The sequence below is a fragment of the Nocardia sp. NPDC051833 genome (assembly GCF_040681225.1).
GTDB lineage: Bacteria > Actinomycetota > Actinomycetes > Mycobacteriales > Mycobacteriaceae > Nocardia.
The window spans coordinates 572,463-685,819 of record NZ_JBFAYK010000001.1; the positions used below are offsets into that span (position 1 = coordinate 572,463).

Annotated in this window: 109 protein-coding genes, 1 pseudogene and 1 riboswitch (1 of these 111 only partly in view); of the genes and pseudogenes, 27 read left to right on the top strand and 83 right to left on the bottom strand. The window is 70.1% G+C overall.

The genetic code is table 11. The features are described from left to right. The first annotated feature begins 27 nt into the window (after window positions 1–27). From AB0L91_RS02605 to AB0L91_RS02620, 4 genes are all read left to right on the top strand, one after another. A complete protein-coding gene (locus tag AB0L91_RS02605; RefSeq protein WP_365006992.1) occupies window positions 28–921 on the top strand; it encodes an ADP-ribosylglycohydrolase family protein in 894 nt (297 codons plus the stop codon). 87 nt (window positions 922–1,008) lie between these two features. Next, window positions 1,009–1,338 carry a hypothetical protein gene (locus AB0L91_RS02610; RefSeq protein WP_365006993.1) on the top strand — a complete coding sequence of 110 codons (330 nt, stop codon included), beginning with the start codon at window positions 1,009–1,011 and terminating at the stop codon, window positions 1,336–1,338. Window positions 1,339–1,755: 417 nt separating this feature from the next. Continuing rightward, entirely contained in the window at window positions 1,756–2,604 is an 849-nt protein-coding gene (locus AB0L91_RS02615; protein ID WP_365006994.1) for a helix-turn-helix transcriptional regulator, read from the top strand. 333 nt (window positions 2,605–2,937) lie between these two features. Further along, window positions 2,938–3,702: a glucose 1-dehydrogenase gene (locus tag AB0L91_RS02620; protein WP_365006995.1), complete on the top strand. Its 765-nt coding sequence runs from the start codon at window positions 2,938–2,940 to the stop codon at window positions 3,700–3,702. A 52-nt stretch (window positions 3,703–3,754) separates the two neighbouring features. On the opposite strand, the gene AB0L91_RS02625 is transcribed toward AB0L91_RS02620, so the two are convergent. The 6 genes from AB0L91_RS02625 to AB0L91_RS02650 all read right to left on the bottom strand — a co-directional run bounded on the left by AB0L91_RS02625 (window position 3,755) and on the right by AB0L91_RS02650 (window position 9,791). After that, entirely contained in the window at window positions 3,755–4,552 is a 798-nt protein-coding gene (locus AB0L91_RS02625) for an ABC transporter permease subunit (protein WP_365006996.1), read from the bottom strand. Window positions 4,553–4,554: 2 nt separating this feature from the next. After that, window positions 4,555–5,451 (bottom strand): 2-aminoethylphosphonate ABC transporter permease subunit, encoded by an 897-nt coding sequence (locus AB0L91_RS02630; RefSeq protein ID WP_365006997.1) that lies wholly within the window; start codon window positions 5,449–5,451, stop codon window positions 4,555–4,557. A 139-nt stretch (window positions 5,452–5,590) separates the two neighbouring features. Then, a complete protein-coding gene (locus tag AB0L91_RS02635) occupies window positions 5,591–6,787 on the bottom strand; it encodes an ABC transporter ATP-binding protein (RefSeq protein WP_365011149.1) in 1,197 nt (398 codons plus the stop codon). Window positions 6,788–6,836: 49 nt separating this feature from the next. Beyond that, window positions 6,837–7,856, bottom strand: coding sequence for a 2-aminoethylphosphonate ABC transporter substrate-binding protein (locus tag AB0L91_RS02640; RefSeq protein WP_365011151.1), 1,020 nt, complete (start codon window positions 7,854–7,856; stop codon window positions 6,837–6,839). 115 nt (window positions 7,857–7,971) lie between these two features. After that, window positions 7,972–8,655, bottom strand: coding sequence for a phosphonatase-like hydrolase (locus AB0L91_RS02645; RefSeq protein WP_365006998.1), 684 nt, complete (start codon window positions 8,653–8,655; stop codon window positions 7,972–7,974). 8 nt (window positions 8,656–8,663) lie between these two features. Next, a complete protein-coding gene (locus AB0L91_RS02650) occupies window positions 8,664–9,791 on the bottom strand; it encodes a TIGR03364 family FAD-dependent oxidoreductase (RefSeq protein WP_365006999.1) in 1,128 nt (375 codons plus the stop codon). Between the two features lie 96 nt (window positions 9,792–9,887). Between AB0L91_RS02650 and AB0L91_RS02655 the strand changes: the two genes are divergently transcribed. Then, the gene (locus AB0L91_RS02655; protein ID WP_365007000.1) at window positions 9,888–10,610 is read left to right on the top strand and encodes a GntR family transcriptional regulator; all 723 of its coding nucleotides are present in this window, start codon (window positions 9,888–9,890) and stop codon (window positions 10,608–10,610) included. Window positions 10,611–10,615: 5 nt separating this feature from the next. On the opposite strand, the gene AB0L91_RS02660 is transcribed toward AB0L91_RS02655, so the two are convergent. Then, on the bottom strand, window positions 10,616–10,975 hold the full coding sequence (locus AB0L91_RS02660) for a DUF4254 domain-containing protein (protein ID WP_019048160.1): 360 nt from the start codon (window positions 10,973–10,975) through the stop codon (window positions 10,616–10,618). A 427-nt stretch (window positions 10,976–11,402) separates the two neighbouring features. On the opposite strand from AB0L91_RS02660, the gene AB0L91_RS02665 reads away from it, so the two are divergent. Beyond that, window positions 11,403–12,266: a helix-turn-helix transcriptional regulator gene (locus AB0L91_RS02665; protein ID WP_355280578.1), complete on the top strand. Its 864-nt coding sequence runs from the start codon at window positions 11,403–11,405 to the stop codon at window positions 12,264–12,266. On the opposite strand, the gene AB0L91_RS02670 is transcribed toward AB0L91_RS02665, so the two are convergent. The 4 genes from AB0L91_RS02670 to AB0L91_RS02685 form a co-directional block, all read right to left on the bottom strand. Continuing rightward, on the bottom strand, window positions 12,260–13,072 hold the full coding sequence (locus AB0L91_RS02670) for an ABC transporter permease (RefSeq protein WP_365007001.1): 813 nt from the start codon (window positions 13,070–13,072) through the stop codon (window positions 12,260–12,262). The two genes, AB0L91_RS02665 and AB0L91_RS02670, sit on opposite strands and share 7 nt — an antisense overlap. Further along, entirely contained in the window at window positions 13,069–13,899 is an 831-nt protein-coding gene (locus tag AB0L91_RS02675) for an ABC transporter permease (protein ID WP_365007002.1), read from the bottom strand. The genes AB0L91_RS02670 and AB0L91_RS02675 overlap by 4 nt, the downstream gene beginning before the upstream one ends. Window positions 13,900–13,949: 50 nt before the next feature. After that, window positions 13,950–14,852 (bottom strand): thioesterase domain-containing protein, encoded by a 903-nt coding sequence (locus tag AB0L91_RS02680; RefSeq protein ID WP_365007003.1) that lies wholly within the window; start codon window positions 14,850–14,852, stop codon window positions 13,950–13,952. A 105-nt stretch (window positions 14,853–14,957) separates the two neighbouring features. After that, window positions 14,958–16,262 (bottom strand): TIGR03118 family protein, encoded by a 1,305-nt coding sequence (locus AB0L91_RS02685; protein ID WP_365011153.1) that lies wholly within the window; start codon window positions 16,260–16,262, stop codon window positions 14,958–14,960. A gap of 155 nt (window positions 16,263–16,417) precedes the next feature. On the opposite strand from AB0L91_RS02685, the gene AB0L91_RS02690 reads away from it, so the two are divergent. Beyond that, window positions 16,418–16,915 (top strand): peroxynitrite isomerase, encoded by a 498-nt coding sequence (locus AB0L91_RS02690; protein WP_355280572.1) that lies wholly within the window; start codon window positions 16,418–16,420, stop codon window positions 16,913–16,915. A 266-nt stretch (window positions 16,916–17,181) separates the two neighbouring features. After that, window positions 17,182–17,421: a hypothetical protein gene (locus AB0L91_RS02695; protein WP_365007004.1), complete on the top strand. Its 240-nt coding sequence runs from the start codon at window positions 17,182–17,184 to the stop codon at window positions 17,419–17,421. Here AB0L91_RS02695 and AB0L91_RS02700 read toward each other — a convergent pair. The 5 genes from AB0L91_RS02700 to dxr form a co-directional block, all read right to left on the bottom strand. After that, complete coding sequence (locus AB0L91_RS02700; RefSeq protein ID WP_365007005.1) at window positions 17,415–19,193, bottom strand: penicillin-binding transpeptidase domain-containing protein; 1,779 nt, start codon at window positions 19,191–19,193, stop codon at window positions 17,415–17,417. The two genes, AB0L91_RS02695 and AB0L91_RS02700, sit on opposite strands and share 7 nt — an antisense overlap. Window positions 19,194–19,270: 77 nt before the next feature. Further along, on the bottom strand, window positions 19,271–20,134 hold the full coding sequence (locus AB0L91_RS02705; RefSeq protein ID WP_357344431.1) for a GNAT family N-acetyltransferase: 864 nt from the start codon (window positions 20,132–20,134) through the stop codon (window positions 19,271–19,273). A gap of 76 nt (window positions 20,135–20,210) precedes the next feature. Further along, on the bottom strand, window positions 20,211–21,365 hold the full coding sequence (gene ispG / locus AB0L91_RS02710; RefSeq protein WP_355280564.1) for a flavodoxin-dependent (E)-4-hydroxy-3-methylbut-2-enyl-diphosphate synthase: 1,155 nt from the start codon (window positions 21,363–21,365) through the stop codon (window positions 20,211–20,213). Between the two features lie 115 nt (window positions 21,366–21,480). Then, window positions 21,481–22,677 (bottom strand): M50 family metallopeptidase, encoded by a 1,197-nt coding sequence (locus tag AB0L91_RS02715; protein ID WP_355280563.1) that lies wholly within the window; start codon window positions 22,675–22,677, stop codon window positions 21,481–21,483. A gap of 27 nt (window positions 22,678–22,704) precedes the next feature. Next, entirely contained in the window at window positions 22,705–23,886 is a 1,182-nt protein-coding gene (dxr, locus tag AB0L91_RS02720) for a 1-deoxy-D-xylulose-5-phosphate reductoisomerase (protein ID WP_365007006.1), read from the bottom strand. Window positions 23,887–23,981: 95 nt separating this feature from the next. Here dxr and AB0L91_RS02725 point away from each other — a divergent pair, with 95 nt between their 5' ends. After that, window positions 23,982–24,251, top strand: coding sequence for a DUF2631 domain-containing protein (locus AB0L91_RS02725; protein ID WP_365007007.1), 270 nt, complete (start codon window positions 23,982–23,984; stop codon window positions 24,249–24,251). Between the two features lie 69 nt (window positions 24,252–24,320). Here the strand turns inward: AB0L91_RS02725 and AB0L91_RS02730 are convergent, their stop codons facing one another. The 5 genes and pseudogenes from AB0L91_RS02730 to AB0L91_RS02750 form a co-directional block, all read right to left on the bottom strand. Then, the gene (locus AB0L91_RS02730; RefSeq protein WP_365007008.1) at window positions 24,321–25,283 is read right to left on the bottom strand and encodes a LysR substrate-binding domain-containing protein; all 963 of its coding nucleotides are present in this window, start codon (window positions 25,281–25,283) and stop codon (window positions 24,321–24,323) included. Window positions 25,284–25,644: 361 nt separating this feature from the next. Further along, a pseudogene (locus tag AB0L91_RS02735) lies at window positions 25,645–26,463 on the bottom strand (serine/threonine-protein kinase); the annotation flags it as partial. Window positions 26,464–26,552: 89 nt separating this feature from the next. Continuing rightward, a complete protein-coding gene (locus AB0L91_RS02740) occupies window positions 26,553–28,142 on the bottom strand; it encodes a serine/threonine-protein kinase (protein WP_365007009.1) in 1,590 nt (529 codons plus the stop codon). A 96-nt stretch (window positions 28,143–28,238) separates the two neighbouring features. Then, on the bottom strand, window positions 28,239–29,834 hold the full coding sequence (locus tag AB0L91_RS02745; protein ID WP_365007010.1) for a serine/threonine-protein kinase: 1,596 nt from the start codon (window positions 29,832–29,834) through the stop codon (window positions 28,239–28,241). Between the two features lie 140 nt (window positions 29,835–29,974). Beyond that, the gene (locus tag AB0L91_RS02750; protein ID WP_355280554.1) at window positions 29,975–30,397 is read right to left on the bottom strand and encodes an uL11 family ribosomal protein; all 423 of its coding nucleotides are present in this window, start codon (window positions 30,395–30,397) and stop codon (window positions 29,975–29,977) included. A gap of 196 nt (window positions 30,398–30,593) precedes the next feature. Between AB0L91_RS02750 and AB0L91_RS02755 the strand changes: the two genes are divergently transcribed. Further along, entirely contained in the window at window positions 30,594–31,397 is an 804-nt protein-coding gene (locus AB0L91_RS02755) for a transglutaminase family protein (protein ID WP_357344421.1), read from the top strand. Window position 31,398: 1 nt separating this feature from the next. Here AB0L91_RS02755 and rlmN read toward each other — a convergent pair whose 3' ends face one another. After that, window positions 31,399–32,508, bottom strand: a complete 1,110-nt coding sequence (gene rlmN, locus AB0L91_RS02760) for a 23S rRNA (adenine(2503)-C(2))-methyltransferase RlmN (protein WP_355280551.1) — start codon at window positions 32,506–32,508, stop codon at window positions 31,399–31,401. Window positions 32,509–32,621: 113 nt separating this feature from the next. Here rlmN and AB0L91_RS02765 point away from each other — a divergent pair, with 113 nt between their 5' ends. Beyond that, on the top strand, window positions 32,622–32,993 hold the full coding sequence (locus AB0L91_RS02765; protein WP_365007011.1) for a lipopolysaccharide assembly protein LapA domain-containing protein: 372 nt from the start codon (window positions 32,622–32,624) through the stop codon (window positions 32,991–32,993). A 3-nt stretch (window positions 32,994–32,996) separates the two neighbouring features. On the opposite strand, the gene AB0L91_RS02770 is transcribed toward AB0L91_RS02765, so the two are convergent. The 5 genes from AB0L91_RS02770 to rpsB form a co-directional block, all read right to left on the bottom strand. After that, on the bottom strand, window positions 32,997–33,953 hold the full coding sequence (locus tag AB0L91_RS02770; RefSeq protein ID WP_357344417.1) for a phosphatidate cytidylyltransferase: 957 nt from the start codon (window positions 33,951–33,953) through the stop codon (window positions 32,997–32,999). 50 nt (window positions 33,954–34,003) lie between these two features. Next, window positions 34,004–34,561 carry a ribosome recycling factor gene (frr, locus tag AB0L91_RS02775; protein ID WP_030202900.1) on the bottom strand — a complete coding sequence of 186 codons (558 nt, stop codon included), beginning with the start codon at window positions 34,559–34,561 and terminating at the stop codon, window positions 34,004–34,006. 49 nt (window positions 34,562–34,610) lie between these two features. Beyond that, complete coding sequence (gene pyrH / locus AB0L91_RS02780) at window positions 34,611–35,339, bottom strand: UMP kinase (RefSeq protein WP_365007012.1); 729 nt, start codon at window positions 35,337–35,339, stop codon at window positions 34,611–34,613. Between the two features lie 232 nt (window positions 35,340–35,571). Further along, window positions 35,572–36,396 (bottom strand): translation elongation factor Ts, encoded by an 825-nt coding sequence (tsf, locus tag AB0L91_RS02785; protein ID WP_355280545.1) that lies wholly within the window; start codon window positions 36,394–36,396, stop codon window positions 35,572–35,574. 108 nt (window positions 36,397–36,504) lie between these two features. After that, window positions 36,505–37,368 carry a 30S ribosomal protein S2 gene (rpsB, locus tag AB0L91_RS02790; protein WP_355280543.1) on the bottom strand — a complete coding sequence of 288 codons (864 nt, stop codon included), beginning with the start codon at window positions 37,366–37,368 and terminating at the stop codon, window positions 36,505–36,507. A 402-nt stretch (window positions 37,369–37,770) separates the two neighbouring features. Here rpsB and AB0L91_RS02795 point away from each other — a divergent pair, with 402 nt between their 5' ends. From AB0L91_RS02795 to AB0L91_RS02805, 3 genes are all read left to right on the top strand, one after another. Next, entirely contained in the window at window positions 37,771–38,172 is a 402-nt protein-coding gene (locus tag AB0L91_RS02795; RefSeq protein ID WP_365007013.1) for a hypothetical protein, read from the top strand. A 183-nt stretch (window positions 38,173–38,355) separates the two neighbouring features. After that, on the top strand, window positions 38,356–38,850 hold the full coding sequence (locus AB0L91_RS02800; protein ID WP_365011154.1) for a M23 family metallopeptidase: 495 nt from the start codon (window positions 38,356–38,358) through the stop codon (window positions 38,848–38,850). 57 nt (window positions 38,851–38,907) lie between these two features. Then, window positions 38,908–39,420, top strand: a complete 513-nt coding sequence (locus AB0L91_RS02805) for a DUF1990 domain-containing protein (RefSeq protein ID WP_365007014.1) — start codon at window positions 38,908–38,910, stop codon at window positions 39,418–39,420. A 551-nt stretch (window positions 39,421–39,971) separates the two neighbouring features. Here the strand turns inward: AB0L91_RS02805 and AB0L91_RS02810 are convergent. The 16 genes from AB0L91_RS02810 to AB0L91_RS02885 all read right to left on the bottom strand — a co-directional run bounded on the left by AB0L91_RS02810 (window position 39,972) and on the right by AB0L91_RS02885 (window position 56,005). Continuing rightward, window positions 39,972–40,307: a hypothetical protein gene (locus AB0L91_RS02810; RefSeq protein ID WP_365007015.1), complete on the bottom strand. Its 336-nt coding sequence runs from the start codon at window positions 40,305–40,307 to the stop codon at window positions 39,972–39,974. A 229-nt stretch (window positions 40,308–40,536) separates the two neighbouring features. Then, window positions 40,537–40,845 (bottom strand): DUF202 domain-containing protein, encoded by a 309-nt coding sequence (locus AB0L91_RS02815; protein WP_365007016.1) that lies wholly within the window; start codon window positions 40,843–40,845, stop codon window positions 40,537–40,539. Then, window positions 40,842–41,207 carry a DUF202 domain-containing protein gene (locus AB0L91_RS02820; protein WP_355280536.1) on the bottom strand — a complete coding sequence of 122 codons (366 nt, stop codon included), beginning with the start codon at window positions 41,205–41,207 and terminating at the stop codon, window positions 40,842–40,844. The genes AB0L91_RS02815 and AB0L91_RS02820 overlap by 4 nt, the downstream gene beginning before the upstream one ends. A 160-nt stretch (window positions 41,208–41,367) precedes the next feature. Further along, a complete protein-coding gene (locus AB0L91_RS02825; protein WP_365007017.1) occupies window positions 41,368–42,291 on the bottom strand; it encodes a tyrosine recombinase XerC in 924 nt (307 codons plus the stop codon). Between the two features lie 120 nt (window positions 42,292–42,411). Beyond that, window positions 42,412–43,557: a DNA-processing protein DprA gene (gene dprA / locus AB0L91_RS02830; RefSeq protein WP_365011156.1), complete on the bottom strand. Its 1,146-nt coding sequence runs from the start codon at window positions 43,555–43,557 to the stop codon at window positions 42,412–42,414. Window positions 43,558–43,721: 164 nt separating this feature from the next. Continuing rightward, window positions 43,722–45,230, bottom strand: coding sequence for a YifB family Mg chelatase-like AAA ATPase (locus AB0L91_RS02835; protein ID WP_365007018.1), 1,509 nt, complete (start codon window positions 45,228–45,230; stop codon window positions 43,722–43,724). Beyond that, the gene (locus AB0L91_RS02840) at window positions 45,230–45,586 is read right to left on the bottom strand and encodes a YraN family protein (RefSeq protein ID WP_365007019.1); all 357 of its coding nucleotides are present in this window, start codon (window positions 45,584–45,586) and stop codon (window positions 45,230–45,232) included. Before AB0L91_RS02840 ends, AB0L91_RS02835 begins: the two co-directional genes overlap by 1 nt. A gap of 108 nt (window positions 45,587–45,694) precedes the next feature. Further along, entirely contained in the window at window positions 45,695–46,000 is a 306-nt protein-coding gene (locus AB0L91_RS02845) for a DUF2469 domain-containing protein (protein ID WP_011210678.1), read from the bottom strand. A 46-nt stretch (window positions 46,001–46,046) separates the two neighbouring features. Further along, complete coding sequence (locus AB0L91_RS02850) at window positions 46,047–46,751, bottom strand: ribonuclease HII (protein WP_355280525.1); 705 nt, start codon at window positions 46,749–46,751, stop codon at window positions 46,047–46,049. A 30-nt stretch (window positions 46,752–46,781) separates the two neighbouring features. Then, on the bottom strand, window positions 46,782–47,525 hold the full coding sequence (lepB, locus tag AB0L91_RS02855; RefSeq protein ID WP_355280676.1) for a signal peptidase I: 744 nt from the start codon (window positions 47,523–47,525) through the stop codon (window positions 46,782–46,784). A gap of 106 nt (window positions 47,526–47,631) precedes the next feature. Next, entirely contained in the window at window positions 47,632–47,973 is a 342-nt protein-coding gene (gene rplS / locus AB0L91_RS02860; protein ID WP_019048201.1) for a 50S ribosomal protein L19, read from the bottom strand. A 164-nt stretch (window positions 47,974–48,137) separates the two neighbouring features. Next, a complete protein-coding gene (locus tag AB0L91_RS02865) occupies window positions 48,138–49,016 on the bottom strand; it encodes a hypothetical protein (protein WP_365007020.1) in 879 nt (292 codons plus the stop codon). A 21-nt stretch (window positions 49,017–49,037) separates the two neighbouring features. Beyond that, on the bottom strand, window positions 49,038–51,461 hold the full coding sequence (locus AB0L91_RS02870; RefSeq protein ID WP_355280522.1) for a Tex family protein: 2,424 nt from the start codon (window positions 51,459–51,461) through the stop codon (window positions 49,038–49,040). 47 nt (window positions 51,462–51,508) lie between these two features. Beyond that, a complete protein-coding gene (locus AB0L91_RS02875) occupies window positions 51,509–52,693 on the bottom strand; it encodes a hypothetical protein (RefSeq protein ID WP_365007021.1) in 1,185 nt (394 codons plus the stop codon). A gap of 70 nt (window positions 52,694–52,763) precedes the next feature. After that, window positions 52,764–54,377 carry an AMP-binding protein gene (locus AB0L91_RS02880; RefSeq protein ID WP_365007022.1) on the bottom strand — a complete coding sequence of 538 codons (1,614 nt, stop codon included), beginning with the start codon at window positions 54,375–54,377 and terminating at the stop codon, window positions 52,764–52,766. Then, window positions 54,377–56,005, bottom strand: a complete 1,629-nt coding sequence (locus AB0L91_RS02885; protein WP_365007023.1) for an AMP-binding protein — start codon at window positions 56,003–56,005, stop codon at window positions 54,377–54,379. Before AB0L91_RS02885 ends, AB0L91_RS02880 begins: the two co-directional genes overlap by 1 nt. A gap of 95 nt (window positions 56,006–56,100) precedes the next feature. Between AB0L91_RS02885 and AB0L91_RS02890 the strand changes: the two genes are divergently transcribed. Both AB0L91_RS02890 and AB0L91_RS02895 read left to right on the top strand, forming a co-directional pair. Then, on the top strand, window positions 56,101–56,952 hold the full coding sequence (locus AB0L91_RS02890) for a LuxR C-terminal-related transcriptional regulator (RefSeq protein ID WP_365007024.1): 852 nt from the start codon (window positions 56,101–56,103) through the stop codon (window positions 56,950–56,952). Window positions 56,953–57,295: 343 nt separating this feature from the next. Beyond that, complete coding sequence (locus AB0L91_RS02895) at window positions 57,296–57,664, top strand: VOC family protein (RefSeq protein ID WP_355280513.1); 369 nt, start codon at window positions 57,296–57,298, stop codon at window positions 57,662–57,664. Here AB0L91_RS02895 and trmD read toward each other — a convergent pair. The 6 genes from trmD to AB0L91_RS02925 form a co-directional block, all read right to left on the bottom strand. Next, window positions 57,661–58,356, bottom strand: coding sequence for a tRNA (guanosine(37)-N1)-methyltransferase TrmD (gene trmD / locus AB0L91_RS02900; protein ID WP_355280512.1), 696 nt, complete (start codon window positions 58,354–58,356; stop codon window positions 57,661–57,663). The two genes, AB0L91_RS02895 and trmD, sit on opposite strands and share 4 nt — an antisense overlap. Before the next feature lie 3 nt (window positions 58,357–58,359). Further along, on the bottom strand, window positions 58,360–58,884 hold the full coding sequence (rimM, locus tag AB0L91_RS02905) for a ribosome maturation factor RimM (RefSeq protein ID WP_355280510.1): 525 nt from the start codon (window positions 58,882–58,884) through the stop codon (window positions 58,360–58,362). Further along, complete coding sequence (locus tag AB0L91_RS02910) at window positions 58,885–59,127, bottom strand: RNA-binding protein (protein WP_019048210.1); 243 nt, start codon at window positions 59,125–59,127, stop codon at window positions 58,885–58,887. It abuts the gene before it with no gap. Then, window positions 59,127–59,564, bottom strand: coding sequence for a 30S ribosomal protein S16 (gene rpsP, locus AB0L91_RS02915; protein ID WP_355280508.1), 438 nt, complete (start codon window positions 59,562–59,564; stop codon window positions 59,127–59,129). Before rpsP ends, AB0L91_RS02910 begins: the two co-directional genes overlap by 1 nt. 201 nt (window positions 59,565–59,765) lie before the next feature. Next, window positions 59,766–60,860 carry an amidohydrolase family protein gene (locus AB0L91_RS02920; RefSeq protein WP_365007025.1) on the bottom strand — a complete coding sequence of 365 codons (1,095 nt, stop codon included), beginning with the start codon at window positions 60,858–60,860 and terminating at the stop codon, window positions 59,766–59,768. 80 nt (window positions 60,861–60,940) lie between these two features. Continuing rightward, entirely contained in the window at window positions 60,941–61,759 is an 819-nt protein-coding gene (locus AB0L91_RS02925; protein WP_365007026.1) for a nuclear transport factor 2 family protein, read from the bottom strand. Between the two features lie 105 nt (window positions 61,760–61,864). Here AB0L91_RS02925 and AB0L91_RS02930 point away from each other — a divergent pair, with 105 nt between their 5' ends. After that, window positions 61,865–62,656, top strand: a complete 792-nt coding sequence (locus tag AB0L91_RS02930) for a 3-oxo-5-alpha-steroid 4-dehydrogenase (RefSeq protein WP_355280504.1) — start codon at window positions 61,865–61,867, stop codon at window positions 62,654–62,656. 52 nt (window positions 62,657–62,708) lie between these two features. On the opposite strand, the gene ffh is transcribed toward AB0L91_RS02930, so the two are convergent. The 6 genes from ffh to ftsY all read right to left on the bottom strand — a co-directional run bounded on the left by ffh (window position 62,709) and on the right by ftsY (window position 70,779). After that, window positions 62,709–64,271, bottom strand: a complete 1,563-nt coding sequence (ffh, locus tag AB0L91_RS02935) for a signal recognition particle protein (RefSeq protein WP_355280503.1) — start codon at window positions 64,269–64,271, stop codon at window positions 62,709–62,711. A gap of 55 nt (window positions 64,272–64,326) precedes the next feature. Continuing rightward, the gene (locus tag AB0L91_RS02940; protein ID WP_355280501.1) at window positions 64,327–64,641 is read right to left on the bottom strand and encodes a hypothetical protein; all 315 of its coding nucleotides are present in this window, start codon (window positions 64,639–64,641) and stop codon (window positions 64,327–64,329) included. A gap of 133 nt (window positions 64,642–64,774) precedes the next feature. After that, window positions 64,775–67,216, bottom strand: a complete 2,442-nt coding sequence (locus AB0L91_RS02945) for a [protein-PII] uridylyltransferase (protein ID WP_365007027.1) — start codon at window positions 67,214–67,216, stop codon at window positions 64,775–64,777. Window positions 67,217–67,298: 82 nt separating this feature from the next. Then, the gene (locus AB0L91_RS02950) at window positions 67,299–67,637 is read right to left on the bottom strand and encodes a P-II family nitrogen regulator (RefSeq protein WP_110036141.1); all 339 of its coding nucleotides are present in this window, start codon (window positions 67,635–67,637) and stop codon (window positions 67,299–67,301) included. A gap of 5 nt (window positions 67,638–67,642) precedes the next feature. Then, window positions 67,643–68,959 carry an ammonium transporter gene (locus AB0L91_RS02955; RefSeq protein WP_365011157.1) on the bottom strand — a complete coding sequence of 439 codons (1,317 nt, stop codon included), beginning with the start codon at window positions 68,957–68,959 and terminating at the stop codon, window positions 67,643–67,645. 341 nt (window positions 68,960–69,300) lie between these two features. Next, window positions 69,301–70,779 carry a signal recognition particle-docking protein FtsY gene (gene ftsY / locus AB0L91_RS02960; RefSeq protein ID WP_365007028.1) on the bottom strand — a complete coding sequence of 493 codons (1,479 nt, stop codon included), beginning with the start codon at window positions 70,777–70,779 and terminating at the stop codon, window positions 69,301–69,303. Between the two features lie 155 nt (window positions 70,780–70,934). Here ftsY and AB0L91_RS02965 point away from each other — a divergent pair, with 155 nt between their 5' ends. After that, on the top strand, window positions 70,935–71,324 hold the full coding sequence (locus AB0L91_RS02965) for a DUF2237 domain-containing protein (RefSeq protein WP_019048221.1): 390 nt from the start codon (window positions 70,935–70,937) through the stop codon (window positions 71,322–71,324). Here the strand turns inward: AB0L91_RS02965 and AB0L91_RS02970 are convergent. Then, on the bottom strand, window positions 71,308–72,072 hold the full coding sequence (locus tag AB0L91_RS02970) for a helix-turn-helix domain-containing protein (protein ID WP_365007029.1): 765 nt from the start codon (window positions 72,070–72,072) through the stop codon (window positions 71,308–71,310). The two genes, AB0L91_RS02965 and AB0L91_RS02970, sit on opposite strands and share 17 nt — an antisense overlap. Before the next feature lie 111 nt (window positions 72,073–72,183). On the opposite strand from AB0L91_RS02970, the gene AB0L91_RS02975 reads away from it, so the two are divergent. Together AB0L91_RS02975 and AB0L91_RS02980 are read left to right on the top strand one after the other, a co-directional pair. Then, window positions 72,184–73,095: an NmrA family NAD(P)-binding protein gene (locus AB0L91_RS02975; protein ID WP_365007030.1), complete on the top strand. Its 912-nt coding sequence runs from the start codon at window positions 72,184–72,186 to the stop codon at window positions 73,093–73,095. 186 nt (window positions 73,096–73,281) lie between these two features. Beyond that, complete coding sequence (locus tag AB0L91_RS02980; RefSeq protein ID WP_365007031.1) at window positions 73,282–74,487, top strand: MFS transporter; 1,206 nt, start codon at window positions 73,282–73,284, stop codon at window positions 74,485–74,487. 18 nt (window positions 74,488–74,505) lie between these two features. Here the strand turns inward: AB0L91_RS02980 and AB0L91_RS02985 are convergent, their stop codons facing one another. The 11 genes from AB0L91_RS02985 to AB0L91_RS03035 form a co-directional block, all read right to left on the bottom strand. Continuing rightward, a complete protein-coding gene (locus tag AB0L91_RS02985; RefSeq protein WP_365007032.1) occupies window positions 74,506–75,147 on the bottom strand; it encodes an HAD family acid phosphatase in 642 nt (213 codons plus the stop codon). Between the two features lie 71 nt (window positions 75,148–75,218). Next, window positions 75,219–78,845: a chromosome segregation protein SMC gene (gene smc / locus AB0L91_RS02990; protein ID WP_365007033.1), complete on the bottom strand. Its 3,627-nt coding sequence runs from the start codon at window positions 78,843–78,845 to the stop codon at window positions 75,219–75,221. Window positions 78,846–79,045: 200 nt separating this feature from the next. Next, window positions 79,046–79,552 (bottom strand): DUF1707 domain-containing protein, encoded by a 507-nt coding sequence (locus AB0L91_RS02995; protein ID WP_365007034.1) that lies wholly within the window; start codon window positions 79,550–79,552, stop codon window positions 79,046–79,048. An 85-nt stretch (window positions 79,553–79,637) separates the two neighbouring features. After that, window positions 79,638–80,093 (bottom strand): DUF350 domain-containing protein, encoded by a 456-nt coding sequence (locus tag AB0L91_RS03000; protein WP_365007035.1) that lies wholly within the window; start codon window positions 80,091–80,093, stop codon window positions 79,638–79,640. Between the two features lie 35 nt (window positions 80,094–80,128). Beyond that, on the bottom strand, window positions 80,129–81,292 hold the full coding sequence (locus tag AB0L91_RS03005) for a glutathionylspermidine synthase family protein (protein ID WP_357344357.1): 1,164 nt from the start codon (window positions 81,290–81,292) through the stop codon (window positions 80,129–80,131). Next, window positions 81,292–81,981, bottom strand: a complete 690-nt coding sequence (locus tag AB0L91_RS03010; RefSeq protein ID WP_365007036.1) for a hypothetical protein — start codon at window positions 81,979–81,981, stop codon at window positions 81,292–81,294. Before AB0L91_RS03010 ends, AB0L91_RS03005 begins: the two co-directional genes overlap by 1 nt. 31 nt (window positions 81,982–82,012) lie before the next feature. Continuing rightward, a complete protein-coding gene (locus AB0L91_RS03015; protein ID WP_355280480.1) occupies window positions 82,013–82,294 on the bottom strand; it encodes an acylphosphatase in 282 nt (93 codons plus the stop codon). Then, window positions 82,291–82,734: an OsmC family protein gene (locus AB0L91_RS03020; protein ID WP_365007037.1), complete on the bottom strand. Its 444-nt coding sequence runs from the start codon at window positions 82,732–82,734 to the stop codon at window positions 82,291–82,293. The genes AB0L91_RS03015 and AB0L91_RS03020 overlap by 4 nt, the downstream gene beginning before the upstream one ends. A 92-nt stretch (window positions 82,735–82,826) precedes the next feature. Next, complete coding sequence (locus tag AB0L91_RS03025) at window positions 82,827–83,534, bottom strand: response regulator (protein WP_365007038.1); 708 nt, start codon at window positions 83,532–83,534, stop codon at window positions 82,827–82,829. A 59-nt stretch (window positions 83,535–83,593) separates the two neighbouring features. Further along, window positions 83,594–86,137: a sensor histidine kinase KdpD gene (locus tag AB0L91_RS03030; RefSeq protein ID WP_365007039.1), complete on the bottom strand. Its 2,544-nt coding sequence runs from the start codon at window positions 86,135–86,137 to the stop codon at window positions 83,594–83,596. Then, the gene (locus AB0L91_RS03035) at window positions 86,134–86,298 is read right to left on the bottom strand and encodes a hypothetical protein (RefSeq protein ID WP_355280474.1); all 165 of its coding nucleotides are present in this window, start codon (window positions 86,296–86,298) and stop codon (window positions 86,134–86,136) included. Before AB0L91_RS03035 ends, AB0L91_RS03030 begins: the two co-directional genes overlap by 4 nt. A gap of 282 nt (window positions 86,299–86,580) precedes the next feature. Here AB0L91_RS03035 and AB0L91_RS03040 point away from each other — a divergent pair, with 282 nt between their 5' ends. Genes AB0L91_RS03040 through AB0L91_RS03060 form a run of 5 tightly spaced genes read left to right on the top strand, consistent with a single transcriptional unit; the run spans window position 86,581 to window position 91,438 of the window. Beyond that, window positions 86,581–86,664 carry a potassium-transporting ATPase gene (locus tag AB0L91_RS03040; protein WP_110035904.1) on the top strand — a complete coding sequence of 28 codons (84 nt, stop codon included), beginning with the start codon at window positions 86,581–86,583 and terminating at the stop codon, window positions 86,662–86,664. Then, complete coding sequence (locus tag AB0L91_RS03045; RefSeq protein ID WP_218719288.1) at window positions 86,661–86,747, top strand: potassium-transporting ATPase subunit F; 87 nt, start codon at window positions 86,661–86,663, stop codon at window positions 86,745–86,747. Before AB0L91_RS03040 ends, AB0L91_RS03045 begins: the two co-directional genes overlap by 4 nt. Continuing rightward, window positions 86,748–88,418, top strand: a complete 1,671-nt coding sequence (gene kdpA / locus AB0L91_RS03050) for a potassium-transporting ATPase subunit KdpA (RefSeq protein WP_365007040.1) — start codon at window positions 86,748–86,750, stop codon at window positions 88,416–88,418. It abuts the gene before it with no gap. A gap of 1 nt (window position 88,419) precedes the next feature. Further along, entirely contained in the window at window positions 88,420–90,567 is a 2,148-nt protein-coding gene (gene kdpB, locus AB0L91_RS03055) for a potassium-transporting ATPase subunit KdpB (protein WP_365007041.1), read from the top strand. Between the two features lies 1 nt (window position 90,568). Next, window positions 90,569–91,438: a potassium-transporting ATPase subunit C gene (locus AB0L91_RS03060; protein WP_365007042.1), complete on the top strand. Its 870-nt coding sequence runs from the start codon at window positions 90,569–90,571 to the stop codon at window positions 91,436–91,438. A 55-nt stretch (window positions 91,439–91,493) separates the two neighbouring features. Here the strand turns inward: AB0L91_RS03060 and AB0L91_RS03065 are convergent, their stop codons facing one another. From AB0L91_RS03065 to AB0L91_RS03110, 10 genes are all read right to left on the bottom strand, one after another. Further along, a complete protein-coding gene (locus AB0L91_RS03065; RefSeq protein WP_355280467.1) occupies window positions 91,494–93,638 on the bottom strand; it encodes a glycogen debranching N-terminal domain-containing protein in 2,145 nt (714 codons plus the stop codon). Further along, window positions 93,635–94,804, bottom strand: coding sequence for a glycosyltransferase family 4 protein (locus AB0L91_RS03070; protein WP_355280673.1), 1,170 nt, complete (start codon window positions 94,802–94,804; stop codon window positions 93,635–93,637). Before AB0L91_RS03070 ends, AB0L91_RS03065 begins: the two co-directional genes overlap by 4 nt. 284 nt (window positions 94,805–95,088) lie before the next feature. Then, window positions 95,089–96,576, bottom strand: coding sequence for a substrate-binding domain-containing protein (locus AB0L91_RS03075; protein ID WP_365007043.1), 1,488 nt, complete (start codon window positions 96,574–96,576; stop codon window positions 95,089–95,091). Window positions 96,577–96,668: 92 nt separating this feature from the next. Further along, window positions 96,669–97,703: a PHP domain-containing protein gene (locus AB0L91_RS03080; RefSeq protein ID WP_365007044.1), complete on the bottom strand. Its 1,035-nt coding sequence runs from the start codon at window positions 97,701–97,703 to the stop codon at window positions 96,669–96,671. 6 nt (window positions 97,704–97,709) lie between these two features. Then, the gene (locus AB0L91_RS03085; protein ID WP_355280462.1) at window positions 97,710–98,291 is read right to left on the bottom strand and encodes a dihydrofolate reductase family protein; all 582 of its coding nucleotides are present in this window, start codon (window positions 98,289–98,291) and stop codon (window positions 97,710–97,712) included. A gap of 63 nt (window positions 98,292–98,354) precedes the next feature. After that, complete coding sequence (gene mutM / locus AB0L91_RS03090) at window positions 98,355–99,215, bottom strand: bifunctional DNA-formamidopyrimidine glycosylase/DNA-(apurinic or apyrimidinic site) lyase (RefSeq protein ID WP_365007045.1); 861 nt, start codon at window positions 99,213–99,215, stop codon at window positions 98,355–98,357. Between the two features lie 2 nt (window positions 99,216–99,217). Further along, a complete protein-coding gene (gene rnc, locus AB0L91_RS03095) occupies window positions 99,218–99,961 on the bottom strand; it encodes a ribonuclease III (RefSeq protein WP_365007046.1) in 744 nt (247 codons plus the stop codon). Window positions 99,962–99,964: 3 nt separating this feature from the next. Next, entirely contained in the window at window positions 99,965–100,147 is a 183-nt protein-coding gene (gene rpmF, locus AB0L91_RS03100) for a 50S ribosomal protein L32 (RefSeq protein ID WP_138447171.1), read from the bottom strand. 2 nt (window positions 100,148–100,149) lie between these two features. Beyond that, entirely contained in the window at window positions 100,150–100,833 is a 684-nt protein-coding gene (locus tag AB0L91_RS03105) for a DUF177 domain-containing protein (RefSeq protein ID WP_365011159.1), read from the bottom strand. 87 nt (window positions 100,834–100,920) lie between these two features. Continuing rightward, window positions 100,921–101,694: a DivIVA domain-containing protein gene (locus AB0L91_RS03110; protein WP_365007047.1), complete on the bottom strand. Its 774-nt coding sequence runs from the start codon at window positions 101,692–101,694 to the stop codon at window positions 100,921–100,923. Between the two features lie 249 nt (window positions 101,695–101,943). On the opposite strand from AB0L91_RS03110, the gene AB0L91_RS03115 reads away from it, so the two are divergent. Then, complete coding sequence (locus AB0L91_RS03115; protein WP_365007048.1) at window positions 101,944–102,474, top strand: GtrA family protein; 531 nt, start codon at window positions 101,944–101,946, stop codon at window positions 102,472–102,474. On the opposite strand, the gene coaD is transcribed toward AB0L91_RS03115, so the two are convergent. From coaD to AB0L91_RS03130, 3 genes are read right to left on the bottom strand one after another with little or no spacing between them, the layout of a single operon-like run. Next, window positions 102,471–102,956: a pantetheine-phosphate adenylyltransferase gene (coaD, locus tag AB0L91_RS03120; protein ID WP_365007049.1), complete on the bottom strand. Its 486-nt coding sequence runs from the start codon at window positions 102,954–102,956 to the stop codon at window positions 102,471–102,473. The genes AB0L91_RS03115 and coaD overlap by 4 nt on opposite strands. A 3-nt stretch (window positions 102,957–102,959) precedes the next feature. Next, window positions 102,960–103,523 (bottom strand): 16S rRNA (guanine(966)-N(2))-methyltransferase RsmD, encoded by a 564-nt coding sequence (rsmD, locus tag AB0L91_RS03125; RefSeq protein ID WP_355280449.1) that lies wholly within the window; start codon window positions 103,521–103,523, stop codon window positions 102,960–102,962. Then, window positions 103,520–106,918, bottom strand: a complete 3,399-nt coding sequence (locus AB0L91_RS03130; protein WP_357344326.1) for a pyruvate carboxylase — start codon at window positions 106,916–106,918, stop codon at window positions 103,520–103,522. The genes rsmD and AB0L91_RS03130 overlap by 4 nt, the downstream gene beginning before the upstream one ends. Before the next feature lie 260 nt (window positions 106,919–107,178). Then, a riboswitch (cobalamin riboswitch) is annotated at window positions 107,179–107,388 on the top strand. Window positions 107,389–107,528: 140 nt separating this feature from the next. Here AB0L91_RS03130 and metE point away from each other — a divergent pair. Beyond that, a complete protein-coding gene (metE, locus tag AB0L91_RS03135) occupies window positions 107,529–109,784 on the top strand; it encodes a 5-methyltetrahydropteroyltriglutamate--homocysteine S-methyltransferase (protein ID WP_365007050.1) in 2,256 nt (751 codons plus the stop codon). Window positions 109,785–109,871: 87 nt separating this feature from the next. On the opposite strand, the gene AB0L91_RS03140 is transcribed toward metE, so the two are convergent. The 3 genes in view from AB0L91_RS03140 to AB0L91_RS03150 are tightly spaced (at most 2 nt apart) and all read right to left on the bottom strand, a layout consistent with a single transcriptional unit that may run on beyond the window. Beyond that, a complete protein-coding gene (locus AB0L91_RS03140; RefSeq protein ID WP_365007051.1) occupies window positions 109,872–111,011 on the bottom strand; it encodes a bifunctional 2-methylcitrate synthase/citrate synthase in 1,140 nt (379 codons plus the stop codon). A 2-nt stretch (window positions 111,012–111,013) separates the two neighbouring features. Beyond that, a complete protein-coding gene (gene prpB, locus AB0L91_RS03145; RefSeq protein WP_365007052.1) occupies window positions 111,014–111,928 on the bottom strand; it encodes a methylisocitrate lyase in 915 nt (304 codons plus the stop codon). Further along, window positions 111,928–113,357: the 3' portion of an MmgE/PrpD family protein gene (locus AB0L91_RS03150; protein WP_365007053.1), read on the bottom strand. 94 nt of this gene lie beyond the right edge of the window; the window shows 1,430 of its 1,524 coding nt (coding positions 95–1,524); the start codon falls outside the window, past its right edge; its stop codon occupies window positions 111,928–111,930. The genes prpB and AB0L91_RS03150 overlap by 1 nt, the downstream gene beginning before the upstream one ends.

Sequence of the window (113,357 nt, forward strand, 5' to 3'; positions counted from 1 at the left end):
GGTCGCAGTGACTGTCAGAATGGCTGGATGAACGCTGATGCACGGGTGCGGGCACTGTCCTCTTTGCGCGGTTTGGCGGTAGGGGACGCGTTCGGGGCGTGTTTCGACGACGCTATCAACCATGGCGCGTTGCAGTCGCGAACCCTGTTGCCCGGGCCGTGGTTGTGGACCGACGATACGCAGATGGCGTGCTCGATTTTCGCTGTGCTCAGTGCCCACGGTCGCATCGATCAGGAAGTGCTGGCTCGTTCCTTCGCTGAGCATTACGACATCTATCGCCGATACGGGCCCGGGACGAGCCGGATCCTGCGACTCATGCGGCAAAAGGGCTATCACTGGCGTGAACTTGCCCAACAGGCACGTGATGGACGGGGTTCGTGGGGCAATGGTGCCTCTATGCGGGTGGCGCCGCTGGGTGCGTGGTTCGCTGACGACCTGGACCGAGTAGTCCATGAGGCGACAGTTTCGGCGGTGGTCACTCATGCCCACCCCGATGCAGTAGCCGGTGCGGTCGCAGTGGCTGTCGCTGCTGTCTTGTTCTCGGCGCAACCGCAGCTACGCCGTAGTCAGTTCCTCGGTACGGTGGCCGACCGGACGCCGGCTGGCCCGGTCCGAGACAAGATCAGAGAGGCCGAGGAGGTCTGTGATTCTGTTACTGCGGCAGCGGAATTGGGAGTCGGACACGACACCTCCGCGCTCGATACCGTTCCGTTCTGTCTCTGGGTCGCGGCTCACCACGGCCATGATTTCGCCGACTCGTGCTGGACAGCCGCCTCGTCGGGCGGTGATCGTGACACCACATGCGCAATCATCGGCGGAATTATCGGTGCCAGCCCGGTCCTCGAGGTCGTGCCGCCCGAATGGTTCGCGAGCTGCGAGCTGCTACCTGAGTGGGCAACCGCGGCTATACCGCTCGCCTAGCAGCGCTGTACTGGCACGCGGCCGCTGGACGCCTATCAGCGGACGTTTGCCTCAGGCGCTCGAGAACCGCACTGCTACGTTGACGGCATGCGGATCCCTAGCCTCGGAGCACTCACATACGATAGCGAGTTGGGCTGCTACAGAGTCGATCTCATATCTGTCGACGTTCTCGACGGGGCCTCGTGTCGTGTGATTCTCAGCGGATACGATAGCGATCCAACGCCGGAAGACTTCCACACAGCGGTCAGCGAGTTTCTGGCACTGACACCGTCAGCGCTACAGGCCGTCGCACCGTCGGTCTTCGCGTACTACCGCGACGTCATGGATGAGATCGTAGCCAATGGTGATGACGATTGGTACGTTGAGATCACGAACGAGAAGAGGTATTCGACCACGTCCAATTCGGGGACGAACTGACCGTCCTTCGCGATCCCTATGGCGATCAGCATGTCTATGTATCGCTGGAATGTGAATGCGATTGGGAGCCGGAGCACGGCCTACAAATCGTGTTCAGGGACGGTCAGTCAGTGACCAAGGTAGGCCCTTACAACGGTCACCTCACCATCTCGGGCGCCTATGGCGACGACCGCTTTGACGGTGTCGTCTATGTGACCCGTGACAGTCTATAGGCTGTGTTGATCGGCCAGATACCCCTGCCGACGGCCGGTGCAGCACAGGTGTTACGTCGACGAAGCGGCTGGCCACGCACCAAGCTGTGACTCTGTTCGGGTGGCATCCGGACGCGGTGTCTACCCGAGCCCCAGGTGCTTGCTCGACGGGGCTCGATGCGCCGTCGGCGAGCGGCTCGACCGATGGCGCAGTTAGCGTAATGGCATGGCTAGTACAGCATCCGTCTACCGTCGCGCCCAGCTCCGGGATTTCCTGCGGTCGCGGCGGGAACGGGTCCGGCCAGGCGATGTTGGGCTACCCGAGGCAGGTCGTCGACGTACGCCGGGTCTGCGGCGCGAAGAAGTCGCGATGTTAGCTGGGGTGGGGGTGTCATGGTATACGTGGCTCGAGCAAGGGCGGGACATCACGGTGTCGGGGGATGTGCTCGATGCGGTGGCGAAGGTGCTGCTGCTGAGTGAACCCGAGCGGGGGCATCTGTATTTGCTCGCCGGGCTCAATCCGCCGCCGCCGCGTGCTGCGGCGGGGACCGAGGTGACCGCTGAGATCCGGCAGTTGCTCGATGGGTGGGAGCGGGGGCCCGCGGTGGTGCGGGATCGGTACTGGAACATTCTGGCGTTCAATGTTGTGGCCGGGTGGGTGTTCGGGTGTGATGACGGGGAACCGCACAATTGCCTGGTCACCTTCTTTGCCAGTCCGCGCTATCGCGAGTTGCCCGCGCTGTGGGAGGCGGCAGCGCCGGGGGTTGTCGCGGCGTATCGCGCGGATGCGGCGCTGGCACCGCACGATGACGAATTCCATCGGGTGGCACGGGAACTGGCCGCCGCCGAACCCGACTTCGCGCGCTTGTGGGAGCGGCACGAGGTCGATGTCCCGGCTCAGGCCGTCAATGCCCTGCGGCATCCCGAGGTCGGGGAGCTACACTTCGACGCGACCACGCTGATTGTCGCCGATCAGCCGAATTGGTCTGTCGTGCTCTACAACCCGAAGCCGGGCACCGACACCGTCGACCGCCTCGCCCAGCTGCCGCGCCTGCGGTTGACCGAATCCGCCTGACCCGCGCCAGCGTTCCACGCGGCGGTGCCTCGGAACCGGAAGCGACAGGGTCGGCACCCGGCCCTCGTGGCGGTTGACCAGGGCGTCACCGCCTACCAGGACGGACCGGTCCAGCGAGATCGTTCGCGCGGGTGCCGTGCGGACACATAGGGAAGTATCGAAATCGCATTATGCCGCTGTGCGCGACATTTCCGTCGGCTGCGACGGGTGCGGACCCACCGCAGACGCACGCGATCGGCGGAACGTCGAAGCGACAGGGTCGGAGCCTGGTGGTGCCACACCCCGGATAACTGCGCACTGCCTATGCGGTACCGGCGCGTCCACGCTGAACTCATGACGCACAACAGTTCTCGATTCGATGGCAAGACGGCGCTGATTACCGGTGGCACCAGCGGCATGGGTCTGGCGACCGCGCATCGGCTGCTCGCCGAAGGGGCCGAGGTCGTGGTGACCGGGCGCGACAAAGCCCGGCTCGACACGGCAGTAGTCGAACTCGGGCCACGGGCGCATGGGATCGCGGGTGATGTCACCGATCTCGACGACCTGGACACCCTCGCCGCGACGCTGACCGACCGCTTCGGCCGCCTCGACGTGGTCTTCGCCAATGCAGGCATCGGCTCGTTCCAGCCGATTGATCAGGTGAGCGGCACGTTGTTCGACGAGGTGATCGCCGCCAACGTCAAGGCCGCGTTCTTCACCATCCAGAAGACCCTGCCGCTGCTGCCCGCGCACGCGGCGATCGTCATCAACGCCTCGTTCGGCCTGCACCGCGGCGTCCCCGGCGCGGCGCTGTACTCGGCGAGCAAGGCCGCCGTGCACAACCTGACCCGCACGCTCGCGGCCGAATTGGCGCCGCGCCGCATCCGGGTGAACTCGGTAAGCCCCGGCTACATCGACACCCCGGCCTTCCGCGCCGAACTCTCCGACGCCGCGCAGGCGGGCGTCGCGGGCCTATCCCCCGCCGGTCGCGTCGGCACCTCCGACGATGTCGCCGCCGCGGTCGCCTTCCTCGCCTCCGCCGACGCCGCCTACGTCAACGGCCACGACCTGCGCGTCGACGGCGGCCTCACCGCCGTCGACGCCGCCGCTCTCCTGTGAACGCCGCGCCGGGTCGAACCCCGACCGGCAGCCAAGGTTTCGGACCGTCCGATCAGCGCAGCGCGGCGCGTCCCCGCACCCGGCCGAGGACGACCAGCACCACCAGCGTCACCACCACCAGGACCGTGGTCCCGGCCGCGGCGTCGAACACCTCGCCGCGGTCGGTCTGGGCGAAGATGCTGACGGGCAACGTCTTCCAGGTGGCCGGATAGACCATGATCGTCGCGCCCAGCTCACCCATGGACAGGGCGATGGCCAGGCCGGCTGCCGCGCCGAGGGCGGGGAGCAGCAGCGGCAGGGTGATCTGGCACAGCACGCGCACGGGACCGGCGCCGAGGGATTCGGCGGCCTGCCGGTATGCCGGGTCGAGCCGGTCCAGCGCGGCCGACACCGCGCTGAACGCGTACGCCAGGACCAGCACCGTGTGCGCCACGATCACGATCCACTTGGTGCCGCCGAGCAGCAGTGGGCGCTCGTTGAAGGCGATGAGCACGCCGAGGCCGACAGCGACCGAGGGCACCGCGACCGGCAGGTGGAACACCGCGTCGGTCACCCGGCGCAACCAAGTGGGTGCCGCCCGCGAGGCCAGCGCCGCCCAGGTGCCGAGGACCAGCGAGAGCGCGCCCGCCAGCAGGGCGGTCTGCAGACTCACCGACAGGCTCGCCGCCTGCTCGCCGCTGAGCGCGTTGCCGAGATTGGTGAAGCCCAGGTCCGAGGGCAGCGGGCCGGTCCAGCTGCCCGCCAGCGCGGCGGCGACCACGGTGGCGATCGGGGCGACGAAGACCACCGCCACCACCAGCCCGAACACGCCGAGCACCAGGGCCTTTCCCCGGAGAGTCCAGACGAGCACGATCAATCCCCCTTCGGGCGGGCGGTGAACCGGGCGAAGACGAGCCGGTAGGTCAGGTACAGGGTGAGCGAGAGCAGCACCTGCACCGAGGCCAGCACGGCGGCGCCGGGCAGGTCGAAGGTGACGATGCCGCGGGTGTAGATCAGCGCGGGCAGCGTGATCACGCCCTTCGCGCCGGTGAACAGCACGATGCCGAACTCGTTGAGCGTCAGCAGCAGCACGAGACTGCCGCCCGCCGCCAGCGCGGGCCACGCCTCGGGCAGCACCACCTGGCGCAGCACCCGCCACGGCGAGGCGCCCAGACTCGCGGCCACGTCCAGCTGTTCGCGCGGCAGCTGCGCGAACGCGGCCAGCACCGGCCGCACCACGAACGGGGTGAAGTAGGTGATCTCGGCCAGGATCACGCCGAGCGGGGTGGTGAGGAAATCGACGACCGGCTGGGTCGCGCCGGTCAGCTCGGCCAGCAGCGCGTTCACCGCGCCGGCCGTGCCGTAGAGGAAGGTGAACGCGAGGGTGATCAGGAACGAGGGCAGGGTCAGGATCGTGTCGATGAGCCTGCCGACCACCCCCGCCCCGGGAAACGGCACGAACGCGAGCACGATCGCCAGGAACGTCCCGAGGACCAGGCAGCCCGCGGTCGCGCACACGGCGATGGACACGGTGCGCCACAGGGCTTCCCGGAACGACTCCGAGCCGAGCACCGAGGTCCACACGTCGGTGCCGCGCCCGGTCGGGGTCTGCGTCGATTCGGTGAGCACCCGCAGGATCGGGTAGCCGGCGATGCCGAGCACGACCAGCACCGGCGGCAGTGTCCACAGGATCGGCGCCCATGATCGTTGGGGGACAGTGACTTTCGGCGCGGTAGCAGGGGTCGGCGATTCGACGACGGGCGCGCTCATCGTGACACCCGCCGCACCGGCCACGGGACCTCGGCGCCGAGCAGACCGGCACCGACGCGGCGTGCACCGCTCACCGCCACTCGACCACGCCGGAGCCTGTTCGGCCCGCCTGATACTTCTCGGGCACTGCTGATGTCGATCACGACCCGTCCTCCTCCCGGCGCGCGCCGGTAGCTCCGAGGCCGCGACCACCGTCGACCGCGTTCGGAATGAGCACCCCGGCCGGGTCGGGCAGCCGCACGCCGACGACGGCACCGACCTCGGCGGTGAAATGCCCTGGCACATCGACGGCGAGGCTCCCGGGCAGCCCGTCGACCGCCAGCTCGACCCGGGTCGAGGCACCGCGCCACACCGAGGTCAGCACGGTGGCGCGCAGGGCATCCCGTTCGCCGGTCTTGCCGAGAGTGATCGTGTGCGGCCGGATGCACAGCAGCGCGGAGTCGTCCGGCGCCCAGTCGGCCAGCCCGACACCGGGCTGGGGCGCCTGCGCGCGCAGGGTCGCGGTGCCCGCGGTGACCAGCGCCGCCGTGCCGGTGACGTGATTGACGGTGCACGGCACCAGGTTCGCGCCGCCGAGGAAGGCGGCGGTGAAGTCGGTGGGCGGCCGCTGCCAGAGGTTCTCGGCGGTGTCGATGTCGACCAGGCGCGAGTCGCGCATCACCGCGATCCGGTCGGCCAGCGCCAGCGCCTCGGCCTGGTCATGGGTGACATACAGCATCGCGGTGTCGGGCAGGGCCTTCCGCAGCTCCTGCAACTCGCCCAGCATGGAGTGGCGCAGTTGCGCGTCGAGCGCGGCCAGCGGCTCGTCGAGCAGCAGGACCGCGGGCCGGATGGCCAGCGCGCGGGCGATCGCCACCCGCTGCTGCTGGCCACCGGACAGCTCCCGCGGCAGCCGCTGGGCGAAGCCCGCCATGCCGACCATCTCCAGTGCCTCGGTGACCCGCGCACCGATCTCGGCGCGCGGCACCCGATGTGATTTCAGCCCGAAGGCGACATTGCCGTGCACGCTCATGTGCGGGAACAGCGCGTAGGACTGGACGACGACACCGATCCCGCGCCTGGCGGGCGAGAGATCGGTGACGTCGCGCCCGGCCAGCCGGACCGCGCCCGAGGTGGGCCGGACGAAACCGGCCAGCGCCTTGAGCGCGGTCGACTTGCCCGACCCACTCGGGCCGAGGAGCGCGACGGTCTCGCCGACGGCGACGCGCAGGGTGAAATCGGCCAGCGCGACCGCGGCCTTGCGACCCCTGCCGTAGCTGACCCCGACCCGGTCGAACACGATCGCCGGCTCGTTCGTCGTGGCCGTCCCGGCGCGGGCGGCGGTAGCGGACTTCATGCTGAGGTCACCGTCGGACATCGTCTACTCCCTTACAGCACAGCCGGATTCAGCTGCCGGTGGCCTTCTGGTACGCCGCGATGTCGGCGTCCAGCTCGGTGAGGACCTTGTTCCAGTCGACCGCGACCACGTCGACACCACGCAGCGTGGCGGCCGGACCGCCGTCGGCGGGGGCCTGCACATCGGTGCGCGGGGACACCGCGAAAGCCTCCGGGCCGAGCTTGCTCTGCGCGTCGGTGGCGAGCAGGAAGCTCATCAGCTTCGCGGCGTCGTCCTTGTGCGGCGCGCCCTTGGCCAGGCCCATCATGTACGGCACCGACACGGTGGAACGCTTGCCCGCGGCGGCCGGGAAGAAGACGGTGAACTTCGAGCCCTTCTCCTGCACCGTGGTCAGGTTCATCTGCACGTCACCGTTGGCGATCAGCAGCTCGCCCTTGTCGACCTTGGCCTGCAGCTTGCCGGTCGAGGAGGACGGGCCGACATTGTTGGCCTGCAACGCGGCCAGGTAGTCCAGCGCGGCCTGCTTGCCGCGCAGCTGCTGCAGCAGCACCAGCACGGCGGTGCCGTCACCGGCCTGGCCGGGGGTGGAGTACTGCAGCTTGCCCTTGAACTCCGGCTTCAGCAGGTCCTCCCAGGTCAGCGCGGAGGCGTCGACCGAGGGGTTGGCGATGAAGCACAGGTAGTTGTTGGCCAGGGTCACGTAGGTGCCCTCGGTGTCCTTGTCGGCGGCCGGGATCGCGGCGGTGTCGATGCCGCTGGGCTGCAGCAGCCCGGACTGCTTCGCCTTCTGGATGAACGGCGGCAGGGTGACGACCACGTCGGCCTGCGGGTTGGACTGTTCCTTGTCCACGCGGTTCACCACCTCGCCGGAACCGGCCTCGACCAGGTTGACCGCGATACCGGTCTGCGCGGTGAACTCCGCGAACCGGTTCTTGTACCAGCCGCCGACACCGTCGGCGGAGTAGACGGTGACGGTCTTGCCGTCCGTGGATTCGGTGCCGGTGCCGCCGCAGGCCGCGGTGAACGCGACGGCGGTGACGCCGGCCAGCAGCAGCGCGACCTTGGACAGGCGGCGCGCGGTGAGGGAAGTACGCACGATTACAGCAACTTTCGTCTCGTTGTCGAGGGGAATCGCAGGGACGGTGGATCTTTCGGGTCACACCGCGACGGCTGCCGCGGTGGAGTCAGGGGGCGAGCACCAGCGCGGGGAACGCGGCGACCGAGGCGATGACGTGGGTGGCGCCCGCGGCGCGCAGCTGGTCGGCGGTGTGCGCGCCGGTGAGGGTGCCCGCGACGATGCCGGCGCCCGCCGCGAGGCCGGTCGCGATATCGCTGGTGGTGTCACCGAGCACGGCGATCCGGTCGACCGCGTCGACGCCGAGGCGCAGGGCCGCGGTGAGGACCATGTCCGGGTACGGGCGGCCACGGCCCGCGTCCGAGGGCGCCAGGGTGAGGTCGGCCAGGGCGGCCCAGCCGAGGGCGGCCAGCAGCTTGTCCTGGGTGCTCCGGCTGAAGCCGGTGGTCAGCGCGACCCGCACGCCCGCCGCGCGCAACGCGGTGATCGCCTCGACCGCACCGGGAATCGGCGCGATGTCGGCCTCGTCGACCAGGGCGTCGTAGGCGGCTTCGAAGGCGAGGTTGGCGGCCTGGGCGGCGTCCTCGTCGCCGAGCAGCGCCCGGAAGACCTCGATCTTGGACTGGCCCATGGTGTCGACGACATAGCGGCGGGCCTGCTCGCGACGCGGGCCTTCCGGCTCGATCCCGGCGGCGGTGGCGGCGGCCTCGAAGGCGCGCAGCACCAGGCCGCCGTCGGCGACGGTGGTGCCCGCCATGTCGAGGACGGCGAGCTGAATGGTGGTGTCCGGCATGGTTGTCCTCACAGTCCGATCTGGTCGGCGGTCTGTTCGCCGATGGCGGGGCCCAGGGTCATGCCACGGCCACCGGGGCCGGTGACGACCCAGACATTGGTGTCGGCCCGCACCCGGGTGACGATGGCGTCGGGGTCGACGCTCTGGCTATAGACGCCCGCCCAGCGGCGCACGACGCGCGGCAGCTTGCGGCCGAGCAGTTCCTCGGTGACCTCGGTGAGGTGGTCGTAGGGCGCCTCGTCGACATCGAAGGCGAACGGCTCCGTGTATTCGTGGGTGTCGCCGATGGTCAGGCCGCCGTGCAGGCGCTGCACGCACAGCAGCTGCATCTTGTGCTCGGCGGCGGTGGCGGTCTGCGACTGTTCCAACGCGAGTGAATCCACCTGCGCGCCGGCGAATCCCGGGTAGTAGCGGAAGCTGTCTCCGTCGGCGATCGCGGTGGTGAGCGGTTCGTCCAGCGGCGCGGTCTGCATCATCTGCAAGCGCACCCGGCGCACCGGCAGCTCGCCGGCGAGTTCGCGGGTGAGCCCGGAATGGGCGGCACCGGGGCAGTGCACGACCAGGTCGGTCTCGTGGCGGCGGCCGTGATCGTCGACGACGACGGCGCCGGACCCGGTGTCGAGCACCGAGCGGGCTTCGGTGCCCTCGAAGAAGGTGTAGCGGCCGCTGCCCGCCATGTGGGCGCGCAGCGCGGGCAGCGCCTGGCGCGATTCCACCGCCGCGTCGGTCGAGCAGTGCAGTCCGGCAAGGTATTTGCCGCGCAGCGCCGGGTTGAGCGCGCGCACCCCGGCGGGGTCGAGCAGGGTGAAGCCGCGGGCCTGCGCGGTGGGGCCCGCGGCCGCCGCCTCGGCGACGGCGAGTTCGGCGGGCGTGCGCACCAGCGTGATCGACCCCGCCGGACGGAAGCCGATGCCGGCCACCCGGCCGCCGATCTCCTCCCAGAGCTCGCGCGAGCGCAGGGTCAGCTCCAGCTCCCCCGCCGCCCGGCCGGACACCCAGACCAGGCCGAAGTTGCGGACCGTCGCGCCGCGGGCCTCGCGTTCGCGTTCGAGCTGGACGACCTCGTGGCCACGGGCGATCGCCGCCCAGGCGTGTGCGGTGCCGAGTATCCCTCCACCGATGATGACCAATCGCATGCCAATGATCGTGGCAAATGGTCTAGACCGATAGGTGTTGACTGCGAGAACGGCACGTTAATTTTTGGTATAGACCAATCGAGTACGCTGGCGGGCATGGATGCACCGCACACGACGCGCGTTCCGAAGGTGTTCCTGGTTCGCACCGAGATCGACGCCATCCTGGCCGATCTCGACGAAGGCGACCCGGTGCCGTCCGAACGCGACCTCGCCACCCGCTTCGGCGTCGCCCGCGAGACGGTGCGCCAGGCACTGCGAGAACTGCTGGTGGAGGGCAGGATTCGGCGCCGAGGGCGCGGCACGGTGGTCTCGCGCCCCAAGCTGACCCAGCCGCTGTCGCTGCGCTCCTACACCGAGGGCGCGATCAGTCTCGGCCGCACCCCCGGCCGCATCCTGGTCGGCTGGGAGGACGTCGCCGCCGACGCGGAGACCGCCACCGACCTGGAACTGGAGCCGGGCGCGACCGTGATGCACCTGGAGCGGGTCCTGCTCGCCGACGGTGAACGCATCGGCCTGGAGAGCACCTACCTGCCACTGCACCGCTTCGCCGGCCTGCGCGGCAGCTACGACCCGACCACGTCGCTGTACGCCGCGATCCGCGCGACCGGCGTCGAACTCGCCGGTGCGCGGGAACGCATCGAAACCGTCCTGGCAGCGCCCAGAGAAGCGGGCCTGCTCGAATGCACAACGGCGTTGCCGATGTTGCTGTTGCATCGACGCAGCGTCGATGCCGACGGCGCACCCATCGAACGGGTGCGCTCGCTGTACCGGGGTGACCGCGTCGCCTTCGAGGCGAGGCTGTCACCCGAGCACGAGTAGCCCGATTACTGCTCGGGCAGCCGCCGCCGTCCGCCTGCCACATCGGTGACCAGGTCGGTGTAGCCGTCGACGAGTTCGGCGAGGTGATACCAGTGCTTGTGCGTGCTGTCGCTGCGCGCGCCGTCGAGATCGATGGCCTGGTTCGCGTCGACCCAGCTGCGCGCCATCCGGTCGACCACCGCACCGAGGCTCTCGGTGTGCAGTGACGCGCCGTTACGGTGCAGTGGGATCTCCTGGACGATCCAGTCGTTGATGTCGTCGACGAGTTCGCTGCGACGGCAATCGATTTCGGCGATCAGCGCGGCATCGCGCACCTGGGCCCGCCGTTCGTGCAGTTCAGCCAGTGCGTGCGCCGACCGCAACAATTCTCGATCTTGAAAACGCCTGCCCTGGAATGCGCACAACAATTGCGGCGCAGTCGGCAGTACCCCCATCACCGGCGCGCTCATCGCAACGCCCCGAATTCACCCGACACCCAAGATTTGTGTACCAACATGATTGGCTCTCGATTCGGTTATCCCGGTCTTCTGTTCGGATTGCTCGCAACCAGGCTAACTGGATCATGCTCGCTCACACTGCGAAACGCAAGATTGCGTTGTCAGGCTTGCGGTAAAGCCGCCCTGACAGAACCGAAGGTCACATCCGCACGGCGGCACCGGTTTACGGCGTGTCCGCACACCCGCCGACCTTCAGCTATGCGTCGGAGGCATCGTTCTCGGCCGATCGCGTGACATCGGGGCCGCACAGCGCAATAATGCGATTCACGAAGCGCGCCACAGGCGAAGGGGAACCATGGCAGGCAAGCGCACGACACTGACGGTCCGACTACGCAGGCTCGCCGCCATGCTGCGCGAGTTACGCGAAACCGCGGGTCTCAGCAAGGAAGACGTCAGCGCTCGCACCGGCATCAACGTGACCACGCTGTATCGCATCGAAATGGCGCAGGCCCGCCCGCAACGCCGCACCCTCGGCGCGATGCTCGACCTGTATCAGGTCAACGAGAAAACCCGCGAAGAAGCGCTCAGCCTGCTCACCGACGCGCTGAAACCCGGTATGTCGCACGCCTACGAAGGCGCGGTGTCCGACGTCTACGCCACCTACATCAACTTCGAGGCGGAAGCACTGTCGGCCCGCCAATACCAGACCTCGACCGTGCCCGGCCTGCTGCAGACCTACGAGTACGCGGCCGCCGTCATCGACACCTCCATGCCCCGCCTCGACGCCGCCACTATGGAGAGCAGGGCCAAGGCCAGGATGGACCGCGCGGTCAACCTCTCCAAGGACGATCCGCTCGAGCTGTGGGTCGTGATGGACGAGGCGGCCATCCGCAGGGTCGTCGGCGGACCCGCCGTGATGGCAGGCCAGCTCGACCGGCTGATCACCGAGACCAAGCGCAAGAACGTGATCCTGCAGATCCTGCCGTTCGACGCGGGCGCGCACCCCGGCATGGCCGGCTCGTTCACCCTCCTCGACTTCCGCAACCCGGTCGATCCCGAACTGGTGTACGTGGAGAGCCTGGCGATCGACACCCTGGTCGAGGGCCATTCCGAGATCCGCCGGTTCGGCGTGATCTTCGACCAGCTGCGCGCGATGGCGCTGAGCCCGCGCGATTCGGCGCTGCTGCTCGCCGACGCGCGCGCCGCGATCGCTCAGTAGCGCACGGCTCGCCGGAACCCGAGCACGGCGGGCAGCGCGAACACCGCGATCGCGCCCAACGACCAGGCCAGCGTCGCCAGCAGCGGCGCGCGCACCGGTCCGCCGAGCGCGAGACCGCGCATGGTGTCGATCGCGTGGGTCAGTGGATTGTGCTCGACCAGCGGACGCGCCCAGTCCGGATAGGCCCGCAGCGGGACGAAGCCGGTGCTGAAGAACATCAGCATCGACGAGCCCAGCGAGATCACCTCCACCAGTGCTGTTTTCGAGGTGTACACCGCCAGCGCGGTGACCATGGTGGCGAAGCCGAGGCCGTAGAGCAGCGGGATCGCGAACAGGGCGAGGGCCGCGAGCGGACCCTGGGTGAACCGGAATCCGAGCACCGCGCCGACCGCGAAGATCGCCAGGGTGCTCAGCGCGATGCGCGCGCACTCGGCCGCGATCCGCGACAGCGGGGCGGAGGCACGGTGCACGGGCAGCACCCAGAACCGGGCGAGCAACCCCTCGTCGCGTTCGCGCCCCAGCGTCACCGCGCCGGCCAGCGACCCCGACATCACCCCGACCAGCGCGAGCATCGGCACCGAGCCGTAGAGCGCGTCGGCGTCGGCGAAGGCCGAGACCTGGGTGCCAAGCACGGAGTCCAGCATCACCAGCAGCAGCGAGGGGAACACCAGCGCCTGCATGACGGTCAGCGGATCGCGGTACCAGCGCATCAGCAGGCGTTTGGTCTGGATCATGGTCTGCGGCAGCAGCATCCGCAGCGTCTCGGTCCGCCCGGTGACCACCGGCAGGGCGGCGCCGGGGGTCATCCGCGCCGCCGGACCGCGCGCAGCCAGGCCAGTGCGCCGCAGCCGAGGAGCAGGCCCAGCGCCCAGGCCAGCCCGGGGCCGAGCGTCGGAAGATCCACCGCGCCCGCGTTCCCGGTGGCATCGCCAGCCAGCGCGCGCAGTCCGGTGACGAACTGCGAGACCGGCTGATTGCGGGCGTAGCCCTGGATCCAGCCGGGGAACTGGCTCGCCGGGGCGAAGCCGGTGGACACCATTCCGAGGATCAGCTGGGGCAGCACCAGGATCTGGGTGGTCGCTTCCGGGCTCGTCGTCACGCTGCCGAGCAGATCGGCGCCACAGCACAGCGCGGCGGCGATCAGCAGCGACACCCCGACGAATCCGGCGGTGTGCCACCAGGGTCCGTAGAACCGGAAGCCGACCAGCGTGCCGCACGCCAGGGCGGCGGTCACCGCGACCACCGACCGCTGGCCCGCGGCGGTCATCCTGGCCGCCCACGGCACCCAGCGCGGCATCGGCAGGGTGGCCAGGCGCAGGTCGAGACCGTCGCGGGCATCGGTGGCCGAGCGGAAGGCCGCGGCGATGGCGCAGAACGAGACCGCCTGCAGGATGAGCATCGGCATCAGGAACTGCGCGTAGCTGCTCAGGCCGTGCCCGTACTCGCTCATGACCAGGTTCAGCGGCACGTAGAAGCCGAGGGTGAAGACCACCGGCGCGAGGATCGCGGTGAGGATCTCCCCGGTCCGCCAGGACGGCCGGATCAGCCGCAGCGACAGCACCCACCACTGGGTGATCGCCGAGGTCGCCACCCGCTCGGGGCGCACGACCACACGATCGGCCGAAATCCACACCGCCCCATCGTGCGTGATCCCGGCGGCGGGCGCAGGGGAACCGGGCGCGGTCAGCATCGGGTGCGCGTGCTCGGCACGGCCGTGCCGAGCACGCGGGCGATCTCGGGCACGATCTCGGGCGCGGTCAGCTCGCCGGGGGTGGCATCGAGCACGAAGCCGGTCACCGCGCCCTCGACGTACGGTCGCCAGTTCCGTACCGCGGCGGCCGGATCGGGCCGTTCGGCGCCGTCGGGCCCGCGACCGGCGACGCACACGGTCAGGTCACCGGTCAGCATCGAGGGGCGATGGCCTGCCACCATCCGCGTGACCGCGTCCGCGGCGTCGGCCAGCCGGACCAGGTCGGCGCCGGTGAGCTCGACGGTTCCGGCCAGGGCCGCGCCGAGGACGGCGGCGGTCCGGTCGTCGGACAGGGCGGCGGTGTCGGCCTCGACACCGAACTGCGGGGCGAAGCGGGCGACGAACTCCCCCACCGACAGCAGGGGCGGCGGCGCGTCGCGGCAGGCGGCCGGATCGGTGTCGAGCAGCACGACCCCGACGTCCTCGCCCGCCGCGCGCAGCCGAACCGCGGCCTCGTGGGCGACGAAGCCACCCGATGACCAACCGAGCAGCTGATACGGGCCGTGCGGGGCGATCCGGCGGATCTCGGCGACGACGCGGGCGGCCGATGCGCCGATGGTGCGAGGTGGCGTGGGCGCCTGCATCCCGTAGACGGGCACGCGCGGATCGAGGTGGGCGAGCAGGCCCGCGTAGCTCCAGGACAGGCCCGAATCACCGGCCAGGCAGAACAGCGGCACACCGTCGACCCGCGGACCGAGCGGACGGATCGGCAGCACCGGCGCCAGTGCCGACGACCCGGCGCGCCGGTCGTCGGAAACCGGGACCGCCAGGCAGGATTCGGGCCGCTCCTGCGGCCACGCACAAGCCGGGGCGGACGGGTCGGCGGGAGAGCTCACAACAAATGATACGTCGTACGAAACCGGCTCCGGCCCACCGATTTCGGGGGCACCCACCGGACACTCGAAGCGTCCGGTGGGTGCGGAACCCGCAGCGGCGGACCGCTACTGCACGCGCAGGCTGCCGAACAGCCCTTCCTTCTCGTCCTCCGGGCCCGCGGTGAAGTACAGCGCGTTGGCGTCGCCGAGGCTCTCGCCGTTGCCGAACATCAGGGCCCACAGCCCGGCGATCTCGACCGGCTTCGCGTTGCCGTCGCGCAGGTAGTCGACGAAGGTGCCGGTGGTGTCGTCGTAGGCCAGCACGCGGCCGAGACCACCGAAGTTGCCGATCAGCAGTTTGCCCGAGAGCGCGCCGAAGTTCGACGGCGCGATCGCCACACCCCAGGGCGCGTTGAGCCTGCCGCCGTCGTCGATGATCCGCACCAGCTTGCCCGCGGCGTCGAACTCGGCCACCTTGCCCTTGTCGGGCTTGCCGTTGGCGGACTTGTCGGCCTCGGCGTCGAGGGAATCCTCCTCGGCCTTGTCGAAGGCCTTGGGGTCCTTCTCGTCCGGCTGGGTGATCGCGTAGGACACGAACACCCGGCTGCCGAGGGTGGTGATGTTGAACGGGGCCGGATCGCCCGGCTTGGCCTTCTTGCCCTTCTCGGGGGTGGCCGGGTCGATCACGTCACCGGTGGCGAAGGGGTTGGCGAAGCCGGTGGTCGCCACCGGCTGCCAGAACTTGTCGAAGGTGCGGACCTGCGGGTCGGCGCCGAAGTCGGCGGCGAGCAACTTGTCCCCGGACGGCGACAGCGCGATCCCGAAGAACGCCATGCCCTGCGCCGCACCGTCGAACACCTGGTTCGCGCCGCCGTCGCGGCGCACGATCGCGCCGTCGGGCGCCTGCTCGGTCCAGGCCGAGATCTTGCCGGAGTCGGTGGCGAAGATGAACCGCGACGAGCCGCCGAGCGGGATCGGCATGCCGTCGACATCAACCCACTGGTCGCGCACGGCGAACAGGTCGGAGGTGATCGGGGCCGGGTTGAACACCACGCCGGTGACCTTGCCGACGCTCTTGTCCGAGGTGTCGGCGTCGGCGCCGGGCACACCGACGAGCTTGAGCTGGTCCTGGAACAGCTTCTGCAGCTTCGGGTCCGAGGACGCCTGCACGTCACCGACGAACTGGTACGACTTGCCGCCCGCGCCGACCCAGAAGTGCCCGCCCGCACCCTTGGGGCGATCGGCCAGGCCCCAGGCGTTGACCATGTCGGGGAATGTGAACTGGGCGTGGTAGGAATCCTTGTTGGCGGCCAGGTTCGTCTGGCTGTACCGGTTCCCGTCGAGCGCGGCCACATCGTCGCCGGCCTGCTCGGAGCTCGAGCACGCCGCGGCCAGTACCAGGGCCGCACCGAGAACCACACCGCGCACCAGCCCGGACCGTACCCCGCGGGTACCCCTCACATGTCCGTTCACGTTCTATCCTTTCGACCTCCGCCGGACGGCGTTCAGGCGAGGCTGACCTTAGCCTGACCGGAGCCCCGGCGTGCCGTGACCGTCGACAGCAAGGCAGGTCTAGGCTGTCGCCCGTGGTCGAACCCTCCGCCCCCGTAGCCCCCCATCCCGACATCGCCGCCCTGGCACCGCTGCTCGGCAGCTGGCGCGGCCGCGGCCACGGCGAGTACCCGACCATCGAATCGTTCGACTACGTCGAGGAGATCACCTTCGGGCACCTCGGCAGGCCGTTCCTCACCTACCGGCAGCGGACCAAGGCCGCCTCCGACGGCAGGCCGCTGCACGCCGAGACCGGCTACCTGCGCTGCCCAGCGCCCGGCCGGGTCGAGCTGATCCTCGCCCACCCCACCGGCATCACCGAGATCTGCGAGGGCACGATCACCGAAACCGTCGACGGAATCCGCCTGGAATTGAACTCGACGAATATCGGCCTGAGCGGTTCGGCGAAACCGGTTACCGCGCTCGGCCGCTCTTTCCACGTGACCGGAGACACGATCGACTACACGTTGCGAATGGCCGCCGTCGGCGAATCCCTGCAGCACCATCTGGCCGCGACTCTGCAACGCACGTAACGTTCTCCGAATTCGGTAATTTACCGTACCGAGGCCGCTGAACTGCGGATTTCGTTGCCCGACACCACACATTCACCTTTTCATCACGGTCGCGTACCGGTTGTGTTCGAACACGCCCGCACATAACGCAACAATTGTGTGTCGCTTACCGCCGTCTGTTGTTGCCCCGCGGCGGCCGTTCTACGGTTCAAGCAACAGCTAACCACCAGACAATCGAAAGGCTGCCCGGGAAAGCACGTCGAAACCCTGAACGAGGGAGACGAACCATGAGGCGTTCCACCCTGATCTTGACCACTGCCGGGATGATCCTGGGCGGCGCTGCCGCCATCGACCTCCTCGACGGCGCAGGCACGAATGCCGCGCCCGAGCCCGTTGCCGGGTACAACGTCGTGCACAACACGGCGACAGGCCATTCCGAGAGCAGTTCACTCGCGGTGGTGCGGGGCCTGCTGGCGACCGAGTACGCCGACGGACCCGGCCACACCGCCTCGGCGCCCGTTCAGTAGCCCGGCGGCAGCGCGGCGAACATATCCCGGGTGACGGCGACCGCGTTGTCGGAGCTGCCGCCCTTGACCAGCAATGTCGCGAACGCCATGTCCCCCCGGTAGCCGACGAACCACGAGTGCGACCCGCCGTCGACCTCGGCTTCGCCGGTCTTGCCGTACACCTCGCCCTGGTCCCTGATCCGTTCGGCGGTGCCGCCCGTGACGACCATGCGCATCATCGTGCGCAGGCCGTCGACCACGTTCGCCTCGATCGCGGGCCGGTCACCGTCGACCCGGGTCGGCCTGCCCGCGATCAGGTACGGCACCGGCGCCGCACCCTGGGCGACCGTCGCTGCCATCACGGCCATGCCGAACGGGCTCACCACGACCCGGCCCTGCCCGATGCCGTCCTCGGCGCGCTGGACGAGTTCCTCGGCGGGCGGCACCGACCCCGACATCGTCGGCAGGCCCTCCACCACGTATTCCTGGCCGATGCCGAGCCGGGCGGCGGCGTCGGTGAGGGCGGTGCCGTCCAGCCTGCTGGCCAGCCGGGCGAAGGTGGTGTTGCACGAGCGCTCGTAGGCGGTGGCCATCGGCACGTCGCCGACGGAGAACAGGTTGTAGTTGGGGATGGTGCGCTCGCCGATGGTGGTGCGGCTCGGACACGGCAGCACCGTCTCGGGGGTGGCGATGCCCGCCGCCATCGCGGCCGAGGCGGTCACCGTCTTGAAGATCGAGCCCGGCGGATACTGGCCGCTGGTGGCGACCGGACCGTCGCGATCGGCGGCCTTGTTCTGGGCGACCGCGAGAATCGCCCCGGTCGACGGGCGCAGCACCACCATCATCGTCTGTTCGGTGCGCAGGTCCACGGCGTGCTGCGCGGAGTTCTGCACGAACCGGTCGATGCTGAGCGCGAACGAGGGCGCGGGCTGGGCCGCGACCTCGTGCAGCACGTCGAGATCGGCGCCGTTGGCATTGCGGGTGACCACGCTCCAGCCGGCCTTGCCGTCGACCTCAGCGATCACCGTCTTGCGCACCTGGGTGAGCAGATCGGGCGCGAACTTGCGATCGGTGGGCACCATGTCCCACTCCTGGGTCAGCGTGACACCGGGCAGGCCGATCAGTTCGCCGCCGATGGTGTCGGCCTCGTATTCGGTCAGCAGGATCACCGTGGCGGGCCCGCCGGACCTGCGGGCCGCGTCCAGGATCGTCTGCGGGGTGTAGGCCACCGGGTCGATCCGGCTCAGCGCCGCGGCCAGGGCGCCGGCGACCCGGTCCGGCTCGGTGGCCGCGGCGACGTCGAAACGCACCCGCGACACCTTGCCCGGCACCAGCACATCGCTGCCCGCCGACTCGTTGACCCGCGCGCGCGGCGCCTGCGCGGTGCGCAGTTCCAGCGTCTGGGTGTCACCCAGCTTGGGATGGATGTCGGCGGAGGTCCAGCGCACCAGCCAGCGGCCTCCGGTGCGGCCCATCTGCAACTCGCCGGTGTAGGTCCACTGGCGGCCCTTGGGCAGGGTCCACGCGTAGGTGTAGTCGACGGTGGCCGTGTCGCCGCTGACGCGCGCGTCGCCGGTGCGGATCTCCAGCTTCTCGGCTTGTAGCGCCTGCCACGCCGAAGTCAGTGCGGCCGTGGCCTTCTCGGGGGCGGTGGTCAGCTCGGCGGCCGCGGCGAGATCGTGGTCGGCGAACGCCTCGGCGAAGGCGTCGGCGGCGGGTACCGGTCCCTGCGGGCCCGCGGAGCAGGCGGTCGCCGCCACCGCGAGGGCGGCCACCGCGAACGTGGTTACCATCCGTGTCCTCATCGGCACCGATGGTAGCGGCGACCGGGCAGCAAACCCCGCAGGACGGCGCCGTACACGCCCGGAAATCAGTCGACGAGCACCGTGGCGAAGGTCGCGATCTGGCGGAAACCCACACGGCTGTAAGCACGTCGGGCGATCCGGTTGTAGTCGTTGACGTACAGGCTCGCCGTACGTCCCGTCGCGACAACGGCATTGGCGACCGTCGCGGTGCCCGCGGTGCCGACACCGGCGCCACGGAATTCCGGGTGCACCCACACGCCCTGGATCTGCCCGGTGCGCCGCGACAGCGCGCCGATCTCGGCCTTGTAGACGACCTCGCCGTCCTCGAAACGTGCCCAGGCCCTGCCGGATTCGATCAGGCTCTGGATCCGCCTGCGATAGCCCCGGCCACCGTCGCCCGCGCGCGGGTCGACGCCGACCTCCTCGATGAACATGGCGATCGCCGCGGTGAGGTAGCGGTCGATCTCGTCGGGGCGCACCCGGCGCACGCCGGCGTCCGGGCGGGCCAGCGCGGGCGCGGCGAGCGCGAGCAACGGCTGATCGGCGCGCAGTTCCCTGGCCGGGCCCCACTTGGGCAGCAGCAGCTCCCACAGCGGCAGCGCCAGCTCCTGCCTGCCGACGACCGAGGAACACACCCGCGGCCAGCGCGCCGCCCGATCCGCGAACGCGCGCAGGGCCTGCTGGTCACCGCGCAGCGGCACGAGGTTCGCGCCCGAGAAGCACAGGGAGTCCGCGGGCCCGCCCCGGCTCCACAGCTCACCGAGCCCGGAGCGCGTGTCCAGCCCGAACTCCTGCACCCTGGCCGCGATCATGCACGAGGCCACCGGGTCGGAGTCGAGCACACGCAGCACCTCGCCCAGATCTCGCACGGACACCGGGCGCGCGGGAGGGGTTTTGGACCGTCGCGTCGGCTCCAGCAGACTCCGCACGGCACCAGCCTGCCACGAAAGCACGCGCCGTGGTACAGGTCCGCCGAATCCGACGTCCGACCGTGAGCGGCGGAGGTCAGCCGACGGTGACGACCGGCTCGGCGCCCGGCTGCTCGCCCATCTCCTCGGCAATGCGCATCGCCTCTTCGATCAGGGTTTCCACGATCTGCGCCTCCGGCACGGTCTTGATGACCTCACCCTTGACGAAGATCTGGCCCTTGCCGTTGCCCGAGGCGACACCGAGGTCGGCCTCGCGGGCCTCACCCGGACCGTTCACCACGCAGCCCATCACGGCGACGCGCAGCGGCACCTCGAGGCCGTCGAGACCGGCCGCGACCGCGTCGGCCAGGGTGTAGACGTCGACCTGGGCGCGACCGCACGACGGGCAGGACACGATCTCGAGCTTGCGCGGGCGCAGGTTCAGCGACTGCAGGATCTGGCCGCCGACCTTCACCTCCTCGGCGGGCGGGGCCGACAGCGAGACCCGGATCGTGTCACCGATGCCCTCGCTGAGCAGCGCGCCGAACGCCACCGCGGACTTGATCGTGCCCTGGAAGGCCGGACCCGCCTCGGTGACGCCGAGGTGCAGCGGATAGTCGCTCTGCGCGGCCAGCTGCCGGTAGGCCTCCACCATGATCACCGGGTCGTTGTGCTTGACCGAGATCTTGATGTCGCCGAAGCCGTGGTCCTCGAACAGGCTCGCCTCCCACAGCGCCGACTCGACCAGCGCCTCGGGGGTGGCCTTGCCGTACTTCTCCAGCATCCGCTTGTCCAGCGAACCGGCGTTGACGCCGATGCGGATCGGGATGCCCGCCGCGCCCGCGGCCTTGGCGACCTCGCCGACGCGGCCGTCGAACTCCTTGATGTTGCCCGGGTTCACCCGGACCGCGGCGCAGCCGGCGTCGATCGCGGCGAAGATGTAGCGCGGCTGGAAGTGGATGTCGGCGATCACCGGGATCTGCGACTTCTTCGCGATCGTGGCGAGCGCGTCGGCGTCTTCCTGGCGCGGACACGCCACCCGGACGATGTCGCAGCCCGACGCGGTCAGCTCGGCGATCTGCTGCAGCGTGGCGTTGATGTCGTGGGTCTTGGTAGTGGTCATCGACTGCACCGAGATCGGCGAGTCACTTCCCACGCCCACGGTGCCCACCTTCAGCTGGCGGGTCTTGCGCCGGGGTGCGAGAACAGCAGCGGGAGCGGCGGGCATCCCCAATCCGATTGTGCTGGTCACGTTCGGCTGCCTTCTTTCGTACGTTTCGTGGATTCGACCTGGGGTGGTGCTGCCGAGCTTAGTCGCGCGGAGTGGGCGCACGCCCTGTGAGGGGCACGACAGCGGTTCGTAGCGATCAGGGCAGCCGGATCGGATTGACGATGTCGGCGGCCAATGTCAACAGCATGAACGCACCACCGATAACAACCGCCACATACGTCACAGGGAGCAGCTTCAGGTAGTCCACCGGGCCGGCCGGGGCCTTGCCACGCCAGGACCGGATGGTGTCCCTGATCTTCTCGTAGAGCACCACCGCGATGTGCCCGCCGTCCAGGGGCAGCAGCGGCAGCAGGTTGAACGCGCCGAGGAAGAAGTTCAGGCTGGCCAGCACCATGATGAACATGCCCCACAGGCCGCGCTCGGCGGTCTCGCCGCCGATCCGGCTGGCGCCGTAGACGCTGACCGGGGTCTCCGGGTCGCGCTCGCCGCCGGTGACCGCCTCCCACAGCGCGGTCACCTTCTGCGGCATCTTCGCCAGCGACTTCACCGTCTCGATGAAGAAGTCACCGGTGAACGAGATGGTCGCCGGGATCGCCGCGATCGGGCCGTACTGCTGGGGCTCGGCGAAGTCGGGGCCGACGCCGACCGCGCTCACCTCCCGGCTCGGGCCCTCCTTCGGGTAGCGCACGGTGCGCTCCGGCGTCACCGGCACGGTCAGCGTCGTGCCGTCGCGCTCGATCGTGTAGGTGAACGGGCCGGTCTGCTTCTGCGTCTCGGCCTGGAACTGTGCCCAGGTGGTCACCGGCACGCCGTTGACCGCGGTCACCACGTCGCCGCGCCGCAGCCCGGCGCGCTGCGCGGGACCGTCGCCTGCGCACTGCTGCATCGTCTGGTCGGGATTCTGCTGGGCGACACAGCTCATCGAGCCCAGCGCGGTGGCCGGGGGCTGTTCGAGCTGGGGCAGGCCCCAGCCGACGGCCAGGATCACCAGCAGGACGAAGCCGAGCAGGAAGTTCATCGCGATGCCGCCGAACATCACGACCAGGCGCTTCCAGGTCGACTGGCGGTACATCGCCCGCTCGACGTCCTCGGGTTCCAGTTCGTCGAGCGCCGTCATGCCCGCGATATCGCAGAAGCCGCCCAGCGGCAGCGCCTTGAGGCCGTATTCGGTCTCACCGCGCCGGAAGGAGAAGACCTTGGGCCCGAAGCCGATGAAGTACCGGCGCACCTTCATGCCGGTGGCCTGCGCCGCCCACATGTGCCCGCATTCGTGCAGCGCGATCGAGATCGTGATACCGAGGGCGAACAGTGCGAACCCCAGCGCGAATACCATCTGGCTCCTGAGTCGTTTCGCGTCGTGTCAGGACGCGATGATTTCCGCGGCGTACTGCCGTGCCCAGCGGTCGGCTCCGAGGACGTCGTCCAGGGTATCGGGTTCCGCCTGCCAGCGATCGGCGGCCTCTACCGCCTGTGTGACGGTGCGCACGATCGCCGGGAAGGTGATCTTGCCGTCGAGGAAGGCCTGCACGGCGACCTCGTTGGCGGCGTTGTAGACGGCGGTGACACTGCCACCCGCCTCACCTGCCTGCCTGGCCAGGCGCACGGCCGGGAAGACCGCGTCGTCGACCGGTTCGAAGGTCCACGTCGACGCGGTACCGAAGTCACACGCGGCGGCCGCGCCGGGGACCCGGTCGGGCCAGCCCAGGGCCAGCGCGATGGGCAGCTTCATGTCCGGCGGGCTGGCCTGGGCGAGGGTGGAGCCGTCGGTGAAGGTGACCATCGAGTGCACGATCGACTGCGGGTGCACGGTGACATCGATGCGGTCGTACGGGACCCCGAACAGCAGGTGGGTCTCGATCAGTTCCAAGCCCTTGTTCACCAGCGACGCCGAGTTCAGGGTGTTCATCGGCCCCATCGACCAGGTCGGATGGGTCTTCGCCTCGCTGGGGTTGACCGATTCGAGCATCTCCGCGGTCCAGCCGCGGAACGGCCCGCCGGAGGCGGTGAGCACCAGCCGCGCGACCTCGTCGGCGCGGCCGCCGCGCAGGCACTGCGCGAGGGCGGAGTGTTCGGAGTCGACCGGCACGATCTGACCGGGCGCGGCCGCGCGGGTCACCAGGGACCCGCCGGCGACCAGGGATTCCTTGTTGGCCAGGGCGAGCCGGGTGCCCGCTTCCAGGGTGGCCAGGGTCGGGCCGAGGCCCAGCGAACCCACCAGCGCGTTGAGCACGACGTCGGCCTCGGTGCGGCGCACCAGTTCGGTCGCCGCGTCGGGGCCGCCGAGCTCGAGGTCGAGCGCCGCGGCGGCGGCCGGGTCGGCGACGGCGACATTGCGGGTGCCGACGGCGGCCATCTGCTCGGCGAGCAGCGCCTGATTGCCGCCGCGCGCGGCGAGACCGACCACCTCGAACCGGTCGGGGTTGGCGGCGATCACCTCGAGCGCCTGGGTACCGATCGATCCGGTACTGCCCAGGAGCAGGACCTTCACCCGATCGGTGGACGTGGACTGGCCGTGTGCGGCACGCGTTGCTGGGTGGGACACGGCCCCATTGTGGCAGGGCTGCTGGCTACGACGGACGGTCGTATGCCACGATATGCTCACTCGCCCAACCAGAACTCGAGCCCTAAGGAGCGATCGTGGCCGCCACGGACCTCGAATCAGTCAGCACCGAGCGCGCCGTCGCCACCAGCGTCGATCCCGCCGAAGTGCCCTCGGCCGCGTGGGGCTGGAGCGGTGAGTCGCGCAAGACCTTCCGCATCGCGGCCTGGGTCGTCGTGGTGATCCTGCTCGGCATGACCTTCGGCAACCACCAGGGCCACGTCGAGGACATCTTCCTCATCGGCCTGGCCGGCCTGATCGCGGTGATCCTGGTCGTCGACTCGCTCACCCAGCGCATCCCTCGGTAATCCCGGCTTCTTCGACAACGCCTGCGGCAGCGATCTTCTCGCGCCGCAGGCGTTGTCGTGTGTGCGGCGTCAGCGGCCGCGGCGCGCGCCGGTCTTGCGGCCCTTGCCCTGACGAGTCGGCTGCTGCTTGGCCGCCTGCTTCTTCGCGGTGCTCTTGCGGGCGGGTTCGGCCGCCCGCCGCTGCGGCTCCGCCGCGACCGCGCCGCGCGAGCTGTTCGCTGATCGGCCGCGCACGATCCCGACGAACTCCTCGAGCAGTTCGCTGTCGGTGCCAGCGGGCCAGGCCAGCGCGATCTCGGTGAACTCGGTCTCGCTGATCGGCCGGTAGACCAGGTCGCGCCGGTGATGCAGCCGGGCGATCGACTGTGGCACGATCGTCGCGCCGCCGACCGCGGCGACCAGTGCCAGGGTGTCGGCGGCCTGATCGAGATCGGCGCCGTCCTGGAGCCGCTCCTCGGCCAGGTCGGCGGGGGTGATCGTGTCCAGCAGCGAGAGCGCGTCGTCCTTCTGCACGACCGCGACCGGCGTCTCCCGCCACAGCGGAATGGCGTTCATCGCGGTGCGGTCGATCGGCAGCCGGACGAAGCACAGGTCGATCCGGCCCTCGCGCAGCGCGCTCTCCTGCTCGCCCTGCGCGACCCCGACGACCTCGAGCGGATGGTCCGGCAGCCGGTCACTCCAGATCCGCGCCCACTTCGACACGGTCACACCCGGCACGAACCCGACCCGCAGGCTCGCGGGCGCGTCCGGCTTCTGCTCCCGCTCGGCCTGCTCCCGCGCGCTGATCAGCGCCCTGGCGTGGTGCAGCAACGCGGCGCCGTCCTCGGTCAGCTGGGTGGGCGACGCGCCGGGGACGAACACCCTGGTGCCGAGCTCGCCCTCCAGCTCGATGACGGTCGCGCTGAGGCTCTGCCGGGAGATCCGCAGACCCTTCGCGGCCCTGGCGAAGTGCAGTTCCTCGGCGACCGCGACGAAGCGACGCAGCCGGGCGAGGTCGATGGAGTCGGCGGCGGTGACGTCGAAGTCGCTCATTCTGACCAGAATATGGCACCCGCCGGGCAGCCCCGACCACCGATCACAGGTTCGACAGCACCCACAGCACGGCGATGATCGAGCCGATGACGGCGATCAGGATCAGGAACGTGGTCAGCACCGAGCCCCACCCGCTGCGCGACGGCGCGGGATACGGCGTCGGCGGTGGCACCGGCCGCTGCCACGCCTGCGGCGCGACCGGGCGCGGCGCGACCGGCTGATACGGGGGCACCGGCGGGCGGTTCACCGGGTACGGCGCACCCGGCCCTGGCACCGGTGTCATCGGCGCCATCCCGACGAACGGCTGCGGATGCGCCCCCGAGGTGGGCCGTGCCGTCGGTGCGGCGCCGGTCCCGGAGCGCAGCGCCCGCTGCACGGCGTCGACGAATTCCTCGCAGGAGGAGAACCGGTCGGCGGGCCGCTTGGCGAGCGCGCGGGCCATCACGGCGTCGAGCACCGGCGGCAGCCCGGCGCGGCGCGGGCTGACCGGTGGCGGCGGTGCCTGCAGATGCCCGGTGATGACGGCGGCTGGGCTCGGCGCCTCGTACGGCGCGGTGCCGGTCAGCAACGAGTACAGGGTGCAGGCCAGCGAGTACTGGTCGGCGCGGTGATCGAGCGGGACGCCGGTGAGCTGCTCGGGCGCGGCGTAGGCGAGCGTCGCGGTGAACGATCCCGTCTCGGTGAGGTGGCCGGAATCGTCACGCAGCCGGGCGATCCCGAAATCGGTGAGGTACACCCGCTCCTGGCTGTTGGATCGGGCGAGCAGGATATTGGCGGGCTTCACATCCCGGTGCAGGACGCCGGCGCGATGCGCGTAGTCGAGTGCCGCGGCGGTCTCGCCGATGATCTGCACCGCCCGGTCCGGCGGCAGCGACCGCGGATCCAGCGTGGACGCGTCGACCCCGTCGATGTACTGCATGCTGATCCACAGCTGATCGCCCTCGACACCCCGGTCGAAGACGGTCACGATGTTGGGGTGGTCGAGCTGGGCCACCAGATCGGCTTCCCGCTCGAACCTGGCCCTGATCTCCTTGTCGGAGTACAGCTCCTGATTCAGCAGCTTGAGCGCGGTCCAGCGCGGCAGCCGGGGATGCCTGGCCAGATACACCGACCCCATCCCGCCGCGGCCCAGCTGCCGGTCGATCGTGTATCCGGCGAATACCGTCCCGTCAGAAACCACTCTGACCCCCGAATCTCGCTCGTCGTCCGACGGGAGTGGACCCTACCAAACACCGTTCGCCCCGGTGCGGGGGTCGCGCGGGGCCGGACTCAGCCCAGCGGGAAGCCCGCGACGTCGGAGATCAGGACCGGCATGTTCTGCTCCACCGTGTTGCCCGCGAAGGGTGTGTCGTCGGAGCCGCGATAGAACAGCAGCACCCAGCGCGCCCGCGCGGGGTCGGAGAACGTCGAGACCACGGCGGAACCGACGTACTGACCTCCGCTGGTCCGCTCCCGCCGGTCGTCGGTGCGGGTGCCGCTCGTCGCCTGACCGTGGTCCTTCGTCTGCTGCCGGAACCGAGCGACGACATCGGCGGCGGCCGCGGCGGTGGGATAGGTGAAGAAGGCGTAGTGCGTGTCACCGACGAAGTTGTCGGCGCAGTTCCATTTCGCCTGGTAGCCGTTGAAGGTCTGCATCCACTCCTCGCCGTACTTCGACGGCTCCAACCGGCCCGAGCACAGCCGGTCCCCGAGCACCCGCCCGCTGTCGTAGCCGTCGGGCAGCATCTGCGGGAAGGCGGCGTGGAGCGCGTCCATGTCCTTGTGACCGGCGGAGCGGTGCATGGCGTCGGCCAGCGGGGAACTGTCGTCCTGCCACACCCAGTACGTCACGCCGAGGATCAGCGCCAGCACCGCGAGCAGGGCCACCGGCGTCCAGTTGCGGCGCGGCGGCGGGACCGGACGACCGGGATAGGGCCGTGCGGGTGGCTGCCCGTACCCCGGATAAGGCTGCGGCACAACAGGATGCGGCAGCAGTGGACGCGCCTGCGGATGCTGCGGCATCGACTGACCCGCGAACACGGTCGGCTGCGCACCGGTGCCGCTCAGCGCGCGACGCGCGGCCGCGGCGAATTCCGCGCAGGAGTCGAAGCGATCGGCAGGCCGCTTGGCCAGCGCGCGAGCCAGCACAGCGTCCAGCGCGGCAGGTAGGTCGGGCCGGTGCGCGCGCAGCGACGGCGGCGGCGATTGCAGATGACCCTGGATGACCAGTACCGGATTGGTCGCCTCGAACGGCGCCACCCCGGTGAGCAGCGAGTACAGCGTGCAGGCCAGCGAGTACTGGTCGGAGCGGTGATCCAGGTGAGCGCCGGTCAGCTGCTCGGGCGAGGCGTACGCGAGGGTGGCGGTGAAGGTGCCGGTCTGCGTCAGGTGGTGCACGTCGTCGCGCGGACGGGCGATGCCGAAGTCGGTGAGCAGCACCCGCTCCCGGCCGTCGGAGTCGGCCAGCAGGATATTGGCGGGCTTCACGTCGCGATGGAGCACCCCGTTGCGGTGCGCGTGATCGAGCGCCGCCGCCGTGCCCTCGACGATGCGCAGCGCCCGCTCGATAGGAACCGGATGCGCGATAGTCGCCGCGTCGACCCCGTCGACGAACTGCATGCTGATCCACAGCCGCCCGTCGTCGACACCCCGGTCGTAGACCGTGACGATGTTCGGATGCTCCAGCTGCGCGGCCAGATCCGCTTCTCGTTCGAATCGGGCACGGATCTCGGTGTCGGCGAACAACTCCGGGTTCAGCAGCTTGAGCGCGGTCTGCCGGGGCAGACGCGGGTGTCTGGCCAGATACACCGATCCCATTCCGCCACGGCCGAGTTGACGTTCGATGGTGTATCCGGCGAAAACCGTCCCGTCGGAAATCACTGACTGCCCCCGCATCTCCCGCGTCGTCCGACGCGTGAGGACCCTACCAAAACCCGGATTCAGCGCGGCGGGCCAGCGCGGCGCCCGGCGACCCGGTCAGAGCGGTGCCTTGGCCAACCGCGCCTCCAGATCGTCGAGCCATCGCTGGTTGTCGCCCTTGGCGCCGCGCATGTGCGGCATGGCGAACAGCACGAACCTGGCGCGATCCGGATCGGTGAAACTCGTGAGAATCGTGGCCCGTTCGCCGTTGTATTCGTCGGTGGAGAAGAGCCGGTGGTTCTGCCGGGTGCCGATGGTGACGGTTCCGCGGTCGGTCGATTCCGCGACGAAGCCGCTCACCGCCGACCGGGCGGCCTCGACGGTGGCGAAACTGTAGAAGCGGTAGGCGAGGGCGTCGTCGTCTGGGTCCAGGCATTCCCACCGGGCCTGCCAGTCGTTGAAGTTCCGCAGCCCGCCTTTGTCGATCGTGTAGAACGACTTCCACACCGGCGCGCCCTTGCAGTAGGTGCCGCCGTATCCGTCGTTCTTGTCCGAGGACGGCGGCAGCATGCCGGGAAACGCGGCCGACATCGCCCGCAGATCGTGGTGCCCAACCGACCGTTCGAGCTGCTGCGCGATGATCCCGGTGTCGTCCTGCCAGGCCCAGATCCCCCCGCCGAGGACGAGCGCACCGACGATCACGGCCGCGACCAGCCTGCCCGTACGGCGGCGCGGCGGCGGGACAGGAGCCCGACCCTGCGGGCGCGGACCACCGGGCGGGCGCCGGGGGTAACCCGGAGCCGGACGCGGCGGCGTGACGTGCCCGATCGGATTCCCCTGGATCCCGACCGGCATGGGCCGCCCGGCGAACACGGTCGGCTGCGCACCGGTCCCCTGCACCGCACGACGCGCGGCGGCCGCGAACTCCGCACACGAGTCGAAGCGATCGGCGGGCCGCTTGGCCAGCGCGCGAGCCAGCACACCGTCCAGCGTGACGGGCAGATCGGGCCGGTACGCCCGCAACGACGGCGGCGGCGACTGGAGGTGGCCCTGGATGACCTGGACCGGATTGGTCGCCTCGAACGGCGCCACCCCGGTGAGCAGCGAGTACAGCGTGCAGGCCAGCGAGTACTGGTCGGAGCGGTGATCCAGATGGGCGCCGGTCAGCTGCTCGGGCGAGGCATAGGCCAGCGTCGCGGTGAAGGTACCGGTCCTGGTGAGGTGGTGCGCGTCGTCCCGGGGGCGGGCGATGCCGAAGTCGGTGAGCAGCACCCGCTCCCGGCCCTCCCCCGCGGCCAGCAGGATATTGGCCGGTTTCACGTCGCGGTGCAGGACACCGTTGCGGTGCGCGTGGTCCAGTGCGGCCGCGGTGCCCTCGACGATGTGCAGGGCCCGGTCGACGGGCACGGGGTGGTCGATGGTCGCGGCGTCGACCCCGTCGACGAACTGCATGCTGATCCACAGCCGCCCGTCGTCGACACCGCGGTCGTACACCGTGACGATCTGCGGGTGCTCCAGCTGTGCCGCCAGGTCGGCTTCCCGTTCGAAGCGCGCACGGATCTCGGTGTCGGCGAACAACTCCGGATTCAGCACCTTGAGCGCGATCTGCCGGGGCAGGCGCGGATGCCGGGCCAGATACACCGACCCCATCCCGCCGCGCCCGAGTCGACGTTCGATCGCGTAGCCGGCGAAGACGTCGCCCGTCGCAAGCATGGTTCCCCCTGGTCCGGTCCCGGCCGCCGCTGCGCATCCCACCGGTCGGCCACCACCAACCTAACGCCTGACCGCGCGGCAGCGGACATCGTGCCACGGCGGCCGACGATCGCCGGGCGGGACCGAGCTCGCCGCCCGGCTCACTCCTCGATCCGCACGCCCATCGACCGGGCGGTGCCCGCCACGATCCGCATCGCGGCCTCCACGTCGGTCGTGTTCAGATCAGGCAGCTTGCGGATGGCGATGCGCCGCAACTGTTCCCGCGACAGCGCGCCCACCGGCTTGTGGCCGGGGCGGGGCGAGCCCGGCTTACCGAGGGCCTTGCGGATGAGCGAGGCGGTCGGCGGCGTCTTGAGCCGCATGGTCCAGCGTTTTCGGGCATCGATCGTGATGACGGCGGGGATGATCTCCCCGCGCTGATCGGCCGTCGCCGCGTCGTAACGGCGTTTGACTTCGAACGGCGGGATACCGGTGGGACCGAGCATCTTGCCGAGAACCATGAGCGAGGCATTGCCCGCCTCGAGTTCGAGAGTGACTGTGACAGAGGCTGTTCCGCGCGCCATAGTCAACGATCTCGGACGCGGGCCTCGATCCGGTCCCGCGCCGGTAACGCCTGGGCCGCAACGTGATCGGGCAAACGGCAGATGCCCGGGGCGACAGGCATCGATCTCGGCCCGGCACCCATCCGTTGTGACTTCGCGACCGGCGGGCGCCCGTGTTCGAGTCGCCCCGCGCGCCCCGGCCTGTCAGGCTGGAGCCGTGAAGCGTGATGTGTCCGCGAGCATGGAGATCACGGTCCACGCCGACGCGGTGCTGCAGTGGCAGATCGCCGTGGCCCGCCAGCCGGGCCTCGACCTGATCGAGTCGATGACCTGCGTACTCGACGGCGAGTACGTCACCCCGCGCGAGGTCATCGGCCCGCACCATTCCCGGCTGCACGTGCTCGACGCCAAGGCGGGCACGCTCCGGCTGGACTACCAGGCGACGGTGTTCGGCACCGCGACCCCCGCACCGGCCACCGACTACGAGATCGCGCTGTACCGGCGGCCGAGCCGCTACGCCGAGTCGGACAAGCTACTCGGTTACGCCGCCGCCGAATTCGGTTACGGCATCGTCGATCCGGAGATGCCCGCGCGGGTGGCGGCGTGGGTGGGCAGGCGGATCTCCTACGTCTCCGGCAGCAGCGCCCCGATCGACGGCGCCGTCGAGACCCTGCTGTCGGGCACCGGCGTCTGCCGCGACTTCTCCCACCTGGTCGTCGCGCTCCTGCGCGCGGTCGGCATCCCGGCGCGGGTGGCCGCCGTCTACGCCCCCGGGTGCGTGCCGATGGACTTCCACGCCGTCGCCGAGGCCTACGTCGACGGCAGATGGCACACGCTCGATCCCACCTGCCTGGCCCCGCGCCCCAGCCTGGTCCGCATCGCCACCGGCCGCGACGCCTCCGACATCGCCTTCCTGGACAACCACGGCGGCGACATCACCCTCAACACACTGACGGTGAACGCCTTCGTCGACGGGCCGCTCCCCTACGACGACTTCACGCAGCCGTACGTCATCGAGTAGATCAGCCTTCGGCGGCGAGCTGACCGCAGGCCGCGGCGATCTCCTGACCGCGGGTGTCGCGCACTGTGCAGGAGACGCCCTGGGCGATCACCCGGCGCACGAACTCCTTCTCGACCGGCTTCGGGCTGGCGTCCCACTCACTGCCCGGCGTCGGGTTGAGCGGGATAAGGTTCACGTGCACCAGCGGGCCCAGCGCCTTGTGCAGCTTCTTGCCGAGCAGATCCGCCCGCCACGGCTGATCGTTGACGTCGCGGATCAACGCGTACTCGATCGACACCCGGCGACCGGACTTGTCGGCGTAGTAGCGCGCCGCGTCGAGCACCTCGGCGATCGACCAGCGGTTGTTCACCGGCACCAGGGTGTCGCGCAGTTCGTCGTCGGGGGTGTGCAGCGACACCGCGAGCCGCACCGACATGTCCTCGTCGGCCAGCTTGCGGATCGCGGGCGCCAGGCCGACGGTCGACACCGTCACCGAGCGCTGCGAGATACCGAGACCGTCGGGCGCGGGCGAGGTGATCCGGCGGACCGCGTTCACCACCCGCTTGTAGTTGGCCAGCGGCTCGCCCATCCCCATGAACACGATGTTGGACAGCCGGCCGGGGCCGCCGTGCACCTCACCGTCGCGCAGCGCGGCGGCCGCGGCCCGCACCTGGTCGACGATCTCCGCGGTCGAGAGGTTGCGGTTGAGCCCGGCCTGGCCGGTCGCGCAGAACGGGCACGCCATGCCGCAGCCCGCCTGGCTGGAGATGCACAGCGTGTTGCGGTCGGGGTAGCGCATGAGCACGCTCTCCAGCAGGGTGCCGTCGTGGGCGCGCCAGAGCGTCTTGCGGGTGTCGCCCTCGTCGCAGGCGAGGTGGCGGACCACCGACAGCAGCGGCGGGAACAGCGTCTCGCCGACCTTCTCGCGCACGTCGGCGGGCAGATCGGTCATCAGCGCCGGGTCGGCCTGCAGCCTGCCGTAGTACTGGCGGGCCAGCTGGTCGGCGCGGAACTTCGGCAGTCCCAGCTCCTGCACCGCGACCTTGCGCTCGTCCGCGTCGAGGTCGGCGAGGTGGCGCGGCGGCAGACCGCGACGCGGGGCATCGAACACGAGGGGCAGGGAGGTGGCCATAATTCCACCATTGTCCCAAACGAGGTGGCGGGCCCGGTCGCCGGGCCGCCACGCCGAACGCCGTTATCGAGAAGATGCGTGCACCGGTGATAGCTGTCGGCCATGATCGAACCATGTCCACCAACGCCGAATCCGGTGCGTCACCGGCCGAACACGAGCCCGCCGCGCCGACCAGCGAGCCGACCGGGACCCAGCACCGCAAGGACAAGCAGGCCCCGGCCAAGCGCGCCACCCCGCCCGGGGTGCACGGTTCGCGCACCGGCTACGCCTGGATCGGCCTGCTCGCGGCCGCGATCATCGGCATCGTGCTGCTGATCTTCATCATCCAGAACCTCGACCAGGCCCAGGTGAATCTGCTGTTCTGGGACTTCTCGCTGCCGCTTGGCATCACCGTGCTGCTGTCGGTGATCGCGGGCGCGCTGGTGATGGGACTGGTCGGTGGGGTGCGGATCCTGCAGCTCCGGCACGCCGCCAAGAAGCCCTGAGGCTCAGAGCAGCGCGCTGAGCACCAGCCAGGACACGAACGCCGAGGGCAGCATCGAGTCGAGGCGGTCCATGATGCCGCCGTGGCCGGGCAGCATCGTGCCCATGTCCTTGATGCCGAGTTCGCGCTTGATCTGCGACTCGATCAGGTCGCCGCAGGTGGCCACCACCACCAGGCCGATGCCGAGGACGACACCGATCATCGAGTTCGCCTCGAGCAGCAGCGTGACGGTCAGCAGACCACCGATCACGCTGAACACCAGCGACCCGCAGAACCCTTCCCACGACTTCTTCGGGCTGATCGCGGGCACCATCGGATGCCTGCCGAACAGCACGCCGGCGACGTAACCGCCGACATCGGAGCAGACGACCAGGATCATGAACGTCAGCACCCGCAGGTTGCCGTCGGGTTCGAGCAGCAGCAACGTCGAGAACGCGGCCAGCAGCGGGATCCAGGTGAGCGTGAACAGCGTGATCGCGGTGTCGCGCAGGAAGTTCTTGGGCGCGGTGCTCAACCCGTGGTCGAACAGCCGCCACACCATGCAGACCAGCGCCGTCGCGGCGAACGCGCCGACCACGCCCTGCGCACCCCACGGCCAGCCCAGCCAGAACACCGCCTGGCCGCCGACCAGCAGCGGGATCCGCGGGACCAGGACGTCGGCCTCCCGCAGCCGCTTGGCGACCTCCCAGGTCGCGACGGCGACCGCCGCGCCCACCACCCCGATGAACACCTTGGGGACGAACAGCAGGATCGCGATGAGCGACAGACCGAGCCCGAACCCGACCGCGAGCGCCGCGGGCAGATTGCGTCCCGCGCGCGACGCGGGCGCCTGCGGCTCGGCAGGCGCCTGGTCGTCCGGTGTCTGCGGCGCCGCGCCGGTCTCCTCGACCTGGTCCGGCGTCGGCTCCGGTGCCGCTCCGGTGGCGGCGGCGTCTTCGGCCACGATTGTCCCGTCGCTCAACTCGTCGTTCCGTTCATCCCCCGCACGAGCGGGACTGGCGAGATCTGCGCTCAGACCTCGAGCAGTTCGGCTTCCTTGTGCTTGACCAGCTCATCGATCTGGCCCACGTACTTGGCGGTGGTCTTGTCGAGCTCCTTCTCGGCGCGCCCGACCTCGTCCTCACCCGCCTCGCCATCCTTCTGGATCCGGCCCAGTTCGTCCATCGCCTTGCGACGGACGTTGCGAATCGAGACCTTGGCGTCCTCGCCCTTGCCCTTGGCCATCTTGACCATCTCGCGGCGCCGCTCCTCGGTGAGCTGCGGGACCGTGATGCGCAGGATGTCACCGTTGTTGGTCGGGTTCACGCCCAGGTCGGAATTGCGGATCGCGTTCTCGATCGGGCCGAGCTGGCTCTGCTCGTAGGGCTTGATCACCACCATGCGCGGCTCCGGCACGGTGATGCTCGACATCTGGGTGATCGGCGTCAGCGAACCGTAGTAGTCGACCACGACGCGGGCGAACATGCCCGGGTTGGCGCGGCCGGTGCGGATGGTTCCGAGGTCGTCCTTCGCCACCGAGACGGCCTTCTCCATCTTCTCCTCGGCATCGAAGAGCGCTTCATCAATCACGACCGGTTCCTCCACAGCGTCGTCATCGTCATCTTCCGCGGTTGCGGGATCAGGACCGAACCAAGGTGCCGATGTGCTCACCGGCGACTGCGCGGGCAATGTTGCCCTTGGTCAACAGATTGAACACCAGAATCGGCATCTGGTTGTCCATGCACAAGCTGAAGGCGGTCGCATCGGCCACCTTCAACCCCTTCTCGATCACTTCCTTGTGCGTGATCTCGGTGAACATGCTCGCGTTCTCGTTCACGCGCGGGTCGGCGTCGAACACGCCGTCGACCGCCTTCGCCATCAGCACGACCTCGGCGCCGATCTCGAGCGCGCGCTGGGCGGCGGTGGTGTCGGTGGAGAAGTAAGGCATGCCCATGCCCGCGCCGAAGATCACGACGCGGCCCTTCTCCAGGTGCCGCTTGGCCCGCAGCGGGAGGTACGGCTCGGCGACCTGGCCCATCGTGATGGCGGTCTGCACGCGCGTGTCCACCCCCTGCTGCTGGAGGAAGTCCTGCAGCGCAAGGCTGTTCATCACGGTGCCGAGCATGCCCATGTAGTCCGAGCGGGCACGTTCCATGCCGCGCTCCTCCAGCTCGGCGCCGCGGAAGAAGTTGCCGCCTCCGATCACCACGGCCACCTGGACGCCGGTCTCGACGATCTCGGCGATCTGCTCGGCCACCGTCTGCACGACATCCGGGTCGAGACCGACCCCGCCGCCACCGAACATCTCCCCACCCAGCTTCAGCAGCACCCGGCGGTATCCAGGGCGGTCGGTACCCGGGTCGGTCATGGGTGTTCGTCTCCTTCGGCAAGGTCGATATGGGTCGAACTGCGGGCACGCGAATCGGCCGCACAGCAAGGCGAAGCGGCATCCATCCTGCCTTATCCGGTTCCCGTCACCGCACAAGACCCCCTTGCGCAACGCGGAGACCCCGGAACCGGGGGCAGATGCCGTCAGGAATCGGCAAGAGCCCCTCGGGGGCAGACGGACGCTGCTCCCGAGGGGCTCTCGTTCAGGCGGATCAGGCCTGGCCGACCTCGAAGCGGGCGAAGCGGGTCAGGGTGACACCGGCCTCGTCCAGGAGGGCCTTGACGGTCTTCTTCGAGTCGGTGACCGACGCCTGCTCGAGCAGGACGACGTCCTTGAAGAAGCCGTTGACGCGGCCCTCGGTGATCTTCGGCAGCGCGGCCTCGGGCTTGCCCTCTTCGCGGGCGGTGGCCTCGGCGACGCGACGCTCGTTCTCGACCAGGTCGGCCGGGACCTCGTCACGGGTGACGTAACGGGCCTTGAGCGCGGCGACCTGCATGGCGGCGGCGCGGGCGGCCTCAGCGGCGGCATCGCCTTCACCGGTGTACTCGACGAGCACGCCGACGGCCGGCGGCAGGTCCGACGCACGCTTGTGCAGGTAGGTGGCGACCGGGCCGTCGAAGGCCACGACGCGACGCAGTTCCAGCTTCTCGCCGATCTTGGCCGACAGCGCCTGCACGGCGTCGTCGACGGTGCCGTTGTCCAGCTTCAGCGCCTTCAGTGCGTCGAGGTCGGCAGGCTTGCCGGCCGCGGCGGCGGTGACGACCGCGTCGGCCAGCTCCTGGAACTCGGCGTTCTTGGCGACGAAGTCGGTCTCGGAGTTGATCTCGACCATGACGCCGTCCTTGGCGATGACCAGACCCTCGGCGGTCGCGCGCTCGGCGCGCTTGCCGACATCCTTGGCGCCCTTGATGCGCAGCACCTCGACGGCCTTGTCGAAATCGCCGTCGGACTCGGCCAGCGCGTTCTTGCAGTCCATCATGCCGGAGCCGGTGAGCTCGCGGAGCCGCTTCACGTCAGCAGCGGTGTAGTTCGCCATCGGGGGCGAGCCTCCTCGTGTGTGGGGTGCTTGGGTGTTTACACCACCTTGCCGACCGCTTCTGAATTCAGAAGGGCCGGCAAGGTGAACGTAGAGCTACCGATCAGCTCAGAAGTCGGCCGGGGTGTGCTGCGCCGGGTCGGCCTTGACCTCGGCCTCGGCCTCGGCGGGCGTCTCGGCGGCAACCTCGGCGGCCGGGGTCGCCTGAGCCAGCAGCTCCTGCTCCCACTCGGCGAGCGGCTCACCGGCGCCGGCCTCGGGCTTCGCGTCGCCGGAAGCCTGGCCCGCGCGGGCCTGCACGCCCTCGGCCACCGCGGAGGCGACGACCTTGGTGAGCAGAGCGGCGGAACGGATCGCGTCGTCGTTACCCGGGATCGGGTAGTCGACCAGGTCGGGATCGCAGTTGGTGTCCAGGATCGCGATGACCGGGATGTTCAGCTTGCGCGCCTCGCCGACGGCGATGTGCTCCTTGTTGGTGTCGACGACCCAGATGGCCGAGGGCACCTTGGCCATGTCGCGGATACCACCGAGGGTGCGGTCCAGCTTGGTCATCTCACGCGTCAGCATGAGGATTTCCTTCTTGGTGCGACCCTCGAAGCCACCGGTCTGCTCCATGGCCTCGAGCTCCTTCAGGCGCTGCAGGCGCTTGTGGACGGTCGAGAAGTTGGTGAGCATGCCACCCAGCCAGCGCTGGTTGACGTAGGGCATCCCGACGCGAGTCGCCTCGGCCGCGATCGACTCCTGGGCCTGCTTCTTGGTGCCGACGAAGAGAACGGTGCCACCGTGGGCGACGGTCTCCTTGACGAACTCGTAGGCCTTGTCGATGTAGGTCAGCGTCTGCTGCAGGTCGATGATGTAGATGCCGTTGCGGTCGGTGAAGATGAACCGCTTCATCTTCGGGTTCCACCGACGAGTCTGGTGCCCGAAGTGCGCGCCGCTGTCGAGCAGCTGCTTCATGGTTACGACAGCCATAGCTCCCGTATCTCTCTTTCGTTGCCGGTTGACGCAGCCGATCGGCGATCGACTGCCCTGGCGCCACCGAAACCGCCGGACCCAGGTCTGCGAGACCGGGACCAGCCGACGATTCCACTGTCCATCCATCGGAGAACTCGCACGGACATGCCCTCACGGACTGCCTGCGTTGCGAGCGGCGACCGGATGGACGAGCACGGGTGGCGCGCGAAGTCGGTTCCTGCTGTGCACAGCACAAACCGCGTTGATCAGTCTACGCGGAGGGCGGCCAGGCCCGAAATCGCCCCCTGGCCACGACCACCGAAACAGGTGGTGAAGTGCGCGGTATCCACATCGGGCGAGGTTGTCCCCAGTTGCCGATCCGTCGGCCCGGCCGGGGTGTTCGCCGCCGAAAGTGAAGGCATGAACATCTTCACACGAACTCTGATCTCGACGTTTCCGCTGCTGTGCGCGGTGGGTGCGCTGGCGGCGCCCGTTGCGGCGAATCCCGGCGCGGGGACGCCCGCCGCCCCGGTGTGTTCCGGTGGCGGTGCCGCGACTGCGCCCGAGCGGCACGGGGCCGCGGCGCCGACCCCTCCCCCGCGCTCCGACGCGACGCCGGTTCCGGTCCGGGTGACCGTGCGCGATCTGACCACGGCGCCGAACGCCGGCGAGCGGGGCCGGGTGGGAGCTCCGGTCGAAGTGGAGATCGTCGTCCGGGGCGGCGGCGGTGGGTCGGCGGCCGGGTTGCCTGCCGCGCTGCGCGATCTGGTGCAGACCTTGATCACGCCGCAGCGGGTTCCCGCGCCGCGACCGCATCGCTGAGCCGGTGTGGGCACCGTGCGTGGCGTCGTCTGCGATCGAGTCAAACGGCAAGTACCGCGTCGGTCCACCACGCGACGAGCGGAAACCGCCGATCGCGCGCACCACCGGGACCACGCACGGGCAAGCTCGGCGTTCGGTTCGTCACGGGGAGTACGGACGGGAGCCTGCTTCGGTGCGGCGGTGATGTCGCTGGCGGCGGTCCTGGTCTGTGGTGCCGCGCCGGTCGACGGAGCCGAGCAGGGCACGTTCGGCTGGCCGCTGCGGCCCCGGCCGACGGTGGAGCGCCGGTTCGACAAGCCGGAGCGGAACTGGCTGCCCGGTCATCGCGGAGTCGACCTGGCGGGCAGCGAGGGACAGCCGGTGCTGGCGGCGGGCGCGGGCATCGTGGTCTTCGCCGGTGTCGTGGCGGACAAACCGGTGGTGTCGATCGACCATCCCGGCGGGCTGCGCACCACGTACGAGCCGGTGCGGGCACAGGTCGCGGTGGGGAGCCGGGTCGGCAGGGGCACCCCGATCGGGACCCTGGTGGCCGGGCACGAGGGGTGTCCGGCCGCCGCCTGCCTGCACTGGGGTGCCCGGCGGGAAGCGAGCGAGCACGCGCGGCGCGAGTACATCGATCCGCTCGGCCTGCTGCACGAGGTCCCCGTTCGGCTGAAGCCGCTGGAACCGGTGCTGTGACGAAGCACTCCACGGCACCGGGTACCTCCGTCTCGATCACGGGACGACAATCGGGGTGTGTCAGCGGAATCAGCGCCCTTCACCTACCCCGAGGTCGGTGCCACCCGTGCGACCTTCCCGGCGGACTACCACCGGTTCGAACTCCGACGCCCGATCGGCCACGGCCGCGCACTGTTCGACCGGGCCGCCATCCACATCCTCGGGTTCGGGATACAGAAGGGCACCGGCGTCTTCCAGCGGGCCGATACCGAAACCGCGGTGGCGGGAACGGAATTGACGGTACGCATCGGCGTCGGCCCGGTCGGCATCGTCGCGCCGTGCCGAGTGGTCTACGTCCTCGACGAACCGGACCGTCGCGGCTTCGCCTACGGCACCCTGCCCGGCCATCCCGAGATCGGCGAGGAACTGTTCGCCGTGGAGTACGACCCCGCCGACGACACCGTCTACGGCCTGATCACCGCCTTCTCCCGCCCCGGCGCCTGGTACGTGGCGCTCGGCGGGCCCGTCGTCCGGCTGATCCAGCGCTGGTTCGCACACCGGTACTTGAAAACCTTGCCCACCGGCCACTGAGCTGCACAGTCGTTCCACAGACCGGTGCCGTGGGAGGCCGGTACGACTCGGTATCTTCCGCGGAGCCACGCGCGGCTCACTCCTAGATGGCCGTCGCGAGGATAGGCGCGGCTCCGTGCCACCCAGGGGCTCCGCAAACTTGTGGCGCCGCGGGGCCATGCAAAGGTCCGCGGCGGCGGGGCCACGGCAGCACGCACTGCGGCGGAGTTACGCGAGATCGGTACCCCGACCGACGAAGTCAGTACGGCTCAGTAGCCGCGACACGGCCACCAGGGGTCCGCGTTGCGACGCCACCATGCAGCGCGCCGTGCGGCGGTGGGCAACGTGGGCATCGTGCCGTGGCGGTGACACGCAGGGCTCCGTGACGAGGTATGAACCCCTTTGCCCAAACGCGGCAGATCGCCCGGCCGCGACGTCCCTGGCCCGCACCTGCGCCACCAGCACGGCCGGGTCGAAGCCTGGTCAGCTCTGAGTGCGCTGAGTGCAGAAGCGGTTACCCACCGGGGCTTTGACAGTCGGCGACCGGCAACTACCTCGGCACCACGGCTCGGTCAGAGGAGGGCGGCGAGCGCGTCCGCTTCGGCGGTGAGGGTGTCGCGGCGTTCGGCAGCGCCGAGGCGGTCGTATTCAGCTGCGGCAGTGCGTCTTTCGTCGATCTCGCGATGCACGATCTGGGTGATGTCGGCTTCGGTGAGATCGCGGCGTCTCGCTTCGGCGGTGCCGAGCCCGACCGCGCTGGCTTCCAGCGCGCCGGCTTTCGCGTCGCCCGCATCGACCGCTTCGGCATTGTCGATCGCGCTCAACGCGGACCGCAGTGCCGAGACCGCGCTGCGGTCACGAGCTTTCATCGCGGGCTTCAGCGCGGCGCGCAGTCGCTCGCGCAGCACGGAGTCAGGCGTGTGCGAAGTTCCGGCAGTCATACCCGCCGACAGTAGTTGCCGACGAGGAACGCGTCGAGCGAGTTTCCACCGATTTCCCAGGTCACAGGCAGTCATGCAGGCGCAGCGGAGTGATGTGGCCGGGGAGGATTTCAGCGCTGCCGGCACGGGCTCGGGCTCGGGCTCGGGCTCGGGCTCGGGCTCGGGCTCGGGCTCGGGCTCGGGAACGCTTGTACCCTCAGTCGATCAGCCGGGTGACCAGCAGCCCGGTGAAGGCGATGAGCGCGACCAGTCCGACAGCCGCGGCGGCAGCGGTTACCACCGGGCGACCGGCGGCCACACGGCCGTGATGGAGAGCGCGGCCGCGGAACCAGCCGAGAAAGCTCAGCAGCAAGGACAGCACAGCTGCGACCATCGGCAGCGCGTTGGTCGGCCAGCCGTCGGCGGTGACTTGGTGAGCGAAGAGCAGCGCACAGCCCGCCGCACCCAGCGAGGTCCGCCGCCAAGCCAGGGCTGTGCGCTCCATCGCCAAGGTCGGGGGCGTCACGACAGCAGCACCGCCAGGCAGGCCATCAGGGCAACGACAGCCACACCGACCGACAGCACCGGGACGAGGACGGTGCCGGGCAGCGGGCGGCCGGTTCGCATCGCGACATCCACCAGCCGCCAGTGCCGGAACGCCCCCAGCGCCACCGCGAACGACATGATCAGGCAGCTCACGGCGATGACCCCGCCGAACCCCGCCAGCCGCAACGGTTGCACCAGGGTATGCACGGCGACACCGCCCGCGAGCAGCCCGAGCGCCGTCCGGATCCAGGCCAGAAACGTCCGCTCGTTGGCCAGCGTGAACCGATAGTCGAGTTCCTCCTCCCCGTCCTCGGATTCACCCCCGACATCGGGCAACGCCATCACCGACCACCTCCGATCCCCCATCTTGCCGTCTCCCCGCCCACCCACCCCGCAACGCGCCGACCACATCTCCCCGGGCCGTATCGCCCACATAGGCGAACTCACCGTTCACCAGCCATGCCGGACTCACCGCTGGACCGGCGGCGTGCCGCCCTCGAGATCAGGCTCGGGGGTGGGCCTGGTCGTGGACTCGTTTGAGCCGTTCCACCGAGACGTGTGTGTAGAGCTGGGTGGTGGCCATGCTGGCGTGGCCGAGAAGTTCCTGGACGACGCGCAGGTCGGCGCCGCCTTCGAGCAGGTGGGTGGCGGCGGTGTGGCGCAGGCCGTGCGGGCCCAGGTCGGGCGCTCCGGGGATAGCCGAGACGACCTCGTGCACCACGGTGCGGGCTTGGCGCTGGTCGAGGCGGCGCCCGCGCTGGCCGAGCAGCAGTGCCCGGCCGGAGTGTTCGTTGGCCAGGGACGGGCGGCCCGCGCGGAGCCAGGCGTTCAGCGCGGTGTCGGCGGGGCCGCCGAAGGGTACCGATCGTTCCTTGTTGCCCTTGCCGAGGACACGGACGAGTGCGCGCTCCCGGTCGATGTCGTCGATGTCGAGGCCGCACAGTTCACTGACGCGGATACCGGTGGCGTACAATAGTTCGACGATCAGCCGGTCCCGCAGTGCCATCGGATCCTGCTGGGCCGCACCCGATTCCGCGGCGTCCATGGCCTGCGCGGCCTGCCCCTGCGCCAGCACCGCGGGCAGCACTCGGTGCGCTTTCGGCGCCTGCAACCGCAATCCCGGGTCGATGGTCAGACGCCCTGTCTCGGTGAGCCAGGCGGTGAAAGTCCTTGCGGCAGAGGCTCGCCGAGACAGGGTCGTGCGCGCTGCACCCGCAGCCGCCAGCTCGGCCAACCACGACCGCAACAGCGGCAGATCCAGTTCCCGCACCGAGGAATCCGCCGACCGCGCGTACAGATGCTCGAGCAACGAGCGCACATCCCCGACGTAAGCCCGCACCGTGTGCGCCGACCGATTCCGCCCCAACCGCAGATGACGCCCGAACTCCGTGAGCAGAGCGGTCAGATCGTCGGGCAACACATCCATCTCCCCACCGTGACCCCTCCCTCGACCCCACGCAACCCACCACGCCGCATCGCCCACTCATCACAACCACCGCTGCCATGAGCGAATTCACTCGTCACACGCCGGTGGAGGACGGCCACCTCATGTCGAGCGCCTGCCGCGGGTGCGGAACCAGCCGTCGGAATCGCAGCCGACCAGGTCGGCGAGTTCCAGGCCGGGGAGGATGGCGCGGACTGTCGCGACATCGAGGCCGGATTGGTGGGCCAGGTCCAGCGGTAGGCGGGAGCCGATGGCGGGGAGGGCGGCGTAGACGTCGGCTTCCGCGCCGCGGAGGTGGGCGGCGGGGTCGATCGTGTCGTCGGTGACCGGGAGGCGGAGGGGGCCTGCTTCGTCGATGACGTCTTCGGCGCGGGTGACGAGCAGGGCTTCGCCCTCGCGGATCATGCGGTGACAGCCGACTGAGGACGCGGATCCGACGGGGCCGGGGACCGCCATCGCGGGACGGCCGAGGCGGCGGGCCCATTTCACGGTGTTGCGGGCGCCGCTGCGCAGGCCGGCTTCGACGACGAGGACACCGTCGCCGAGGGTCGCGATGAGCCGGTTGCGGGCCAGGAATCGGTGCTTCTGCGCGCTGGTTCCCGGCGGATACTCACTGAGCACGAGGCCGGTGGCGGCGATGGCGGACAGCAGACGGTCGTGCTGGGCGGGGTAGGGCCGGTCGACGCCACAGGCCAGCACGGCGACGGTCGGGCCGCCGACGGCGAGTGCCGCGCGGTGCGCTGCCGCATCGATGCCGAAGGCCGCGCCGGACACGATGGTCCAGCCGCGCCCGGCCAGGTCACCGGCGATCTCACTCGCCACCTGCACCCCGTACCCGCTGCTGCATCGTGAACCGACCACGGCGACAGCGCGTTCGGAGGCCGCCTGCAGCGAGAGCGGGCCCCGTGCCCACAGCACCAGTGGCACGGCACCCTCGCGATCACGCTCGCTGTCGAGCTGATCCAGGCCGAGCATCCGCCAGCCCGGCCACTCGTCGTCGTCCGGCGTGATGACCCGCCCACCCAACCGTCGCATCTGCGCCAGATCCGCCGCCGCCATATCCATCTCACGACGCGCGGCAGTAGGCCCCCGCAACACCTCGGGCAGTTCGTGCTCGCGCACCGCCCTGGCCGCCTCGCACACCCCGACCGAACCGATCAACGCCGACAACGCGGCACAGGGCCCCTGCACCACCCGCGACAGATACACCCACGCGAGCCGCCGCTCGTCGACATCACAGTCGAGCACGCCCGACGGCTGCTCCGAACGCGTCCCGCCGACCGCACCGTCGACCGCCACCCGTGGCTGCGCCGACCCCGCTCCACCGACACCACCGTCAGAAACCACCGAAGACTCCCCTGCCGGCGGCGCCAAACCGACCGCGGACGATCCACTCACCGCGCGCCCGTCCGTCATTGCGCACCCCGCTGCCGGAAGTTCAACGCCGACAGCACATCCTGCACGCTCGGTATCTCTCCACCGCGCAGGTCACACACCGTCCACGCGACACGGATCGCCCGGTCGGCGCCCCGGGCCGACATCCGGCCCAGCCGTAAGGCCGTCTCGATCGGTGCGATCGATTCACGCGGCAACCGGAACCGTTGCCGCAGCACATGTCCGGGCACCTCGGCATTGGTCGCCCAGCCGTCGGCACTCCAGCGCTCCAGGGCCAGTCCGCGGGCCCGCCTGACCCTGGCGGCGACGCTGGCGCTCGTCTCGACCTGTTCGTCGCCGAACGTCGCGCCGGCCTGGCCGTGCATCTGCACCCAGATGTCGATGCGATCCAGGAGCGGGCCGGACAGTTTGCCCAGGTAGCGGCGGCGGGCCAGCGGGGCGCAGATGCAGTCGACATCGCGGGCGGGTGCGCACGGGCAGGGGTTGGCCGCGAGCACCAGCTGGAATCGGGCGGGGTAGCGCGCGACACCGTCGCGCCGGGCGATCCGCACCTCGCCTTCCTCGAGCGGAGTGCGCAGCGCCTCCAGTACTTTCGTGCCGATCTCCGCGCACTCGTCGAGGAACAGCACTCCGCGGTGCGCGCGGCTCACGGCGCCGGGCCGCGCCATGCCGGAGCCACCGCCGATCATGGCGGTCACCGAGGTCGAGTGGTGCGGGGCGACGAACGGTGCCAGCGTGATCAGGGGCTGCGCGGCCGACAACGAGCCCGCCATCGAGTGGATCGCCGTGACCTCCAGCGATTCGGTCTCCGACAGCGGCGGCAGCAGACCGGGAAGGCGCTGCGCCAGCATCGTTTTGCCGATCCCGGGTGGTCCGGTCAGGAGCAGGTGGTGGCCGCCCGCCGCCGCGACCTCCAGCGCCCAGCGGGCCTCGTCCTGGCCGACGACGTCGCTCAGGTCGCCGCTGGGCGCCTGCGCGTCCGGCACCATCCCGTCCGGTTCCAGCAGACTGCCTTCTCCGCGCAGCCAGGCGACCACCGCGCGCAGACTGACCGCGCCGAGCACTTCGATCCCCTCGACCAGCCCCGCCTCGGCCACCGCCGCCGCCGGCACGACCACCGTCGGTACGCCCGCGGTGCGCGCGGCGATCACCGCGGGCAACACCCCGCGCACCCGTCGGACGCGACCGTCGAGCGCCAGCTCCCCGAGGAGAACGGTCTTCGCCAGCCGCTCCCCCGGCACCGCCCCGGACGCGTCGAGCACCGAGACCGCCAGCGCCAGGTCGTAGACGCTGCCCACCTTCGGCAGCGTGGCCGGGGACAATGCCAGGATCACCCGGCCGTCGGGCCACTTCTCCCCCGTGTTGGCGACCGCCGAGCGCACCCGGTTGCGCGACTCCTGCAAGGCCGTGTCGGGCAGCCCGACCAGATTCACCGAGGGCAGGCCCTGCCCGATATCGGCCTCGATCTCCACCAGCTGACCGTCGACCCCGGTCACCGCGACCGACAACGCGCGACCCAGCGCCATCAGAAGGCTCCGGCCAGGTGGTCGATGACGGGCCGGTGTCCACGCGGGACCAGGACCGACACCACGTCGAACCGGATCCGCCGCCACGGGCCGTCCTGCTCGGCCAGCCACAGCAGCGCGAGCCTACGGATCCGCTGCTGTTTGCCGAAGGTGACCGATTCGGCCGGGGTGCCGAACCCCAGGCCCGATCGCGTCTTCACCTCGACGAACGCCGTCACGGACGGATCCTGGACGATCAGGTCCAGCTCGCCGTAGCGGCATCGCCAATTGCGGGCGACGATCTCCATCCCCGACTCACGCAAGAACTGCGCGGCGAGTTTCTCCCCGTATGCGCCGAGCGCCTGTTTGTCTGCCACGGGTCGAGCATGCCGCTCGCCGTCGTCGCGCCCGGCTCGGTGACCTGGGCGGATGACAACCCTGTGGACAACCGCCGACCTGTGGACAACCAGGTCGGCGGCGCGCCGTCACTCCGGCAGGCGCAGGTCGGGCTTCTCCAGCTCTTCGATGTTCACGTCCTTGAACGTGATCACTCGTACGTGCTTGACGAAGCGCGCCGGGCGGTACATGTCCCACACCCACGCATCGCTCATCCGCACTTCGAAGTAGACCTCGCCGTCGGCGTTCTGCGGCCGCAATTCGACAGAATTGGCCAGGTAGAAGCGACGTTCGGTCTCCACCACGTACGAGAACTGACCGACGATGTCCTTGTACTCGCGGTACAGGGACAGTTCCATCTCGGTTTCGTACTTCTCGAGGTCCTCAGCACTCATCGGGTGGGACGTCCTCCTTCTAGCAGCGCCGCGTTCATTGCTGACATCATCGCGCATGCGCGGGGCGGGTAGCCACTCGGCTACCGCCCGGCACCTCGAGCTCGCGCACATTCCGCCAGGACCGGCGGTGTTCGGTACTGGGTCCGAGCTGTCGGAGCGCGGCGGTGTGCTCGGGCGTGTTGTAGCCCTTGTGCGCCGCGAATCCGTACCCGGGCAGCTGCCCGTCCAGCTCGACCATCATCCGGTCCCTGGTCACCTTGGCCAGGATGCTGGCCGCCGCGATGCAGGCCGCCGTGGCGTCGCCGCCGATGACCGGCAGCGACGGCGCGGGCAGCCCGGGGACCTTGAAACCGTCGGTCAGGATGTAGCCGGGCGTACGGCCGAGACCGACCACCGCCCGGCGCATGCCCTCGATATTGGCGACGTGGATCCCGATCGCGTCGATCTCCCACGCGGGCACCACGACGACGCTGTAGGCCAGCGCCAGCCGCTGAACGACCGGGAACAGCTCCTCACGGGCCGCCTCCGTGAGTTTCTTGGAGTCGTCGAGCCCGGACAGCCGGTCGTAGGCCTTGGGCGCCAGCAGGCACGCGGCGATCACCAGCGGTCCGGCGCACGGGCCGCGGCCCGCCTCGTCGACACCGGCCACCGGGCCGAGGCCGCTGCGGATGAGCGCCGCCTCGAGCGTGCGTAAGCCGCCCGCCCGGCGCATCACCACCCGCGGCGGCCAGTTGGTCCGATCCTGCCCCACAGTTCGATTGTCCCCGTGTCTCGTCGCGTGTCAGTTTTCCTGCGGGTTCTCCGACCGCACCGGACCCATCCGGCTCGGCGGCCAGATCTTGAACACCGTCTTGCCGCGCACGTTGTCCACCGGCACGGTGCCCTGCAGATCGTCGCTGACGTGGGCGCGCGAGTCGGCCGACTCGTTGCGGTTGTCGCCCATCACCCACAGGTTGCCCTCGGGCACCTTCACCGGGCCGAACACCCGGCCCGCCGGGTAGACGGCGTTGGGGCGGTCGGTGAACCAGGGGTAGTCCTTCTTGATGTACGGCTCGTCGAGCGGTTTGCCGTCGACCATCACCCGGCCCTGCGGATCACAGCACTGCACGGTCTGCCCGCCGACGGCGATGACGCGCTTGACGAGGTCGTTCTCGTCCGGCGGCACCAGCCCGAAGTAGGACAGGAAGTTCTGCAGCCCGCGCACGACCGTGTTGTCGGAGCGGACCGACTTGTAGTGCCCGTTCCACGACGGCGGGCCGACGAAGACCACGACGTCGCCGGGGCCGGGATCGGAACCGTAGTAGCTGATCTTCTCGACATAGATACGATCGCCGATCAGCAGCGTGTTCTCCATCGACTGCGACGGGATCACGTACGGCCGTCCGACGAAAGTCACCATGAGCGCGGCGATCACGGCCGCGATCACGATCAGAATCGGCAGCTCCTGCCAGAACGGTCGCTGCTTCTTGTCGCCGCGCTTGCGCTTGCGCCGCCCACCTTCGTCGCCCGAATCGGACACCGACACCGACCCACTTTCGTCTGCCACGCCGAACAGAGTAGCCCGGCGCCCCGACCGAAGTCGGAGCGCCGGGCTACCGGAAATTTCTGTGCTGCGAACAGCTACCGCAAGATCAGCGCTTTTCCTTGATCTTGGCGGCCTTACCGCGCAGATCGCGCAGGTAGTACAGCTTGGCGCGACGCACGTCACCGCGGGTCACGACATCGATGTGGTCGATGTTGGGGCTGTGCACGGGGAAGGTGCGCTCGACACCGACACCGAAGGACACCTTGCGGACCGTGAAGGTCTCGCCGATGCCGCCGCCCTGACGCCGGATCACGACGCCCTTGAAGACCTGGATGCGCTCCTTCGAGCCTTCGATGACCTTCACGTGCACGTTCAGGGTGTCGCCCGGACGGAAATCGGGGACATCGCTACGCAGCGACTTCTCGTCGACGAAGTCAAGGGTGTTCATTTTCCACCTTTTCGGATTCTTTGCGCGAACAGAGGAACCTGGCGGCACTGACGCGCTCGACCGGTTCATGCTCAGAACAGGAGTGCTCCCGGACACAACTCGGCCGAGGCAACCGGTTCATTGTGCCAGACCAGGGACTCCGGACTGAAATCGGGCGACCCCGGTCACTCACCCGGGGTGGTGTCGGCCTTGCTGCGCGGGAGCAGATGGGGATGCGGCGGCGGTGCGGGGGGCGCCGCGACCACCCGCCGTGCGAGCTCGGCCTCGGCCGCCGTCTTGGCGTGCTCGACGTCGGGTTTGCCCGCGATCAGGTCCTGGATGAAGATCTTGGCGCGGATCACCGGGCGGCGATAGCGCTGTTCCCTGGCGATCGCGCGCGCCATGGTCTTGGGCCGCTCGCCGTAGCGCCAGCGCGCCCACGGCGCGCCGGGACGGCTGAGCCGGATGGCGCCGATCAGCAGCAGCGGCGTGAAGAACATGCCGAACAGGCCCGTCCAGATCTTGCCCTTGACGATCACGATCGCCGCCAGCCCCAGGTTCAGCAGCAGGGTGCCGAGGACGGCGAGCCGCACGCCGATGCCGCGCGACTGCCGGAAGTCGTCGTAGTCGAGGAAGGTCTGCGGTTGCACGCCGAGCAGCAGCAGACCGGTCACCGCCAGCGCGACGAAGACCGCGTCGACCGAGGTGCGGCCCTGTTCCTCCCAGTAGACATCGCGCAGGTAGAAGATCAGCGCGAACTCGTCGAGCACCAGCGCCGCGCCGATCCCGAACAGCGCGGCGAGCACGCTGGAGGTGACCTGGGTGGAGTCCTCGGCGGTCGCGATCAGGCCGATGCCGGTGAGCAGCACCGTGATGACGCCGAAGACCATGTGGTGGATGTGGGTGTCACCCGCGGTGACATTGCCCGGCCACCACCGCACCTTGGCCCGGATCATCCGCACGCTGATCCGGATGACCACGAACCCGAGGATGAATCCCAGCAGGAAACACAACAGGGGCAGGCGGCCGTGCGCGATCACCTCGTCTTCGAGCCACCGTCGCATGCCGCCCGCCCTGTCGTCGAGTTACTTGCCGCCGAATCCCGCCCGGCGCAACGCGTCGGCCATCGATCCGCTGGGCTCGGCCGCGGGCTTGCGCTGGTTGCCACCACGCCCCTGCTGGGCCTGGCCACGCCCCTGCTGTCCACGATCCGCGCCCTGACCACGGCCGCCCTGCGGACGACCCTGACCACGACCCTGGCCGCGCGGTGCGCCGCCACCACGATTGTCCCCCTGCGCGGGCTTTCCCGGCTCGTCGTCGAGCCGCAAACTCAGCCCGATTCGCTGCCGGGCCACGTCGACCTCCAGCACCTTGACCTTCACGACGTCACCGGACTTGACCACTTCGCGCGGGTCCTTGACGAAGTTGTGCGACATGGCCGAGACGTGCACGAGGCCGTCCTGGTGCACACCGACGTCGACGAACGCGCCGAACGCGGCCACATTGGTGACCACGCCCTCGAGCACCATGCCCGGCTGCAGGTCGGCGACCTTCTCCACGCCCGCGGCGAATTCGGCGGTCTTGAACTCCGGCCGCGGGTCGCGGCCGGGCTTCTCCAGCTCGGCGATGATGTCGCTGACGGTGGGCACACCGAACTTCTCGTCGGTGAAGTCGGCGGGCCGCAGCGCGCGCAGGGTGCCGGTGTTGCCGATCACCTCGGCCATCGGACTGCCGGTGTGCTCGAGGATGCGGCGCACCACCGGGTAGGCCTCGGGGTGCACGGCGGAGGTGTCGAGCGGGTCGTCGCCGCCGCGGATGCGCAGGAAGCCCGCGCACTGTTCGAACGCCTTGGGGCCGAGCCGGGGTACCTCGAGCAGCGCGGTCCGGCTGCGGAAGGGGCCGTTCTGGTCGCGGTGGGCGACAATGCTTTCCGCGACCGAGCCGGAGACACCCGACACGCGCGAGAGCAGCGGCACCGAGGCGGTGTTCACGTCGACGCCGACCGCGTTCACCGCGTCCTCGACGACCGCGCCGAGCGAGCGGGCCAGCAGCGTCTCGGAGACGTCGTGCTGGTACTGGCCGACACCGATCGACTTGGGGTCGATCTTCACCAGCTCGGCCAGCGGGTCCTGCAGGCGGCGGGCGATGGAGACCGCGCCACGCAGCGACACGTCCATGTCGGGCAGTTCGGCCGAGGCATAGGCCGAGGCCGAGTACACCGAGGCGCCCGCTTCCGACACCACGATCTTGGTCGGCTTGTTCTCGGGGATGCGCGAGATCAGTTCGGTGGCCAGGGCATCGGTCTCGCGCGAAGCGGTGCCGTTGCCGATGGCGATCAGCTCCACGCCGAACCGGGCCACCAGCGCGGCCAGCACGGCCAGCGACTTCTCGGTCTGCCCCTGCGGCTTGTGCGGGTAGATGACCTCGGTCGCCACCGCCTTGCCGGTGGCGTCGACGACGGCGACCTTCACACCGGTGCGGTAGCCCGGGTCAAGGCCCATGGTGGTGCGGGTGCCCGCGGGCGCGGCGAGCAGCAGGTCGCGCAGGTTCGCGGCGAACACGTCGACCGCGTCCTTCTCGGCGGCCTGCCGCAGCCGCATCCTGGTGTCGATGCCCAGGCTCACCTGCAGCTTGGTGCGCCAGGCCCAGCGCACGGTGTCGAGCAGCCACGGATCGGCGGCGCGGCCCTGGTCGGCGATGCCGACGGCGACCGCGATGCGGCCCTCGTAGATGGTGCGCTCGCCGGGCGCCGGCTCCTCGGTGTCGGGTTCGAGGTGCAGGGTGAGCACCTCTTCCTTCTCACCGCGCAGCAGCGCCAGGATGCGATGCGATGGCAGCTTGTGGAACGGCTCGCTGAACTCGAAGTAGTCGGCGAACTTGGCGCCCGCTTCCTCTTTGCCCGCGCGGACCGTCGAGGTGACCTGACCGCGGTTCCACATCAGTTCGCGCAGTTCACCGACCAGGTCGGCGTCCTCGGCGAAGCGCTCGACCAGGATGGCGCGGGCGCCCTCGAGTTGTTCGGCGGTGTAGCCCGCCGGATCGGTGGTCGGGTCGCCGATCAGCGCGTCGGCCACCGGCTCGTGCCCCGCCTCGCGCGCGATCTGCGCCTTGGTGCGACGCTTGGGCTTGTAGGGCAGGTAGATGTCCTCGAGGCGGGCCTTGGTCTCGGCGAGCATGATCTGCTGGTGCAGCGCCGGGTCGAGTTTGCCCTGGCCCCGGATGGATTCGATGATCGCGCCGCGGCGCTCGTCGAGCTCGCGCAGGTAACCGAGCCGTTCGTCGAGCTGACGCAGCTGGGCGTCGTCGAGGCCGCCGGTGACCTCCTTGCGGTAGCGCGCGATGAACGGCACCGTCGAACCGCCGTCGAGCAGTTCGACGGCGGCGCGGACCTGGGTCTCGCGCACCCCCAGTTCGTCGGCGATCCGCCTGCCCACGCTGGCGAGGACGGTCGTGCTGTCGGTCGGAGTGCCGTTCGACGTCGAACGGGCGGTCTCGGGCGCTGTCGTCACGTCCGCAGAGACTACAGCTCTTCCCCGACACCCGGCCGACTCCCAGGTCAGCGAACCACCGTCAGCTCGGGCTCGTTCACGGGTCGATCGAGCGGCGTATCGGTGCGCTCGCGCAGGAACTTGTCGAACATCGCAGCGACCGTGGAGCGCACCAGAAATGCCATCCGATCAGGGTCGATGGTGCCGATGTACCGCGCGGCGAGCGGCCGGGCGGGCCCCGGCACCAGCGACGGCATGTCGGTGAGGTCGTAGTGGGCCGAATTCGCGATGGCCAGATGGCGTTTCCAGCCGGTCGCGGAGCGCCAGAACGCGTCGAGCGACGGATTCGCGTCGCCGACCTCCTCGATCTGGCTGCTGGTCAGCACCAGCGTCGGCCGGTCGACGCCCTCGGTCACCGCGCGGCCGAAGTCCTCGTCCACGCCGATCTGACCGTCCAGGTCGACGGCCGCGTCGATCCGCCGGTCCTCGTGCATGGCCTCCACCGCGGTGTAGCCACCGGAGGAATGCCCGACGGCGCCGACCCGGTCGAGGTCGAGCACGCGACCGAGATCGGTGGGCAGCGAATCCCGCTCGGCGTCCGGGTTCTCGCCGCCCGCCAGCCGGGCGAGCGCGTCGAGGACGAACCGGAAGTCGAGCAGCCTGGCCTCGATGTACTTCGCGCGGATGGCGGTGTCGAAACCGTTCGGTGCGGGGGCCGGGAGCACGATCCGGCCGCCGGGAAACTCGACAGCGGGCCCGGTTTCATAGGTATGGTCGATGGTCACCACGACGTAGCCCCGCGAGGCGAGATCTTCGGCGAGACCGGTACCGAGGATCCGCGAGACGCCGGCGCCGGGCGTGTACAGCACCACCGGATAGGTCTCGCCGGTCCGCGCGGGCGCCGCGCGATAGGCGTGGGTCAGCGCACCGGGAAGATCCACGCCCAGTGCCTGTTCCAGTCCGGGAATCAGCTCGGTCGAGGCGTAGTGGCCGCGCGGGTACCGGTCCACCTCGGTCGCCGGGTAGAACACCGAGATCATCAGTTCCCTGGCGTGTTCGGGCACGAACGGATCGGGTCGAGGCGCGTCGACCAGGTGCAGGGTGGTCGTCCCCACCGGGAAAGCGCCGGTGGGACTCGGCAGGACCGCGATCCCGGGGTCGGCGCCCCCGGTGCCCCCACTCGCCGCGACCAGCGCGCAGACCGACATCGCCACCATCGTCGCTCGACGGATCACCTTCTCCCCCACCATCATCCGGCCCCTCGGGGACACCCCCGCGATTCGCCGGACACGCTATCAGCCGGTCGCGTGTCCGGCGGGCGGGTCAGCCGAGGATGTCCCTGGCCAGTTCCCGCATTTCGGCCTTGCGGATCTTGCCGGTGACGGTCATCGGGAACTCGTCGACCACGTGCACGTAGCGCGGGATCTTGTAGTGGGCCAGGCGGCCGGTGCAGAAAGCGCGGACGGCGGCGGCGTCGAGGATCGGGGCGCCGTCGCGCAGGCGGAGCCAGACCATGAGTTCCTCCCCGTATTTGTCGTCGGGGACGCCGATGACCTGGGCGTCGACGACATCGGGATGGGTGTAGAGGAATTCCTCGATCTCGCGCGGATAGATGTTCTCGCCGCCGCGGATCACCATGTCCTTGATCCGGCCGGTGACCGAGAGGTAGCCGTCGTCGTCCATGACACCGATGTCACCGGTGTGCATCCACCGGGCCGCGTCGATCGCCTCGGCCGTCTTGTCGGGCTGGTTCCAGTAGCCGAGCATCACCGAGTAGCCGCGGGTGCACAGTTCGCCCGCTTCGCCGCGCGGCAGGGTGCGCCCGGTCGCCGGGTCGACGACCTTCACCTCGAGATGCGGTCCGACCCGGCCGACGGTGGCGGTGCGGCGTTCGATGCTGTCGTCGCCGCGGGTCTGGGTGGACACCGGCGACGTCTCGGTCATGCCGTAACAGATGGACACCTCGGTCATCCCGAGCTGGTCGATGACCCGCTTCATCACCTCCACCGGGCACGGCGAGCCCGCCATGATGCCGGTGCGCAGGCTCGACAGATCCGGGGTTGCCCCGGCGTCGAGCTCGGCCAGCATCGCGATGAACATCGTCGGGACGCCGTAGAGCGAGGTGCAGCGCTCGGCGGCGACGGCGGCCAGGGTCGCCGCCGGGTCGAACGCGGGCGCCGGAATCACCACGGCCGCACCGTGCGAGGTGGCCGCGAGATTGCCCATGACCATGCCGAAGCAGTGGTAGTACGGCACCGGCACGCAGATCCGGTCGACCTCGGTGTATCCGCACAGTTCGCCGACGAAGAAGCCGTTGTTGAGGATGTTGTGGTGGCTGAGCGTGGCGCCCTTCGGGAAACCGGTTGTGCCCGAGGTGTACTGGATGTTGATCGGATCGTCGGCCGACAGCGTCGCGGCGATGGCGGCCAGCCGCTCGGCGTCGGGCTCGGTGGCCGCGATCTCCTGCCACTGAGACCGGCCGAGGATCAGGACCTGTTCCAGGTCGGGGCAGTTCGGCCGGACCTCGTCGATCATCGCCACATAGTTCGAGGACTTGAACTCCGGCGCGGCGATCAGCTGGCGAATGCCGGCCTGCCGCAGCACGTACTCGAGTTCGCTGGTGCGGTAGGCCGGGTTGATATTGACCAGCACCGCGCCCAGCTTGGCCGTGGCGTACTGGACGAGAAACCATTCCGCGCAGTTGGGCGCCCAGATCCCGACCCGGTCGCCCGCGCCGATGCCGAGGCCGGCGAGGCCGGTCGCGACGGCGTCGACCGCGACGCCCAGCTCCCGGTAGGTCCAGCGTCGCCCGGTGGGGCGGTCGATCAGCGCGTCGCGGTCCGGGTGGGCGGCCACGGTGCGATCCAGGTTCGCGCCGATGGTGTCGCCGAGCAGCGGGGTGCCGGTCAGGCCGTGGGCGTAGCTCGATTCGGGCATCAGCGGGTCTCCTTGCCGCGCAGCAGGAATCGCTGCACTTTGCCACTCGGTGTCTTGGGCAGGCTCGCCACGTAGTGGACCTGCCGGGGATAGGCGTGCGCCGCGAACTTGTCCTTGACCAGGCGCTGGAGTTCGGCGGTCAGCTCGGCGCCGCCTTCGGCGCCGTCGCGCAGCACGACGAAGGCTTCGAGCACCTCGCCGCGCAGTTCGTCCGGCATGCCGACGACGGCGGCCTCGGCGACCTGATCGTGCAGCACCAGCACGCTCTCGACCTCGAACGGGCCGATCCGGTAGCCGGCCATGATGATCACGTCGTCGTCGCGCGAGCTGAAGTGGAAGAAGCCGTCCGCGTCGCGGGCGCCGACGTCGCCGGTGAGGTACCAGCGCCCGTCGGGGGTGAACCGGCTCGCGGTGCGCTCGGGGGCGTCGAGGTAGCCGAGGAACCACAGCAGCGGGCTGTGGTCGGTATCGATGGCGACCCGGCCGATCTCGCCGGGCGCAGCCTCGACGTCAGCGTCGTCGGCCAGCACCGCGCAGGTCCAGCCGGGCAGCTGGGTGCCCATCGAACCGGGCGGGGCGGGGCGGTCGACCTCCGGGTGCCAGGCGTGGCAGATGACCATGCCGTGCTCGGTCTGGCCGTAGTGATCGCGCACCGCGACCCCGAGCGCCCGCTCCGACCAGGCGACCACATCGGGGGTGAGCGGTTCGCCCGCCGACGACGCCCGGCGCAGCGTGATCCCCTCGGGGTCGGCGCCCGCGCGCAGCGCCCGGTAGACCGTCGGCGCGGCGGCGAAGTTGGTGACGCCGAAGCGGCGCAGCACGTCCAGGGTGAGCGGGGCGGAGAACCCGGCGTGCAGCAGCAGGCTGCGGGTGCCGGTCGCCATCGGGGCCAGGATCGCGTAGTAGAGCCCGTACGCCCAGCCCGGGTCCGCCGCGTTCCAGTAGACGTCCTCGGGACGCACGTCGAGGGCGAACTCCTGGTAGGCGTGGAACGAGGCCAGCGCCCGCACGGGAATCGGCACGCCCTTGGGGGTGCCGGTGGTGCCGCTGGTGAACAGCTGGACCAGCAGGCCGTCACCGCCGACGGCCACCGCGGCCGCGCGCGGATCGTCGGCGCGGTGCGCCGCGAGCAGATCGGCGAACCGCAGCGCGTCGGGGTCGTCGGGGTCGCCGACGATGATCGTGCGGCGCTCGGGATCGGCGGGGATGTCCGCGCTCGCGGCCAGCTTGGGCGCCTGATCGGCGTCGGCGACGACCACCTTGGCGTGGGCGGCCGCGAGCCGGAAACCGATCGCGGGCGGTGCGAAGGCGGTGAACAGCGGGACGTGCACCGCGCCGCGCCGCCAGATGCCGAGCAGCGCCACCACCAGGTCGGCGGACTTGCCCATCAGCGTCGCGACCCGGTCGCCCGGCTGTACCCCGAGCTCGGCCAGCGCCGCCGCGAAGCGCGCCGACCGCTCTCGCAGGTCGCCGTAGGTCAGCTCGTGCGCGCTCAGATCGGACTCGACGACGGTGCAAGCGATCCGCTCGGCCGGATGCCGATCACACAGCAGCTCGGCGGCACAGGCCTCGGGTCCGTCGTAACTCTCGAGCAGGTCGCGCACCCGCGCGTCCAGGTCGGTACTCATCGCAGTTCTCCTCAACACCTGGGCCGGGCCGCCAGGTCTTCCTTTAGAATGTGGCACACCTCACGTTCGCCACTACCCCCGAAAAGGGGTGACCGATGTCGGCCACTGCTCTGTTGCGTCCCCGCGACGGTGACGCGCTGCGCGCGGAGATCCGCTGGGTGGCGCGCCGCGCGAACGTGCCGGTGATCTTCGGCGGCGCGGTGGACGAGGACGCCCTGCTGCTCACCGAGTTCGTCGGCACCGTCACCACCGGGCTGCGCGGGCTGACGGTGCTGCGCACGTCCGGGCTCGGCGGCCAGGCGATGGAGCACCGCAGGCCCGCCTCGGTGGCCGACTATCGCGGCGCCTCCACCATCACCCACCACTACGACGGCCCGGTGTGCGGCGAGGGCCTCCGTTCGGTGGTCGCCGTGCCGGTCGTGGTGGACGACCGGACGCGCGCGATGCTGTACGCGGCGACCAGGGGCACCGGCCCGATCGGCGATCGCACGACCGAGGTGATCCTGCAGGCGAGCAGGCGACTGGCCACCGAGATCGCGGTGCGCGACGAGGTGGACCGGCGGGTCAGGATGCTCACGCTCGCGGCGCCCACCCCCACCACCACACCCGCGGTCACCGAGGAACTGCGCGGGATCCACGCCGAGCTGCGGGCGCTGGCGGCGGCCAGTGGCGACGCGGCGTTGCGCGCCCAGCTGTCGGGGGTGTGCGATCGGCTCACCGGTGTCCTGACCGGCGAGCCGGCGGCGGAGGTGCCCCGGCTGTCGCGGCGCGAACTCGACGTGCTCGCCCAGATCGCGCTCGGCTGCACGAATCAGGAAGCGGCGCTGCGGCTCTCACTCGGCCCGGAGACCGTCAAGAGCTATCTGCGGCAGGCGATGACCAAACTCGACGCGCGCACCCGGCACGAAGCGGTGGCCCTGGCCCGGCGCCACGGGCTCCTGCCCTGATGTGTGATCGGTCACCCTCCCCGCCGTCCTGACGGCCGGCACACGCACCCGCGAGCGGCGCTGCCGCCGAGCACGGTCCCCCGGCACGGAGCCGGACTCCGGTACCACCGGAGTGCGCCGTCGCCCGAATCGTCCGGGGGCGCACGGCCTGTACTGGGAACATGGGCGCGGGGGCCGGATCGGCCCGGTCGATCGGCCGAGCTTCGTTGCGGCGGAAGCCATTCCGGATGGAACGAGCAATCCCCGTCCTGGACGATGACACAACGAATTACCCCTCCGGATACCCGAATATCTTTGGGACAAAACAATCTCGACGTCGATCCGGCCCGGTAGCGTCGGTCGGATGACGGAGCCTTTTCAATTGGCCGGCGTCTCGCTGGACTGTGACGACCCCGAAACCCTCGCCCGCTTCTATCTCGGGCTGCTCGGTGGCCGTGTGCTGTGGAACGACGCCCACAGTGTCGGAATCCGGCTCCCGTCGGGGCTGACGATCGCCGCGCAACGCGTCGAGGACTACTACCCGCCGCAGTGGCCGGGCAGCGCCGCGGTGCAGCTGGAGCTGGCCGCCGACGCCGACCTGGACCTATGCGAACAGCACGCGATGGCGATCGGCGCCAAACCGGCTCCGGTGCAACAGGACCCGCGCTGGCGCGTGCTGCTGGATCCGGCCGGGCACCCGTTCTGCATCACCACCAGGGTGGTGCCCGCCTAGCGCGGGAGTTCGGGCTCGGGGAGCAGGTCCGGCCTGCGCTCGCGGGTGCGTTCCAGGGACCGTTCGTGCCGCCAGGCGGCCACCTTGGCGTGATCGCCGGAGAGCAGGATCGGCGGCACGTCGAGGCCACGCCAGGACACCGGGCGGGTGTAGCTGGGACCCTCGAGCAGCCCGTCGGAGAACGAATCCTCCTGGTGGGACTGCTGATTGCCGAGTACGCCGGGGATCAGCCGCACCACGGCCTCGGTCATCACCAGCACGGCGGCCTCGCCGCCGATGAGCACGTAGTCGCCGATGCTCACCTCTTCGACGCGGACGCGGCGGGCGGCGTCGTCGAAGACCCGCTGATCGATGCCCTCGTAGCGGCCGCACGCGAAGACCAGGTGCCGCTCGGTGGACCAGCGCTGCGCGGTGGCCTGGGTGAACGGCACACCGGCGGGGGTGGGAACGACGAGCAGGGCGTCGTCGGGGCAGACCGCGTCGAGCGCATCGCCCCAGACGGTGGGTTTCATGACCATGCCGGGACCGCCGCCGTAGGGCGAATCGTCGACCGATTTGTGCACGTCGTGCGTCCAGTCACGCAGGTCGTGGACGCCGATCGAGATCAGGCCCTTGTCGACGGCCTTGCCGAGCAGCGCGGTCCGCAGCGGCTCGAGGTACTCCGGGAAGATCGTGACGACATCGAGTTGCACGAATTACTCCGGATCGAGCAGGCCCTCGGGCGGATCGATGACCACCAGTCCATCGGCGATCGACACGGTCGGCACGATGGCGGTGACGAAGGGAATGAGAATCTCGCGGCCGTCGTCGGCGGCGCGCACCGACAGCAGTTCGCCCGCGGCCGAGTGCAGCACCTCGGTGACCTCGCCGACGACGGTGCCGTCGGTGAGCTCGACGCGCAGGCCCTCGAGCTCGTGGTCGTAGAAGGCGTCCTCGTCCTCGGACGGGGGCAGCGAGTCGCTGTCGACGACGAACAGCATGCCGCGCAGCGCGTCGGCCGCGGTGCGGTCGGCGACACCGTCGACGAAGACCAGAAGCCGGCCCGAGTGCTCTCGGGCCGACTTCACGGTGTAGTCGCGGGTCGCCGCGGATTTCGGCATCTTGCCGTGCAGGGTGGCACCGGGAGCGAACCGGAGTTCCGGCTCGTCGGTGCGCACCTCGACGACGAGTTCGCCGCGCACGCCGTGCGACTTGGCGACCCGACCTACGACGAGTTCCATCTAGGCGTCGGTGTCGACCACGTCGACCCGGATACCACGGCCACCGATACCGGCGACCAGGGTGCGCAGCGCGGTCGCGGTACGACCACCGCGTCCGATCACCTTGCCCAGGTCCTCGGGGTGGACGTGCACCTCGACGGTGCGCCCGCGCCGGCCGGTGATCAGCTCGACGCGGACGTCATCGGGGTTGGCGACGATGCCGCGAACCAGATGTTCGACGGCATCGGCAACAACGGCAGTCATTACTCGGCAGCCTCAGCGGCGGGGGCCTCGGCGGCCTCCTCGTCCTTCTTGGCGGCCTTCTTCTTGGGGGTGACGGCCTCGGCGACGGGCTCGTTGTCGGCGGCGGCCAGCGCGGCGTTGAACAGGTCCAGCTTGGACGGCTTGGCGGCCTTCACCTTGAGGGTGCCCTCGGCGCCCGGCAGGCCCTTGAACTTCTGCCAGTCGCCGGTGATCTCCAGCAGACGCTGCACGGACTCGGTCGGCTGCGCGCCGACACCCAGCCAGTACTGCACGCGCTCGGAATCGATCTCGATCAGCGAGGGCTCTTCCTTCGGGTGGTACTTGCCGATGGCCTCGATGGCCCGGCCGTCACGACGGGTGCGGGCGTCGGCGACAACCACGCGGTACTGCGGGTTGCGGATCTTGCCCAGGCGGGTGAGCTTGATGCGAACAGCCATGCTGATCTGCCTCTTTCAGTAGTTTGGTCACCACGCGATTCGGCGACCCGCATGGTCTGCGGGTCCGGTTTCGCGCATGAAGTGTGTGACCGCCGCGCGGTACGTGACCGGAGACGGGCTGACACTGTCCAGGAAGGACGGTTGTTCATTGTGCCAGACCGGTCCGCGCCGACTGAAATCGGCCGTTCCGGGTGCCGCCGGTCAGCGGTGGCCGGTGACCGGGTCCGGGGTTTTGACGACCAGCCCGCGCAGCACCACCCAGTCGGGGTCGGTGAGGGCGGCCGGGGTGGTGCGGGGGTCGTCGGAGTAGACGACGAAATCGGCCGGGGCGCCTTCCTCGATACCGGGGCGGCCGAGCCAGGTGCGGGCGTTCCAGGAGGCGGCGCCCAGCGCGTCGTGCGGCGAGAGGCCCGCGCCGCCGAGGGCGGCGATCTCGTCGGCGATCCGGCCGTGGCGGATGGAGCCGCCCGCGTCGGTCCCCGCGTAGATGGGCACACCCGCCTCGTGCGCCTTGCCGACCGTGTCGCGGACGCGTCGGTGCAGGTCACGCATGTGGGCGGCGTACACGGGGAACTTGGTCGCGCTGTCGGCGATGCCGGGGAAGGTGTCGATATTGATCAGGGTGGGGACCAGGGCGGTGCCGTGGGCGAGCATCAGCTCGATGGTGTCGTCGGTGATGCCGGTGCCGTGTTCGAGGCAGTCGATGCCCGCGTTGATCAGGCCGGGCAGCGCGTCCTCGCCGAAGACGTGGGCGGTGACGCGGGCGCCGTTGGCGTGGGCGGCGTCGATCGCCTGCTTCAGGATGTCGTCGCTCCACAGCGGCCGCAGATCGCCGACGGAACGGTCGATCCAGTCGCCGACGATCTTGACCCAGCCGTCGCCGAAGCGGGCCTGCTCGGCGACGATCTCCGGCAGGTCGCGTTCGTCGTCGAGCTCGATGCCCAGTTCGCGGATGTAGCGCTTGGGGCGGGCGATGTGGCGGCCGGCGCGGATGATGCGCGGGAGTTCGGCGTGCTCGTCGATGAAGCGGGTGTCGATCGGCGAGCCCGCGTCGCGCAGCAGCAGCGCGCCGGCGTCGCGTTCGGTCTCGGCCTGGTCGATCGCGCCCTCGCGGGTCTCGTCGCCGCCGCCGTAGCGGATCCCGACGTGGCAGTGGGCGTCGACCAGGCCGGGCACGATCCATCCGGTGCGGCACAGGGTTTCGGCCCCGGGCACCGGCTCGAAGGTGACGAGCCCGTCGACGACCCAGAGGTCGCGCTCCTCGTCGCCGGGGAGAACCACACCACGCAGATGCACACGAACCTCCAGACGTCGGCCTGGCCCCAACCTACCGCCCGCGCTCGGCCGACGCACCCGGGTCGGCGGGCCGCCACCGGCTACCGGGCGAGGTCCGGGTCGTCGAGGAAGACCGTCACCGCGACGATCCGCGGCTCGTCGGCCGCGAAGTCGACGAAGGCCACCCCGCGCGCCGCGCCGATCCGCACGCTCGCGCTGACCGTGCGCCCGGCGGCGATCATCTTCTCCCACCGGATGTCCCGGGCGAACTCGGCGAACCCCGCCGCGTCGACCGGCCGCCCGGCGGGCAGTTCCACCGCCGCCCGCGCGCCGAGCAGATCCCGGACGCCGGCCAGGTCGCCCGCGGCGGCGGCGCCGAAGAGCCTGCCGACGACGCGTTTGCCCGTGGTGCCGACGCCGCGCAGGCCGCGCATCATGCCCATCGCCCCGCCGACGCCCAGTTCGGCGATCAGCTGCGGGCCGAGCTTGGTGCCGGCGAGCATCCCGGACGGACCGGTGCCGAGCAGCCGCCGGATCATCACCGCCAGTTCCCAGTGCGCGGCCAGGCGCGCGATCCGCCAGCCGTCGGCGGATTCGATCAGGTCGTAGCGCAGGTGCATGGGCACGGTGACGGTGGCGCCGGTCGACATGGTGGTCTCGATATGCAGGTCGCGCACCACCGTGCGCCCGGCGACCAGGTCGCGCTCCACCCGGAAGGCGATGGTGTTCGGCGCGATGAAGACGTTGTAGAACCGCGAGATCGCCTCGCGGCCGATGTGTTCGCGCGCGCCGTACGGATCGTGCACGGCGGCGTTGTCGACGAACAGCCCGACCCAGGCGTCCTTGTCGTGCGCCGCCACCGCGCGGGGCGAGGCCTGTACGGCCGCCAGCAGGTCTTCCGCGGTCCGATCCAACGGCATGTAGGTCCTCCATAGTCGCGCTGCCCCTGCCCGATCCATGATAGAACGTGTTCTAGTTTTGCGTCGGCGATCGTGCCCGGCGCGCTGTTGGACAAAGGAATCTCGATGGACTGGTACACCGGGAACGCCACCTACGACACGGTGCTGGCCATCGCCTTCGCCTTCGCCGCGTTCGTGATCGTGGGCGGGCTGTTCGCGCAGAGTCCGTACGGCCGTTTCGCCTCGACCTCGATCGGCTTCAATCTCAACCCCAAGCTGGGCTGGTGGCTGATGGAACTGCCCGCGACCGTGGTGTTCGCGGTGTTCTATCTCAGCGGGCCCGACCGCTTCGAGCCGGTGCCGCTGGTGCTGGCGGCGATCTGGCTGCTGCACTACGGCAATCGCGGCTGGTTCTTCCCGCTGTCCATCCGCCAGGTGCCGGGCAAGAAGAGCAGCTTCAACTTCTCGGTGGTCGCGGCAGGGGTGTTCGTGACCTCGCTGCACGGCTATCTCAACGGCGCCTTCTTCAGCAACGACTACAAGAACCAGTACGGCACCGCCTGGCTCACCGACCCGCGCTTCCTGATCGGGCTCGTCGTGTACCTGTGCGGCTTCGGGCTGCTGGTGCGGTCGGAGGCGATCGTGCGCAATCTGCGCGACAAGAACAACCCCGGCGCGGCCGAGTACCGGGTGCCCTTCGGCGGCGGATTCCGGTTCGTCAGCAGCCCGGCCTACCTGGGCGAACTCATCGCCTGGGCCGGGTTCGCGCTGCTCACCTGGTCGCTGGCCGGGGTGGCGATCTTCCTGATCACGGCGGGCAACCTGGTGCCGCGCGCGTTCGCCACGCACCGCTGGTACCGGGAGAAGTTCGTCGACTACCCGGCGAATCGCAAGGCCCTGATCCCCGGCGTGATCTGACCCGGAGACGAGAACACCGCGGCCGATGTTCGGCCGCGGTGTTCTCGTCGGTTCAGTTCTTGGGGAACTTCAGCTGGGACAGGTCGATGCCTTCCAGGCCCGGCGGCAGCTGGTCGAGGCCGGGCGGCATCTGCGACAGGTCCATGCCCGGCGGCAGACCGGGCATCCCGGCGGGCATTCCGGGGAAACCACCGCGCATCTTCGGCGGGGTCGGGCCGCGCCCACCCTTCTTGCCCTTCTTGCCCTTCTTGTTGTTGCCCCGGCGCGCGCCGGGCAGGCCCATCTGACGGCCCATCATGGCCATCATCTTCTTGGCCTCGAAGAAGCGGTCGACGAGCTGGTTGACCTCGGAGACCTGCACGCCCGAGCCGTTGGCGATGCGCAGGCGGCGGGAGGCGTTGATGATCTTCGGGTTGTCGCGCTCGGCGGGGGTCATGCCGCGGATGATGGCCTGCACCCGGTCGAGCTGCTTGTCGTCGACCTGGGCGAGCACGTCCTTCATCTGACCGGCGCCGGGCAGCATGCCGAGCAGGTTGCCGATCGGGCCCATCTTGCGGATGGCCAGCATCTGGTCGAGGAAGTCCTCGAGGGTGAGCTCGCCGCTGCCGATCTTGCGGGCGGTCTCCTCGGCCTGCTGGGCGTCGTAGACCTGCTCGGCCTGCTCGATCAGGGTGAGCACGTCGCCCATGCCGAGGATGCGCGAGGCCATCCGGTCCGGGTGGAAGACGTCGAAGTCCTCGAGCTTCTCACCGGTGGAGGCGAACATGATCGGCGAACCGGTGACATTGCGGACCGACAGCGCGGCACCACCGCGGGCGTCGCCGTCGAGCTTGGTGAGCACGACACCGGTGAAGCCGACCCCGTCGCGGAACGCCTCGGCGGTGCTGACCGCGTCCTGGCCGATCATCGCGTCGAGCACGAACAGCGTCTCGTCGGGCTGCACGGCGTCGCGGATGCCCGCGGCCTGGCGCATCAGCTCGGCGTCGATACCGAGGCGGCCCGCGGTGTCGACGATGACCACGTCGTACTGCTTGGCCTTGGCCTCTTCGACACCGGCGCGCGCGACGCCGACCGGGTCGGCCGCCGAGATACCGAGCGGGTTCTCGCCGCCGCCGATCGAGGTGCCGGGGTGCGGGGCGAACACGGGCACGCCCGCGCGCTCACCGACGACCTGCAGCTGGGTGACCGCGCCGGGACGCTGGAGGTCACAGGCGACCAGGATCGGCTGATGCCCCTGGGCCTTGAGCCACTTGGCGAGCTTGCCCGCGAGTGTGGTCTTACCGGCACCCTGCAGACCGGCCAGCATGATGACCGTCGGCGGGTTCTTGGCCAGGTTCAGCCTGCGGGTCTCGCCGCCGAGGATGTTGACCAGTTCCTCGTTGACGATCTTGACGACCTGCTGGGCCGGGTTCAGCGCCGCGGAGACCTCGGCGCCCTTGGCGCGCTCCTTGACGTTGGCGATGAAGCCGCGCACCACGGGCAGCGCGACGTCGGCTTCCAGGAGGGCGAGGCGGATCTCGCGCGCGGTGGCGTCGATGTCGGCCGGTGACAGACGCCCCTTACCGCGCAGATCCTGCAGTGCACCGGTAAGCCGGTCGGACAGGGATTCGAACACCGATCGCGCTCCTGATCTGAAAGGGACGTCTATTGCCCTCCCAGGGTAATGGGTGTTATTCCCGGTGCCGCACGTGCGGTGGCGCGGTGCGCCGCAATTCGTGGTTTTCGATGTTCACCAGGTACACCGCCTCCCGGCCGGTGAGACCCAGCTCACGCGAGAGCGACTCGATCCGCTCCCATTCGGCATCGGGACTGTCGACGTGCCGGGCGGTCGTGGAGGCGATGGTCATCGCCGCCAGGGCCTGGGCGCCGGTGAGCGTGCGCCCCGGTAGCCACGAAACCACCCACAGGTCACCGCCGACGCAGCGCGCGATATGCGAGGTCGCGTCGCTGGTCATCATCGATGCGGATACGACTTCGATAGCCACGGATCTGCTCCCCTCGAACGAGTGACAGCCAGACCTCTCGAATGCTATAGGTCTCATCTCGACTGATCGGGCAACGGAGACCGTTGACGGGCAACCTGATAGCAATCGGTGGTGAAACTGTGTCCTGACTGTCTCAGTCGGCGCTCGGCTCGGGGGGCGGCGGCGGTGCCGGGAGCGGGACCACGTCCAGGACCGCCTTCTCGATGCGGTCGCGCAACTGCGGGCTGTCGGCGTCACCCAGATCGAGACAGAACGCGTCGACCACGGCCGAACCCATCGTGACCACCTTGGCCCAGCGCACGTTCACCCCGGCCGTCGCGAAGCTACCGGCCAGCCTGCTGAGCAGGCCGACCCGGTCCTCGGCGCGCAGTTCGAGAATCACCTGCCCCGGTGTGCTGGTCGCCGACCAGATCATCCGCGGCTGGGCCCGCGCGTACCGGCCCGGCCCGGCGCCGATCGCCTCGGCCTCGCGCTTGGCGAGCACCTCGGGCAGGTTCAGCGCGCCGGTGGTGGCCCGGATCAGCTCCTGGCGCAGCAGACCCGCGTCCGGCGGGTCGCCGAACTTCGGGGTCACCGCGAAGGTGTTGATCGCCGACTCCCCCGCGCTGCCGAGCGAGGCCGACAGCACCCGCAGCGAATGCAGGGCCAGCACGCCGGCGGCGTCGGAGAGCAGGCCGGGCTCGTCGGGCGCGATGACGGTCACCAGGTAGGTGTGCTTGCCCTCGCCCGGGGTGAGCGTGACGTGGACGCCGCCCGCGCGCGCCTTCTCCAGCAGGTCGGGGTCGATCGGTTCCGGCTGCGGCAGCGGCTCCCCCGCCATCACCAGCTTGCAGCGCCGCACCAGATCGCCGATGAGCGAGGCCTTCCAGTCACCCCAGACGCCGGGGCCGGTGGCCATCGAGTCGGCCTCGGCCAGCGCGTGCAGCAGTTCGAGCAGACCGACGTCACCACCGAGCGCGTCGGCGACGAATCGCACGGTCTCCGGGTCGGCCAGGTCGCGCCGGGTCGCGGTGTCGGGGAGCAGCAGATGGTGGCGCACGATCGCGCTGAGTGTGCGCACGTCCGAGGGCCACAGGCCGAGCCTGCGGCCGATATGGGTGGCCAGTTCGGCGCCGACGACGCTGTGATCGCCGGCCCTGCCCTTGCCGATGTCGTGCAGCAGCGCGCCGAGCGCGAGCAGATCCGGCCGGGCGACCCGGGTACTGAGCGCGCCCGCGTAGGCGACGGTTTCCATCAGGTGCCGGTCGACGGTCCAGGTGTGCAGGGCGTCGCGGGGCGGCAGATCGCGGACCGCGCCCCACTCGGGAAACAGCCTGCCCCACAGGCCGGTGCGATCGAGCGCCTCGACCGCGTCGATGCTGCCGCGGCCCGCGCCCAACAGGACCAGCAGGTCGTTGAGGGCGTCCTTGGGCCACGGCTCGCGTAGCTCGGGGGCGTCCTCGGAGAGCCGGTTGAGCGTGGTCGCCGACATCGGCAGCCCGGTCTGCGCCGAGGCGGCGGCGACCCGCAGGATCAGGCCGGGATCGCGCTGTGGCCGCGCGTCCCTGGCCAGCACCACCTCGCCGGAGTGCTCGACCACCCCCTCATCGAGTGGTCGGCGCACCGGCATCCGCCGCAGCCTGGCCAGGCCGCGCCGCGGCAGCGCGTTGGCCGCGGTACGCAGGCCGACATCGGTCGAATAGCTCACCGTGCGCGCCGAATCGCTCAGTGTGCGGGCCAGATCGAACCGGTCACCGATGCGCAGCGCGGCGCCGATCTCGTCGGCGTCCTGGGCGCGCAGCTGGTCGCGGGCGCGACCGGCGACCCGGTGCAGTTCGGTGCGCACGTCCAGCAGCCTGCGGTGGGCCTGCTTCAGCCCGCCGCCGGGGACCTCGGGGCCGAGGCCGGGCATGGCGTCGGTCAGCTGGGCGATGGCGAGCGCGTCGAGCAGCTGGATGTCGCGCAGGCCGCCCCGGCCGTTCTTGAGGTCGGGTTCGGCGCGGTGGGCGATCTCGCCGCTGCGCTGCCAGCGCGCGGTGGTCTGGGTGATCAGCTCGTCGAAGCGGGACCGGATGCCGGTCCGCCATTCCCGGCGCACGCCGCCGATGAGCAGGTTGGACAGGTCCTCGTCGCCGACGATGTGGCGGGCTTCGAGCAGACCCAGCGCGGCGACCATGTCGTCGGCGGCCACCCGCAGCGCCTGCGGCACGGTGCGGACGCTGTGATCGAGCTTGATGTGGGCGTCCCACAGCGGATACCAGAGCTGATCGGCGACCTCCGACACCACGGCCGGGTCGACGTCGTCGTGCAGCAGCACCAGGTCCAGGTCGGAGAACGGCAGCATCTCGCGGCGGCCGAGGCCACCGACCGCGACGACGGCCAGGCCGCTGTCGGCCGTGATGCCGAGTTCGTTGCCCTTGCTGGTCAGCCACAGTTCGAACAGGTCGACCAGGGCCGCGCGCAGCGATTCCGGATCGAGCCGGGGATTGCGGGGCCCCGCCCCGTCGAGCAGCTGCGCCCTGGCCTTCACCAGGTCGGCCGCCCCGTTGTTCTGAATACCGCCGTTCTGTTGTGCCACAGTCCCACCGCCATTCATGCGGGCGGCCCCGCCCCGACCGGTCCTGCCGGTGGGAGCGGGGCCGCCGCTCGATCGTTTACAACCGTGCGTCGCTACCGAATTACAGTGCGTCGCTTCCGCGCTCGCCGGTGCGGACCCGGATGATGGTGTCCACCGGGGTCACCCACACCTTGCCGTCACCGATCTTCCCGGTGCGCGAGGCCTCGACGATCACCTCGACGACCTTCTCGACCGACGCGTCGTCGACGACGACCTCGACGCGAACCTTCGGGACGAAGTCCACCGAGTACTCCGCGCCGCGGTAGACCTCGGTGTGGCCCTTCTGCCGGCCGTACCCCTGGACCTCACTGACGGTCATGCCGAGCACGCCTGCCTGTTCCAGCCCGGTCTTCACGTCTTCGAGCGTGAACGGTTTGACGATTGCCGTAACCAGTTTCATGTTCGTCATGCCTCCTTGACGAGCGAGCGTGCCGTGCCACCCACAGCAGTGAAATCGTAAGCGGTTTCCGCGTGCTCGGACTCGTCCAGGCCCGCTGCCTCGGACTCTTCGCTCGCGCGCAGGCCGATGGTGAACTTGATCGCGTACGCGATCACGGCTGTCGCGACGAGCGAGTAGGCCAGGACGGTGAAGGCACCGACAGCCTGCAGCTTCAACTGCTCGACTCCACCACCGTAGAACAGACCCTCGACAGCTGCGGGAGCTTCGGCCGTGGCGACCAGGCCGACCATCAGGGTGCCGACCAGACCACCGACGAGGTGGACGCCGACGACGTCGAGCGAGTCGTCGAAGCCGAAGCGGAACTTCAGGCCGACGGCCAGGGCGCACAGCGCGCCGGAGACGACACCGATGGCCAGCGCGCCGACCACGTTCACCGAGGAACAGGCCGGGGTGATCGCGACCAGACCGGCGACGATGCCCGAGGCGGCACCGAGGGAGGTCGGGTGACCGTCACGGATCTTCTCCACGAGCAGCCAGGCGAGCATCGCGGCGGCGGTGGCGATGGTGGTGGTGATGAAGGTGGCACCCGCGATGCCGTTGGCACCCAGCGCCGAACCGGCGTTGAAGCCGTACCAGCCGAACCACAGCAGACCGGCGCCGAGCATGACGAACGGCAGGTTGTGCGGACGGAACGGGGTCTTCGGCCAGCCCTTGCGCTTGCCGAGGATCAGGCAGAGAACCAGGCCCGCCGCACCGGCGTTGATGTGCACCGCGGTACCACCGGCGAAGTCGATGGCCTTGAGGTTGTTGGCGATCCAGCCACCCTGCTCAGCGGTGTAGCCGTCGAAGGCGAAGACCCAGTGCGCGACGGGGAAGTAGACGACCGTGGCCCAGATTCCGGCAAATACGAGCCACGAGCCGAACTTGAGGCGGTCGGCGACCGCGCCCGAGATGAGTGCGACCGTGATGATCGCGAACATGAGCTGGAAGGCGACGAAGACCGTCAGCGGGATACCCGCGGTGATCGGGGCCGTCGGGTCCTCCGGGGTCGCGGTGAACAGCGGGATACCCGGCGAGTCGGCGCCGGTGCCACCGAAGATGCTCTTCAGCCCGAAGTACTGGAGGGGGTCACCGAGGAGGTTGCCCTTGTCCTCACCGAAAGCCATCGAAAAGCCGTAGAGAACCCACAGGACGGTGACCACGCCCATCGCGGAGATGCTCATCATGATCATGTTCAGCACGTTCTTGCCACGGACCATACCGCCGTAGAAGAACGCCAGACCCGGCGTCATGAGCAGCACGAGCGCTGCGGACGCCAGCATCCAAGCGGTGTCACCGGTATCCGGTGTACCGATCAGTGGAAATGCCACCTTGTCTTCCTCCTCATCTCGGGCCTCGCCGATGACGGCAAAAGGACCTGTACAGAAGGGTCGCCACTCGGTGTTTCATCCGTTGAGCTGTGGTGTTTCACCTGAGTGAACGGATAGCGCGGTTGTGTTGCTTCCACGTTTCCTGCGGTTGGCTGTCGCGGAGTGCCTCACGGTGAGGCCGGTACGAGTGTGCGGTTCGCCCGCGGTTCGCACGGGGAGGTGGACTCGGCGTTTCCCCTGGAAAACGACGATGCCCGCCCGATCGCTTGATCGGGCGGGCACCGTAGGGATGGTTACGCGGCGCCGCCGAGCAGCGCGTCGACGAAGGCACCGGGCTCGAACGGCGCCAGATCGTCGGCGCCCTCGCCGAGACCGACCAGCTTCACCGGCACCCCGAGCTCGTGCTGCACCTGGAACACGATGCCGCCCTTGGCGGTGCCGTCCAGCTTGGTGAGCACGACACCGGTGATGTCGACGACGTCGGCGAACACCCGCGCCTGCATCAGGCCGTTCTGGCCGACAGTCGAGTCGAGGACCAGCAGCACCTCGTCGACCTCGGCCTTCTTCTCCACGACCCGCTTGACCTTGCCGAGCTCGTCCATCAGGCCGGTCTTGGTGTGCAGGCGGCCCGCGGTGTCGACCAGAACCGCGTCGACCCCGCGATCGATGCCCGCGGTGACCGCGTCGAAGGCGACGGCGGCCGGATCGGCGGCCTCCTTGCCGCGCACGGTCTCCGCGCCGACCCGCTCGCCCCAGGTCTGCAGCTGGTCGGCGGCGGCGGCGCGGAAGGTGTCGGCGGCGCCGAGCAGCACCCGGCGGCCGTCGGCGACGAGCACGCGGGCCAGCTTGCCGGTGGTGGTGGTCTTGCCGGTGCCGTTGACGCCGACGACCAGCAGGATCGCCGGATGATCGGCGTGCGGCAGCGCGTGGATGGACCGGTCCAGCTCGGGGCGCAGCGCCTCGATCAGCACGTCACGCAGCGCGGCGCGGGCCTGTTCCGGGGTGCGCACGCTGCGCGCGGCCATCTCCTCGCGCAGGCGTTCGACGATCTTCGCGGTGCTCGCGGTGCCGATATCGGCCAGCACCAGGGTGTCCTCGATCTCCTCCCACGACTCCTCGTCGAGGTCACCGCCGCCGAGCAGGCCGAGCAGGCTCTTGCCGACGGCGTTCTGCGAGCGGGACAGGCGGCCGCGCAGGCGCTCGAGGCGGCCCGCGGTGGGGTCGATCTCCTCGATCGCGGCGGCGACGGCGTCGACCTCGGCGGGAGCGGGCTCCTCGGCGACGGCGGGTTCGGCGGGGGCGGCCTCGGCCGGGGTGGGTTCGGTCTCGACCGGCGCGGTCTCGACCGGCGCAGGCTCGGCGGGCGCGGTCGGCGCGGTGTCGGTCGCGGTGGTGTCGAGGGAGCTCAGGTCGTCCGGGACCACGACGGTCTCGTCGACCTGCACATCGGCCTCGGGCAGCGGGACGTCGGTGATCCCGCGGCGGGGGGCATCGCGCGGGACGGCCGCGTCGTCACCGACGTGCGGCTGGCCCTCGTCGTCGGTGCGCTCCCCCACCGGTTCGGGCTTCGGCAGCGTGGCCGCCGACCCGCCCTGACTGAAACTGAATCCGCCGGACGCGGTGTACCCACCGGACCGGTCCGTCAACTCCTTGTCCGGCTCGGGCGGTGCCAGGGAGATCTGGCGCCGCTTGTACAGGACGAAACCCGCGACGAGCGCCACCAACAGCACGGCGGCGATCGCGGCGATCAGGATCCACGCTTGCGAACTCACCCGGCCGAGTCTATTCGGGGGGCGGGTCGCGGCACGTCGGCGGCGTCGGCGCGGCGGGTCGGTGACGGGCGCCGGGGCGCATCGGCACGCCGGGGAAACACTACAGATTCGTTGTCCTGCGGAACTTCTGGCGCTCGCCCCATAGGATCGGCGACGTGACCGATCGAAACGTGCTTGGGGGGCCGCTGGAAGAGTGCGGCACCGATCCTCTCACGGGCTTCTACCGGGACGGCTGCTGCAGCACCGGTCCGGAGGATCTCGGCAGCCACACCGTGTGCACGGTCGTGACGGCGGAATTCCTGGAGCATCAGGCATCCATCGGCAACGACCTCAGTACTCCGCGTCCGGAGAACAATTTCCCCGGCCTGCAGCCGGGCGACCGCTGGTGCGTGGTGGCGGTGCGCTGGCTGCACGCCCACGAGGACGGTGTCGCCGCGCCGGTGGTGCTGGCCGCGACACACGAGAACGCCTTGGAGGTCATCTCCATGGACATCCTCCGCAAATACGCGGTAGACGTCCCGGACGACGTCAGCGATCTGCTGTAGGCACCAGGTGACGCCTGCGGTGCGCCTTCTGCCTGCAGGCTGCCGAGCAGTAGCGGGCGGGCCTGCCGGTGCTCGACCGGCGTACCGGCTCGGCGCACACGGGACACCGCGGAGTTTCGTCACCCTGGCGGGTTTCGTCACGGTCTGAGGTCGTCGGTTCCGTGCCGCCCGACGGGCGGCCACGCAGCGCGTCGAGGACGAGCACGACGGCGGGCGCGAGCGGTTCGCCCGCGCGCCGATGCCGTTGGATCGCAACGCAGCCGGTGAAGATGTCGAGCACGTCGGCGACGCCGACATCGGGGCGGACCGTGCCCTGGCGCTGGGCGGCGGTGAGCAGGGCGCCGAGCGCGCGATGGAAGCGGTTGCCCGCGCCGCGCAGCAGGGCGCGCGGCCAGCCGTCGTCGGATTGCACCAGGTCGCACAGGTCCTTGTTGCCCGGCGTCGTCACGATGACATGGGTGCACAGCGCGAAGAAGGCCGCGCCGGGGTCGGGATCGGCCAGATGGTCGGCGGCCAGCGCGGCGAGCCGGTCGACCCGCTGCTGCATCACCGCTTCCAGCAGGTCGGTCTTGGTGGGGAAATGCCGGTGGACCGTGCCCGCGCCGACTCCGGCCCGGCGGGCCACCTCGGCGAGTGAGACGGTGGTGCCGCGTTCGGCGAGCAATCGCTGGGCGGCGACCAGGATCAGCGCGCGGTTGCGCCGGGCATCGGCTCGGATCGCCGGTTCCACGCCGTTGTCGACGGTCATTTCGTTACGCCTTCCCCACACCACACCTGGTCGACCGGGTCGTCCCGCCCGTACCGTCCGGCATGCGGGTCGACCGACCCGATTGTAGGGAACGAAACGGAGCTCATCCACATGTCATCAGCACTGCCCGTTCTGATCACCGGCGCGACCGGCAAGCAGGGCGGCGCCACCGCTCGCAAGCTGCTCGCCGACGGCCACCCGGTCCGCGCCCTCGTCCGCGATCCCGCCGCCCCCGCGGCCCGCGCCCTGGCCGCCGCGGGTGCCGAACTCGCCGTCGGCGACTTCGACGACCCGCCGACGCTGCGGGCGGCGGCCACCGGCGTGCGATCCGTATTCCTGGTTCCCCCAGCCGATTACGGCCCCGACGGCTGGGACGCGGGCGACGAGGGCCGCCGTGGCGCCGCGATGGTCGACGCCGCGCGCGCGGCGGGCGCCGACCAGATCGTCTTCACCGGTGTGGCCACCCTCGGCTCGGCCGAGTCGTGGGGCCAGGAGGGCAAACGCCGGATCGAGGACGCGGTCGCCGCGTCCGGGCTGCGCTACACCGTGCTGCGCCCGGTGCGCTTCATGGAGAACTACCTCATCCAGGGCCTGCCGGTCGACGGCATCAGGGCGGGCGGGGAACACCGGCACCTGTTCCCGGCCGACCGGCCGCTGCAGATGATCGCCCTGGCCGACATCGCTGAGTTCGCCGCGCTGGCCTTCGCCGATCCGGTCGGCTGGCACGGCCGGACCCTGGAACTGGCGGGCGAGGCGATCGCCCCGGTCGCGGCCGCCGCGGCCATCGCCGAGGCGATCGGCAGGCCGGTCCACTACCGCGAGATCGCGGAGTCCGAGGCCGAGGCGATCGGCCCCCAGCTGGGCAATACCTGGCGCCTGATCCGCGAGACCGGCGGCTGGCACGCGGACCTGCCCGCCCTGCGCCTGCTGTGCCCGGGCCTCACGACCCTGCGCGAATGGCTGGCCACCGGCGGCGCGGCCAGGATTCTGGCCACGATCGAGGAGTCGGCGCCGGTCGCCTGACCACCCAGCCGCCCACCGGCTCGCCGCGCCGAGGCCGTACCCGTGCAGCACCACTCGCGCGGGAGCATCGCCGGGCCCATCACCGTCCCCGGACCGTCCCGAGCGAGCGCGCCGACCGGCGGACCAGGACGGTGGCGGCGGGATTCCGCCAGCGACCGCAGCGGCGGATTCCTACCGTCGATCGATGTGAATGCTGAAGCTGTCGCGACGCTGCCCAGAACCCCGCTGCGTGGCTCCGTCGTGTTGTTCATGTCGCTGGCCGCGGCGCTGGGGACCGCGGCGCTCTATCCACTGCAACCCGCGATCGCCGAGGTGGCGGACTCGGTCGACGCGCGGATCGCGGTGGTGGGTGTCGCGCTGGCGTGCGGGCCGGTCGGATACCTGGTCGGGCTCGGGCTGCTCGTTCCGCTGGTCGACCGGTTCTCGCCCGCGCGGCTGCTCGCGGTGCAGTTCGGGGTGCTGGCCGCGGCGTCGGCGGTGTGCGCGGCGGTCGAACGAGCGTGGCAGCTGGGGCTGGTGATCGGTGTCGTCGGCGCGTGTTCGGCGGTGGGCGCCGGGCTCAGCTCGGTGGCGGGGCGACTCGCGCCACCGCACCGGCGCGCGACGATCCTCGGCATCGTGACCGCGGGGATCTCCGCCGGGATCCTCGCCGGGCGGATCGTCGGCGGGTGGCTCGCCGACGAGATCGGCTGGCGCGGAATGCAGCTCACCTTCGCCGCCGCCTGCGGGTTCGTCGCGCTCGGTTGCCTGGTCGTGCTGCCGGGCGAGCGGGGCGCGAGCGAGCGCGGCTACCTGGAGACGCTGCGTTCTCTCCCCCGCTTGCTGGCCCGCGACGACACGCTGCGCACCGCGTCGATGCGCGGTGCGCTGTGGTTCTTCGCGTTCTGCGCGGTGTGGAGTGGACTCGCGGTCGCGCTGGCCGAGCCGCCGTTCTCGTATTCGGCGGAGCGGATCGGCCTGTATGCCCTGGCCGGCCTTTCGGGCATCGCGGCGACGCGGGTCGCGGGCGCGTGGACCGACCGGGTCGGCCCGCGGCGGGTCCTGCTGATCGGCCTCGCGCTGGCCGGATTCGGCGCGCTCGTCCTGGGCGGCACGCTGAGCAGCACCGCGGTCACGCTCGTCTGCCTCGCGCTGTTCGACGCCGGGCTCTTCGCCGCCCAGGTCGCGAATCAGAGCACCGTGCTCGCCATCGACCCGGCCTCGCCCGCCCGCTTCAACAGCGCGTACATGATCGTGTACTTCGTGGGCGGCAGTCTCGGCACCGCCTTCGGCGCGGCCGCGGTCGAGTGGTTCGGCTGGACCGCGACGGCCACGATCGCGGCACTCGCGATCGTGGCCGCGGCGACCGCCGTCGCGCTCGGCAGCTCGCCGTCGGCGCGGCCGGCGCGGTGACCACCGGCGCCGCGCGGATCAGTTCAGCGCGCCGTTGTAATCCGGGAACTTGAAGGTGCGCTCGGCATGCCCACCGGACAGGTCCGATGGGCTGTTGCCGATGTTCGCGACGATCGTGTAGCCCTTGCTCTCGATATCGACCCGGCTCGCCGTCTTGTACTCGGCCAGTCCGGCATTGCCCGCCGACAGCGTGGTCGGCGCGCTGCCGTACAGCCCGTCGACGGGATAGCCCACCGAGGTCAGGTTCGCCTGCGAGTAGGCGCCGATCAGCGCGGGCCTGCCGGTGACGAAGATGATCGCCGCGCCGTTCTGCTTCGCCCAGGTGGCCAGGTCGAGCACGGGCTGGATCGCCGGGATGATCAGCCCCGCGTTGTAGGACGTCTCGAGCGTCGTGTTGTCGATGTCGAAGACGATCGCGGGCTTGGTCGCGCCGGGCAGCCTGCCGGCGAGGTAGGTCTTGGCCTCGGCCACGACGGGCGTGATCTCCCCGATCCACTGCGCGTACGGCGGCAGCTCGGACTTGTTGCCCGACAGCGAGGACGAGCCGGAAGACCCACCACCGGACAGCGACGACGATCCGGTGTCGGCGCCCGCCACGGGGAGCGGGGCGAGGAGCGCGGCCGCGATGCCGGCGACCAGCGATGCTGTAACACGTTTCATCCGTCGCACGCTAACAGCGGCACCGACCGATGAAATGTGTTGGCATTTCACAATCCCGGACAGTGGGACTGCTACGCCGGCGCGCCCACCGGATCGGTATCGGTCACCTCGGCCCGGTTCAACCGCTGCGAGATCACCTGGGTGATGCCGTCACCGCGCATGCTCACGCCGTAGAGCGCGTCGGCGATCTCCATGGTCGGCTTCTGGTGGGTGATGACGATCAGCTGGCTCTTCTCCCGCAGCTGCTCGAACAGGCCGATGAGCCTGCGCAGGTTGGTGTCGTCCAGGGCGGCCTCGACCTCGTCCATCACATAGAACGGAGACGGCCGCGCCCGGAAGATGCTGACCAGCAGCGCGACCGCGGTCAGCGACTTCTCGCCACCGGAGAGCAGCGACAGCCGCTTGACCTTCTTGCCCGGCGGCCTGGCCTCCACCTCGATGCCGGTGGTGAGCATGTCGGAGGGGTCGGTGAGCACGAGCCTGCCCTCGCCACCGGGGAACAGCTTGGCGAAGACGCCGACGAATTCCCGCTCCACGTCGGCGTAGGCCTCGGTGAACACCTGCAGGATGCGCGCGTCGACCTCGGCGACCACGTCGAGCAGGTCCTTGCGCGCGTTCTTGACGTCCTCGAGCTGGGTGGCGAGGAAGTTGTAGCGCTCCTCGAGCGCCGCGAACTCCTCCAGCGCGAGCGGATTCACCTTCCCGAGGGTGGTGAGGTCCTTCTCGGCCCGCTTGGCGCGGCGCTCCTGGGAGGCCCGGTCGTAGGCCATCGGCTGCGGCGCGCTGACCTGCTCGCCGCGTTCCTTGGCGGCCTCGTACTCGTGCATCTCCAGCGCGGAGGGCGGCAGCGGGACATCGGGTCCGTATTCGGCGACGAGATCGGCCAGCGCGATGCCGAACTGCTCGGCGATGGTCGTCTCCAGCTGTTCGATGCGCAGCGCCGCTTGGGCTTTGGCGACCTCGTCGCGGTGCACGGCGTCGGTGAGCTGGGCCAGCTGGGTGGTCAGCGCCCGCGCCCGCTCCTTCACCTGCTCGAGCGCGGCGGCGCATTCACCCCGGCGCCGGACCAGCTCGTCGCGCCGGGCCGCGGCGGCGGCCACGACCCGCTCGAGCTCGTGCGCGATCTTCGCGCCCGATTCCGCGACCGCGGCGGCCACCGCGGCGGCCTGGCGACGCGCGGCCTGTGCCCGTTCGGCCCTGGCCCTGGCCTCGCGCTCGGCGCGGGCGGCCCGGCGCAGCGAATCCGCCTTGCCGCGGACCGATTCCGCGCGTTCCTCGGCGGTACGCACGGCCAGCCTGGCCTCGACCTCCATGGTGCGGGCCTCGGCGAGGGCGGCCGCGGCCTCCTCGCGTTCGCGGCCCGCGGTCTCGGTGCCCGCGGCGCCGTAGCTGTCGTCGCCGCCGTCGTGTTCCATCTCGGCATGGCGCAGCCGGTCCTCGAGCTCGGCGAGGGAAGCCAGCGACTTCTCCCTGGCCGCCTCGGCGTCGGCGCGCTGGGTCGCCAGGCGCTCGCCCTCGGTCTGCGCCGACCGCGCGGTCTGGCCGACCCGGGCCAGCCGGTCGTAGATCGCCAGCAGGGCCTGATCGGATTCGTGCAGCGCCATCAGCGCGTGGTCGGCGGCGTCCTTGCGATCGGTCTGCTCGGCCAGCGCGCCGGCCAGCGCCGCTTCCAGCTCCTCGGCCCGGCGCTGCGCGGCCGCCAATTCGGCCGTGGCGGTATCGATCTCGGCCTGCACCTCGAGCTGGCTCGGCATCCGCTCCGAGCCGCCGACGATCCAGCCCGACCCGGCCAGATCGCCGTCGCGGGTGACCACGCGCAGTTCGGGACGCAGCGCGACGAGTTCGGTGGCGGTCGCCAGATCGTCGACGACCACCACCCCCGCGGTGAGTGCCGCCAGCGCGGGGCGCACCGCCTCGGCGCCGTCGACGACCTCGGCCAGCCAGCGCGCCCCCGACGGCAGGCTGCCGCGTTCGGTGGGAACCAGTCCGGCGGTGGCGAAGACGAAGGCGACCCGGCCACCGTCGCCGGAGCGCAGCTCGCGCACGGCGGCGTCGGCGGCGGTCGGGGTCTCGGCGGTGATCGCGTCGGCCAGCGGGCCGAGCAGCGCGGCGACCGCGGCCTCGAAACCGCCGTCGACCCGCAGCTGCGCCGAGAGCCGGTCACCCAGGCCGCTGACCCCGTGTTCGAGCAGCCAGGCCGCGCCGTCCTTGCGGGCCAGGTTCATCCCGAGCGCCTCGATGCGGGCGCCGAGCCGGGCCACCAGCTTGCTCGCCTCGCGGTCGTGCTCACGCAGTTCCCGCACGCGTTCGTCGGCCAGCGCCAGGGCGGCGACGGCGTGCTCGTGCTGGGCGTCGAGGCCCTTCTCCCCCGCGTCCAGTTCGCCGAGTTCGTCCTGCACCGCGTCGTATTCGACCTGGGCGGCCTCGCCGCGATGGCGGGCGTCGGCGATGGCGACCGACAGCCGGGCGATCTCGGCGTCCACCGATTGCGACTTCGTGCGCAGGTTCTCGACCTGGCCGGCGAGCCGGGCCAGCCCCTCGCGCCGATCGGCGATCGCGCGCACGGCGGCCAGATGCGCCTGCTCGGCGGCCTTGGCGGCGTGCTCGCGGTCGGCGAGCGCCTCCCTGGCGGCTTCGAGCGTTTCGGCGGCCATCTCCACCGCGTAGCGCAGCTCGGCTTCCTCGGCCTCGATCCGGTCGGCCTCGGCCTCGAGCTGCTCGGGGTCGCGGCCGGTACCGACGGGCGTCTCGGTGTGCAGGTGCCGCGCCCGGTCGCCGGCGATGCGAATGGTGGCGTTGACCCGCTCGGCCAGCGCGGACAGCTGGAACCAGGTCTGCGCGGCGGCCTCGGCGCTGGGACTCAGCCGGGAGAGCTGGAACTCCTGCTGCGCGAGCGCGGCATTGGCGGCGTCGAGCTCGGTCTGCACGGTGATCTGCTGCTCGCGGGCGTAGGCCTCCTTGCTGAGCTGGGATTGCAGCTCGCCGCGCCGGGTCACCAGATCGTCGGCGGCCAGCCGCAGCCGGGCATCGCGCAGGTCGGCCTGCACGGTCTGGGCCCGCCGCGCCACCTCGGCCTGCCTGCCGAGCGGCTTGAGCTGACGGCGCAGTTCGGTGGTGAGGTCGGTGAGCCGGGCGAGGTTGGCCTGCATCGCGTCGAGCTTGCGGACGGCCTTCTCCTTGCGCCGCCGGTGCTTGAGCACACCCGCGGCCTCCTCGACGAACGCGCGCCGGTCCTCCGGGCGCGACTCCAGGATCGCCGAGAGCTGGCCCTGCCCCACGATGACGTGCATCTCGCGGCCGATACCGGAGTCCGACAGCAGTTCCTGCACGTCCATCAGCCGGCAGCTGCTGCCGTTGATCTCGTACTCGCCCGCGCCGTCACGGAACATCCGCCGGGTGATCGACACCTCGGCGTAGTCGATCGGCAGCGCGCCGTCGGAGTTGTCGATCGTCAGCGTCACCTCGGCGCGGCCGAGCGGCGCGCGACCGGTGGTGCCGGCGAAGATGACGTCCTGCATCTTGCCGCCCCGCAACGCCTTGGCACCCTGCTCACCCATCACCCAGGTGAGGGCATCCACGACATTGGATTTCCCGGACCCGTTCGGCCCGACGACACAGGTGATCCCCGGTTCGAAGCGCAGCGTGGTCGCGGAAGCGAAGGACTTGAACCCTTTGAGGGTCAAGCTCTTGAGATGCAAGGCTGGCCCGCCTCTCCGCGATCAGGCCAGACTCGAGCGCGAGGAAAGCGGCGCATGCGGCTGGCGGTCGGTATCGGGTTGCGGTAGCCCGTTCCCGACGAGATACCCATGTGCTCGCGTGAGCATACCCGTCGCTACCGGGTGCTCTGCGGCAGTGCGGGCGATCCGGGCCGTGGGGCGGCCACCGGGCCGCCGAGCGTTCAGCCGCGGTGCGGGCGATCCGGGTTGTGCGGGTCCATGTGCTGGACGTGCTTCCTGTGCTTCTCGAGCTGGCGCAGGTGGGTCTGGGTGCCCGGCGTCGCTTCCCAGCCGGTGAGGACGCGGAAGACCAGGACAGCGCCCCACGGGCCGATGACCCACATCGGCCAGAAATACGTGAGCTCGCCCGCGCTCAACGAGATCAGACCCCAGATGACCACCACGATCAGGCTGACGCCGAGCCAGCTGCCCGCCTCGATGCGCTGCCAGACCGGGATCCGCGCGCCCTTCTTCTCGGCGGGCGCGCTCGCCTGCTGCTGCGCGGTCAGCTGCGGCAGGTCCGACAGCACGACGGCGAGCTCGTCACGGGTGGCGGTCGCGTAGACCTTGGCGACGCGCTGGTCGTATTCGGTGAGGTCGAGCCTGCCGTCGGCGAGATGGGTGCTCAGCTGCGCGACGATGGCGTTGCGCTCGGCATCGGACGCGCGTGTGCCTGGGGTGATGTCCATCCCGACATCCTCTCGTTCACCAACCACAGTGGACAGCTGTTTCCAGCCTCCACCCTCCACTGTGTGATGTCAACCGCGGCGCCGGTCACAGGATGGCGAACGCCACCACCAGACCCAGGGCGAAGTGCGCGGCGGCGACCACCAGCACCTCGGGGGTGTAGCTGTCGGAATGCAGCGTGCGGCCGATGTCGATGCCGGTGACCTTCTCGATCACCCGCACCGAGACCACCTGCGCGATGATGCCGACCAGGCCGTACACGACCGCGGCGATCAGCCCCTCGGACAGCTTGTTCACCCCGCCGGTGGCCAGCACCGCGAACACGACGATGAAGGCCATGCTGACCATCCCCGCCGCGGACACGATCAGCGCGTTCGGCTTGCCCGCGACGACGAGGTCGCGCAGCTTGCCGGGCGTGGTCAGGTCGATGGCGAAGAAGCCGATCAGCATCAGCGCGAGACCGATGAGGCAGTACAGGATGATGGCGCCGACGCCTTCACCGAGCGCGCTCCAATAACCCGATTCCAGGGCGAGGGCGGTCATCGTGGTCCTTTCGAACAGTGTTGTGTGGTCACGGGTCAGTCGACGATGCGGTGCGGGACGAAGGCGGCGCCGTCGTCGGTGATCAGGCCCGCCGTCTCCCGGATGCCGAGGCCCGCCGCCGTGTCACCGACGACCCAGGCGCCGAGCACCGGGCGCATGCCGTCGAATTCCGGCAGCGGATCGAGCAATTGGTAGACGAAGCCCTCGGCGCCGTAGACGCCGCCGGTCGCGGTCTCCATGCCGGGACCGACGATGGTCATGTTGGCGCCCTCGCGGCCGAGCTTGGGCTTGCGAATGTACTCGGTGAGCTCGTGCGGGCTGTCGAGGTAGGCGGGCAGCAGGTTCGGGTGGCCGGGATACATCTCCCAGAGCACCGCCAGCAGCGCCTTGTTGCTGAGCAGCGTGGTCCACAGCGGTTCGACCCAGGCGGTGGCGGGCAGGCTCTCGACCACGCGCTTGCCGAAGTCGTCGTCGAGGATCCACTCCCACGGGTACAGCTTGAAGGCCGCTTCGATCGGCGCCTCGGCCAGATCGACGAACCGGTGCAGCTCGGTGTCGAAGCCGATCTCCTCGATCGGCAGCGCGACCGTGTCGAAGCCCGCCTCGGCGGCGGTCTCCTGCATGTAGGCGGTGGTCACGTTGTCCTCGCCGGTCGCGTCCGCGCCCGACCAGGTGAAGTGCAGCTCGGTGCCGGGCAGCACGCCGCGCAGCTCGGTCCAGCGTTCCACCAGCTTCTCGTGCAGCGAATTCCACTGGTCGCCACCGGGATACACCTGCTGCAACCAGTGCCACTGGATGATCGCGGCCTCGAGCAGCGAGGTCGGGGTGTCGGCGTTGTACTCGAGCAGCTTGGCCGGTCGCCGCGCGTCGTAGCGCAGGTCGAAGCGGCCGTAGACGTACGGGTCACTGCGCCGCCAGGATTCGGCGATCGGCCCCCAGCTCCATTCGGGCAGGCCGAAATCGGCGTAGCGCTCGGTGAGGACCACGTGCTCGGCCGCGTGCAGGCACATCGACTGCAGCAGTTCCACGTCGGCTTCCAGCGCGAGGATCTCGTCCATCGAGAACTCGTAGTGCACCGACTCGTCCCAGTACGGGCGCGGCTGACCGCTGGCATCGCGGCCGGGCGCGCCGTAGACCAGTCCCTGACTCTCGATGATCTGCTGCCAGCCCGGACGCGGCGTACTCGCCACCCGCCGCACTAGGACCCGCTCCCGCCGGTGGATTTGCTGCCGAGCCCGCCGCGCTGGATCGTGGTGCCGCTCTTGGTGGTGATGGTGGCGTTGCGCGGCTTGACCGAACTGCCGCCGACGGGCGGCTTGCCGATGGTGGGCGTGCCGCCGTAGTGGTAGCGGTACTGCGGCCAGCCGAGCAGGATCAGGCTGCCCGCGCCGCCGTGGCTGGTGTCGCTGCGGAAGTTCGTCTTGCCGTCGCCACAGTTGTCGTCCGGGACGACGACCTCGTTGCCGTTCTGGTCGATCTGCACACAGGACGCGGTCACCTGATCCGGCGCCGAGATGGCGCGGTAGGCCAGGTAGCCACCGCCGACCAGGGCGGCGACACCGACGACGGCGACGCCGCCGATCATCACCCGTTTCCTGGTGCGCCGCTTGGCTTCCGCCGCCTCGGCGGCGGCGCGCTGAGCCTGTTCGGCCTGCTTGCGCGCCTTGTCGCGGGCCCGTGCCTCGCCGACCGTCGGGGGGCGGGGCTGGGTGACCCCGGGTTCCTGCCTGGCCATCCGGCCGGGCCGCGCCTGCTCGTTCGCGGGCGGTTCCGGCGGCTGCTGCGGCATCGGCGGCCAGCCCACACCGGGGTCCGGTGGCTGGTGGGGAGAGCGTCCGGAGCCGCCCGCAGGCGGCTCGTCGGGCGGACCAGGGTTCTGTGTGCTCACCGCTGCCGCCCCCTAGCCCCCGAAGTCACCACTAGCGCTCCTCGAATCCCGTCATGTCGCCCCGCGCGGGCTCCCAGCTTTCCACAACCAGGTCGACCCGACCAGGCGCCTGGCCGGACCGTAGCAGGTCCAGCAGCTTCGCGCCCGCCGTTCGCGGTCCTTCGGCGACGACGTGCACCCGCCCGTCGCTGTGGTTGCGGGCATAGCCGGTAAGCCCGAGTTCCAGTGCGCGCGAGCGGGTCCACCAGCGGAATCCCACTCCCTGCACCATCCCGTGCACCCACGCGCTGAGCCGCTGCGGCCCCTCGCTCATGCGTCGATCTGAAAGTTCAGCGTCACCTTGGTGCCCGCCTTGAGAGTGCGGCCAACGGTGCACACCTTGTCGACGGCCCGCTGCACGGTGACCAGTAGTCGCTCGCGCGCGGCCTCGTCGAGTTCGGACAGGTCCAGTTCCAGGACCTCGTCGAGCTGCGGGTACAGCTCGTTCTCGCGGTCGGCGTCGCCGGAGACGCGAATGGTGGCGTCGAAGTCGTCGCCGAGGCGGCGCGAGAGCGGCAGGTCGGAGCTGAGGCCGGTGCAGGCGGCCAGCGCGATCTTCAGCAGCTCGCCCGGGGTGAACGCGCCTTCGACGCCCTGCGAGGCGATCAGGACCTCGGCGCCGCGATTGCTGCGCCCGGTGTAGGCCCTGGTTCCGGTGCGCTCGACCCACAGCTCGGTGGGTGCGGTGGTCACGGGTGCGTTCTGCTCAGCCATGCCTAGATCCTGCCATTCACGTCGCGGACGATTCACGCCTGGGAACGCCTGCGTGCGCGGCGGCATTCCGGCGGGGTGACCCGCGGCACCCCTCATTCCTGGAAGCGGTACCCCATGCCCGCCTCGGTCAGCAGGTGCCGGGGGTTGGCCGGGTCGTCCTCGAGTTTGCGGCGCAGCTGCGCGAGGTAGACCCGCAGGTAGTGGGTCTCGGTGGCGTAGGCGGGTCCCCACACTTCGCGCAGGAGTTCCTTGCGGCCCACCAGTTTTCCGCGATTGCGGACCAGCATCTCGAGCATTCCCCACTCGGTGGGGGTCAGGTGCACCGGCTCGCCCCGCTTGGTGACCTTCTTGGCGACCAGATCGACGGTGAACGAGTCGGTGACCACCACCGGGTCGACACTGTCGACCTCGGTCGCGCCGCGCCGGACCGCGGCCCGCAGCCGGGCCAGCAGTTCGTCCATGCCGAACGGCTTGGTGACGTAGTCGTCGGCGCCCGCGTCGAGCGCTTCGACCTTGTCGGCGGAGTCGGTGCGCGCCGAGAGCACCAGCACCGGCGCCGAGGTCCAGCCGCGCAATCCGGCCAGCACCTCGATGCCGTCCATATCGGGCAGGCCCAGGTCGAGCACGATGACGTCGGGGTGCCGCTCGGCGGCGGCCCGCAGAGCCGCCGCGCCGTTACCCGCGGTGATCACCTCGTACCCGCGCACCGACAGATTGATCCGCAGGGCCCGCACAATCTGTGGCTCGTCATCGACCACCAGCACCTTGGTGGCCGCGGGAGCCTGATTCTTATCCGTCATCACCGTTCCTGAGTTGTGGCCGGGCGTCCCGACCCGAGCTGGAGCGACTGCCGGTGCGGTCATCGGTCAGTCTCGTCGGATTCGGGGGCGCTGTCATCGTCCGAGGTCGGCGCGGCGCTGGTGCCCGACGGCAGGTCGACGAGCATCGTCAGCCCGCCGCCGGGGGTCGGCTCGGCGTGGACGGTGCCGCCCATCGCTTCGACGAAGCCGCGGACCACCGACAGACCAAGGCCGACGCCGGTCGTGTTGTCGCGGTCACCGAGTCGCTGGAAGGGTTCGAACAGCTGCTCCTCGGTACCGGCGGGAACGCCGGGCCCGACATCGACGACGGCGATCGACACGCGATCACCGTCGTGCTCGGCGGTGACCCGGACCGGTGTATCGCGACCGGAGTGGCGCAGCGCGTTATCGATCAGATTGGCCAGCACACGTTCGAGCAGTCCGAGGTCGGCGAGGACCGAGACCTCCCCGACCTCCACCTTGACCCGATCCATCGCCGCGCGACGCAACCCGCGGGTGCCCATCCCGACGCTGACCAGCGCACGATGCACCGCCTCGTCCATATAGACCTGCCGCAGCTGCGGGGTGACGACGCCGACGGCGAGGCGCGAGGAGTCGAGCAGATTGCCGACCAGCGCGGTGAGCTGGTCGACGGACTCCTCGATCGCCTCCAGCAGTTCGCCGGTGTCCTCGGCCGAGAACTCGATGTCGTCGCTGCGCAAGCTCGACACCGCCGCCTTCGCTCCGGCCAGCGGGGTGCGCAGATCATGGCTCACGGCCGACAGCAGCGCCCGGCGCAGCCGGTCGGCCTCGAGCAACGCGGCCGCCGCACTGGCCTCTTCGGCCAGCTTGGCCTGCCGCACCAGCCCGACGGCCTGGTTGGCCACCGCGTTGAGCACGGGGCGGTCGGTGGAATCGATGGCCCGGCCCGCGAGCAGCAGGTGGCTCAGCGCGTCGCCCGCCTCGATCACGGTGTCGGCCTCCGATGCCTTGGCTGGCGGTTCGACCCCGACGGAGGCGACGATCTGCTCACCGCACTGCACGCTCACCGCGCGCTGCCCGTACGTCTCGCGGACCTGCTCGAGCAGATTCGGCAGATCGGCGCCGTGCAAGACCGAGCCGGCGAACATCGTCAGCAGCTCCGCCTCGCGCGAGGCCTTGCGCGCCTGCAGGGTCCGTTTGGCCGCGACATCGACCAGGGCCGCCACGGCCACCGCGACGATGAGCAAGACCACCACGGTGACGAAGTTGTCCGGCTCGGCGATGGTGAAGCTGTAGCGGGGATCGGTGAAGTACCAGTTCAGCAGCAGGCCCGACAGCAGCGCCGACAGCCCGGCGGGCACCACACCGCCGAACAGCGCCACCGCCACCACACCGACGAAGAACATGGCACTGAGCCCGCCCAGCTGCAGCCAGCCGTCGAGGAGCAGCCCGCACACCAGGCTCACCAGCACCGGCACGACGATCGCGGCCAGCCAGGCCGTCACCGGCCTGCGCGGACGCAGCCAGTGCCTGCGCACGCCGCGGTTGGCTTCCTCGTGGGTCACCATGTGGACGTCGATCTTGCCGGAGCGCTGCACCACGGTGGAGCCGATGCCCTCGTCGAGGATGCGCGCCCAGCGGGAGCGCCGCGAGGTACCGAGTACCAGCTGGGTGGCGTTGACCTCGCGGGCGAATTCGAGCAGCGCGGTGGGCACGTCGTCACCGGTGACGGTGTGCAGCGAGGCGTCCAGACCGGCGGCGAGTTCGCGCAGGGTCGCCATCCGCTCGGTCGAGACCCCGGCCAGCCCGTCACCGCGCACCACGTGCACCACGACCAGATCGGCACTGGCCTTCGACGCGATCCGCCCGGCCCGGCGCACGACGGTCTCCGATTCCCGGCCGCCGGTGACCGCCACGACCACCCGTTCGCGGGCCTCCCACAACTCGGTGATCTTGTGGTCGGCCCGGTACTTGGCCAGCGCCGCGTCCACCTGGTCGGCCAGCCACAGCAGCGCGAGTTCGCGCAGCGCGGTGAGATTGCCGGGGCGGAAGTAGTTGCGCAGCGCCGCGTCGACCTTGTCGGCGGCGTAGACGTTGCCGTGGGAGAGCCTGCGCCGCAACGCCTCCGGGGTGAGGTCGACCAGTTCCACCTGGTCGGCGGCCCGCACCACCGCGTCGGGCACGGTCTCGCGCTGCTCGATCCCGGTGATCTGCGCGACGACGTCGTTGAGGCTCTCCAGATGCTGCACGTTCACCGTCGAGATGACGTCGATGCCCGCGTCGAGCAGCTGTTCCACATCCTGCCAGCGCTTCTCGTGCACGCTGCCCGGCACGTTGGTGTGCGCCAGCTCGTCGACGAGCACCACCGCGGGCCTGCGGGCCAGCACCGCGTCGACGTCGAGTTCGGGCAGCTCCGTCCCCCGGTAGGCGACCGTCTTCAGCGGAATCCGCTCGATGCCGTCGAGCAGGTCGGCGGTCTTCTTCCGGCCGTGCGTCTCGACGACGGCGGCGACCACATCGCGGCCGCGTTCCAGCCGCCGGTGCGCTTCGCCGAGCATGGCGTAGGTCTTGCCGACGCCCGGCGCCGCACCGAGGTAGATGCGCAGTTGTCCGCGTTTCACCAGTCCATCATCGCGGGTCGGCGGGCCGGGGCAGGCGAGCGCACCGGCAACACTCCGACGGTCACCATCGGCGCGTGCGAGGTGTTCAACCTGCCGAGCACACGGATCAACAGCAGCGATCCGACGAAACCGAGGATCACCGCAAGGGTCACAACAGACACCGCGATCTCACTTTCCGTGAACAGGGGCCCGGCGGCGTCCGTCGCCGGCCGGAGCCCCATTCTCACCGCGTGTTCGTCGCCCGATCTCGATCTTTACGGGGTGTTGACGGCTTTGGCCCCGGCCTTGACGGCTTCCGCACACCCGATCGGGGCGCCCCCGCGTCAACAGGCCGTAAAGGCCGCGCCGCCCGGCGCTAAGGAGTCGTAAGGAACCCACGCCGCGTCCCGTTCCGGCGTTTCACTCACCTTGGCGCTCCACCTCGGAGCGCAAGGAGGTTGGAAATGTCTGTCGTGGTGTTCACGGTGCTCACCGTGGCGATCTTCGCGCTGCTGGGCGTGATCCAGCGAGGGGTGGAGAAGCTGTGATCGCGAACCTTGTCGGCCTCGTGCTGGCCGTTCTCGTCGCCGTGTACATGGTCGCGGCGCTGCTCTTCCCCGAGAGGTTCTAGGTGAACACGACAACCGCGGGGATCGCGTTCGTCGCGGCCCTGGTCATCACGCTGGCCCTGGTCCATGTGCCGCTCGGCGACTACATGTACCGGGTCTACAGCAGTGACAAGCACTCCCGCGCCGAGCGGCTGATCTACCGCGCCATCGGCGCGAAACCCGAGGTCGAGCAGACCTGGCCGATCTACGCCCGCAGCGTGCTGGCGTTCTCGGCGGTGAGCATCCTGTTCCTGTTCTTCTTCCAGCTGGCGCAGGGCGCGCTGCCGCTGCACCTGACCGACCCCGGCACCGAGATGACCCCGGCGCTGGCCTGGAACACCGCGGTCAGCTTCGTGACCAACACGAACTGGCAGAACTACTCCGGTGAGTCCACCCAGGGCCACCTGGTGCAGATGGCCGGTCTGGCGGTGCAGAACTTCGTCTCCGCGGCCGTCGGCATGGCGGTGGCGGTGGCGCTGGTACGCGGGTTCGCCCGCCGCCACACCGGTGAGCTCGGCAACTTCTGGGTCGACCTGGTGCGCGGCACCCTGCGGATCCTGCTGCCGATCGCGTTCGTCTTCGCGATCGTGCTGGTCGCGGGTGGGGTCATCCAGAACTTCCACCTGCACGATCAGGTCGCCCAGACCATCGGCGGCGCCCAGCAGACGCTCACCGGCGGGCCGGTCGCCAGCCAGGAGGTCATCAAGGAACTGGGCACCAACGGCGGCGGCTTCTACAACGCCAACTCCGCGCACCCGTTCGAGAACGCGAGCACCTGGACGAACTTCCTGGAGATCTTCCTGCTGATGGTGATCGCCTTCTCGCTGCCGCGCACGTTCGGCCGGATGGTCGGCAGCACCAAGCAGGGCTACGCGATCGTGGCGGTGATGGGCACCATCGCGCTCACCAGCATCACGCTGACCAACCTGTTCCAGCTCCAGCACCACGGCACGGTGCCGACCGCGATCGGCGCGTCCATGGAGGGCGTGGAAACCCGCTTCGGCGTGGCGAATTCGGCCAGTTTCGCGGCGTCGACCACCCTCACCTCGACCGGTGCGGTGAACTCGTTCCACGACTCCTACACCAGCCTCGGCGGCATGATGACGATGTTCAACATGCAGCTGGGTGAGGTGGCGCCCGGTGGTGTCGGCTCCGGCCTCTACGGCATGCTGATCCTCGCCGTGATCACGGTGTTCGTCGCGGGCCTGATGGTCGGTCGCACGCCCGAGTACCTGGGCAAGAAGATCACTCCGCGCGAGATCAAGCTGGCCGCCTCCTATTTCCTGGTGAGCCCGCTGATCGTGCTGATCGGTACCGCGATCGCCATGGCCATGCCCGGCCAGCGCGCGAGCATGCTCAACAGTGGCCCGCACGGCCTCTCGGAAGTGCTGTACGCCTTCACCTCCGCGGCCAACAACAACGGTTCCGCCTTCGCCGGTCTCACCGGCAACACCGAGTGGTTCAACACCGCCCTCGGCCTGGCGATGGCGTTCGGCCGGTTCCTGCCGATCATCTTCGTGCTGGCCCTGGCCGGTGCGCTGGCCCAGCAGGGCACCACTCCCGCGTCGATCGGCACGCTGCCGACGCACCGGCCGCAGTTCGTCGGCATGGTCGTCGGCGTGACCGTGATCCTGGTCGCGCTCACCTTCCTGCCCGCTCTCGCGCTCGGGCCGCTCGCCGAAGGAATTCACTGACATGACCAGTCCCACCCTCGAAACACCGGCCGCGCCGCGGCCCGAGCACCGGACCAAGGGCGTGCGCAAGGGCGTTCTGGATCCGAAGCTGCTGCTCACCTCTCTCCCGGACGCTGTGCGCAAGCTCGACCCGCGCACGCTCTGGAAGAACCCCGTGATGCTGATCGTGGAGATCGGCGCGGTGTGGTCGACCATCCTCGCGATCGCCGACCCGAGCTTCTTCGCCTGGGCGATCGTGGTCTGGCTGTGGCTCACCGTCGTGTTCGCCAATCTCGCCGAGGCCGTCGCCGAAGGACGCGGCAAGGCGCAGGCCGACACCCTGCGCAAGGCCAAGACCGACACCGTCGCCCGTCGGCTGGCCGACTGGACCCCCGGCGGCCGCATCGTCGAGGAACGCGTCGCCGCTCCCGAACTGCGCCGCGGCGACTACGTCGTGGTCGAAGCCGGTCAGGTCATCCCCGGTGACGGTGACGTCGTCGAAGGCATCGCCTCGGTGGACGAATCGGCCATCACCGGTGAATCCGCACCGGTCATCCGCGAATCCGGCGGCGACCGCTCGGCGGTCACCGGCGGCACCACGGTGCTCTCGGACCGGATCGTCGTGCAGATCACCCAGGAGCCGGGCGCCAGCTTCATCGACAAGATGATCGCGCTCGTCGAGGGCGCGAGCAGGCAGAAGACGCCGAACGAGATCGCGCTCAACATCCTGCTGGCCGCGCTCACGATCATCTTCGTGTTCGCGGTGACCACGCTGCAGCCGCTGGCGATCTTCGCCAAGTCGAACAACCCCGGCGTGCCGGACACCTCGGCACTGGACGTGCACGGCATCACCGGCATCGTGATGGTGTCGCTGCTGGTCTGCCTCATCCCGACCACCATCGGCGCACTGCTCTCGGCCATCGGCATCGCCGGCATGGACCGGCTCGTGCAGCGCAATGTGCTGGCCATGTCGGGTCGCGCGGTCGAGGCCGCGGGCGACGTGAACACCCTGCTGCTCGACAAGACCGGCACGATCACCCTCGGCAACCGCCAGGCCGCCGAATTCGTGCCGATGCCGGGTGTTCCCGACGACGAACTGGCCGACGCGGCACAGCTGTCCAGCCTCGCCGACGAGACGCCGGAGGGGCGCTCGATCGTCGTGTTCGCCAAGCAGACGTTCAACAAGCGGGAACGCTCGGCGGGCGAGCTGCCCGGTGCCACCTGGGTGGAGTTCACCGCGCAGACCCGCATGTCCGGTGTCGACCTCGCCGACGGGCACCAGCTGCGCAAGGGGGCAGCAGGTGCCGTCACCGAATGGGTTCGCGCCCAGGGCGGTTCGGTACCCGCCGAGGCCGCCATGATCGTCGACGGCATCTCCGCCTCGGGCGGTACGCCGCTGGTGGTCGGTGAGGTCAAGGACGGCACCCCGCGACTGCTGGGCGTCATCCACCTCAAGGACGTCGTCAAGCAGGGCATGCGGGAACGCTTCGACGAGATGCGCCGCATGGGCATCCGCACGGTGATGATCACCGGCGACAACCCGCTGACCGCCAAGGCGATCGCGGACGAGGCGGGCGTGGACGACTTCCTCGCCGAAGCTACGCCGGAGGACAAGCTCGCCCTGATCAAGAAGGAACAGGACGGCGGTCGCCTCGTCGCGATGACCGGCGACGGCACCAACGACGCCCCCGCCCTGGCCCAGGCCGACGTGGGCGTGGCGATGAACACCGGCACCTCGGCCGCCAAAGAGGCGGGCAACATGGTCGATCTGGACTCGGACCCGACCAAGCTGATCGAGATCGTCGAGATCGGCAAGCAGTTGCTGATCACCCGCGGCGCGCTGACCACGTTCTCCATCGCCAACGACATCGCCAAGTACTTCGCCATCATTCCGGCGTTGTTCGTGGCGCTGTTCCCCGGCCTGGACGCGCTGAACATCATGCGTCTGGCCAGCCCGCAGTCGGCGATCCTGTCCGCGGTCATCTTCAACGCGATCATCATCGTGGCGCTGATTCCGCTGGCGCTGCGCGGTGTCGACTACCGGCCGAGCAATGCCTCGAAGCTGTTGAGCCGCAACCTGACGATCTACGGCCTCGGCGGCATCATCGCACCGTTCATCGGCATCAAGATCATCGACCTGCTCGTCCAACTCCTCCCCGGGATGTCCTGAAATGCGTATGTCAACCTGGATCCGCCAGCACCTGGCCGCCCTGCGCGCCCTGCTCGTGCTGACCGTGATCACCGGAATCGTGTATCCCGTCGCGGTTTTCGCGGTGGCTCAGTTGCCCGGACTGAACGACAAGGCCAACGGCTCGCTGATCGAGCGGGACGGAAAGCTGGTTGGCTCCAGCCTGATCGGGCAGTCGTTCACCGACGCCGACGGCAAGGCCATGACGCAGTACTTCCAGAGTCGTCCGTCGGCCGCGGGCGACGGCTACGACCCGCTGTCCACCGCCGCCAGCAATCTCGGCCCGGAGGACATCGTCGACACGGCTGCCCGCACCAGCCTGCTCACCACCGTGTGCACGCGTTCGAAGGAGGTCGGCGACCGTGAGGGGGTCGACGGCGCCCGGCAGTTCTGCACGAAAGACGGTGTCGGCGCGGTGCTCTCGGTGATCGGCCCGCGCGATGCCGACGGTGACGTGTCGCGGCCGGTGCAGGTCGTCAGCGTGAACGAACTCTGCCCGACGCAGCCGTTCCTGGCCACGTTCCGCGGCGTTGCCGTGGAATGCGCGAAGGAGGGCGAGGACTACTCGGTCGGCCGGATAATCCCGATCCTGGGCGACGCCCCGGCCCAGGCAGCCGTGCCCGCCGACGCGGTCACCGCCAGCGGCAGTGGCCTGGACCCGCACATCTCCCCCGAATACGCGGCCATCCAGGTCGAGCGGGTGGCGAAGGCGCGTGGGATCACCACCGATCAGGTGCGCGAACTGGTGGCGGCCCATACCGCCGGGCGCACACTCGGGTTCCTCGGTGAGCCGCGGGTGAATGTCGTCGAGCTCAACCTCGCGCTGGACGAACGCTTCCCGTTCCGGGGCTGAGCACCACCGCACGACACTCGGGGCCGGATCCGTACGGATCCGGCCCCGTTGCCGTCTACTGCTCTTCGTCGGTGATCAGCGCCCACCCCTCGGGCAGCCCGTGCACCGTCACCGCCGACCCGCAGACCTCGAGGTCGACCGTGACGTCACCGAGCCGGAACTCCGAGAGCCGCACACATCCCCACGCCTCCGGCACCTGCGGCCGCACGGTCAGGGTCTTGGCGGGCACATCGGGGTCGAGCCCGAGGAACGAGCGCACGAGCAGCAGCGGCGCGGCACTGGCCCACGCCTGCGGCGAGCACGAGGTGGGATAGGGCACCGGCGCCGCGAAACGGGCACGCGGGAAACCGCAGAACAACTCGGGCAGCCTGCCGTCGAACGCGGCGGCCGCGTCGAGCAATCCGCCCGCCAGCTTCGTCGCCAGCGCCACCGCGCCCGGCACATGCTGGTACCGCATCAACCCGGCGACCGCGATCGCCGTGTCGTGCGGCCACACCGACCCGCAGTGATAACTCATCGGGTTGTAGGCGCCCATGGTCGAGGCCAGCGTGCGCAGGCCGAAGCCCGAGTCCATCTCGGCCCTGGCCAGGTTCGCGATCAGGCTCTCGGCGTGTTCGTCGGTGGCGATTCCCGACCACAGGCAGTGCGCCGCGTTGCTGGTCAGCGCATCGACCTGACGCTTGCTGCCGTCCAATGCCACGGCGTACCAGCCGCATTGGGGTAGCCAGAACTGTTCGGCGAACTTGGTCCGCAGTTCGGCGGCTCGCTCGCGCATGCGGGTGGCCAGGGCCGGATCGTCGAACTGATCGGCCAGTTCCGCCCGGGCCAGATACGCCGCGTACACGTACCCCTGCACCTCGCACAGCGCGATCGGGGCCTGCGCGATGTGGCCCGCGGCGTCGTTGATCCCGTCGAAGCTGTCCTTCCAGCCCTGGTTGATCAGTCCGCGATCGGTGGCGCGCACGTACTCGACGAAGCCGTCGTCGTCGCGGTCGCCGAAATCGGTGATCCAGCCGATCGCGGCGTCGGCCGCGGGCAGCAGGGTGGCGATCGAGGCAGGCTCGGCGCCCCAGCGCAGGCACTCGGCCAGCAGCATCACGAACAGCGGTGTGGCGTCGACGGTTCCGTAGTAGATCTGGCCGCCGAGCACCTGCCCGACCGCGGGACCACGCCGCATCTCGTGCATGATCCGGCCCGGTTCCTCCTCCACCAGCGGATCGACCGTCTGGCCCTGCAATTCGGCCAGCTGCTGGAGCGTGCCCAGGGCGAGATCGGTCTCCAGCGGCAGCGACATCCACGCCGTGAGCAGCGAGTCCCGGCCGAACAGCGTCATGAACCAGGGCGCGCCCGCGGCGACGAACGGCCTGCCGGTGCCGGAATCGGTGTGGATCTGCAACGCGCCCAGGTCGCTCTCGCTGCGGCGCAGGATCTGGTTGAGCAGCCCGGAATCGGCGCTGATGTCGGTGGCGGTGGCCCGCCAGGCCTGGATCTTGCGCACCGGCTCGCTGGCCCGGTAGCGCTCGCCCGGGGTGCCTTGGGTCTGCGGGCGCTGCGCGGCGCCCGCCGGTTGCGCGGTGATCTCGGTCTGCCAGCGGCCGCCCGCGGGCACGACGACGCGCCAGATCATGGTGCCGGGCAGCACCATCGGCTCCACCGTCGAGGTGAGGGCGAGCCCGCGCGACAGGTCGGCCCGGTCGTGCAGCAGCAGTTCGCCGTCGGAGGTGGTCATCTCCGCGCGGCGCCCGCCCATCCGGCCTTCCTTCACCGAGAACAGGTCGACGAAATCGGCGTCGACGTGCAGCTCGAGCACCACCGCGGTGGCCTCGCGGCTCATGTTCTCCAGGGTGATCAGCTCGTGCATGCCCTCGGCGACGAGCCGGTCGCGCACGACCAGCAGGGTGCTGTCGGCCCGCCCCTGCTGCGGCGGCCTGCGCAGCACGAACCGCGCGGCGAAGGCCTCCGGGCTGAGCACCGACAGCGGCTCGGGCCGCTTGCCGTCGATCATCAGCTCCCAGCGCGAAATCACCCGCGCGTCACGGAAGAACAGGCCCTGCGGCTTGCCCGGCTCGATGTCACCGAGCCGGTCGGACAGGCAGAAGGTGCCGCCTTCGACGAGGGTGACGTTGCCGCCGTTGCCGCCGAGCCCCGCGGGTTCCCCCGCGTTGAGCGGGCTCGGCGACGACGCGTTGTTCAGGCTCATCCGCGCCCGCTGACCGCCGCCCCGACCGGCATCGGCATCGTGAACGCGTTGCCGTAACCGATCGTGGTGCGGGCCAACAATTGCCGGTACACCTGCTCGTAGCCGCCGCCGAGGGTGTCGGCGCCGAAATTCGCTTCCACGTGTGCCCGGCAGGCCGCCGGATCGAAGGTCGCGACTTCGGCGATGGCGGCGGGCAGTTCGTCCGGTTCCTCGCAGATCCGCCCGGTGACGCCGTCGACCACGACCTCGGCCACCGCACCACCGCGCAACGCGACCACCGGCGTTCCGCAGACCATCGACTCGATCATCACCATGCCGAACGGCTCCTCCCAGCGAATGGGGAACAGCAGACACCGTGCTCCGGACAACAGTTTACGCTTGGCCGCCGCGTCGGCGAGGCCGAACACATGATCGGCGTCGGTCAGCCGCGGTCGCACGTACTCCTCGAAGTAGGCCTTCTCCGGTGGCTCGGAGCACTTGCCCGCCAGGATGAGCGGGATGCCCGCCGCGTGCGCGGCGTCGAGTGCCAGATGGGGGCCCTTGTCCATGGTGAAGCGGCCGAGGAACAGCGCGTAGTCCTGCTTCTCGGTCGCGAACGGCCACAGGTCCGGCCGCAGCGCGTTGTGCACGCGGCCCGCCCAGGGCAGTTCGGGCGCCAGTTCGCGCTGCCGGTCGCTGATCGCGACGAGCGAGCATTCCTCGCCCAGTTCGCGGTAGTAGCGGTAGCAGTCGTCCTGCACCGGCCCGTGCACGGTCACCACGGTCGGCAGGCCGAGATTGGCGTACGCCGGGGCGTTGAGCGGGCCGGCGAAGGTGTGATCGTGCACCAGGTCGATCCCTTGGGTCTCGGCCAGGCGCTCGATCGCGCGGCGCACCCGCAGCGCGTGCACCACCTCGGGGAACGGATCACCGAGTCGTTCCGGGACGATCCGGTCCCACAGCGGGACGAAATCCGCCTTGGTACCCGGCTCGCCCGCGCCGAACAGGGTGACGTGATGGCCGCGCTCGCACAGCGAGTCGACCAGATCGGCGACGACGGCTTCCACGCCGCCGTACGCCTTCGGGGGTACATCGAAATACGGTGGAACAACCATCGCGATCCGCAGTGGGCCGCCGTTGTGCTCGATCGCATAGAGATCGGACGTGGAGAACCCGGTCGGCGACATTGCCGACGTATCTGCACTCATGACCTTCCTTCCAGGGACACAACCTCGCAACACTTGCGCGAACAAGAGATGGCCGCCTCGGCGGGGGTGGAGACGAGAGCTTCACCGCCGTCCATGGGGCATGGTTGGCCTGGCCAAGCGGGAAGCGCACCACGCGGGTGCCCGCCTGAACAGAGGGGCCGTAGTGGAACGTACCCCGCTACCGGAGAGTAAACCAGTGGGTTGCTGGCAAAACGTGTCGGCGATTCCGTGACGAGACAGGAGATTCCGCCGTCAGGGGCGGTCTACGGCGTACAGAATTTCGGTTCCACCGGGTCGACGCACGGGATGTTGCCGAACTCGGTCATGGTGAGCCTGGCCTTACCCCGGGTCAGGTAGTCGAGGAACTGCGCGACCAGCGAATCACCGGCGATCGGGCCGTGCGTGTAGGCGTATTCCACGCCGGTGAAGCGGTAGGCACCGGACCGGATCGTCTCCGGCGTCGGGCGCACCCCGTCGATCGTGACCGCCGCGACCCCGTCGGCGATCGCCGAGGTCTCCAGATACCCCACCGCGCCAGGAATTTTGGCAACGAACATAGCCACTTCGTCGGTGACGTCGACCTCGCACTGCTCGCCGCCCACGGCCATGCCGACACAGCTGGTGTAGCGGAACACCTTGCGGTTGTCCTCGAGCAGCCGCGATTCCAGCGCGCGCCGGGTGCCCGAGCCCGCGGTCCGGTCGATCAGGACCACGGGGAGGTCGGGTCCACCGATCTGGTTCCAGTTCTTGATGTTTCCCCGGTACAGGTCCCGGATCTGCTGGGTCGAGAGGTCTTTCAGCCCGACCCCGGGATGCACGACGAGCGAGAACGAGCCGAGGGCAAGCGGGAGTTCGGTGAGCGCCGCGAACGAAGCACCCTTGGCACCGTCACCGATCGCGAGCATGCCCGGCGTCGGTCCGGCCTTGGTGATCGCGCGCAGACCCGGCTCGGTGCCGGTGAAATCGAAGCTGAATCGCGCTCCGGTGCAGGTCTTCTCGTAGTTCCGCGCGGCCGTGCGGATCATCGGCGCCATCGCGGTCGATCCGACGACGGTCAGCTCCCCCGCGGCGCAGTCCCGCGGAGGCGGATCACCGCGCAGCACGGTGGCCAGCAACTGCACCATCACCACCAGGGCGAGGAACACGCTCAGGCCGAGCAGGGCTGGTTCGCGCCGGGAGCGGCTGGTGGTCTCGACGAATCGGCCGCCCTTGAGGCTGCCCGCCGTGGTCACCACCTTCGCCGCATTGATGTCCTGCGGATCGGGCGCCGGACCGGCGAGCACGGCCAGCACCTTGTAGTGCTCACCGCGTTCGAGCCGTTCGCTCGGCAACACGATCCGTGCGGCATTGTCCGCGCCGACGCCGGCGGCCAGCTCCCGCAGGGCGTCGCTGAGCGCGGTCACCGAGTGCCCGGTGCGGGTGACCCGCTCGGTGACCTCGAGCGCGCGGATCGTGTGGTGCGGGAACAGCAGTCGCGGACTCTCACCGACGTAGTCGTCGGCCTCGATCGCCGTGGAGCCGTAGTTCTCGATCCGGATCAGCACCACCGACACCGGATCCGCGGTCGATGTGCCGCCCTGGGCCGTCGCGCCGTTCGGGTCGGCGAGCTGGATCCGGCTGGCCGGCGTGTTCATCTGCACGCGGTAGCCGAGGCGCTTGCGGCCGACGAAGACGAACTCCCGCAGGAACGCCGCCGTCGCCACGAACAGACCGAGCACCGACAGCACGATCTCGACCGGGAACTCGCCCATCGGCTCCCCTCCCCCACCCGGATACCTGTCTCCGCCTGTCTATCAGGCCGATCCGACATCGCGGCGCCCGGCGCCGGTTGTTCGGCGAGTCTTCACCCGGTGGTCGTCGCGCACCAGGTCAGCAGCTCGTCGACCGGCCAGGTGTTGATCACCCGGTCGGCCGGGACACCGTGCGCCAGTGCGCGTTCGCAGCCGTATCCCTGCCAGGCCAGCTGGCCGGGTGCGTGCGCGTCGGTGTCGATGCTGAAATGGCAGCCCATCTCGACGGCCAGGTCGATGAGGCGGCCGGGTGGGTCGCGACGTTCGGGTCTGCTGTTGATCTCCACGGCGGTGCCGTATTTCCGGCAGGCCTCGAAGACGAGTTCGGCGTCGAAGCTGGACTCGGGGCGGGTGCCGCGGCCGCCCTCGACGAGGCGGCCGGTGCAGTGGCCGAGGATGTCGACATTCGGGTTCGCGACGGCGTAGACCATGCGTTTGGTCATGGTGGCGCTGTCGTCGCGCAGGTGTGAATGCACGCTGGCCACAACGACATCCAGCCGCTCGAGCAGCTCGGCGCGCTGGTCGAGGGTGCCGTCGTCGAGGATGTCGACCTCGATGCCGGTGAGGATGCGGAAGGGCGCGAGCTGCTCCTGGAGTTCGGCGATCACGTCGAGCTGGCGCAGCAGCCGGTCGGCGGACAGGCCGTTGGCGACCTTCAGCCGTGGCGAATGATCGGTCAGCGCACAGTATTCGTGGCCCAGCGCCGCGGCGACCCCCATCATCTCCCCGATCGGGCTGCCGCCGTCGGACCAGTCCGAGTGGGTGTGCAGGTCGCCGCGCAGCACCGTGCGCAGCGGGTCGCCCGCGGGGCCGATGCGTTGCGCGGCGCCGCGCAATTCGGCCAGGTAGTCGGGAACCGCACCGGCACACGCCTGTTCGATGACGGCGGCGGTCTTCGGCCCGATCCCGGCCAGCTCGCGCCAGCTGTGCTCGCGCGCCCGCGCGGCCCGCTCGGACTCGGACAGCCCGGCGACGATGTCGGCGGCGCGGCGATACGCCTTCACCCGGTGGGTCTCCGCACGGGATCGCTCGAGCCAGAACCCGATCTCCCGCAGGGCCGCCACCGGGCCCGGACCCGCCGCCGTCACCGTGCGCTACCTGATCCGGCCGTACTTGAGGAACGCGACGCCGTCGGCGTACACCCGGCTGGTGATCACCCGGAAGCGTTCCGGCTCAGGCAGTTTCGCACCGCCGCCGAACAGCGGCCGACCGGTCCCGAGCACCACCGGGTGCAGTTTGAGGAAAACCTGGTCGATCTCGGGCAGCAGCGCCTGGGCCAGCTCACCGCCACCGCAGAGCCAGATCCCCAGTCCCGCTTCGCGTTTGAGCGCGCGGACGGCGGAGATCGGGTCGGCGGTGATCAGCTCCACCCCGGGCGCCGGCGATTCCGGCAGCGTCGTCGACACCACGAACTGGCGCAGGTGCTCGTAGGGGCTGGCGGTGCCGGTGCGCACGCCGAAGTCGTGCGTCTTGCGGCCCATGATCACGGTGTCGAAGTAGACGTTGCCCGCCGCGATGCCGCGCGCCTCGCGCACCTTGGTCGGCAGCGTCTCGGGATACTGCGAGATGATCGCGGGCCCGTGATCGCCGCCGACCGGGAAGAAATCCAGGGTCCCGTCCTCGGCGGCGATGAATCCGTCGATCGTCGATGCCACGAAATAGGTCAGCTTGCGCATAACGTCCTCCTGCACGGACCCGGTCCGATACGACCTGTCAGGAGAAACGGTAGCGTGCCCGGATCAGCGGCGGCGAGGCTTCCGCTGACACTTCGGGCAGGAAAACGACGAGCGATTCATGAACTGCTCACGGATCAGCAGCGCGCCGCACCGGTCGCACGGCTCGTTCTCGCGGCCGTAGGCGGCCAGTGACCGGGAGAAATAGCCGGACTCGCCGTTCACATTCACATACAGCGCGTCGAAGGAGGTACCGCCGACGGCCAGCGCCTCGCTCATGACCGCGGTGACGCCGTCGAGTAACCGGCGCACCACCGGCCGGGTGAGTTCGGCGGCCACCCGAGTGCCGTGCAGACCCGCCCGCCACAGCGCCTCGTCGGCGTAGATGTTGCCGATGCCCGACACCACGGTCTGATCGAGCAGCACCCGCTTGATCTCGGTGTTCTTGGCCCGGATCGCCGCCACCACGGCCTCGGCGTCGAAGCGCGGGTCCAGCGGATCGCGGGCGATGTGGGCGACGGAGTCCGGCACGACGGTGCCGTCGACCTCCACGAGGTCGGCCAGCGCCCAGCCGCCGAAGGTCCGCTGATCGACGAAGCGCAGCTCGCTGCCGTCACCGAGGACGGCGCGGATGTGGGCGTGCTTCTCCACCGGGGCGCCGGCGGGCTGCACCAGCATCTGCCCGCTCATGCCCAGGTGGACGACCAGGGCGGTCTCCGGCTCGTCGAAGGTGAGCCACAGGTACTTGCCGCGGCGCCGCGCGTCCTCGATCTTCAGGCCGGTGAGGCGGGCCGCCAGATCGGCGCCACCCGCGAGGTGCCTGCGCACGGCCCGGGGATGGGTGACGGTGACGGCGTCGATCGCCCGGCCGACCGCATGATCGGCCAGACCGCGCCGCACCACCTCGACTTCGGGCAGTTCGGGCACGGTCAGGCTTCGGTGGTTTCGGTGGCCGAGGATTCGTCGGTGAGTGCCTTGTAGGCGGTGCCGGCGGCCTTCTGCTCGGCTTCCTTCTTGGAGCGGCCGACACCCTGCCCGTACGGACGACCGGCGATCACCGTGGTCGCGGTGAACTCCTTGTTGTGGTCCGGGCCGGTGGAGGTGATCTCGTAATTGGGCACGCCGAGCCCGCGCTCGGCGGTGAGCTCCTGCAGGCTGGTCTTCCAGTCGAGGCCGGCGCCCATCCGGGGGCCGCGCTCGAGCAGTTCGGCGAACAGGCGCAGCACGACGCCACGGGCCACCTCGATGCCGTGCTCGAGATGCACGGCGCCGAGCAGGGACTCCATGCCGTCGGCGAGGATGCTCGGCTTGTCGCGGCCGCCGGTGAGCTCTTCGCCCTTGCCGAGCAGCAGGTACTGACCGAGTCCGCCGTCGCCGAGACCACGCGCCACCTCGGCGAGCGCGTGCATGTTCACCACACTGGCGCGCAGCTTCGCGAGCTCACCCTCGGACTTGTCCGGGTGCTCGGTGTAGAGGCGCTCGGTGATGCTCAGGCCGAGAACCGAGTCGCCGAGGAACTCGAGGCGCTCGTTGGTCGGCAGACCGCCGTTCTCGTACGCGTACGACCGGTGCGTCAGCGCGAGGCGCAGAAGCTCCGGTCGTACGTCGACACCGAGGGCGGTGAGCAGGCTGGCGTGATCGGCCGAACCTGCGGTTTCTTTGCTCGCTGTCACGAATCAGACAGCAGAGGTGACCTGGCGGCCCTTGTAGGTGCCGCAGGACGGGCACGCGATGTGCGGGAGGGTCTTCTCACCGCAGGCACGGTTCGGGCAGGTGACCAGGGTCGGCGCGACGGCCTTCCACTGGCTGCGCCGCGACCGGGTGTTGGAACGGGACATCCGGCGCTTGGGAACAGCCACGGCTACTTCTCCTCTGTGTTTTCGCTGACCACGCGGGCATCGTCTGCCGCGGGAGCGGATCGGTCTGGGGTGGTGGAACCCTCAGCGGGGTCGCCGGTGCCGGGCGCCTCTGCGGCGAAATTCGCCAACTTGGCCCAGCGAGGGTCCAGTATCTCATGCCCATGATCAGGACCCGCAATCGCCATCCGCACACCGCACTCGGGGCACAGGCCCGCGCAGTCCGGGGTGCACAGCGGCTGGAGCGGAAGCTCCAGCCCGATGGCGTCGAGGATCACCGGCTCGAGGTCGATGAGGTCGTCTTCCATGCGGTAGACCTCGTCGTCCTCGGTCGTCTGCTCGGTGGTGCTGTCCGGATACGCGAACAGCTCCGTCAGACGAATCTCGACCTGGTCGTCGAACGGTTCGAGGCAGCGCGAGCACTCCCCGACCGTCGGCCCGGACACCGTGCCGGTGACCAGCACACCCTCCGAGACGGCCTGCAACTGCAGGTCGAGTTCCACCGCGGCGTCGGCCGGGATGGCGATCAGGTCCAGACCCAGCCGCTCATGATCGGTGACGGTACGCCGCAGCTCCCGCATGGTTCCCGGCCTGCGGCCGAGACTGCGGACATCCAGCACGAAGCCCGCGTCGGACACAGGACCACTGGTCTTGTGCGGACGCGACGGCGAACCGGAAGCGGCGGGCATCACTGACTCACTTACTTCTGAGGGGATTTGGGCAACCACTCAACAGTACGGCAGGACCCCGCCCGAACTCAAAACGCGACCGCGCCCTCAGCGCCGGTGGTCGGCCGCGTATTCCGGGTATTCGGCGGGCTGACCGCCGCGCATCTGCTGGCGGCCGCGGGTGATCGTGCGCCGCGTCGTGTTCAGCGTCTCCTCCATCTCGGCGAGCCTGCCGCCGAAATCGGCCATCTGCTCGTCGACGTAGTCGTCGCACTCGGCGCGTACCCGGTCGGACTCGGCCTGGGCGCTGTCGATCAGGCGCGCCGACTCCGCGTGCGCGGCCCGCACGACCTCGGTCTGGGCGACCAGGCGGGCCTGCTCGGCCTTGCCGTCGGCGACCGAGCGCTCGTAGGAGTCCTTGCCCGCCTGGATGGCCCGGTCGGCGTCGATCTGGGCGCGGCCGGTGAGTTCGTCGTACTCGGCGTTGCCGTCGGCGATCACCTGATCGGCCTCGGCCTGCGCGGTCGCGACCAGGCGATCGGCGTGGGTGGTGGCCTCGGCGACCATCCGGTCGGCGTGCGCCTTGGCGTCGGCCAGGATGCGGTCGGCCTCGGCGCGGGCCTTCTCGATCGTGGTGCGCGCCTGCTCGTTGGCGGAGGTCACAGTGGTCTCGGCGCCGGCGCGGGCGTCGCCGACGATCTTGTCGCGATGATCGAGGACGTCCTGGGCGTCGTCGAGCTCACCGGGCAGGGCGTCGCGGACGTCGTCGAGCAGTTCGAGGACATCGCCGCGCGGCACGATGCAGCTGCGGGTCGGCGGGATGCCGCGCGCCTCTTCGACGATGGCGACCAGTTCGTCGAGTGCTTCGAATACGCGATACATGCTCACTACCCTCCTGCTTCCTCACGGCGAAACCACTACCGCCGTGGCCCAGTGTGCCCGTCGGCGGCGCGTGTTCCGAATGTCGTCGCGGTGTGTCGCGAGAGTGTCCTAGATCGCACAGATATCAAGTGGAGTGAATCCCTCCACTTCCGCTACCATCGGTAGGCACGACATCGCCGTCCGCCGGGAAGCACTGCACCTTTTTTGCTGTTGTACTCCTCGACGCCTTTCACAGGATCGGAGTCGACCATGACCGTTCTGGAAACACCGAGAAACCCGGTGCTGCACGTTGCGGGCATGTTCGCTCCCTGGGCGGGTCCGTTCCCGCTCGTGGCACCGGTCGAACCAGCTCCCGCGCTGCGCCCGCGGTTCGACAAGACCCTGGCCTACCTGCGCGGCGACCGCGCACTCCCCCAGCTCATCCGCTTCGCCCTGGTCGGCGGCTCCAGCAATATCGCCTACGTGCTGCTGTTCTTCGCCATGCACGGGGTCGGCCCGCTGATCGCCAATGTCGCCGGTTCGGTCGTCAGCACGATCATCGCCAACGAACTGCACCGTCAGCTCACCTTCCACGCGGCCGACCGGGTCACCTGGTTCACCGCGCAGTGGGAGGGCGGCGGACTGGCCCTGCTCGGCCTCGGCATCACGACGGCGGGCCTGGCCGCCCTCGGGGTGTGGGCGCCCGGCCTCGGCGACAGCGTGCAGGCCCTGGCCGTGCTCGCCATCACCGCCGCGGTCGGCGGGATGCGCTTCCTCGCCCTCCGCGGTCTGGTCTTCTAGCCCCGACGCTCGGCCAAGCGGTCGAGGAGGCGCTTGTGCACCGCGGGCGGGAGCATGTCGCTGACGTCGCCGCCGTAGGCCGCGACTTCCTTGACCAGCGAGCTGGACAGGAAGCTCAGGGACGGGTTGGTGGCGATGAAGAAGGTGTCGACGCCGGCCAGTTTGTGGTTCATCTGGGCCATCTGGAGCTCGTAGCCGAAGTCGCCCGCGTCGCGCAGGCCCTTCACGATCGCGGTGATGCCCTCCTGCTTGGCGAAGTCGACCGTCAGGCCCTGCCAGGACGCGACCCGCACGTTCGGCAGGTGACTCACCGATTCGCGCAGCAACTCCATGCGCTCCTCGACGGTGAACATGCCCTGCTTCTTGGGATTCACGTTGACGGTGATGATCACCTCGTCGAACTGCGCGGCCGCACGGGCGAACACGTCGAGGTGACCGTTGGTGACCGGGTCGAAGGAGCCGGGGCACAGTGCTGCAGCCATGGTTCAGACGCTAGCACCGAATTCGGCGAGCTCGATTCTGGTCTCCCCGTACTTGCGCGGCTTCAGCGGCGCATAGCCTGCGGGCCAGGCGATCTCGGGTGAGCGGATGGACCGCTCGACGATCACCAGCGCGTCGGGCGCGAGCCAGCCGTTGGCCGCCAGCGCGGTGAGGTCGGCGATCACGTCCTCGGTGCTCACGTCGTACGGCGGATCGGAGAAGACCACGTCGTAGGTGCCCGGCGCGGCGTGCGCCAGCACCGTGCCGACCGTGCCGAGGCGCAGTTCCGCGCCGGGCAGGCCGAGCTCGGCGATATTGGCGCGCACGACCGCGGCCGCCTTGCGGTCGGCCTCGACGAGCAGGGCGTGCGCGGCCCCGCGCGAGAGCGCTTCCAAGCCGAGCGCGCCCGAACCGGCGTACAGGTCGACGACCCGCGCGCCGTCCAGGTCCAGGCGCGCGTCGATCGCGCTGAACAGCGCCTCGCGCACCCGGTCCGAGGTGGGCCGGGTACCGGCGGGCGGCACCTTCAGCCGCCGCCCGCCCGCCGTACCCGCGACGATGCGCGTCATTCCGACTCGCGCGCTGCCAGTTCCACCAGCAGATCGCCGCCCTCGACCTGCTGCACCTTGGCGGTCGCGATCCGGCCGACGATGCCGGCGCGCGGCGCGGTGATGGCCGCCTCCATCTTCATCGCCTCGATGGTGCCGACGGTGTCGCCCGCGTGGATCTCGTCGCCCTCCGACACCGCCAGCGTGACGACACCGGCGAACGGCGCCGCGATGTGGCCGGGGTTGTTCTTGTCGGCCTTCTCCGCGGCGGGCACCTCCGACGCGATCGAGCGGTCCCGCACCGCGATCGGGCGCAGCTGCCCGTTCATGATGCACATGACCGTGCGCATGCCCTTCTCGTCCGGCTCGGAGATCGCCTCGAGCCCGATGAGCAGCGTGACGCCCTTCTCCAGCTGCACCCGGTGCTCCTCGCCGCGGCGCAGACCGTAGAAGAACTGGTTCTCCGACAGGCCGGTGGTGTCGCCGTACTTCTCCCGGTGCGCCTGGAACTCCGCGGTCGGGCCGGGGAACAGCAGGCGGTTGAGGGTGTGGCGGCGCTCGGCCGAGGTGCCGTCGAGCCCGGCCTGGTCGGCCGCGGTCAGCGGGGTCTCCGGCTTGGGCTCGTTGCGCCCGGCCAGCGCCTTGCTGCGGAACGGCTCCGGCCAGCCACCGGCGGGTTCACCCAGCTCGCCACGCAGGAAGCCGATCACCGAGTCGGGAATGTCGTAGCGGCCCGGATCGGCGGCGAAGTCCTCGATATCGACACCGGTGCCGACCAGCGCCAGCGCCAGGTCACCGACGACCTTCGACGACGGGGTCACCTTGATCAGGCGGCCCAGCAGCCGGTCGGCCGCGGCGTACTTGGCCTCGACCTCCTCGAACCGGTCGCCCAGGCCGAGCGCGATCGCCTGCTGACGCAGGTTCGACAGCTGACCGCCCGGGATCTCGTGGGTGTACACACGCCCGGTCGGCGCGGGCAGACCCGACTCGAACGGCGCGTACACCTTGCGCAGCGCCTCCCAGTACGGCTCCAGATCGCAGACGTTCTGCAGGTTCAGGCCGGTGTCGCGCTCGGTGTGCGCGGTGGCGGCGACGATCGCCGACAGCGCGGGCTGCGAGGTGGTGCCCGCCATCGCGGCCGAGGCGCCGTCGACCGCGTCGGCGCCCGCCTGCCACGCGGCCAGGTAGGTCGCCAGCTGCCCACCGGGGGTGTCGTGGGTGTGCACGTGCACCGGCAGATCGAAGTTGCTGCGCAGCGCGGTGACCAGCTTCGCCGCCGCGGGCGCGCGCAGCAGACCGGCCATGTCCTTGATCGCGAGCACGTGCGCGCCCGCGTCGACGATCTGCTCGGCCAGCTTCAGGTAGTAGTCGAGCGTGTAGAGCGACTCGTTCGGGTCGAGCAGGTCACCGGTGTAGGACAGCGCGACTTCGGCGATGGCCGTACCGGTTTCGCGCACCGCGTCGATGGCCGGGCGCATCTGGTCGACATTGTTGAGCGCGTCGAAGATACGGAAGATGTCGATACCGGTGGTCGCGGCCTCGGAGACGAAGGCGCGGGTGACCTGCTCCGGGTACGGCGTGTAGCCGACGGTGTTGCGACCGCGCAGCAGCATCTGCAGACAGATGTTCGGCACGGCCTCGCGCAGCGCGGCCAGCCGCTCCCACGGGTCCTCGTGCAGGAAGCGCAGCGCCACATCGTAGGTCGCGCCGCCCCACGCCTCGATCGAGAGCAGTTCGGGAGTCAGCCGGGCGACGTGCCCGGCCACGCCGAGCAGGCCGTTGGTGCGCACGCGGGTGGCCAGCAGCGACTGGTGCGCGTCGCGGAAGGTGGTGTCGGTGACGCCGAGCGCCTTCTGCTCGCGCAAGGCGCGGGCGAAACCGTCCGGGCCGAGGGCCAGCAGGCGCTGGCGCGAGCCGTCCGGCGGCGGCAGGGTCAGGTCGGCGGCGGGCAGCTTGTCGTACGGGTACACCGTGGTGCGCCGGTCCCCGTGCGGCTTGTTGACGGTGACGTCGGCCAGGTAGCTCAGGATCTTGGTGCCACGGTCGGCCGAGCCGCGCGAGGTCAGCAGCTCCGGTCGCTCGTCGATGAACGAGGTGGTGACCCGGCCCGCCTGGAAGTCCGGATCGTCGAGCACCGCGAGCAGGAAGGGGATGTTGGTCGTGACGCCACGGATGCGGAACTCGGCGAGCGCGCGCCGGGCGCGGGCGGCCGCGGCGGGCAGGTCGCGACCGCGGCAGGTCAGCTTGACCAGCATCGAGTCGAAGTAGGCGCCGATCTCCGCGCCCAGGTTCGCGCCGCCGTCCAGGCGGATGCCCGCGCCGCCGGGGGTGCGGTAGGCGGTGATGCGGCCGGTGTCGGGGCGGAAGCCGTTGGCCGGGTCCTCGGTGGTGATGCGGCACTGCAGCGCGGCGCCACGGATCGACACCGTGTCCTGGCTCAGGCCGAGGTCGGCCAGGCTCTCGCCGGACGCGATGCGCAGCTGCGACTGCACCAGGTCGACGTCGGTGATCTCCTCGGTGACCGTGTGCTCGACCTGGATGCGCGGGTTCATCTCGATGAAGACGTGGTTGCCGCGCTCGTCGAGCAGGAACTCCACGGTGCCCGCGTTGCTGTAGCCGATCTGGCGGGCGAAGGCCACGGCGTCGGCGCAGATCCGTTCCCGCAGTGCGGGATCCAGGTTCGGCGCGGGCGCGAGCTCGATCACCTTCTGGTGGCGGCGCTGCAGCGAGCAGTCGCGCTCGAACAGGTGCATGACATTGCCGTGCTGGTCGGCCAGGATCTGCACCTCGATGTGGCGCGGGTTCACCACGGCCTGCTCGAGGAACACGGTCGGATCGCCGAAGGCCGACTCGGCCTCGCGCGAGGCCGCCTCGATCGACTCGCGCAGCTGCTCGGGCGCGGCCACGCGGCGCATGCCGCGCCCGCCACCACCGGCGACGGCCTTGACGAAGATCGGGTACTCGAATTCCTGGGAGGCGGCCAGCAGGGCGTCGATGTCGGCGGAGGGCTCGCTGGACTTCAGCACCGGCAGGCCGGCGGCCTTGGCGGCGGCGATGGCGGTGGCCTTGTTGCCCGCCATCTCGAGCACGGCGGCCGAGGGACCGATGAAGGTGATGCCCTCGCGCTCACAGGCGGCCGCGAGGTCGGGGTTCTCGGACAGGAAGCCGTAGCCGGGGTAGATCGCGTCGGCGCCCGCGCTCTTGGCCGCGTCGATGATCGCCTCGATGGACAGGTACGCCCGGACCGGGTGCCCCTCCTCGCCGATCTGATACGACTCGGCCGCCTTCAGCCGATGGACGGAGTTGCGGTCCTCATGGGGGAACACCGCGACCGTTCCGATGCCGAGTTCGTATGCCGCGCGGAAGGCGCGAATGGCGATCTCACCACGATTGGCGACCAAGACTTTCGAGAACATTGGACCACGGTACCCGGCCGCGACCGCAGCACTGTCACGCAAGGTGGCTTCGCAGCAATCTTCACATCGCACACCCGCCCACCTGCGAAGTTGCGTTCATCGGGCCGTCACATCTCACCGCGGCGGCAGGCCTGCGGTGCGCCGCCGAAGCGCAGGTCACGCGGGCCGGGCGAGACGGGGTGGTCGCGGCGGCCCGCGCCGAGGCCCTATGCTGTGTGACGCAGCTGGTTCGCCTGCGCGGTGGAAGAGTCGGAGCCCCGACCTCCCGCGCCGGCGTCGAAGCCCGGGCACCGTGTGCCGGGCGAAGAGGGAACCCGGTGGGAATCCGGGACTGTCCCGCAGCGGTATGCAGGAACGACCGCCGTCATCAGCACTGGGCACGATGCCCGGGAAGCGACGGCCAGTAGGTCGGTCGATCACACGACCGGTGCCCGCGAGTCCGAAGACCTGCCGACTGTGCCGGATACGCCGTATCCGGCGGCCACCGCCTCGTGGATCGGGCGCGCGGACCACCTGTGCCGACCCGTCGTGTCCTCACGACGGGTTCCTCCGGTGTCGGCGTCGCCCGCGAAAGGCGTCGGCTCTCCCCGCACGACACTGGAGAATCTCCGTGACTGTTTCGCACTCCCCGTTCACCGCGACGGTTCTGGGCCTGCCGCGGGTCGGCCCGCGCCGGGAACTCAAGCGCGCCACCGAGTCCTACTGGGCAGGCCGGCTCAGCGCCGAGGACCTGCACGCCGTCGGGCGCATGCTGCGCACCGTGCAGTTCGCCGCGTTGCAGGCGGCCGGACTGGATTCGGTGCCCGTCGGCACCTTCTCCTACTACGACCAGATGCTCGACACCGCCGTCCTGCTCGGCGCGCTGCCGCACCGGGTGGCCGACATCGCCGACCCGCTGGACCGCTATTTCGCGGCCGCGCGCGGTACCGACACCGTCGCGCCGCTGGAGATGACCAAGTGGTTCGACACCAACTACCACTACCTGGTGCCCGAGATCGACGCGGCCACCACGTTCACCCTGCACCCGGAGCAGCTGCTGACCGAACTCGCCGAGGCGATCCAGCTCGGCGTGCAGGCGCGCCCGGTGGTGATCGGCCCGCTGACCTTCCTGAAGCTGGCCAAGTCCGCCGACGGCGCAGCGCTGGACCGGCTGCCGGAACTGCTGCCGCTGTACCTGGACCTGCTCGGGCGCCTGGCCGCGGCGGGCGCGCAATGGGTGCAGATCGATGAGCCGGTGCTGGTCACCGATCTGACCGAGGCCGAGATCGGCCTGGTGCGCGACACCTACACCGCGCTCTCGGCCGCACCGGACCGGCCCGCGATCCTGGTCGCCACCTACTTCGGGCACCCCGGCGCCGCGCTGACGGCGCTGGCGGACACCGGAATCGATGGCGTCGCGCTCGATTTCACCGCCGGCACCGAGACGTCCGCGATCGCCGGGATTCCGGCGCTGGCGGGCAAGCTGCTGGTCGCCGGTGTCGTCGACGGCCGCAACATCTGGCGCACCGACCTCGACGCCGCGCTCGCCACGCTCGGCGCCCTGGGCGGCGAGGTGGCCGTGTCGACCTCCTGCTCGCTGCTGCACGTGCCGTACTCGCTGACCCCGGAGACCGGGCTCGACGACCAGCTGCGGTCGTGGCTGGCCTTCGGCGCCGAAAAGGTCGGTGAGGTGCGGGTGCTCGCGACCGCGCTGGCCGAGGGCACCGACGCGGTCGCCGCCGAGCTGGCCGCCGCCCGCGCCGCGGCGCAGACCCGGCGCACCGACCCGCGCCTGCACGACGACCGGGTCCGCGCCCGGCTGGCCGCGCTCGACGACGCCGACCTCACCCGCTCCCCCGCCGACGAGCGACGGGCGGCGCAGCGCGATCACCTGGACCTGCCGGTGCTGCCGACCACGACGATCGGCTCCTACCCGCAGACCTCGGCCATCCGCTTGGCCCGGGCCGCGCTGCGCACCGGCGAGATCGACGAGGCCGAGTACGTGCGCCGGATGCGCGCCGAGATCGCCGACGTGATCACCCTCCAGGAGCGGCTCGGCCTGGACGTGCTGGTGCACGGCGAGCCGGAACGCAACGACATGGTCCAGTACTTCGCCGAGCTGCTCGACGGTTTCGCCGCCACCGAGGCGGGCTGGGTGCAGTCCTACGGCACCCGCTGCGTACGTCCGCCGATCCTGTTCGGCGACGTCTCCCGGTCCGCGCCGATGACGCTGTCGTGGATCGGCTACGCCCAGTCGCTGACGGCCAAGCCGGTCAAGGGCATGCTCACCGGTCCGGTGACTATCCTGGCGTGGTCGTTCGTCCGTGACGATCAGCCGCTGGCCGACTCGGCCCGCCAGGTCGCGCTGGCGATCCGGGACGAGACGGTCGACCTGGAGTCCCAGGGCGCCAGGATCATCCAGGTCGACGAGCCCGCGCTGCGCGAGCTGCTGCCGCTGCGCGCGGCCGATCAGCCCGCCTACCTGCGCTGGTCGGTGGACGCGTTCCGGCTGGCCACCGCCGGGGTCGCCGACACCACCCAGGTGCACACGCACCTGTGCTACTCGGAGTTCGGCGAAGTGATCTCGGCGATCGCGGGCCTGGACGCCGACGTCACCTCCATCGAGGCGGCCCGCTCGCACATGGAGGTGCTCGACGACCTGAACGCGGCCGGTTTCGCGCTCGGTGTCGGCCCCGGCGTCTACGACATCCACTCGCCGCGGGTGCCCTCGGTCGAGGAGATCACCACCTCGCTGTCGGCGGCGCTGAAGGCGGTTCCAGCCGAGCGGCTGTGGGTGAACCCGGACTGCGGTCTCAAGACCCGCGGCCCGGTGGAGGTCGAGGCGTCGCTGCGCAATCTGGTGACGGCAGCCGCCGCGCTGCGCTGACATGACACTGCCCCGGACGGCGCGAGCCGTCCGGGGCGGGTGCCGGGCCGCGTCGTCCGCAATGAGGGGCGGACGACGCGGGCCGGTTCAGTGGCGCGTGGCGGGCACCGGGCGCTGGTCGACGCCGCGATACTCCGACAGCGGCCGGATCAGCGCGTTCGCGGCCGACTGCTCCGCGATGTGCGCGGTCCAGCCGGTGATCCGGCTCATCACGAAGATGGGCGTGAACATCTCGATGTCGAGGCCCATCAGGTAGTAGGCGGGTCCGGCGGGGAAGTCGAGATTCGGTGCGATGCCCGTCTTCTCGGCCATGGCGGCGGCCAGTGCGTCGTACATGCGCACCCACCGCTGCCCACCGGTGACCGCGGCGACCTCGTCCAGCGCGGCCTTCATCGTCGGCACCCGGGAGTCGCCGTTGCGGTAGACCCGGTGGCCGAAGCCCATCACCTTGCGCCGCGCGGCCAGCGTCTCGGCCACCCACGCCGCGGCCCGCTCGGGGTCACCGATCTCGAGCATGGTGTGCATGACCGCCTCGTTGGCGCCGCCGTGCAGCCTGCCCTTCAACGCGCCGATGGCCGCGGTGATCGCGCTGTACATGTCCGAGCCGGTGGAGGTCACCACCCGGGCCGCGAAGGTGGAGGCGTTGAATCCGTGCTCGGCGTAGAGGATCAGCGAGATCTCGAACGCCCGCACGATCCGCGGCGCCGGGACCTCGCCGAAGCACATGTACAGGAAGTTCTCGGCGAACCCGAGCTGGGAGTGCGGGGCGATCGGGTCCAGGCCGCGCCGCCTGCGCATCGCGACCGCGATCACCGTGGGCAGCAACGCGGTCAATCGCAGTGCGGCGGCGAGCCTTTCCCGCTCGCCAACGCTCTCGGAGGCGGCGTCCTCGGTGCCGAGGTAGCTCACGACCGTGCGCACCACATCCATCGGATGGCAGGTGTCGGGCATCTTCTCCACCAGCGCCAGCACCGACCGATCGATCCGGCGTTGCGCGCGTTCGCGTTGGCACAGCTGTTGCAGCTGCCCGTCGTCGGGCAGTTCGCCGTACCAGAGCAGGTAGGCGACCTCCTCGAAGGAGCAGCGCGCGGCCAGATCCTGCACGGGATAGCCGCGATAGGTCAGCGAGTTGGTCTCGGCGACCACCTTGGAGATGCTCGTCGTGTCGACCACCACGCCCGCCAGTCCCTTGGCGATGGCGTTCGGTGCCGTCTGTCCACTGGTCATGGTCACTCACCCACTGTGAAATCGAAGATGCCGGAGTCGAATTCGTTGTAGCGCTGGTAACCGAGCAGTTCGTAGAGCCGGGACCGGTGCTGCATGCGGTCCAGCAGGGCCGATTGGGTACCGGCCGTGGCGATCTCGCGCAGACCGTTCTCGATCGCGCCCATCGCCAGCCGCAGCGTGGTGACCGGGTAGATCACCGCGTTGTAGCCGAGGTCGGACAGTGTCGCGGCCGACAGCAGCGGGGTCTTGCCGAACTCGGTCATGTTGGCCAGCAGCGGGATATCCACGGCGGCACGGAACTTCGCGAACTCGGCCTCGTCGACCAGCGCCTCGGTGAAGATCAGGTCGGCGCCGGCGTCGGCGTACGCCTTGGCCCGGTCGATCGCCGCGTCCAGCCCCTCGATGGCGCGCGCGTCCGTGCGGGCGCAGAGCACGAAGCCCGGATCGCGGCGCACCGCCACGGCCGCCCGGATCCGGCGCACCATCGTCGCGGTGTCGACGACCGCCTTGCCGTCGAGATGACCGCATCGCTTGGGATTGACCTGGTCCTCGAGGTGGCAGCCGGCCAGGCCAGCGTCCTCGAGCAGGGTCACCGTGCGGGCGGCGTTCATCGGTTCGCCGAAGCCGGTGTCGGCGTCGACGAGGACCGGCAGCTCGGTGGCGCGCGCGATCTGGCGGCCCCGGTCGACGACCTCGGTGAGCGTGGTCAAGCCGATATCGGGCAGGGCCAGCTCGGCCGAGACCACCGCGCCGGAGACATACACCCCGTCGAACCCGATCTCCTGGATCAGCCTGGCCACCAGCGGATTCACCGCGCCGGGCAGCCGCTGCAAGGTCCCGGAGGCCAGGCCGGCCCGGAAGGCGGCGCGCTTGGCCGCCGGACTCGCCTGCGCGGCGAGCAGTCCCTCCACACTCATCAGAACAGTCCTTCCCGCGCGGCGGGCAGCACGTCGAACAGGACCGGGTCGACCGCGAAGGTCAGCTGGTCCAGTTCGCCGGCGGCCAGCTCCGGGGTGCGCTGCGCGGCGTCGAGGAAGCGGTCCTGTTCGTCCGGCGCGACGACGCCGTCGGCGAGGGCGCGGAACTTCTCGAGGTACTGCGCGCGGGCGAACGGTCGCGCGCCCAGCGGATGCGCGTCGGCCACCGCGAGCTCGTCGACGATCACCGTGCCGTCGTCGAGGGTGACCACGGCCCGCGCGCCGAACGCCTTCTCGGCCGGGTCGGTCGCGTGATAGCGGCGCGTCCACTCCGGGTCCTCGACGGTGGCGATCTTGTGCCACAGCGCGACGGTGTCGGGCCGCTGCGCGCGCTCGGGCGCGTAGGAGCGCTCGTGATGCCAGGTGCCGTCCTGGAGCGCGACGGCGAAGATATAGGGCAGCGAGTGGTCGAGGGTCTCGCGGCTGGCACGCGGGTCGAACTTCTGCGGGTCGCCGGAGCCGGTGCCGATCACGTAGTGCGTGTGATGGCTGGTGTGCAGCACGATCGAGGCGATCCGGGCGGTGTCGGGGATCCGCGTGCGCAGCCTGCGCGCGAGGTCGATCGGGGCCTGGCTCTGATATTCGGCCGAGTGCTCCTTGGTGTAGCTGTCCAGGATGGCGCGTTTGGCCTCGCCGGGGCCGGGCAGCGGCACGTGGTATTCGGCGTCGGTACCGCCGAGCAGCCAGGCGATGACGCCGTCGGCGCCCTCCCAGATCGGGGCGGGCGCGCCCTCACCGCGCATCGCGCGGTCGACCGCTTCGACGGCCATCTTCCCGGCGAACGCCGGTGCGTAGGCCTTCCAGCTGGAGATCTCGCCCTTGCGGGACTGCCGGGTCGCGGTGGTGGTGTGCAGCGCCTGCCCGACCGCCTGGTAGATGGTCTCGGCGTCCAGCCCGAGCAGGGTGCCGATGCCCGCCGCGGCCGACGGGCCGAGATGGGCGACGTGGTCGATCTTGTGCTCGTGCAGGCAGATCGCGCGCACCAGGTCGATCTGGATCTCGTAGCCGGTGGCCAGCCCGCGGATCAGCTCGGCGCCGCTGCGCCCGGCATGCTGGGCGACGGCCAGGATCGGCGGGATGTTGTCGCCGGGATGGGAGTACTCGGCGGCCAGGAAGGTGTCGTGGAAGTCGAGCTCGCGCACGGCCACCCCGTTGGCCAGCGCCGCCCACTCGGGGGAAAAGCGCTGCGCGCCGGGCAGTCCGAACACGGTGGCGCCGTGCCGCGACGAGTGCGCGGGCAGCGGGTGCGCGCTCGCCTGCGCCCTGGCGGTCCGCACCGGGCCGCGCAGGACCGAGGCCGCGGCCACCGCGGCGTTGTCGATGATCCGGTTGACGATCATGTCGGTGACCTCGCCGGATACCGGCACGG

Excerpts from the sequence above, each read along its gene's own strand:
- pyrH (WP_365007012.1), bottom strand. The coding sequence starts at position 35,339 with ATGACCGACCCGGGTACCGACCGCCCTGGATACCGCCGGGTGCTGCTG.
- AB0L91_RS03115 (WP_365007048.1), top strand. The coding sequence starts at position 101,944 with ATGACCGTTCTGGAAACACCGAGAAACCCGGTGCTGCACGTTGCGGGC.
- AB0L91_RS02835 (WP_365007018.1), bottom strand. The coding sequence starts at position 45,230 with ATGGCGCTGGGTCGCGCGTTGTCGGTCGCGGTGACCGGGGTCGACGGT.
- rpsB (WP_355280543.1), bottom strand. The coding sequence starts at position 37,368 with ATGGCTGTCGTAACCATGAAGCAGCTGCTCGACAGCGGCGCGCACTTC.
- AB0L91_RS02950 (WP_110036141.1), bottom strand. The coding sequence starts at position 67,637 with ATGAAACTGGTTACGGCAATCGTCAAACCGTTCACGCTCGAAGACGTG.
- AB0L91_RS02975 (WP_365007030.1), top strand. The coding sequence starts at position 72,184 with ATGTCATCAGCACTGCCCGTTCTGATCACCGGCGCGACCGGCAAGCAG.
- AB0L91_RS02925 (WP_365007026.1), bottom strand. The coding sequence starts at position 61,759 with ATGCCGTTGGATCGGACCGCGGAAGACCTGCTGGCGGCCGTACAGGCC.
- AB0L91_RS02620 (WP_365006995.1), top strand. The coding sequence starts at position 2,938 with ATGACGCACAACAGTTCTCGATTCGATGGCAAGACGGCGCTGATTACC.
- AB0L91_RS03060 (WP_365007042.1), top strand. The coding sequence starts at position 90,569 with ATGCGTATGTCAACCTGGATCCGCCAGCACCTGGCCGCCCTGCGCGCC.
- AB0L91_RS02630 (WP_365006997.1), bottom strand. The coding sequence starts at position 5,451 with ATGAGCGCGCCCGTCGTCGAATCGCCGACCCCTGCTACCGCGCCGAAA.
- AB0L91_RS03105 (WP_365011159.1), bottom strand. The coding sequence starts at position 100,833 with ATGCCCGCCGCTTCCGGTTCGCCGTCGCGTCCGCACAAGACCAGTGGT.
- AB0L91_RS02945 (WP_365007027.1), bottom strand. The coding sequence starts at position 67,216 with ATGAATGGCGGTGGGACTGTGGCACAACAGAACGGCGGTATTCAGAAC.
- AB0L91_RS03015 (WP_355280480.1), bottom strand. The coding sequence starts at position 82,294 with ATGAGCGAGGGGCCGCAGCGGCTCAGCGCGTGGGTGCACGGGATGGTG.
- rlmN (WP_355280551.1), bottom strand. The coding sequence starts at position 32,508 with ATGGCCACCTCCCTGCCCCTCGTGTTCGATGCCCCGCGTCGCGGTCTG.
- kdpB (WP_365007041.1), top strand. The coding sequence starts at position 88,420 with ATGACCAGTCCCACCCTCGAAACACCGGCCGCGCCGCGGCCCGAGCAC.
- tsf (WP_355280545.1), bottom strand. The coding sequence starts at position 36,396 with ATGGCGAACTACACCGCTGCTGACGTGAAGCGGCTCCGCGAGCTCACC.
- AB0L91_RS02730 (WP_365007008.1), bottom strand. The coding sequence starts at position 25,283 with ATGAGCGACTTCGACGTCACCGCCGCCGACTCCATCGACCTCGCCCGG.
- rplS (WP_019048201.1), bottom strand. The coding sequence starts at position 47,973 with ATGAACACCCTTGACTTCGTCGACGAGAAGTCGCTGCGTAGCGATGTC.
- AB0L91_RS02700 (WP_365007005.1), bottom strand. The coding sequence starts at position 19,193 with ATGGTAACCACGTTCGCGGTGGCCGCCCTCGCGGTGGCGGCGACCGCC.
- coaD (WP_365007049.1), bottom strand. The coding sequence starts at position 102,956 with ATGGCTGCAGCACTGTGCCCCGGCTCCTTCGACCCGGTCACCAACGGT.
- AB0L91_RS03075 (WP_365007043.1), bottom strand. The coding sequence starts at position 96,576 with ATGGGCGAGTTCCCGGTCGAGATCGTGCTGTCGGTGCTCGGTCTGTTC.
- AB0L91_RS02750 (WP_355280554.1), bottom strand. The coding sequence starts at position 30,397 with ATGGCGCGCGGAACAGCCTCTGTCACAGTCACTCTCGAACTCGAGGCG.
- rpsP (WP_355280508.1), bottom strand. The coding sequence starts at position 59,564 with ATGGCTGTTCGCATCAAGCTCACCCGCCTGGGCAAGATCCGCAACCCG.
- AB0L91_RS02910 (WP_019048210.1), bottom strand. The coding sequence starts at position 59,127 with ATGACTGCCGTTGTTGCCGATGCCGTCGAACATCTGGTTCGCGGCATC.
- AB0L91_RS02865 (WP_365007020.1), bottom strand. The coding sequence starts at position 49,016 with ATGCGACGGTGGCTCGAAGACGAGGTGATCGCGCACGGCCGCCTGCCC.
- prpB (WP_365007052.1), bottom strand. The coding sequence starts at position 111,928 with ATGAGTGTGGAGGGACTGCTCGCCGCGCAGGCGAGTCCGGCGGCCAAG.
- AB0L91_RS02985 (WP_365007032.1), bottom strand. The coding sequence starts at position 75,147 with ATGAAACGTGTTACAGCATCGCTGGTCGCCGGCATCGCGGCCGCGCTC.
- AB0L91_RS02615 (WP_365006994.1), top strand. The coding sequence starts at position 1,756 with ATGGCTAGTACAGCATCCGTCTACCGTCGCGCCCAGCTCCGGGATTTC.
- AB0L91_RS03065 (WP_355280467.1), bottom strand. The coding sequence starts at position 93,638 with ATGAGCCTGAACAACGCGTCGTCGCCGAGCCCGCTCAACGCGGGGGAA.
- AB0L91_RS02715 (WP_355280563.1), bottom strand. The coding sequence starts at position 22,677 with ATGGTATTCGCGCTGGGGTTCGCACTGTTCGCCCTCGGTATCACGATC.
- AB0L91_RS02745 (WP_365007010.1), bottom strand. The coding sequence starts at position 29,834 with ATGCTTGCGACGGGCGACGTCTTCGCCGGCTACGCGATCGAACGTCGA.
- AB0L91_RS02970 (WP_365007029.1), bottom strand. The coding sequence starts at position 72,072 with ATGACCGTCGACAACGGCGTGGAACCGGCGATCCGAGCCGATGCCCGG.
- AB0L91_RS03020 (WP_365007037.1), bottom strand. The coding sequence starts at position 82,734 with ATGGCTGAGCAGAACGCACCCGTGACCACCGCACCCACCGAGCTGTGG.
- AB0L91_RS02890 (WP_365007024.1), top strand. The coding sequence starts at position 56,101 with ATGTCGGCCACTGCTCTGTTGCGTCCCCGCGACGGTGACGCGCTGCGC.
- AB0L91_RS02605 (WP_365006992.1), top strand. The coding sequence starts at position 28 with ATGAACGCTGATGCACGGGTGCGGGCACTGTCCTCTTTGCGCGGTTTG.
- AB0L91_RS02795 (WP_365007013.1), top strand. The coding sequence starts at position 37,771 with ATGAACATCTTCACACGAACTCTGATCTCGACGTTTCCGCTGCTGTGC.
- AB0L91_RS02995 (WP_365007034.1), bottom strand. The coding sequence starts at position 79,552 with ATGGACATCACCCCAGGCACACGCGCGTCCGATGCCGAGCGCAACGCC.
- AB0L91_RS02845 (WP_011210678.1), bottom strand. The coding sequence starts at position 46,000 with ATGAGTGCTGAGGACCTCGAGAAGTACGAAACCGAGATGGAACTGTCC.
- AB0L91_RS02875 (WP_365007021.1), bottom strand. The coding sequence starts at position 52,693 with ATGATGGTGGGGGAGAAGGTGATCCGTCGAGCGACGATGGTGGCGATG.
- AB0L91_RS02825 (WP_365007017.1), bottom strand. The coding sequence starts at position 42,291 with ATGGATGTGTTGCCCGACGATCTGACCGCTCTGCTCACGGAGTTCGGG.
- AB0L91_RS02635 (WP_365011149.1), bottom strand. The coding sequence starts at position 6,787 with ATGAAGTCCGCTACCGCCGCCCGCGCCGGGACGGCCACGACGAACGAG.
- AB0L91_RS02820 (WP_355280536.1), bottom strand. The coding sequence starts at position 41,207 with ATGGCGTTGCCCGATGTCGGGGGTGAATCCGAGGACGGGGAGGAGGAA.
- AB0L91_RS02610 (WP_365006993.1), top strand. The coding sequence starts at position 1,009 with ATGCGGATCCCTAGCCTCGGAGCACTCACATACGATAGCGAGTTGGGC.
- AB0L91_RS02880 (WP_365007022.1), bottom strand. The coding sequence starts at position 54,377 with ATGCCCGAATCGAGCTACGCCCACGGCCTGACCGGCACCCCGCTGCTC.
- AB0L91_RS02800 (WP_365011154.1), top strand. The coding sequence starts at position 38,356 with ATGTCGCTGGCGGCGGTCCTGGTCTGTGGTGCCGCGCCGGTCGACGGA.
- AB0L91_RS02650 (WP_365006999.1), bottom strand. The coding sequence starts at position 9,791 with ATGCGATTGGTCATCATCGGTGGAGGGATACTCGGCACCGCACACGCC.
- AB0L91_RS02655 (WP_365007000.1), top strand. The coding sequence starts at position 9,888 with ATGGATGCACCGCACACGACGCGCGTTCCGAAGGTGTTCCTGGTTCGC.
- AB0L91_RS03040 (WP_110035904.1), top strand. The coding sequence starts at position 86,581 with ATGTCTGTCGTGGTGTTCACGGTGCTCACCGTGGCGATCTTCGCGCTG.
- AB0L91_RS02765 (WP_365007011.1), top strand. The coding sequence starts at position 32,622 with ATGTCCACCAACGCCGAATCCGGTGCGTCACCGGCCGAACACGAGCCC.
- AB0L91_RS02670 (WP_365007001.1), bottom strand. The coding sequence starts at position 13,072 with ATGACCCCCGGCGCCGCCCTGCCGGTGGTCACCGGGCGGACCGAGACG.
- AB0L91_RS03070 (WP_355280673.1), bottom strand. The coding sequence starts at position 94,804 with ATGTCGCCGACCGGGTTCTCCACGTCCGATCTCTATGCGATCGAGCAC.
- AB0L91_RS02955 (WP_365011157.1), bottom strand. The coding sequence starts at position 68,959 with ATGCTGGCGTCCGCAGCGCTCGTGCTGCTCATGACGCCGGGTCTGGCG.
- AB0L91_RS02930 (WP_355280504.1), top strand. The coding sequence starts at position 61,865 with ATGGACTGGTACACCGGGAACGCCACCTACGACACGGTGCTGGCCATC.
- AB0L91_RS02885 (WP_365007023.1), bottom strand. The coding sequence starts at position 56,005 with ATGAGTACCGACCTGGACGCGCGGGTGCGCGACCTGCTCGAGAGTTAC.
- AB0L91_RS02665 (WP_355280578.1), top strand. The coding sequence starts at position 11,403 with ATGGCAGGCAAGCGCACGACACTGACGGTCCGACTACGCAGGCTCGCC.
- AB0L91_RS02895 (WP_355280513.1), top strand. The coding sequence starts at position 57,296 with ATGACGGAGCCTTTTCAATTGGCCGGCGTCTCGCTGGACTGTGACGAC.
- AB0L91_RS03025 (WP_365007038.1), bottom strand. The coding sequence starts at position 83,534 with ATGACGGATAAGAATCAGGCTCCCGCGGCCACCAAGGTGCTGGTGGTC.
- rsmD (WP_355280449.1), bottom strand. The coding sequence starts at position 103,523 with ATGACGCGCATCGTCGCGGGTACGGCGGGCGGGCGGCGGCTGAAGGTG.
- AB0L91_RS02695 (WP_365007004.1), top strand. The coding sequence starts at position 17,182 with ATGAGGCGTTCCACCCTGATCTTGACCACTGCCGGGATGATCCTGGGC.
- rimM (WP_355280510.1), bottom strand. The coding sequence starts at position 58,884 with ATGGAACTCGTCGTAGGTCGGGTCGCCAAGTCGCACGGCGTGCGCGGC.
- AB0L91_RS03110 (WP_365007047.1), bottom strand. The coding sequence starts at position 101,694 with ATGTATCGCGTATTCGAAGCACTCGACGAACTGGTCGCCATCGTCGAA.
- AB0L91_RS03085 (WP_355280462.1), bottom strand. The coding sequence starts at position 98,291 with ATGCGCAAGCTGACCTATTTCGTGGCATCGACGATCGACGGATTCATC.
- AB0L91_RS02645 (WP_365006998.1), bottom strand. The coding sequence starts at position 8,655 with ATGCCGGACACCACCATTCAGCTCGCCGTCCTCGACATGGCGGGCACC.
- AB0L91_RS03140 (WP_365007051.1), bottom strand. The coding sequence starts at position 111,011 with ATGACCAGTGGACAGACGGCACCGAACGCCATCGCCAAGGGACTGGCG.
- AB0L91_RS03130 (WP_357344326.1), bottom strand. The coding sequence starts at position 106,918 with ATGTTCTCGAAAGTCTTGGTCGCCAATCGTGGTGAGATCGCCATTCGC.
- AB0L91_RS03000 (WP_365007035.1), bottom strand. The coding sequence starts at position 80,093 with ATGACCGCCCTCGCCCTGGAATCGGGTTATTGGAGCGCGCTCGGTGAA.